The organism is Pseudoalteromonas sp. MMG006 (genome assembly GCF_018101025.1).
In the GTDB taxonomy this organism is placed as follows: Bacteria; Pseudomonadota; Gammaproteobacteria; order Enterobacterales; family Alteromonadaceae; genus Pseudoalteromonas.
The window spans coordinates 1-115,343 of record NZ_JAGJEJ010000002.1 but is presented as its reverse complement, the minus strand read 5'-3'; the positions used below and the strand labels follow the sequence as shown (position 1 = coordinate 115,343).

At 39.5% G+C, this 115,343-nt stretch carries 93 protein-coding genes (1 of these 93 running past the window's edge); 35 read left to right on the top strand and 58 right to left on the bottom strand.

Going from position 1 to position 115,343, the window contains the following annotated elements; translation table 11 throughout:
- Positions 1-501, bottom strand: the 5' end (the start) of a protein-coding gene (locus tag J8L73_RS03015) for a PAS domain-containing methyl-accepting chemotaxis protein (RefSeq protein ID WP_211000065.1). The gene continues 798 nt to the left of window position 1, outside the view; 501 of the gene's 1,299 nt are visible here — the first part of the coding sequence; its start codon is at positions 499-501; its stop codon lies off the left edge, out of view.
- A gap of 352 nt (positions 502-853) precedes the next feature.
- On the opposite strand from J8L73_RS03015, the gene J8L73_RS03010 reads away from it, so the two are divergent.
- The gene (locus J8L73_RS03010; protein ID WP_211014732.1) at positions 854-2,056 is read left to right on the top strand and encodes an MFS transporter; all 1,203 of its coding nucleotides are present in this window, start codon (positions 854-856) and stop codon (positions 2,054-2,056) included.
- A 72-nt stretch (positions 2,057-2,128) separates the two neighbouring features.
- Here the strand turns inward: J8L73_RS03010 and J8L73_RS03005 are convergent, their stop codons facing one another.
- The 4 genes from J8L73_RS03005 to J8L73_RS02990 all read right to left on the bottom strand — a co-directional run bounded on the left by J8L73_RS03005 (position 2,129) and on the right by J8L73_RS02990 (position 7,366).
- Positions 2,129-3,175: an NAD(P)-dependent alcohol dehydrogenase gene (locus tag J8L73_RS03005; protein WP_211014731.1), complete on the bottom strand. Its 1,047-nt coding sequence runs from the start codon at positions 3,173-3,175 to the stop codon at positions 2,129-2,131.
- A 122-nt stretch (positions 3,176-3,297) separates the two neighbouring features.
- The gene (locus J8L73_RS03000) at positions 3,298-4,011 is read right to left on the bottom strand and encodes a DUF1499 domain-containing protein (protein ID WP_211000067.1); all 714 of its coding nucleotides are present in this window, start codon (positions 4,009-4,011) and stop codon (positions 3,298-3,300) included.
- Positions 4,012-4,108: 97 nt separating this feature from the next.
- Positions 4,109-5,449, bottom strand: coding sequence for a DUF1501 domain-containing protein (locus J8L73_RS02995; protein ID WP_211014729.1), 1,341 nt, complete (start codon positions 5,447-5,449; stop codon positions 4,109-4,111).
- Between the two features lie 9 nt (positions 5,450-5,458).
- Positions 5,459-7,366, bottom strand: coding sequence for a DUF1800 domain-containing protein (locus J8L73_RS02990; RefSeq protein ID WP_211014727.1), 1,908 nt, complete (start codon positions 7,364-7,366; stop codon positions 5,459-5,461).
- A 168-nt stretch (positions 7,367-7,534) separates the two neighbouring features.
- Here J8L73_RS02990 and J8L73_RS02985 point away from each other — a divergent pair, with 168 nt between their 5' ends.
- Positions 7,535-7,750: a hypothetical protein gene (locus J8L73_RS02985; RefSeq protein ID WP_211014725.1), complete on the top strand. Its 216-nt coding sequence runs from the start codon at positions 7,535-7,537 to the stop codon at positions 7,748-7,750.
- A 72-nt stretch (positions 7,751-7,822) separates the two neighbouring features.
- Here J8L73_RS02985 and J8L73_RS19260 read toward each other — a convergent pair whose 3' ends face one another.
- The 3 genes from J8L73_RS19260 to hrpB all read right to left on the bottom strand — a co-directional run bounded on the left by J8L73_RS19260 (position 7,823) and on the right by hrpB (position 11,161).
- Complete coding sequence (locus J8L73_RS19260) at positions 7,823-8,020, bottom strand: hypothetical protein (protein ID WP_247659551.1); 198 nt, start codon at positions 8,018-8,020, stop codon at positions 7,823-7,825.
- 161 nt (positions 8,021-8,181) lie between these two features.
- Complete coding sequence (locus J8L73_RS02975; RefSeq protein WP_211014724.1) at positions 8,182-8,646, bottom strand: nuclear transport factor 2 family protein; 465 nt, start codon at positions 8,644-8,646, stop codon at positions 8,182-8,184.
- 88 nt (positions 8,647-8,734) lie between these two features.
- Positions 8,735-11,161 carry an ATP-dependent helicase HrpB gene (gene hrpB / locus J8L73_RS02970; RefSeq protein WP_211014722.1) on the bottom strand — a complete coding sequence of 809 codons (2,427 nt, stop codon included), beginning with the start codon at positions 11,159-11,161 and terminating at the stop codon, positions 8,735-8,737.
- A gap of 273 nt (positions 11,162-11,434) precedes the next feature.
- Between hrpB and J8L73_RS02965 the strand changes: the two genes are divergently transcribed.
- A complete protein-coding gene (locus J8L73_RS02965) occupies positions 11,435-11,632 on the top strand; it encodes a CsbD family protein (RefSeq protein WP_055016803.1) in 198 nt (65 codons plus the stop codon).
- 66 nt (positions 11,633-11,698) lie between these two features.
- Here J8L73_RS02965 and J8L73_RS02960 read toward each other — a convergent pair whose 3' ends face one another.
- The 9 genes from J8L73_RS02960 to J8L73_RS02920 all read right to left on the bottom strand — a co-directional run bounded on the left by J8L73_RS02960 (position 11,699) and on the right by J8L73_RS02920 (position 21,913).
- Complete coding sequence (locus J8L73_RS02960) at positions 11,699-13,960, bottom strand: molybdopterin cofactor-binding domain-containing protein (RefSeq protein ID WP_211014720.1); 2,262 nt, start codon at positions 13,958-13,960, stop codon at positions 11,699-11,701.
- Positions 13,957-14,454: a (2Fe-2S)-binding protein gene (locus J8L73_RS02955; protein WP_211014718.1), complete on the bottom strand. Its 498-nt coding sequence runs from the start codon at positions 14,452-14,454 to the stop codon at positions 13,957-13,959. The genes J8L73_RS02960 and J8L73_RS02955 overlap by 4 nt, the downstream gene beginning before the upstream one ends.
- 174 nt (positions 14,455-14,628) lie before the next feature.
- Complete coding sequence (locus tag J8L73_RS02950; RefSeq protein WP_211014716.1) at positions 14,629-15,384, bottom strand: hypothetical protein; 756 nt, start codon at positions 15,382-15,384, stop codon at positions 14,629-14,631.
- 64 nt (positions 15,385-15,448) lie between these two features.
- A complete protein-coding gene (locus tag J8L73_RS02945; RefSeq protein WP_211014715.1) occupies positions 15,449-15,811 on the bottom strand; it encodes a hypothetical protein in 363 nt (120 codons plus the stop codon).
- The gene (locus J8L73_RS02940; RefSeq protein WP_211014713.1) at positions 15,804-16,148 is read right to left on the bottom strand and encodes a DUF6864 domain-containing function; all 345 of its coding nucleotides are present in this window, start codon (positions 16,146-16,148) and stop codon (positions 15,804-15,806) included. Before J8L73_RS02940 ends, J8L73_RS02945 begins: the two co-directional genes overlap by 8 nt.
- 236 nt (positions 16,149-16,384) lie before the next feature.
- Complete coding sequence (metH, locus tag J8L73_RS02935; RefSeq protein WP_211014711.1) at positions 16,385-19,018, bottom strand: methionine synthase; 2,634 nt, start codon at positions 19,016-19,018, stop codon at positions 16,385-16,387.
- Between the two features lie 8 nt (positions 19,019-19,026).
- Positions 19,027-20,100 carry a homocysteine S-methyltransferase family protein gene (locus J8L73_RS02930; RefSeq protein ID WP_211014709.1) on the bottom strand — a complete coding sequence of 358 codons (1,074 nt, stop codon included), beginning with the start codon at positions 20,098-20,100 and terminating at the stop codon, positions 19,027-19,029.
- Entirely contained in the window at positions 20,090-21,037 is a 948-nt protein-coding gene (metA, locus tag J8L73_RS02925) for a homoserine O-succinyltransferase (protein ID WP_211014707.1), read from the bottom strand. The genes J8L73_RS02930 and metA overlap by 11 nt, the downstream gene beginning before the upstream one ends.
- A 222-nt stretch (positions 21,038-21,259) precedes the next feature.
- The gene (locus J8L73_RS02920) at positions 21,260-21,913 is read right to left on the bottom strand and encodes a porin family protein (RefSeq protein WP_211014705.1); all 654 of its coding nucleotides are present in this window, start codon (positions 21,911-21,913) and stop codon (positions 21,260-21,262) included.
- A 331-nt stretch (positions 21,914-22,244) separates the two neighbouring features.
- On the opposite strand from J8L73_RS02920, the gene ettA reads away from it, so the two are divergent.
- The 5 genes from ettA to J8L73_RS02895 all read left to right on the top strand — a co-directional run bounded on the left by ettA (position 22,245) and on the right by J8L73_RS02895 (position 26,708).
- Positions 22,245-23,918: an energy-dependent translational throttle protein EttA gene (gene ettA, locus J8L73_RS02915; RefSeq protein ID WP_058547286.1), complete on the top strand. Its 1,674-nt coding sequence runs from the start codon at positions 22,245-22,247 to the stop codon at positions 23,916-23,918.
- 119 nt (positions 23,919-24,037) lie between these two features.
- The gene (locus tag J8L73_RS02910) at positions 24,038-24,403 is read left to right on the top strand and encodes a PilZ domain-containing protein (RefSeq protein ID WP_211014703.1); all 366 of its coding nucleotides are present in this window, start codon (positions 24,038-24,040) and stop codon (positions 24,401-24,403) included.
- Between the two features lie 53 nt (positions 24,404-24,456).
- Positions 24,457-25,365 (top strand): histone deacetylase, encoded by a 909-nt coding sequence (locus tag J8L73_RS02905; RefSeq protein ID WP_211014701.1) that lies wholly within the window; start codon positions 24,457-24,459, stop codon positions 25,363-25,365.
- A 72-nt stretch (positions 25,366-25,437) separates the two neighbouring features.
- Positions 25,438-25,932: a TlpA disulfide reductase family protein gene (locus tag J8L73_RS02900; protein ID WP_211014699.1), complete on the top strand. Its 495-nt coding sequence runs from the start codon at positions 25,438-25,440 to the stop codon at positions 25,930-25,932.
- Positions 25,933-26,042: 110 nt separating this feature from the next.
- Positions 26,043-26,708, top strand: coding sequence for a hypothetical protein (locus J8L73_RS02895; RefSeq protein WP_211014697.1), 666 nt, complete (start codon positions 26,043-26,045; stop codon positions 26,706-26,708).
- A 1-nt stretch (position 26,709) separates the two neighbouring features.
- Here the strand turns inward: J8L73_RS02895 and J8L73_RS02890 are convergent, their stop codons facing one another.
- Positions 26,710-28,170, bottom strand: coding sequence for a PLP-dependent aminotransferase family protein (locus J8L73_RS02890; protein ID WP_211014695.1), 1,461 nt, complete (start codon positions 28,168-28,170; stop codon positions 26,710-26,712).
- A gap of 105 nt (positions 28,171-28,275) precedes the next feature.
- On the opposite strand from J8L73_RS02890, the gene J8L73_RS02885 reads away from it, so the two are divergent.
- Positions 28,276-28,851, top strand: coding sequence for a GNAT family protein (locus J8L73_RS02885; protein WP_211014693.1), 576 nt, complete (start codon positions 28,276-28,278; stop codon positions 28,849-28,851).
- Entirely contained in the window at positions 28,851-29,438 is a 588-nt protein-coding gene (locus J8L73_RS02880) for an FMN-binding negative transcriptional regulator (protein WP_211014691.1), read from the top strand. Before J8L73_RS02885 ends, J8L73_RS02880 begins: the two co-directional genes overlap by 1 nt.
- A 59-nt stretch (positions 29,439-29,497) precedes the next feature.
- On the opposite strand, the gene cyoE is transcribed toward J8L73_RS02880, so the two are convergent.
- The 17 genes from cyoE to J8L73_RS02795 all read right to left on the bottom strand — a co-directional run bounded on the left by cyoE (position 29,498) and on the right by J8L73_RS02795 (position 45,971).
- Positions 29,498-30,382 carry a heme o synthase gene (gene cyoE, locus J8L73_RS02875; protein WP_104642181.1) on the bottom strand — a complete coding sequence of 295 codons (885 nt, stop codon included), beginning with the start codon at positions 30,380-30,382 and terminating at the stop codon, positions 29,498-29,500.
- A gap of 9 nt (positions 30,383-30,391) precedes the next feature.
- Entirely contained in the window at positions 30,392-30,748 is a 357-nt protein-coding gene (cyoD, locus tag J8L73_RS02870) for a cytochrome o ubiquinol oxidase subunit IV (RefSeq protein ID WP_211014689.1), read from the bottom strand.
- Positions 30,748-31,383, bottom strand: a complete 636-nt coding sequence (gene cyoC / locus J8L73_RS02865; protein ID WP_211014687.1) for a cytochrome o ubiquinol oxidase subunit III — start codon at positions 31,381-31,383, stop codon at positions 30,748-30,750. The genes cyoD and cyoC overlap by 1 nt, the downstream gene beginning before the upstream one ends.
- Positions 31,380-33,368 carry a cytochrome o ubiquinol oxidase subunit I gene (gene cyoB, locus J8L73_RS02860; protein WP_211014686.1) on the bottom strand — a complete coding sequence of 663 codons (1,989 nt, stop codon included), beginning with the start codon at positions 33,366-33,368 and terminating at the stop codon, positions 31,380-31,382. Before cyoB ends, cyoC begins: the two co-directional genes overlap by 4 nt.
- A 2-nt stretch (positions 33,369-33,370) precedes the next feature.
- Positions 33,371-34,324, bottom strand: coding sequence for a ubiquinol oxidase subunit II (gene cyoA / locus J8L73_RS02855; RefSeq protein ID WP_211014684.1), 954 nt, complete (start codon positions 34,322-34,324; stop codon positions 33,371-33,373).
- A 314-nt stretch (positions 34,325-34,638) separates the two neighbouring features.
- A complete protein-coding gene (locus tag J8L73_RS02850; protein WP_211000099.1) occupies positions 34,639-35,058 on the bottom strand; it encodes a hypothetical protein in 420 nt (139 codons plus the stop codon).
- A 954-nt stretch (positions 35,059-36,012) separates the two neighbouring features.
- Positions 36,013-36,225: a (Na+)-NQR maturation NqrM gene (gene nqrM, locus J8L73_RS02845; protein WP_058547270.1), complete on the bottom strand. Its 213-nt coding sequence runs from the start codon at positions 36,223-36,225 to the stop codon at positions 36,013-36,015.
- A gap of 162 nt (positions 36,226-36,387) precedes the next feature.
- On the bottom strand, positions 36,388-37,419 hold the full coding sequence (locus J8L73_RS02840; protein WP_211014682.1) for an FAD:protein FMN transferase: 1,032 nt from the start codon (positions 37,417-37,419) through the stop codon (positions 36,388-36,390).
- 98 nt (positions 37,420-37,517) lie between these two features.
- Complete coding sequence (nqrF, locus tag J8L73_RS02835; protein ID WP_211001517.1) at positions 37,518-38,747, bottom strand: NADH:ubiquinone reductase (Na(+)-transporting) subunit F; 1,230 nt, start codon at positions 38,745-38,747, stop codon at positions 37,518-37,520.
- 18 nt (positions 38,748-38,765) lie between these two features.
- Complete coding sequence (gene nqrE, locus J8L73_RS02830; RefSeq protein ID WP_058547267.1) at positions 38,766-39,374, bottom strand: NADH:ubiquinone reductase (Na(+)-transporting) subunit E; 609 nt, start codon at positions 39,372-39,374, stop codon at positions 38,766-38,768.
- Between the two features lie 10 nt (positions 39,375-39,384).
- Positions 39,385-40,017 carry an NADH:ubiquinone reductase (Na(+)-transporting) subunit D gene (locus J8L73_RS02825; protein ID WP_211001516.1) on the bottom strand — a complete coding sequence of 211 codons (633 nt, stop codon included), beginning with the start codon at positions 40,015-40,017 and terminating at the stop codon, positions 39,385-39,387.
- On the bottom strand, positions 40,017-40,769 hold the full coding sequence (locus J8L73_RS02820; RefSeq protein WP_058547265.1) for a Na(+)-translocating NADH-quinone reductase subunit C: 753 nt from the start codon (positions 40,767-40,769) through the stop codon (positions 40,017-40,019). The genes J8L73_RS02825 and J8L73_RS02820 overlap by 1 nt, the downstream gene beginning before the upstream one ends.
- Positions 40,762-41,964 carry an NADH:ubiquinone reductase (Na(+)-transporting) subunit B gene (locus J8L73_RS02815; RefSeq protein WP_211014681.1) on the bottom strand — a complete coding sequence of 401 codons (1,203 nt, stop codon included), beginning with the start codon at positions 41,962-41,964 and terminating at the stop codon, positions 40,762-40,764. The genes J8L73_RS02820 and J8L73_RS02815 overlap by 8 nt, the downstream gene beginning before the upstream one ends.
- A gap of 2 nt (positions 41,965-41,966) precedes the next feature.
- Positions 41,967-43,310 (bottom strand): Na(+)-translocating NADH-quinone reductase subunit A, encoded by a 1,344-nt coding sequence (locus J8L73_RS02810; protein ID WP_211014957.1) that lies wholly within the window; start codon positions 43,308-43,310, stop codon positions 41,967-41,969.
- 366 nt (positions 43,311-43,676) lie between these two features.
- Positions 43,677-44,870 (bottom strand): enoyl-ACP reductase FabV, encoded by a 1,194-nt coding sequence (gene fabV, locus J8L73_RS02805; RefSeq protein ID WP_211014679.1) that lies wholly within the window; start codon positions 44,868-44,870, stop codon positions 43,677-43,679.
- Between the two features lie 124 nt (positions 44,871-44,994).
- A complete protein-coding gene (locus J8L73_RS02800) occupies positions 44,995-45,306 on the bottom strand; it encodes a BolA family protein (protein ID WP_211014677.1) in 312 nt (103 codons plus the stop codon).
- 53 nt (positions 45,307-45,359) lie between these two features.
- A complete protein-coding gene (locus J8L73_RS02795; RefSeq protein ID WP_211014676.1) occupies positions 45,360-45,971 on the bottom strand; it encodes an alpha-ketoglutarate-dependent dioxygenase AlkB in 612 nt (203 codons plus the stop codon).
- Positions 45,972-46,013: 42 nt separating this feature from the next.
- Here J8L73_RS02795 and J8L73_RS02790 point away from each other — a divergent pair, with 42 nt between their 5' ends.
- The 4 genes from J8L73_RS02790 to J8L73_RS02775 are packed head-to-tail and all read left to right on the top strand — an operon-like array spanning position 46,014 to position 49,766.
- Entirely contained in the window at positions 46,014-47,156 is a 1,143-nt protein-coding gene (locus tag J8L73_RS02790; protein ID WP_211014674.1) for a methyltransferase, read from the top strand.
- Positions 47,157-47,717 (top strand): YajG family lipoprotein, encoded by a 561-nt coding sequence (locus J8L73_RS02785; protein ID WP_211014672.1) that lies wholly within the window; start codon positions 47,157-47,159, stop codon positions 47,715-47,717.
- A gap of 2 nt (positions 47,718-47,719) precedes the next feature.
- Entirely contained in the window at positions 47,720-48,340 is a 621-nt protein-coding gene (locus tag J8L73_RS02780) for a peptidylprolyl isomerase (protein ID WP_211014670.1), read from the top strand.
- Between the two features lie 46 nt (positions 48,341-48,386).
- Positions 48,387-49,766 carry an MFS transporter gene (locus J8L73_RS02775; protein WP_211001508.1) on the top strand — a complete coding sequence of 460 codons (1,380 nt, stop codon included), beginning with the start codon at positions 48,387-48,389 and terminating at the stop codon, positions 49,764-49,766.
- A 69-nt stretch (positions 49,767-49,835) separates the two neighbouring features.
- Here J8L73_RS02775 and J8L73_RS02770 read toward each other — a convergent pair whose 3' ends face one another.
- Entirely contained in the window at positions 49,836-50,075 is a 240-nt protein-coding gene (locus tag J8L73_RS02770) for a helix-turn-helix transcriptional regulator (RefSeq protein ID WP_007584874.1), read from the bottom strand.
- Positions 50,076-50,514: 439 nt separating this feature from the next.
- On the opposite strand from J8L73_RS02770, the gene J8L73_RS19255 reads away from it, so the two are divergent.
- Positions 50,515-50,703, top strand: a complete 189-nt coding sequence (locus tag J8L73_RS19255) for a hypothetical protein (protein ID WP_211001507.1) — start codon at positions 50,515-50,517, stop codon at positions 50,701-50,703.
- 49 nt (positions 50,704-50,752) lie between these two features.
- Here the strand turns inward: J8L73_RS19255 and erpA are convergent, their stop codons facing one another.
- A complete protein-coding gene (gene erpA, locus J8L73_RS02765; RefSeq protein WP_008169708.1) occupies positions 50,753-51,091 on the bottom strand; it encodes an iron-sulfur cluster insertion protein ErpA in 339 nt (112 codons plus the stop codon).
- A gap of 264 nt (positions 51,092-51,355) precedes the next feature.
- Here erpA and J8L73_RS02760 point away from each other — a divergent pair, with 264 nt between their 5' ends.
- From J8L73_RS02760 to J8L73_RS02740, 5 genes are all read left to right on the top strand, one after another.
- A complete protein-coding gene (locus tag J8L73_RS02760; protein WP_211001506.1) occupies positions 51,356-53,038 on the top strand; it encodes a chloride channel protein in 1,683 nt (560 codons plus the stop codon).
- Positions 53,039-53,053: 15 nt separating this feature from the next.
- Positions 53,054-53,488 (top strand): CopD family protein, encoded by a 435-nt coding sequence (locus J8L73_RS02755; RefSeq protein WP_058547254.1) that lies wholly within the window; start codon positions 53,054-53,056, stop codon positions 53,486-53,488.
- Positions 53,489-53,604: 116 nt separating this feature from the next.
- On the top strand, positions 53,605-54,621 hold the full coding sequence (locus J8L73_RS02750) for an aspartate carbamoyltransferase (RefSeq protein ID WP_211014668.1): 1,017 nt from the start codon (positions 53,605-53,607) through the stop codon (positions 54,619-54,621).
- 35 nt (positions 54,622-54,656) lie between these two features.
- Positions 54,657-55,937 carry a glutamate-1-semialdehyde 2,1-aminomutase gene (gene hemL / locus J8L73_RS02745; RefSeq protein WP_211001504.1) on the top strand — a complete coding sequence of 427 codons (1,281 nt, stop codon included), beginning with the start codon at positions 54,657-54,659 and terminating at the stop codon, positions 55,935-55,937.
- 166 nt (positions 55,938-56,103) lie between these two features.
- Positions 56,104-57,945, top strand: a complete 1,842-nt coding sequence (locus J8L73_RS02740) for a methyl-accepting chemotaxis protein (RefSeq protein WP_211014666.1) — start codon at positions 56,104-56,106, stop codon at positions 57,943-57,945.
- A gap of 65 nt (positions 57,946-58,010) precedes the next feature.
- Here the strand turns inward: J8L73_RS02740 and mrcB are convergent, their stop codons facing one another.
- From mrcB to J8L73_RS02720, 4 genes are all read right to left on the bottom strand, one after another.
- Complete coding sequence (gene mrcB / locus J8L73_RS02735; protein WP_211001520.1) at positions 58,011-60,353, bottom strand: penicillin-binding protein 1B; 2,343 nt, start codon at positions 60,351-60,353, stop codon at positions 58,011-58,013.
- A gap of 150 nt (positions 60,354-60,503) precedes the next feature.
- Entirely contained in the window at positions 60,504-61,733 is a 1,230-nt protein-coding gene (locus J8L73_RS02730; RefSeq protein WP_211001502.1) for an ammonium transporter, read from the bottom strand.
- Positions 61,734-61,744: 11 nt separating this feature from the next.
- Positions 61,745-62,083, bottom strand: coding sequence for a P-II family nitrogen regulator (locus J8L73_RS02725; RefSeq protein WP_004587162.1), 339 nt, complete (start codon positions 62,081-62,083; stop codon positions 61,745-61,747).
- Between the two features lie 210 nt (positions 62,084-62,293).
- The gene (locus tag J8L73_RS02720; protein ID WP_211014664.1) at positions 62,294-63,517 is read right to left on the bottom strand and encodes a response regulator; all 1,224 of its coding nucleotides are present in this window, start codon (positions 63,515-63,517) and stop codon (positions 62,294-62,296) included.
- A gap of 376 nt (positions 63,518-63,893) precedes the next feature.
- Here J8L73_RS02720 and J8L73_RS02715 point away from each other — a divergent pair, with 376 nt between their 5' ends.
- Positions 63,894-65,411 (top strand): carboxypeptidase, encoded by a 1,518-nt coding sequence (locus tag J8L73_RS02715; RefSeq protein WP_211014662.1) that lies wholly within the window; start codon positions 63,894-63,896, stop codon positions 65,409-65,411.
- Between the two features lie 44 nt (positions 65,412-65,455).
- Here J8L73_RS02715 and J8L73_RS02710 read toward each other — a convergent pair whose 3' ends face one another.
- From J8L73_RS02710 to J8L73_RS02695, 4 genes are all read right to left on the bottom strand, one after another.
- Positions 65,456-67,687: an ATP-binding protein gene (locus tag J8L73_RS02710; RefSeq protein ID WP_211014660.1), complete on the bottom strand. Its 2,232-nt coding sequence runs from the start codon at positions 67,685-67,687 to the stop codon at positions 65,456-65,458.
- Positions 67,674-68,483: a phosphate/phosphite/phosphonate ABC transporter substrate-binding protein gene (locus tag J8L73_RS02705; protein WP_211014658.1), complete on the bottom strand. Its 810-nt coding sequence runs from the start codon at positions 68,481-68,483 to the stop codon at positions 67,674-67,676. Before J8L73_RS02705 ends, J8L73_RS02710 begins: the two co-directional genes overlap by 14 nt.
- A gap of 93 nt (positions 68,484-68,576) precedes the next feature.
- Entirely contained in the window at positions 68,577-69,245 is a 669-nt protein-coding gene (locus J8L73_RS02700; RefSeq protein ID WP_211014656.1) for an START domain-containing protein, read from the bottom strand.
- Entirely contained in the window at positions 69,245-70,765 is a 1,521-nt protein-coding gene (locus J8L73_RS02695; RefSeq protein ID WP_211014654.1) for a CYTH and CHAD domain-containing protein, read from the bottom strand. Before J8L73_RS02695 ends, J8L73_RS02700 begins: the two co-directional genes overlap by 1 nt.
- A 214-nt stretch (positions 70,766-70,979) precedes the next feature.
- Between J8L73_RS02695 and J8L73_RS02690 the strand changes: the two genes are divergently transcribed.
- Positions 70,980-71,585: a TIGR04211 family SH3 domain-containing protein gene (locus J8L73_RS02690; RefSeq protein WP_211014652.1), complete on the top strand. Its 606-nt coding sequence runs from the start codon at positions 70,980-70,982 to the stop codon at positions 71,583-71,585.
- 140 nt (positions 71,586-71,725) lie between these two features.
- Here J8L73_RS02690 and J8L73_RS02685 read toward each other — a convergent pair whose 3' ends face one another.
- The 4 genes from J8L73_RS02685 to J8L73_RS02670 form a co-directional block, all read right to left on the bottom strand.
- A complete protein-coding gene (locus J8L73_RS02685) occupies positions 71,726-73,078 on the bottom strand; it encodes a magnesium transporter (protein WP_211014650.1) in 1,353 nt (450 codons plus the stop codon).
- Positions 73,079-73,362: 284 nt separating this feature from the next.
- On the bottom strand, positions 73,363-74,112 hold the full coding sequence (locus J8L73_RS02680) for an RIO1 family regulatory kinase/ATPase (protein ID WP_211014648.1): 750 nt from the start codon (positions 74,110-74,112) through the stop codon (positions 73,363-73,365).
- Between the two features lie 133 nt (positions 74,113-74,245).
- Entirely contained in the window at positions 74,246-74,731 is a 486-nt protein-coding gene (locus J8L73_RS02675) for a MarR family transcriptional regulator (RefSeq protein WP_211014646.1), read from the bottom strand.
- A gap of 129 nt (positions 74,732-74,860) precedes the next feature.
- Positions 74,861-76,528: a methyl-accepting chemotaxis protein gene (locus J8L73_RS02670; RefSeq protein WP_211014644.1), complete on the bottom strand. Its 1,668-nt coding sequence runs from the start codon at positions 76,526-76,528 to the stop codon at positions 74,861-74,863.
- Positions 76,529-77,043: 515 nt separating this feature from the next.
- Between J8L73_RS02670 and J8L73_RS02665 the strand changes: the two genes are divergently transcribed.
- The 8 genes from J8L73_RS02665 (at position 77,044) to J8L73_RS02630 (ending at position 89,105) form a co-directional block, all read left to right on the top strand.
- On the top strand, positions 77,044-79,752 hold the full coding sequence (locus tag J8L73_RS02665; protein WP_211014642.1) for an endo alpha-1,4 polygalactosaminidase: 2,709 nt from the start codon (positions 77,044-77,046) through the stop codon (positions 79,750-79,752).
- A complete protein-coding gene (locus tag J8L73_RS02660) occupies positions 79,752-83,033 on the top strand; it encodes a tetratricopeptide repeat protein (RefSeq protein ID WP_211014640.1) in 3,282 nt (1,093 codons plus the stop codon). Before J8L73_RS02665 ends, J8L73_RS02660 begins: the two co-directional genes overlap by 1 nt.
- A 15-nt stretch (positions 83,034-83,048) precedes the next feature.
- Positions 83,049-83,564 carry a protein PelC gene (locus tag J8L73_RS02655; protein WP_211001489.1) on the top strand — a complete coding sequence of 172 codons (516 nt, stop codon included), beginning with the start codon at positions 83,049-83,051 and terminating at the stop codon, positions 83,562-83,564.
- On the top strand, positions 83,561-84,859 hold the full coding sequence (locus J8L73_RS19475; RefSeq protein WP_211014638.1) for a PelD GGDEF domain-containing protein: 1,299 nt from the start codon (positions 83,561-83,563) through the stop codon (positions 84,857-84,859). Before J8L73_RS02655 ends, J8L73_RS19475 begins: the two co-directional genes overlap by 4 nt.
- Positions 84,856-85,842, top strand: a complete 987-nt coding sequence (locus J8L73_RS02645; RefSeq protein WP_211014636.1) for a HEAT repeat domain-containing protein — start codon at positions 84,856-84,858, stop codon at positions 85,840-85,842. Before J8L73_RS19475 ends, J8L73_RS02645 begins: the two co-directional genes overlap by 4 nt.
- Positions 85,832-87,349: a GT4 family glycosyltransferase PelF gene (pelF, locus tag J8L73_RS02640; protein ID WP_211014634.1), complete on the top strand. Its 1,518-nt coding sequence runs from the start codon at positions 85,832-85,834 to the stop codon at positions 87,347-87,349. The genes J8L73_RS02645 and pelF overlap by 11 nt, the downstream gene beginning before the upstream one ends.
- Complete coding sequence (pelG, locus tag J8L73_RS02635) at positions 87,337-88,701, top strand: exopolysaccharide Pel transporter PelG (protein ID WP_211014632.1); 1,365 nt, start codon at positions 87,337-87,339, stop codon at positions 88,699-88,701. Before pelF ends, pelG begins: the two co-directional genes overlap by 13 nt.
- A gap of 86 nt (positions 88,702-88,787) precedes the next feature.
- Complete coding sequence (locus J8L73_RS02630; RefSeq protein ID WP_211014630.1) at positions 88,788-89,105, top strand: hypothetical protein; 318 nt, start codon at positions 88,788-88,790, stop codon at positions 89,103-89,105.
- 110 nt (positions 89,106-89,215) lie between these two features.
- Here the strand turns inward: J8L73_RS02630 and J8L73_RS02625 are convergent, their stop codons facing one another.
- The 3 genes from J8L73_RS02625 to J8L73_RS02615 all read right to left on the bottom strand — a co-directional run bounded on the left by J8L73_RS02625 (position 89,216) and on the right by J8L73_RS02615 (position 92,741).
- Positions 89,216-90,217, bottom strand: a complete 1,002-nt coding sequence (locus J8L73_RS02625; RefSeq protein WP_211014628.1) for a D-Ala-D-Ala carboxypeptidase family metallohydrolase — start codon at positions 90,215-90,217, stop codon at positions 89,216-89,218.
- Positions 90,218-90,228: 11 nt separating this feature from the next.
- On the bottom strand, positions 90,229-91,554 hold the full coding sequence (locus J8L73_RS02620; RefSeq protein ID WP_211014626.1) for a L,D-transpeptidase family protein: 1,326 nt from the start codon (positions 91,552-91,554) through the stop codon (positions 90,229-90,231).
- A gap of 209 nt (positions 91,555-91,763) precedes the next feature.
- Entirely contained in the window at positions 91,764-92,741 is a 978-nt protein-coding gene (locus J8L73_RS02615) for a DNA topoisomerase IB (RefSeq protein ID WP_211014624.1), read from the bottom strand.
- Between the two features lie 189 nt (positions 92,742-92,930).
- Here J8L73_RS02615 and J8L73_RS02610 point away from each other — a divergent pair, with 189 nt between their 5' ends.
- Positions 92,931-94,817 (top strand): hypothetical protein, encoded by a 1,887-nt coding sequence (locus J8L73_RS02610; protein WP_211014622.1) that lies wholly within the window; start codon positions 92,931-92,933, stop codon positions 94,815-94,817.
- 179 nt (positions 94,818-94,996) lie between these two features.
- On the top strand, positions 94,997-95,827 hold the full coding sequence (purU, locus tag J8L73_RS02605) for a formyltetrahydrofolate deformylase (RefSeq protein ID WP_211001479.1): 831 nt from the start codon (positions 94,997-94,999) through the stop codon (positions 95,825-95,827).
- A gap of 122 nt (positions 95,828-95,949) precedes the next feature.
- Here the strand turns inward: purU and J8L73_RS02600 are convergent, their stop codons facing one another.
- The 3 genes from J8L73_RS02600 to acs form a co-directional block, all read right to left on the bottom strand.
- Positions 95,950-97,545 (bottom strand): AbgT family transporter, encoded by a 1,596-nt coding sequence (locus J8L73_RS02600; protein ID WP_211014620.1) that lies wholly within the window; start codon positions 97,543-97,545, stop codon positions 95,950-95,952.
- 127 nt (positions 97,546-97,672) lie between these two features.
- Positions 97,673-98,323: a response regulator transcription factor gene (locus J8L73_RS02595; RefSeq protein WP_211001477.1), complete on the bottom strand. Its 651-nt coding sequence runs from the start codon at positions 98,321-98,323 to the stop codon at positions 97,673-97,675.
- A gap of 104 nt (positions 98,324-98,427) precedes the next feature.
- Positions 98,428-100,368: an acetate--CoA ligase gene (gene acs / locus J8L73_RS02590; protein ID WP_211014618.1), complete on the bottom strand. Its 1,941-nt coding sequence runs from the start codon at positions 100,366-100,368 to the stop codon at positions 98,428-98,430.
- A 441-nt stretch (positions 100,369-100,809) separates the two neighbouring features.
- Between acs and J8L73_RS02585 the strand changes: the two genes are divergently transcribed.
- A complete protein-coding gene (locus J8L73_RS02585) occupies positions 100,810-101,979 on the top strand; it encodes a DcaP family trimeric outer membrane transporter (RefSeq protein WP_211014616.1) in 1,170 nt (389 codons plus the stop codon).
- 515 nt (positions 101,980-102,494) lie between these two features.
- A complete protein-coding gene (locus J8L73_RS02580) occupies positions 102,495-104,603 on the top strand; it encodes a TonB-dependent siderophore receptor (RefSeq protein WP_211014614.1) in 2,109 nt (702 codons plus the stop codon).
- Between the two features lie 609 nt (positions 104,604-105,212).
- Here J8L73_RS02580 and recA read toward each other — a convergent pair.
- On the bottom strand, positions 105,213-106,256 hold the full coding sequence (gene recA, locus J8L73_RS02575; protein WP_058547221.1) for a recombinase RecA: 1,044 nt from the start codon (positions 106,254-106,256) through the stop codon (positions 105,213-105,215).
- Positions 106,257-106,321: 65 nt separating this feature from the next.
- Positions 106,322-106,813 carry a nicotinamide-nucleotide amidohydrolase family protein gene (locus tag J8L73_RS02570; RefSeq protein ID WP_211001473.1) on the bottom strand — a complete coding sequence of 164 codons (492 nt, stop codon included), beginning with the start codon at positions 106,811-106,813 and terminating at the stop codon, positions 106,322-106,324.
- A 21-nt stretch (positions 106,814-106,834) separates the two neighbouring features.
- Between J8L73_RS02570 and mutS the strand changes: the two genes are divergently transcribed.
- The gene (mutS, locus tag J8L73_RS02565) at positions 106,835-109,417 is read left to right on the top strand and encodes a DNA mismatch repair protein MutS (RefSeq protein ID WP_211014612.1); all 2,583 of its coding nucleotides are present in this window, start codon (positions 106,835-106,837) and stop codon (positions 109,415-109,417) included.
- A gap of 114 nt (positions 109,418-109,531) precedes the next feature.
- On the opposite strand, the gene J8L73_RS02560 is transcribed toward mutS, so the two are convergent.
- Positions 109,532-115,343, bottom strand: a 5,812-nt coding sequence (locus tag J8L73_RS02560) for an Ig-like domain-containing protein (RefSeq protein ID WP_211014610.1), incomplete at its 5' end; no start/stop codon positions are given.

The window sequence follows — 115,343 nt, the reverse complement described above, 5'->3', positions numbered from 1 at the left end:
GGCGCTTATAATATTCCCTTCTGGAGTAAACTCTATGGTTGCTAAAGCTTTATCAAGTGCCTTTGCTATCGCCTCCTGCGCCTGCCTTTGTAAATAGCTCGTTGTAATGTCTGAGGCTATTTTTATAACCTTAGTAACAATGCCATTTTCTTCCACAGGAAAATATGTAGCTTCTAACCAAAGCTTATCCCCGTTGGCTTTAAAGCGTAAAAAAGAACCGCAAGTAGATTTACCTTGTTGTAAGTTGTGCCAAAATAGACTGTATTCTTTAGAGTTTGCATATTCAGGTTCACAAAATATTTTGTGATGCTCGCCTATTATCTGCTCTTTACTATAACCAATAGTCTCTAAAAACAGTTTATTAGCGTCTAAAATTATTCCTTCAGGTGAAAATTCAATATAAGCAACGTGCTTGTTAATCGCTGACAAGATCGATTGCTTTTGAATTAATTGAAGCTCCAGCTCTTCAATTTTTGCGTTTTTTATAGAAATACCAAACATGTAAAAACCTTAAGGAATAAATTTAAAAGTAATAATGTGATATTGAAATGTAGCTACACTGTAAATATAGGCCTAAAATAGATGATAACCTAATATTTTAAGATCTTATAGCTTCATGCTTTATAAATAGTTTTTTTGCTTTTAGCTTTTTTAAAAGTTATTTATTCTAATTAACATTTAAAAAACCCTGTAAAACCATTAACTTTATGCATGACTCAATACTCATTTTAAATTAAAATACCCCTCTCACTGAACATCTACTCTCACACCACAATTTAAGTTAATACTCAGCCCTCTATTTAAGATTTGCAGCGCTGTTCTATTTTAAAATTAAAACCTTAAGGGATCTTTCATGAGCGCAGATATCGCGTCGACGCCAAACGGACTAAACCGAACTGCTATTTTAGTGGTATTAGCATTAGGCACTTTTATTTTAGGCTTATCAGAATTCTCAATGATGCCAATGCTGCCATTAATTAGCGAAACGTTTGGCTCCACACCTTCACAAACTGGTTATGCTATTAGTGCCTACGCTATTGGTGTTGTTATAGGTGCCCCAATATTAATGCTAACTACAGCCAATATGCGCAAACGCAAAGCACTGCTAATATTTTTAAGCTTAATGTGCATATCTAACGGTTTAAGCGCCCTTGCGACCTCTTTGGAACAATTAGTTATTTTTAGATTTTTAAGTGGCTTACCCCATGGCGCTTACTTTGGTGCAGCTATATTGCTAGCGTCTGATATTGCACCTCAAGGCAAACGAGCCAGCTTTATGTCTAAAGTATTTATGGGGTTAACAATCGCAACAATAGTCGGCGTGCCTATTGTTACCTTAGTTGGGCAAAACCTTAGCTGGCGTTACTGTTTAGCAGGTGCTGCTGTTTTAGCATTTATCGCCTTTATTTTTGTTTATAAAGTGGTACCTAATATTGATAACGCTAAGCCTTCTAACTTATTAAACGAGTTTGGCGTGCTAAAAAACAAACTTGTTTGGTCAATTTTAGGTATTGTTATTATTGGTTTTGGCGGTGTTTTTTGTATATACACTTATATTGCCGACACTATTTTAGATGTAACTAAAACAGCGCCTTATACTATATCTATTGCGATGGTAATGTTTGGTATTGGCTGTACATTAGGTAATTACGTATTAGGTAAAGCCGCTGATAAATCAGCAATTAAAACCACGGGCTTTGCCCTTATTTGTACTATTGTGTTTGCTTTTGCCTACGTTAGTGCAAGCCATAATATATGGATGCTTTATGCAGTAGTATTTTTTATTGGCTGTAGTGTAGGCTTAGCAACGCTTATCCAGTCTTTATTAATGGATGTATCACCTGATGGCCACGCAATGATTGGTGCACTGGTGCAATGTGCATTTAATATAGCCAATGCGATTGGCCCTTGGGTTGGCGGTATAGCGATTGCTCAAGGTGCAGCACCAAATCAAACAGGCTATGTTGCGGCAATTTTATTTATTGGTGGGTTTTTTATGTGGTTATTAAGCTACATACAGTTAAATAAAAAGCAGCAAGTAGCACAAACGTGCTAAACGCATTTCAAAATAAGACATTCCCAAATACAAAAAGAGCCGCTAAGTAGCGGCTCTTTTTATAGTTACGCATTATGCACTGAGTGATTCCATATCAATGACAAATCGATAACGCACATCTGATTTTTCCATACGTTCGTACGCTGAATTAATTTCGTCTATGTTGATCATTTCACACTCTGGTAGCACGTTATTCTCACCACAAAAATCAAGCATTTGCTGTGTTTCTGCTATACCACCTATAAGTGAGCCTGCCACTTGGCGACGCCCCATTAATAAAGGCACAGTATTTAACTCATCAACAGGCCCCACTTGGCCAACAATAATTAAAGCGCCGTCAATGTCTAATAGCGGTGTATAAATTGATAGGTCGTGCTTCACAGGCACTGTATCAATGATTACATCAAATGCCGACAGCGACTTTTTCATTTCATCATCGTTTGTTGACACTAAGTAATACTGGGCACCCAGTTTAACGGCATCCTCTTTTTTAGATTCGCTACGCCCAACAACAGTAACAATTGCTCCCATCGCTACGGCATTTTTAACCGCCATGTGCCCTAAGCCACCAAGCCCTACAACAGCAACACGGCTGCCTTTTTTAACGCCCCACTTGTGAAGTGGAGAATACGTAGTAATGCCTGCACATAATAGAGGGGCCACACGCGAAAGATCTAAATTTTCTGGAATTGAAAGTACGAACTCTTCGCGTACAACCACACTTTTAGAATAACCGCCTTGGGTTATTTCGCCGTTTTCTCTATCTTTACCTGCGTAAGTGCCAACCATGCCCTCTCGGCAAAATTGCTCTTCGTTGTTGTCGCACTGATCGCAACTTCTGCATGAATCAACCATACAGCCCACACCAACTGTATCACCTTGCTTATATTTTTTAACGTCGCGACCAACCGACTTAACCTTACCAACAATTTCATGGCCAGGTACGAGCGGGTATTCAACACCGCCCCAATCATTTCGCACAGCATGTAAATCTGAATGGCACACACCGCAGTATAAAATTTCAATTTCTACATCGTTATTGCGTAAATCGCGGCGCTCAAACGCAAACTCTGTCAGTTCAGAACCTTGGCTTTTTGCTGCATATCCTACTGTTTTCATAATAACTCCATAGTTTATAAAAATTTAAGTCGAGTTCACGTTAACGTACAAGCTGTGAATTTAAACTGACCAAAAAAAAGCCCAACAATGTTGGGCTTTTTTTTATATACGCTGTGCTATGTTTACTTTTCGAGTAAGGTATTTATTTCATCAATAATTGCATGAATGCGCTGTGCATTTTTACCTAAATCACTACGTCCAACACGCGATTTACTGCGAATATCTACAAAACGCTGATTGGCATCATCTGTAATGCGAATAACCACATCATCTTTAAACCCAAACCAAGTCGTTGTGTCAGTAGCCTCAACAATACCCGTTGCCGAATTTGTATTAACTAAAGCAAAACCCAAGTTTTTAACTGCTTGCTCACTGACAGCCAGCAAATCAGTTTTTGATTGTGCATAACTTAATGTTTTAAGCTCAGGGTAGGCTTTACGTTGTTGAGCTGCCGTTTCTTCACCGGCATAAGCGACAGGGTTAGATGCATCGGCTCTAAGTGGAGCAATTGCTACAAACTTTGGTGGATTAACTAGGTCTGTGGAAATATCATGAATTGCAGGAACACTTTTAGCTTTATTCATCATATTAAGCGGCATTGCAATGGCGACGGCAGAAAATACAAAAGCAATTAAACCACTGCTTAACGTTAACGTTTTACGCATAAAGATAGCTTGTACTATTAGCAGCACTAATGCCGCACCACCCGCGTACACACCAAACCTAAAACCGGTAAAGGCAGTGCCAAGTTCAACAAGGCCAAATTTATATAAAGGCCCTGGTAATATAACTAACAAAAACGCAATTAAGCTTACTAAACTCACTAAAACTTTCATTTTAAGATTCCTTTACTGTGTGTAATTTTTATTTTAAATAACCTAACGAGTACACTATACCGCCAAGCACTGCGTTTAGATTACTATTAGCGACCAATTACACAAAAAAGTCCAACGTTGTGTTATTAAAGTTACTTAAATTAGGAAATATATCAACAAGCTCAGAGCTTGGAACGCCAAACCACTGCGCTAACGTTGCAAAGTATTGCTCGTTTGCAACTTGTGGTATTAAACGCCCGCCACCCGTGTCTTGTGGGCCATCAAGTTGTTGAGTGAGTAACTCGCCGTAAATATTTTGCCCTTTTACAGCCCCGCCCATTACTATTTGATTACCAGCCCAACCATGGTCTGTGCCATCTCCGTTTGAAGTGAGCGTACGACCAAAATCCGACATAGTAAACGTGGTTACTTTTTCGCTCATACCAAGCTCAGTCATTGCATTATTAAATTCAGCTAAACCATTAGCCAATGTATTTAATAGTGCTGGGTGCGTTGTTAACTGATTATCATGTGTGTCAAACCCGCCCATAGACACAAAAAACACTTGGCGTTGTGTGCTTAGTTTAGCTTGAACACTGATTGTTTTAGCCACAGCTGCAAGTTGCTCACTAAAGCTTGTTTCGCTAAATGAGGTAATAAGCGCTGGTGCATCTTCTAACGCATTATTCATACTTTGCGTGTTGTTAATCGCGCTGTTTAAACCATCTGCGTAAGCGCTGCCTAACACATGGTTGGTGTTACCTAGTATGCGGTTCATTATATTCGTTACATGCTCAGTACGAGGCTGGTATCCACCAAAAGCATTTATAGTGCTTATACCGCTTTTATTTAATGCAAACGCGCTAGTGCTAGCTCCTGTTTGCCACAGGTTAGTACCATCAAGTGAAATATTAGCAGCAAATTCGTCATGTACGGCTAAGCGTTCAAGTAAACGCGCTCCCCACCCACTGTTTAAAGATGCCTTTTCACGGCCATACATCCACGACGCTTGCTGGTCATTATGCGAAAACAAATGCTGAGGAAGTGGCACTGCTTTGTTTTTATAATCATCTAGCGACGTTGGGGTTAACAAAGTCCCTACTCCGCCTATAAAGGCTAAATTTTGAGACTCAAACACACTTTGAATAGGCTCTAGCGATGGATGAATACCCACTCCACCAGCAAACTGGGTTGCAGTATTTAATGTAATTGGCGATGCAACAGCTAAGTTTTGTCTGCTTTGCTCATACAAGTTACGTTGCTCTGCCTCAAGCGGTACCAGCATATTTAATGAGTCATTCCCACCATACAAATACACACACACTAGCGCTTTATAATCGCCTAGCTCAACAGCTTTCGAAGCACCTGTTAATGCTTGTAATTGTAGGCTAGTTAAAGCCGCAGCTGACACACTGCCTTTTAAACATAATGACAAAAAATCTCTTCTATTAATGCTCATTATGCGCTCCTAATACTGCACGTTAAATTCAGGTGAAATTGCAATCATGTATAACAAATACGATACCCGCTCTCGGTATTGGTCTTCATCAAAATATGCATCTAAATCATTTAAAGCTTGCTTGGTCTCGGTACTCATATTGCCTGCAAAATATAAGGTGTTGTACCTGTCTAAAAGTGCATTGATGCCATTTTGAGCCAAGTAATCCATATCATTTTGCACGTATACATAAATACCTGAAGGGTTAAGGTTTGTGTGCGCCTCAGCCGTGCTCCATACTAAACTTGAATATAGTGCGTTCATGGTACCAATTAAGGTGGCGTCGTTAGCAATTTGTAGTTCCGGTGCCACTAAAGCGCTATTACGCAAAGAAGCCGTTTGATAATCAGGTCGAAAAAAATTAAACACCGAAGCCGACTGCATGGGTCCTTGCCCATAACTGTCAATTAAATTCCACGTTTTATAAACACCTTCTTGCGATTTTGCATTTAGGTTACGCCAAAATTGTACCGTTTTTAAAAGTGGCTCTTTAATTTTACCTTGATAGCTCAGCACCGAGCCAAAATGGCGTGCTTCATCATCCAAATAAATCGCTTTTACCACTGCGGTTAGATCACCACGTACTCCCGCGCCATTATCATTAAATACATGTGCTACACGCTCTACGTATTGCGGTGTAGGATTTGAAGTAATCAGCCGTTGAATAAGCTGTTTAGAAATAAACGGAGCGACATTTTGATGATTAAATAAGTTATCGATCGCGATAGTTAAAGACTCTTTAGCGGTGTAACCTTGTGGTATTACTTCGTTATTCAATAATGTTTTTTGCAAGCTTGAGTGGTACTCATCAAACGCTTGCATTGGGCTTAAGTAATCGTAACTTTTACGTTTAAAGGTTTCGCTGCCTGCAAATGTCCAACCTGTAAACACACGGGCAAAACCTTCTATTTGTGTTTGCCCATACGTTGCTATGGTATTGCCACTAGCATCAAGCTTAGCGCTGCCATCTAAATTTAATTCTTCAAGCCCTATTGTAAATAGCTGCATTACTTCGCGTGCGTAATTTTCATCTGGGCGAATATTGAGAGTTTCATCCGCTTTTTCGTTACCTAAATGGCTTAGATAAGTGCCCATTATGGGTGAAAGCGTTACATCCTCAAGTAAGTCGCGGTAGTTACCAAAGGCATGCTTAAGTAATAAATCGTAATAACCTATCATCCCTTGCGGGTGTGCACGTAAATCGCTATTTTCATCCGACACCACAAGTATTTCGCTGAGCGCAAACGCGACCCGTTGGCGAAGCTGATCATCACTTTGTAATACAGCTTTCCACCACGCATCAATACGGCTTATGTATTTGAAGTCATCGTCGTCATCTACTTTTATTAAGTATTCACTGTGGTAATTAATTGGCTGTGCAATTTGGTTATCAAGCCATTGTTGCTCGCTCAAACCACGTGCACTTTGTATCTCAGTGTAGGTAGGCCCCATACTTGCTTGGTGTAACAACCTTGCGGCACTGTGATCGTCCATACTATTACGTGCCGTAAAAGAAACAATCTGAGAGCTTGTAGCCCCTTCGTTATCTGTGGCAGTCACACTAAATGCATAATCAATTGGTTTATAACTTAATGCTGGTGCCAGAGTGATTGTTGCGCTTGTAGCCTCTATGGGCTTATTAAGTAATACAGTACCTGAGGTTTGCTGCCACACAACACTGCTTATAGTGCCGTCTTTATCGCTGGCAGTTGCAGTTAGTTCAATGGTTTGCCCTTTGGCTATTTCGGTAGGTATATTAGCGACTGATAAAATAGGGATTTTATTTCCGTTAATGGTTGGCGTATCATCTGAGCCTGAACCACCGCAAGCACTAAGTATAAATATTGAGCTTGCGATTAAAGAAATTTTATAATGCATGTAAAGTCGTCGTTATTTGTTAATTATAGTACGTTAAGCTGTACCGAGTTTATTGCAATTATTGAAACACAAAATTTACAATTTAACCTTTTATTTTTTGTAACCGAATCATGAACACCCCATTAACAAAGCTGTTTGCTTGGGGTTATAGCCAGAGCCTTATTATTTATGAAAACAGAAATTCGTTACCGTTTTGAATCTTCACAAGTTGCTAACAGATTCGTGCATGTACTAAAAGACTGGCCTATAAGCGATGTTAAAACACGCTTATTTAACGGCGGCGACAGTGTTAAAGTAACTTATGAGTATGATGAAAGTGGGTTTGATTACACCTCTGCCGTGCTTGATGATTTAGCCGAGCAACACGATGGTAAAGAGGTTTAACTAATAAAGTGAGTTATTAAGTATTATCTATATAGCGCCAATGAGGTCACAATATCGGCGCACATTTTAAGCCTACTGAGCCTCAACAATACTAAATGTATTTTGTGAGCGTTTAGCTAAATCAAGTACTTCGTAATAATTTAGGCCATCAATTTTTTTACCGATAATAAAATAGTTTATTTCATTAGTCATAGTTGGGTCGCCAACAACATCTTCTGCGCTTTGCACATCAGAAAACTGAATAGCAATTAATGACCCAATAAAAATCATAGAATCTTTAGGTTTCAGTTTTTTAATACCTTAGTAACCCCCGCTTGGGTAGACTCAGGTGTGGAGCCATCAAATCTAAAATCATTTTTTGTGCTAACGCACGCACTAAGCATTAATATTGATAATGCGATAAGTAAATATTTCATATATATCCTTATTTATTATTCGTGATACTTGCGGATCATCGCCACTTTACCGTTTTCCATCTCTATTACTTCCATCATTACTGAGGTGTACTCTATTGGCTGTTTGCTTTGTGGGTGAATGCCTTTAGCGTGGTTTTTATAACGAATCGCAAAACCGCTATCGTTAAATATAAAGGTATTGAGTAGCTCACTTTCATACAGGGTATGCGCGCCTAAATAAAAACTCATGCCTTTGCGCATCTGCTTTTTACCATCAGGAGTACGTGAGTCGTCCAGTTGATACGGTATATGCTGGCTGCCTACATCGTCTGTTAATAAAGCAAGGTAGGTTTCAAGCTCTTTAGCTCCTGCATTAGGGGCTTGTGTAGCGGTCATTGTTTTGTAGTAGTGCTGTGCAAATGCTTTTAAATCAAATGGCTCTTCGGCTCGGGCTGAAAAGGTAGCAACCAATACCAAACCTAATGTTAAAAGTAACCTCATTGACTATTCCCTGTAGCTGAAAGTGTTTTATAGGTACATTACCTTAGAAAGTTCAATAATCAAACAAGTAACGTTACTTAACTAACACCTAGATTTTGCTTTTTACTCTATTGGTTGCCACGCTGTTGGCAGGGTCGTCTGGCCAAAAATGTTTAGGGTAGCGACCTTTCATTTCCTTTTGCACATCGCGATAACTACTTGCCCAAAAGTGCGCCAGATCTTGAGTAAGTTGTAATGAGCGCTTACCTGGCGATAGTAATTCCATAAGCAGTGGCAGCTTACCGTTGGCAAGCATAGGCGTACTGGTTAAACCATACACTTCTTGCATGCGCACGCTTAACTTTGCGGGGCCATCTAGCTGATAATTAATTTTTATATTTGAGCCACTAGGTACCGTTAATCTAAGCGGTAACAATGTTTTTAGTGCTGTTTGCTGTGGCCAGTCAAAACAATTTTGCAGCGCTTCAAAGTAGTTAAACTTTTTAAGCTGATCGAGTGTTTTTATATCTTGTAAGTACACGCCTAACCAATCTTCAGCTATTTGTATAAGGTGTTGCTCGCTAATAGTTGGGAATTTATCAGGCATAAACTGACTGGCTAAACTCATGCGTATTAATAATTGTTGTGCATCGGGCTGTTCATTAAATAATGCAAAGCCGTGTTTAGTAAATAAATTAAGCCACGCTTTGGCACGCTCGCTTTTATCTAGCTTTTGTTTACTCGCCTGGCTTGTAAGCGTAATAGCGCCGAGCTTTACTTCGTCTTGATGAATAAAGCGCGCGGTTTTTTCGTCAAACTCACAACGAGTGAGCGTAGTAAACAAATGCGGTAAGTAATCTTGTAGCTCAAATGGGCTAAGCGCTGTAGCTGCAAATATACGTGCGCCTTTATGGCCACCCATGGTAGCAATAGCAAGGAAGTCATCGTTATGCCAGTAATCAGTATTTAAATCAGCACCCGCACCATTAGCAAGTAAGTAGCCATTACCACGTTTTTTTGCGATGCGATCGGGGTAAGCTAATGCCACCAGCAAACCTAAATACTCGGTATTTAGTTCGCTGTTACTGTCGGTTACTTTTAAGCGGCTTTGCCAGTATTTTAACTGCTGTTTAAATACTGGGTGTGGTCTTTGCTGCTGGCTGTGTAACGCTAAGCTTAGCTCGTTGGCGCTGTTTATTCGGCTTTCAAGCAGCGCCACTAAATAAAGTGCTAAGCAATAAATACCAGGGAGTTCTGTCTCAAGCGCCTGCGCTTTTAAAAGCATATGCGCTAAGCGAATATCCGCCCCAAAACCCAGCATGTTACTGCCTAACTTTGTTAGTTTGCCTTTGCCATCGATGGCTTCAAGCATAGTTAGTAAGCTCATTGCTTGTGTGCATTGCTGAGCCGTTGGCTTATCAAGCAAGGTGAGTTCGCTAATATTTGCACCCCACTGTTTTGCTTCAAGCATAAGTTGGCTTATGTCCGAGGTGAGTATTTCGGGGTTATCGTGGCTATTGCGTCGCTCAAAGGTTTGTTTTGAACCAAGCCTGTACACCACACCTTGATCTATTCGCCCTGCTCGCCCTGCACGCTGCACGGCAGAGGAGCGCGATATACTTTGTGTTGTAAGCTCCGTTACACCTGTTTTTAAGTTATAACTGGCCGCGCGGCGTTTACCGCTATCAATAACAATACGTATGCCTTCAATAGTTAAGCTGGTTTCAGCTACATTGGTGGTAAGCACAACTTTGCGCATACCCTCAGGCGCAGGGGCAATCGCCGCCTGCTGATTGGCTTTATCTTGCTCGCCAAATAACGTGGCAACTAGGCAATTACTTGGCAAATCATTAAGGGCCTGTTGTACGCGTGATATTTCAAATTGCCCAGGCAAGAACACCAGCGCACTGCCGCTTTGCTCGTTTAGTGCTTGTTTTATTAAAGAGGGAATAGCATCAAGCCAACGGCTTTCATCTTTTATGGGTATGTATACTTCGTCTATGGGGTAACTGCGCCCACTTGATTGAATAACTGGGCAGTCAAAAAATTGTGTATAGCGCTCGGTATCAAGGGTCGCCGACATAAGCAGTATAGTTAAATCGTCACGCAGTGCACTTTGGGTCTCTAAAGCAAAGGCCAGTGAGGTATCGGCTGCAATTGAGCGTTCGTGAAACTCATCAAATATCAGTAAGTCTATATCGCTAAGTTCAGGATCGTTTTGTAGCATGCGTGTAAGCATGCCCTCAGTCACTATTTCAAGGCGCGTATTACTACTTACTTTGCTCTCACCTCGTACTCGCAGGCCAACACTTTGCCCCACATTCTCGTTTTGGCACTTTGCTAAATAACTGGCAATATTACGCGCTGCTAAGCGACGCGGCTCTAGCATTACAATACGTTTAAAACGCCCGTCGCGCATAAGCTGCAGCGGTAACCATGTTGATTTACCTGCACCAGGTGGTGCTTGTAATAACGTTATAGGGTTAGTTTGTAATGTAGTTAGAAGTTGTTGATATATGTTTTGAACCGGCAGCACTGCTATTTACCCAAAATTGCTTTGTATGCATTGTAACAAAAACCAAAAATAAACGCGCCGCTAAAGCTGAGTGGTTATAAAAAGCATCATAATCAGAAATAATTACAAACCGCTCTGTACATTTTTTAAGGATGTACTTATTGAAATATAGATAACGCCCCTCTTAAAAATATAAGCTGCTGACTATAAACATAAAATAAAAGTTTGACTGGTTGGAACGCGCCTTGCTCCTTTTATAGTGAACGTTAAATAAATCTAAGTAAGGAGATACTTATGAACAGCGATCGTATGAAAGGTAATTGGAACGAACTTAAAGGTAAGGCGCAACAAAAATGGGGCGATCTTACTGACGACGATTTAGACAAAATTGAAGGTAGCCGTAAGGAGCTAGTGGGTAAAATCCAGCAGCAGTACGGTAAATCTAAAGAAGAAGCAGAGCGTGAAGTAGATGAGTTTGAAAAAACTCACTAATCGCTAACTTCTAAAAAAACCGCCATTGGCGGTTTTTTTTGTTTAACGGCTAAAAAAGGACGTTATTTACGCTTTTAATTGGTTACCTATAGGCAATTGCCTAATACGTTTACCACAAGCGGCAAAAATAGCGTTACACAATGCAGGGGCGTAAACCGGTGTTGCGGGCTCGCCAACGCCTGCTGGTGGCGCATCGCTTTGTATTATTTCGACTTCTACCTCTAGTGGTGAATCGCTCATACGCGGTACGCGGTAATCATGAAAGTTACTTTGCTGCACGCGACCTTTGTCAAAAGTAATACCATCGCTGATTGCTGTTGTAATACCGTAAATAGAACCACCTTGCGTTTGATTTTTAACGGTATCGGTGTTTACAACCGTACCTGCATCAATGGCAACCCACGATTTAATTACGTTTAAATCGCCAGCATCCGACACTTCTACTTCAACTACCGTTGCCACATACGTTAAAAAGCTGCGGTGCGCTGCAATACCTAAACCCCGACCTTTTGGAAGTTTTCGGCCCCATTTGCTTATATCAGCTACTTTTTCAATAACATGACGTAACTTACCAATATCTAATGGGTAAACATCTTTATCGCCGCCATAGTTATCGTACGTCGCATTTTGCTCAGTTACATCCAATATGCGATCAGGGCCTATGGTTTCGAGTAAATAATCTTTTTGGTCGCGCCCTGCTTTGTGCGCCGCTTCAGCAATAAATGACTGAATAGCAAAAGCATGGAAAATATTTGATACCGAGCGCATCCAACCTACTCTAGTTTTAGCGGGTGCTTCGCCATTTTCTAGCTTTAAATTAGGTGAGTTTATAGGGTTATCAGTAAAGCCTAAGCGCAGCTCAAAGCCTGCTGGCGACGTTGCCCCTTCTTGAAACGTAGATACAATTGGCGAAAACGCCGTACGATGTAAATAAGCTTCTATGTTACCTTTTTCATCTAATGACGCTTCAATATGTTGAGCCGATACTGCATGGTAAAAGCTATGTTGAATATCATCCTCTCGCGTCCATTGTACGCGTATGGGTTTACCCACTTTCATTGAAATGTAAGCAGCTTCTGCTGAAAAATCAGGTTTTGATTTACGCCCAAAACCGCCACCTAACATGGTGACATGCACGTTAATTTGGCTCTCTTGCATACCAAGTAATGCGGCTACGGTTTTCATATCGGCTTGTGGGTTTTGCGTTGCAGCCCAAATATCTACACTGTCTTTATTGTACATTGCCGTGGCGCAAGGTGGCTCCATAGGTGCTTGGGCTAAGTGCGGCGCATAGTAATCGGCTACAAGTTTATTACTCGATTTAGCCAATACGCTAGTGGTATCGCCTATTTCGCGCACATGCGCTTGCGGCTCATTCACTGTTTGCAATAACGACTTTTTAAAGTTCTCTGAATTATAATCGCCGTTTTTACCATCATCCCACACCACTTTTAGTGCTTTACGCGCCTGCCATGCAGCCCACGTATTTTTAGCAACAATAGCAATACCGCCTTTTGGCTGAAATTGCGGTGCGCCTTTTGGTACAGGCATTTCAATAACATCAACTACGCCATTAATTGCTTTAGCGGCGCTGGCATCAAACGATTTAACCACACTACCTACTACCGGCGGGCGCTCAATAATAGCCACCAGCGCTTTTGGTTCGCGTACATCGGCAGCAAATGTGGCTTTGCCGGTTACTAAATCTGTTAAATCTATGTGCGCCATACCGGTATTTATATAACGCCATTCTTTGCGTGTTTTAAGTGTTAGCTTATCAACTTCTGGAGGCGTTATTGTAAGCGCTAAGTCGATTAAATCTTTATAAGTAAGCGCTTTTCCTGAGCTGTGGGTAACTACGTGCTGATTAGCTGTACAGGTGTGTGGCTCAACTTTCCAATATTTAGCGGCAGCATGCTGCATCATGTAGCGTACACTTGCGCCCATTTCGCGAAGTCGCTGCATGTTGTAGCGGATACTGCGCGAGCCATCGGTATTTTGATCCCCGTATTTAGGGTCGCCCTTACCTTGAATAACAACTACTTTATCCCACGCCGCTTCCATTTCGTCTGCCACAATTTGGGCAATGGCGGTACGAATTTGTTGACCCATTTCAGAGCGGTGGCAGGTTATTTCAACCATGCCATCGGGGCGCAGTGCTATAAATAAGTTGGCACGTTTTGCTTGCTCAGAGGGTTGCTCTAACACGCCTGCAAACGCTTTTGGTGCACTGCCTACAAAATAAGTGCCTAGTACTAATGCGCCTATTGCGCTAGTTTTTAAAAATTGGCGGCGGTTTAGGTCAAAGTACGTATTGTCGTTTTTCATACCTCTTCCCCTTGATCATTTGGGTCAAAATACTCAACGCCCGCCATGGTTTTAGCCGCCGACTTAATCGCTTTATGAATACGTGGGTATGTACCACAACGACAAATATTGCCCGACATATTACTCACTATTTCATCATCAGTTGGGTTGGGGTTAGCTGCTAATAAGCTGGCCGCTTGCATAATTTGCCCGCACTGACAAAACCCACATTGCGGCACTTTGTGCTCAACCCACGCTTTTTGCACTGGATGATCGCCCTGCTCGCTTAGCCCTTCAATAGAGGTAATATTGCGCCCGACTACAGCCGAAACCGGTAATACACACGAGCGCTGCGCTACGCCATCAATATGTATGGTGCATGCACCACACTGCGCCATACCACAGCCAAACTTAGGCCCCGTTAAATTTAATTCATCTCGCAGGTACCACAAAACGGGCGTTGACGGGTCGCCAGAAAACTCATGCTTATTACCATTAATGGTAAGGGTGATCATATTAGACTCCTTGCAAAGCGCCTTACAGGACGACTCCTTATAGCGCGTGGACGGTTTTAATTTACTTACTACTTTTTAGCCTACCACTTAGAACTATTTTATTAAAATACTAATTACTAGAACGTTTGGTACTAAAAAACATTACTCATTATTAAGTAAGTTGCTAATACTAAATTAAATAGCGCTTATAACATCTTCAGATAAAACCCGTTGATCGTCTTTGTAAACTTCAAGCCAGCCTGGCGGTGATGTATCACAACCAATAATGGTTACTTGTAACACATAACTGTAACGTCCATTTTTAAACGTATAGTGATGATTCCCGCCGCTACCCTCAAAGATAATATCACCGTTTAGTAAAACCATATCGGGCTTATCGCTAATCTTTTTATCAATACTCCACACTGTATACCGAAAATTATGCTCGTCTAAATCATCAACACGAATATGGTAATTAGCTGTTTTCCAATTGAGTATTGGTTTTTTAAAAGTATTAACACTTAAATGCAGAGATTGCTTATCGTGCTCAATTAATCGTTCAGCAAATGCTTGCTCTTTAACATTTTGAGTATTTACAGTTATGATTTTGCCGTCTGTATCAACCCACAAAACGCCGTTATTTAGCATAATGCCGCGCCAACCAACTTTATCCCAATCGGTATTGATATTAGAGCTGCCAATAACAGTAACAAGTTCATCGTCAAACACTTCATCAAAGCGGTTAATAAACTCAGCCTCATTTTTAATGTCAGGCAATGGATATCGCCTTTTTAAAGGGTAGCGAATATGTGCAGCAATTGCAGATTTATCATGCGTTTTAAAAGCAGTAATAACAGGTAAAACAATCTCGTGATACTTTTGCTCAAGCGCAAATGTGTTCGATGTGAAAAGTAGGAATAGGCACAATACTATATGATTTAGAAAATTCATTCATAGTCCTTTATTGAGTGTTATTTAGTACTAACCTGTAGATTATAATTCAAGCTCGCAAATACTAATCACCACTTTTAATTTTCTGAACTATATCTTCTACAGAAGGAGATTTATAGGCCCCCCATCCCGACTTTATTAGCCAAGCAATAGATAACACTAATAATATAATAAATATTGCTTTCCATGTATCAGCTGAAAAGTATGCTTTTTGGAAAGTTGTAGTAATTAAAACAACCAATAAAGTTAAAACGATACCTAACGGGGCAATCCACTCTTTTTTCTTTTCCATTGAGACCAGATAATCCTTGAGAATTAATTTTAATTTATCTGTAGTAATTTTAATAACTTCCTGGCTAAGGTTGCTATGTACATCCGTAACTTCAACGGTTTCTTGGACTAATTTACCTCCTTTTTCTTCAGACATTATCGTCACCCATTAATAATTGAAATGTAAGTTTATTAGTACCACTAATACAATAATTCGTAGCACTAAAGAAAAGTTTATTGCCTTTGTGATGTGTACCCAGCTCAAGGGGTTTTGAGGTACATGTGCCTAAACTATTATCCCATTTTATAAAAGTGATCAACGCATAATCATCAATGGGTTTAATTGTTACTCCCTGCTCACTACCTTTTGGATCAAAAGCGATTACTATTCGTAAATTCCAACCCTCTAAGTTTGACGTGATGTCTACTCGCTCACCCTCCGGAACTATAAAATTCTGAGAATAAACTAATTTGCGATTTCCTATTTTTTCCATTTATATACTCAATACTTATATGTTTATAACAACTTGCTAAGTTTCATTCGTGCTTTTTAGCACCCCAAAATAACGTTTGCTACTTTGTTTAATAATTCCACCAAATAAATTTATTGTAAACGGATAATTACATAATTTATAAAATAATCATTGTGTTATTTTCGCACAAAAAACGAGCCACATAGGCTCGTTCTTGTTTTACTGATAGCTGATCGCTTCGCTATTTAACCACTTAGCTATGATTCCGGCTCATACCCCAAGTTAGGCGACAGCCATCTTTCTGCCTCTGCGAGCGTCATATTAGTTCGTTTAGCGTAGTCTTCTACCTGATCCTTTTGCACTGCGGCCACGGCGTAGTATTTAGCCTCTGGGTGTGAGAAGTACCAGCCCGAAACCGCAGCTCCTGGCCACATGGCGTATGAGCTGGTGAGCTGCATACCAATGCGTTTTTCGGTATCGAGCAATTGCCAAATTTTCTTTTTCTCAGTGTGCTCTGGGCACGCTGGGTAACCTGGCGCTGGGCGAATACCTTGGTAGTTTTCGCGAATTAGCTCATCGTTACCGAGGTTTTCATCAGGTGCATATCCCCAATACTCTTTACGTACTTGTTCGTGCAGGTATTCGGCAAAGGCTTCTGCGAGCCTATCGGCAACCGCTTTTACCATTATTTTATTGTAGTCGTCTTGCTGTGCGTCGAACGCATCGGCTAGGTCGTCTTCTTCTAAACCGCCCGTTACGGCAAATGCGCCAAAGTAATCAGGTGTGCCTTTTGGCGCAATGTAGTCGGCCAAGCAATAGTTAGCAAAGTCGGTTTTTTCAGTTTGCTGGCGTAAATGGCACGAGGTGTTTAACAGTTCTTTGCGGGTTTCGTCGGTGTAAATTTCTATGTCATCGCCCACGCGGTTTGCAGGGAACAAACCAATTACACCTAAAGGCTGTAAACTGCCTGCTTTTTCAAGGTCGTCGAGCATGTCGTTAGCGTCTTTAAATAAGCTTTGGGCTTGCTCGCCAACAACTTCATCATTCATTATGCGCGGGTATTTACCAGCGATTGACCACGTCATAAAGTATGGGGTCCAATCTATATATTTACGCAACGTGGCGATTGATACATTTTTAAACTCAGTCACGCCCAGCTTTTTAGGCACTGGTGGCGTATAGTTATCCCAATCAAGCTTGGCTGCGTTATCGCGTGCGCGCTGGATCGTAACCGGTTTTGAACGTGGCTTTTTGCGCGCTTGTTGCTCGCGTACTTTTACGTACTCAGCTTTTGTTTTTTCTAAAAAGGCTGGTTTTAGCTCTTTAGATAACAAGCTCGATACTACGCCCACTGCACGGCTTGCGTTATTTACATACACTACGCCTTTGTCGTACTGTGGCTCAATTTTAACTGCAGTATGCGCTTTAGAGGTCGTTGCGCCGCCAATCATAAGGGGTAATTCAAAACCTCGACGAGTCATTTCTTTGGCTACGTGTACCATTTCGTCAAGCGATGGGGTAATTAAACCCGAAAGGCCGATTATGTCGGCTTTTTCGTCGATAGCTGTTTGCAGTATTTTTTCGGCAGGTACCATTACGCCTAAGTCAATTACTTCGTAGTTATTACATTGCAGTACGACACCTACAATGTTTTTACCTATGTCGTGCACGTCGCCTTTTACGGTGGCCATAACCACTTTACCGTTAGTGGCGCCTTCTTCTTTTTCAGCTTCTATGTATGGGTCAAGGTAGGCCACGGCTCGCTTCATTACACGGGCTGATTTAACAACTTGCGGTAAAAACATTTTACCTGCGCCAAATAAATCCCCTACCACGTTCATGCCATCCATTAATGGCCCTTCAATTACGTGGATAGGTTTATCGGCAGCTGCGCGGCACTCTTCCGTGTCTTCATCTATAAAGGTGGTTATACCTTTAACAAGCGCGTGTTCTAGGCGTTTTTCAACAGGCCATGTGCGCCATTCTAAATCTTCTACGCGCTCAGCTTGTGCCATACCCGAAAACTTAGGGGCTATTTCTACAAGGCGCTCACCTGCACCGGGGTCGGTATTAAGGATTACGTCTTCTACGGCTTTACGAAGTTCTTCTGGGATGTCGTCGTAAACCGCAAGTTGACCTGCGTTTACAATGCCCATGTCCATGCCCGCTTTTATCGCGTGGTATAAAAACACCGAGTGAATGGCTTCACGTACGGGGTTATTACCCCTAAACGAAAACGATACATTAGACACCCCACCCGACACTTTACAGTGTGGCAAGTTTTGTTTAATGCGGCGTGTACCTTCAATAAATTCTACGGCGTAGTTGTCGTGCTCTTCTATACCGGTGGCTACGGCAAATATATTAGGGTCGAAAATTATATCTTCCGGCGGGAAGCCAATCTCTTCGACTAATATTTTGTAGCTGCGCTCACATATTTCGTATTTTCTATCTGCGGTATCGGCTTGGCCGTCTGTATCAAACGCCATAACCACAGCGGCTGCGCCAAAACGTTTAATAATTTTAGCTTGGCGTTTAAACGGCTCTTCGCCCTCTTTAAGCGATATTGAGTTAACAATAGCCTTGCCTTGAATACACTTTAAGCCTGCTTCTATTACTTCCCATTTAGAGGAGTCGACCATAATAGGCACTTTAGAAATATCAGGCTCTGAGGCAATTAAGTTTAAAAACTTAACCATGGCCGCTTTTGAGTCCAACATGGCTTCATCCATGTTTATATCTATAACTTGTGCGCCGTTTTCTACTTGCTCGCGGGCAACGGTAAGCGCCGCTTCATAGTCTTCTTCCATGATTAAGCGTTTAAACATGGCAGAGCCAGTTACGTTGGTACGCTCGCCAACATTGGTAAATACTGCAATTTGCTGTGTCATATTGGCTCCTAGTTTAAGTTACAGGCTTCAAGGCCTGATAAACGCATGCGTACTTCAAGCTCTGGTAACGCACGAGGCTTTACCCCTTCAAGGCCTTTGGCAAACGCACGAATATGTGCAGGCGTTGTACCACAGCAACCACCCACAATATTTATAAAGCCCGACTTGCCCCAATCTATAATTTCGACTGCCATATCGTCCGCTTCTAGGTCGTACTCACCAAATTCATTTGGTAAACCGGCATTGGGGTGCACTGAGGTAAATGTTTCACATACGCGCGAAAGCTCTTCTACGTATTGGCGAAGTAAGTCTGGCCCTAGGGCGCAGTTAAGGCCAATCGAAATAGGCTTAATATGGCGAATAGAATTATAAAATGCTTCGGTTGTTTGCCCCGAAAGCGTACGGCCTGACGCATCAGTAATGGTGCCCGAGATCATTACAGGTAATGTGCGCCCTGCTTGCTCAAAGGCCTCTTCTACTGCGAATGAAGCGGCTTTTGCATTTAGGGTGTCGAATATGGTTTCAATAAGTATTAAATCAGCGCCGCCTTCCATTAATGCAAGGGTAGACTCTACATACGCTGTAACTAGCTTATCAAACGTTACGTTACGGTAGCCTGGGTCGTTTACATCTGGCGAAATAGAACAGGTTTTAGATGTTGGCCCTAACACACCCGCTACATAGCGTGGTTTTTCTGGATTTTTAGCAGTGAACTCGTCACACATAGCGCGTGCGAGTTTAGCTGACTCAAAGTTTACTTCACGGCTTATGCTGGCCATGTCGTAATCTTCCATCGAAATGGTGGTTGAGTTAAAAGTATTGGTTTCAATAATATCCGCACCGGCGGCTAAAAAGCTGCGGTGTATATCGGCAATGAGTTCAGGCTTGGTAAGGCTTAGTAAATCGTTATTGCCTTTTATTAGCACGTGCCAGTCTTTAAAGCGCTCACCTCGGTAGTCTTCTTCTTCAAGCTTGTGAGTTTGGATCATAGTGCCCATTGCACCATCTAAAATTAAAATACGCTGTTTTAGCGCAGCGCTTAATTCGCTTTGCTTATTATTGGTAGGCACATTATTCGGCATAGTTGTTAGTCCTCACATCTTGGCTAACTAAATTAATATCATAAGGTGTGGTTTGGTACACGTAGTAATTTAACCAGTTCGAAAAAAGCAAAAAGGCATGGCTTTGCCACGTTTTTGACGGCTTTTTACTTGCATCGTTATCTGGAAAATAGTTTTCGGGTTTTGGCGCATCAGGACTTTTTTGTAAATCGCGTTCGTATTCTGCTTTTAGTGTGTCGGCATCGTATTCTGGGTGGCCGGTTATAAACACTTGGCTGCCCGACTTATTTTTCATTAAGTATGCGCCTACTTTTTCAGAGCCTGCCAATACGACTATATCGTCGCAGGCATTAATTTTATTTATATCTATGTGGCCATAACGTGAGTGCGGCACTAAAAAGGTATCGTCGAAGCCTCGAGTAAGCGCACCGTGATCAAAATAACATTGGTGAGTAAACACGCCACATAGTTTATCTTCTTTTAAATCACGCTTTAAATTGTAACGATGATACAGCGCTGCATGCGCCGCCCAACACGAAAATAACGTGGAGGTAACGTGCTGCTCTGCCCAATCAATAATCACTTTTAGCTCGTCCCAGTAGGCTACATCGTCGTATTCTAGGTGTGCTAGTGGTGCGCCAGTGACTAATAGGGCATCGTAGTTATTGTTTTTTACTTCTGAAAAATAACGGTAAAAAGTATCTAGGTGTTCTTCAGAATTGCTACTACTGCGGTGCGTATCTAGGCGCAATAGCTCTACATTTACTTGCAAAGGCGAGTTGGCAAGCAAACGAATAAACTGTACTTCGGTTTCTACTTTATTAGGCATTAAATTTAAAATAGCCAAACGCATTGGACGTATTTCTTGCGTTTTTGCACGACTTTTTGGCATTACAAACACGTTTTCTTCGCGTAAACGGGCAATCGCCGGTAGTTCGTCTTTAACTGTAATTGGCATCTTTTAAGCTCCTGCTCATAAAAACCGAGAATTAATACGCTCTCATTATGAACAGAATGCCAAAAATATCAACCTCTAGATGTATAGATGTCTAAATGAAATTTATTCATTATTTTTTAAGTTTTACTAAAGTTATTGATGAGGAGGGAGTGTATTTATATTGAAGTACTATGTTTAAGTGTATAAAGGTAGCGCTACTAAAAAATTGTAGCGCTATTGAAATTAAAAACGATAATTTACAGATAAATTAAGTGCGTAAATATCGCCTTCATCTGTATCAAAATATTGGTATTCAGCGCTTATTTGCCAGCGTTGAGATAACCTATAGTCAATCCCAGTGCCGTACGTTACACCGCCCTCATCATAGTTTTGCTCAGTGATTAATGAAGTATTTACCTCTGAATCTGTATCAATTATTGATTCTGCAAGATTTCTTAAGTCGCCTTCATTGTAACTTAATTTATTTCTGCCATAGCCACCAAATAAAAATACATCAGCGCGAGATGAAATCGGGTAATTAGCTTTTACAAATATGCTTGTTTGCAAATCAAGACTTGAGTCAATCTCGCTCTTAATGGGCTCTGAACTAAGCGAACCATCTTGCGGGTTTTGCGTGTAAACGAGCCCGTTTAGTGGTGTTGATTCGTCATTTAAACCAAAGCCTACACGACCTTCTATCGCAAAATATCGCGAAAATTGATAACCAAACCGCCCGTATAGCGTTGTAAACTGTATGCTATCACTCTCGTATACATCAATTTGAGTAGACCCTATCCCTACTCCTTGGTAATAACCATTTACGTGGAGTATGTCTGCTTGGCTCGAAAATGAGTATAAACCTAAAAGTAATGCCCCTAACTTTGTAACTATTTTCATGTTAATTCCTTTAAACCTTTGTAATATTTAATAGTCCGATGTTTTACAACAACTAAGAGTGGTCTGCCTATATAATTTGCTTATACCTACAGCCTTGTAAATATACTGTACCAATTTTGTTAAAAATGAAATGTATTTGAACAATATAAAACAATAGATTACAGAATTTTACACAATAGGAACCTTGTAATTGTCGTGTTTCAAATGGGCGATAAAATAAAGTACCGTTTAGAATAACATATTGTTTTATACGGCATTCGTTGACTGTTTAACCCCTCAACAACTACAATACAACATTGAAATTTTTATTATTATTTGAAGGCTTTCCTCCATGGTTTTACCTGATAAGTTTATTTTCTCGATGAGTCGAGTATCTAAAGTTGTGCCACCTAAACGCACAATTTTAAAAGATATTTCGTTGCACTTTTTCCCGGGTGCTAAAATTGGTGTGCTTGGTTTAAATGGCTCTGGTAAATCGTCATTACTACGTATTATGGCGGGTGTTGATGAAGAGTTTGAAGGTGAAGCCCGCCCTCAACCAGGTACCAAGATTGGTTACTTACCGCAAGAGCCAGTGCTGGACGAAAGCAAAACAGTTCGCGAAATTGTTGAAGAAGCCGTTGGCGAAGTAAAACACGCCCTTAACCGCCTTGACGAAGTGTACAACGAGTACGCAATGGAAGACGCTGACTTTGACGCACTTGCTAAAGAACAAGGTGAGCTTGAAGCAATCATTCAAGCGCACGATGGCCACAACATCGATAACGTTTTAGAACGCGCAGCAGATGCACTTCGCCTACCAGAATGGGATGCTAAAATTGAGCACCTTTCAGGTGGTGAGCGTCGCCGTGTTGCTATTTGTCGATTGTTACTTGAAAAGCCAGATATGCTTATTCTTGATGAGCCTACTAACCACTTAGATGCTGAGTCGGTTGCATGGCTTGAGCGCTTTTTACATGATTATGAAGGCACTGTTGTGGCAGTAACGCATGACCGTTACTTCCTTGATAATGTAGCTGGCTGGATATTAGAGCTTGACCGTGGTGAAGGTATTCCGTGGGAAGGTAACTACTCTTCTTGGCTTGAACAAAAAGATGCACGTTTACAGCAAGAGCAAAAATCTGAAAAAGCACGCCAAAAATCAATTGCTCAAGAACTTGAGTGGGTGCGCTCAAATCCTAAAGGTCGCCAAGCTAAGTCTAAAGCACGTATGGCACAATTTAGTGAGCTACAACAATCAGATTACCAAAAGCGTAACGAAACTAACGAGTTGTTTATTCCACCTGGCCCGCGTTTAGGCGACCAAGTGCTTGAAGTTAGCAATATTCGTAAGAGCTTTGGCGATCGCGTACTTATTGACGATTTAAGCTTTAGTATGCCAAAAGGCGCTATTGTGGGCATTATTGGTGCCAATGGTGCAGGTAAATCTACACTGTTTAAAATGCTAAGCGGTGAAGAGCAGCCAGACAGCGGTGATATTAGCATTGGTGAAACAGTAGAATTAGCAACAGTTGATCAGTTCCGTGGCAATATGGACGAAAGCAAAACAGTATTTGAAGAAATATCTGATGGTCAAGACGTGCTAAAAATTGGTAATTTTGAATTCCCTAGCCGTGCATACGTTAGCCGCTTTAACTTTAAAGGTAACGACCAGCAAAAGTTTGTAAAAGACTTATCGGGTGGTGAGCGTAACCGTTTACACCTTGCTAAACTTTTAAAAGCAGGTGGTAACGTGGTGTTACTGGATGAGCCAACCAATGATCTAGACGTTGAAACACTGCGAGCGCTTGAGAACGCTATTTTAGAGTTCCCAGGCTGTGTAATGTGTATATCGCATGACCGCTGGTTCCTTGACCGTATTGCAACGCATATTTTAGATTACCGCGACGAAGGCCAAATTAATTTCTTCGATGGTAACTACACTGAATACGAAGAGTGGCTTAAAAAGACCTTAGGCGCAGAAGCTGCACAACCTAAGCGTATTAAGTACAAAAAAATTGGTTAATCGATAACGATATTACAAGCCCTGCATTTATGCGGGGCTTTTTTATGTCATTTTTTATCTGTTTGGCTTATTTCCCGCTATGCTTGATTTATATAATAACTATAAGGATAAATTAAGCTATGCAAAATCGTCGTCAGTTTTCTCGTGTGTTGTTTTCAACCTCTGCACTACTTGAGTTTGATAACCATAAATACCCATGCAAGTTACTTGATGTTTCGCTTCATGGTGCGCTAATTACAAAGTGCGATGCCTTTAACGGCACTAAAAATAGTGAAGCAACGCTACGTTTTAACCTTGAACAAAGCGATATAGAAATAAAAATGGACGTAATAATGTGCCATATAGAAGAGGATCATATTGGCTTAAAGTGTCACCATATTGATATAGATAGCATCACGTATTTAAAGCGCTTAGTAGAGCTAAATTTAGCTGATGACGAACTACTACATCGTGAACTTGCATTACTTATTCATGAGCCACAATAGACTCAAATACATAAGTTTATTACCATAGCGCAAACTTTATAAACTGTGTAGTTATGCGCTTAAATCCACATTTACCTTTGGTATATCATTCTAATTACTCATTTAACTTTGATCCTAAACATCGTTTTGTGATGAGTAAATTTGCGCAATTATACAAACATGTAGCAGAGCTAGGCTTAATTGGCCCTAACCTAATAGCGCCTGCACTTGGCACCCCAGAGCCACTAGAACTTGTACACTGCGAAAACTACATTCAGGATTTATGGCATAACCGCTTAGACGAAAAAGCCATGCGCCGCATTGGCCTACCTTGGTCAAAAGAATTAATGAACCGAACATTCACCGCTCCCCAAGGTACTTTACGTACTGCTCGCTTAGCATTAGAGCATGGTTTGGCGTGCCACTTGGCTGGGGGCACTCACCATGCACATAGCGATTTTGGCTCAGGTTTTTGTATGGTGAATGATTTAGCCTTTACCGCACAAACGTTAATACAAAGCGGTGAAGTGACCAACGTGCTCATTTTTGATTTAGACGTACACCAAGGCGATGGCACCGCTGCAATGCTTGCGCATCAGCCCTATGCGTATACCTGCTCTATACATTGCGAAAAAAACTTCCCGTTTAGAAAATCCCCCAGTGATTTAGACATTGGCCTTGCTAATAATATGCAAGACGCTAAATACTTAGGCATTGTTGACGACACCCTACAGTTTTTATTAAAAGAGCTAAACCCCGATTTAGTACTTTACGATGCAGGTGTAGATATTTGGCAAGACGATGGCTTAGGTAAGCTAGATATAACGTGGGACGGTATTAAAAAGCGTGATCATTTAGTATTTAAGCGCTGCATTGAACACAACACCCCCGTAGCCAGTGTTATTGGCGGTGGTTACGACAGAAACCATGAACGTTTAGCACAGCGCCATGGTATTGTAATTGAGCAAGCCGCCCGTTTTTAATGAAATGAAATAATGTAATTCACGTTCTTATTTACTACACATACTCAATTTAAAAAATAATAAGAACGAACCATGAAAAAGCTAATTACTGCCATAACACTAATCTTATTAAGCTTTATAAGCTCTGCACAGCAATTCATTGATGATGACTCATTACCACTCCTACCTGCAATAACGCTGAACATGGCTGATGGCTCAACCATTAACACGCAAGATTTATTAGGCCAACCTTACGTTTTACATTTTTGGGCTACGTGGTGCCCATATTGTAAAAAGCTGCAACCAGCGCTTGAGAAAATAAAACACAAAGGCTTAAAAGTTATTGCACTAAGCTTTAAAGAAGACGACGATGCCACCCCCGCTAAAGCAATAACTGATAGGGGCTACACATTTAAAACAGCTATAAAAGCCGATGCCATAGCAAAACAATTAGGCATAAAAGGCACGCCCACTACATTATTCATTAATAAAGCTGGGCGTGTAATTTATTTAACCAACACTTCAGACTCTGAAGACAAAAACCTTCACTTATATGCTCGCGCTTTATTACACGAAGTGAACAACTAAGTGCATAAATATAAATTAATTAGCAAATAGGCGTACTTGGCTTAATATTAAATCGCCAGCTTACTGCGCTATATACTACAATTTAAGCTGATAAATTAATTGAGGTTATTATGCGTTTATTACTTACTTTTTTGATCATTACTATAAGCGGATACGCTTTTGCTGAGGAAGAGGCAGTAGAATTGCCACCACTTAACCCTAAATATAATGCTGAGCACGCTATGGCTTTAGTAAACAAAGGGTCGGGGATTTATGCGCTTAATTTACCAAGTTATAAACTGCCGCATGATGTGCAAGTGGTTTATAGAATCAAAAATCCAAACGTTGCTTTTTTAGAGTTTGTACGCAACGCTGAGCTTATAACCTTAAAGCCTCAACCTTTTAATATTCAACGTTTAATGCGCGGTGAAGAAATAACAATTACCGCAGATGTATTTGAAGGCGATTACAGAAAAGATGGCTCTTTAATCTATTCAAATATTGCAATAGAAATGAGTAAACAGCTTTATGCGCGACAATTAAAAGACTTACCAGAACCTACTCAATGGCAAGAATACGACATGATTGATTTAGGCAGCACTGAACGTATTTATATTCATAAGATTGAGCAAGCCCCTAGTTATAATCACTTAATTTTTGTTGATTTAGTGAATGCGTGCATGCAAAAATTTAGATCGTTTAAGCTTATTCCTACACAAAATGAGCTCACTTATAAATTTATAAACTGCGGTACATTAAAGCCATTATTTTATGATGCTGAGAGCTTTAAAAAGTAACCTAATAAACATGTTTAGCAATTAATGAGAGCCCTGCTTGCATTGTCTCTATTGATTGCCCTGCAAAACCTAACCGTAAATAACTAAAACGTTTAGGTTTTAAACTTCGTACTGAACCTGAAAAATAAAATTCATGCTCTACTTGTAGATAAACACTTTTATTTTGCAATATTGGTTTTAGGCCTGCTGTATTTATATTTAAATTAACCCACATAGCCATGCCACCATCAGGCTTTACATATTCTATTGGTAAGCCCTTTGATTGCATAAGGTTTAACTCGTTGTCCATTGCTTCAAATCTTTGCTTGTAGAGCTTGGTCATTCGTTTTAAGTGCGTCTCAAAACTCCCTTCCTTCATAAAGTGCGCTACAGCTAATTGCATAACCACATCGTTTTTATGATTCATTAACTGTTTCCAGGCACTTAGCTGCGCAATAACCTCTGGCGGTGCACATATGTAGCCTATGCGGGCTGCCGAAAACATAATTTTAGAGAAAGTAGAAAGGTAAATAACAATACCGGCTGGGTCATCTGCTGCCATAGGTTGTAGTGGCTGGCACTTATAGTGAAACTCATGATCGTAATCATCTTCTATGATCATCACGCCATACTTATAACACAGCTGATAAATATGCATACGCCGTGTAGGCGATAAAGTTACGGTTGTCGGGTATTGATGCAGTGGAGTTAAGTAGAGCATTTTGATTGAGTAGCGACTAAGTTGTGCTTTTAAATCGTCAACACAAAGACCATGCTCATCTTGTTTTATATCTACTAATTGTGCACCGCATGCCGCAAAAGCTTTGCGAGCTGACGGATAACCTAACGTCTCAACCGCGACAAAATCACCTTTACTTATAAAAGCTTTTGAAATTAAAAATAATGCTTCCTGAGAGCCATTACATATTAGTAAATCACTTACTTTAAGATTACGTGCTTTGTGTAAATAGCTGCTTACTTGCTGCTTTAACTCACTGACTCCGCTTATATCACCATAGTGAAACTTACTGGTATCTATATGATTAAAGACATAACTTAAAGAGCGTTTAAATTGTTTATATGGGAAGCAATTAAGTTCAGGAAGTCCTCCTGCAAAGTTATATTTGAAATCATTTAGGTTCATAGCAGGCGCAGGCACTGCTAACTCCTTGGCAAATTTATAGGGTTTAGGCGTTACAACAGGTACTTGCTTAGTATTAGCACTGCTTTGAATTGGTAGGGTTTGAGTTACCTTATATCCTGAGCGCTCATGAGACTCAACCCAGCCTTCAGCTACTAATAGCTGTAAAGCATTCATTATTGTATGACGGTTTAACTGGTAAGTTTGCGCCATTTCCCTGGCTGAGCTGAGCTTAGTGCCTACCGCAATATCGCCTTTAATAATTGCACTACGAAGTGCTTGCGCTAGCTGCAAATACTTTGCTTTGCGCTGCTCATTAAACTCAATATTAAGCGGCTGCATATGTTTTCCTTAATCTGGTATAGGTAAAAGTTATATTCTGGTTGTTTTTACCAACCCAAATCAGCGTACATTTGTTGCTCATAAATAGCAAAAATGGAGCCATTAATGTTTACTCTGCAAACTCATTACACAAACAAGGTCATTTTAGAGCCATTAAACCATAAGCACCTAAATGGATTATTTAAAGCGGGCCAGCACCCTAATGTATGGAAGTGGGTATTAAGCAATTACACTAAAAGCCCTGAAATACTAAACGAATGGTTTTTAACACAGGCGCAATTTAATGAAAACGAACAAGTTGTTTTTGCCATTATTGATAAAAATACACAGCAAGTAGTGGGCACAACACGGTTATTTAAGTTAGATACACATAATTTAAGCGCTGAGATTGGTAATACATTTATTGGTAATGACTGGCAGCGTACTTACATAAATTCACATGCTAAATACTTATTACTTAATTACGCATTTGAAAAGCTAGGTTTAGTGCGTATTTCATTTAATACCCACGAAAATAATAAAAAATCACGTAATGCAATAGCGCGTTTAGGCGCTCGTTTTGAAGGTGTGGCTCATAAAGATAGATTACTAAGTGATGGTAGCTTTAGAAGCACAGCAAAATTTAGCATAGTCGATGAGCATTGGCCGGATATAAAATTACAACTAGCGGGGAGGCTTTAATGTACCCTCCAATGCATTTTCAAGAACATAATATTAAACGTTTGCAGGCTTTAGTTGAGCAATTCCCTCTAGCGAGTATTTTAATGCCTTGCTTGCAAAGTGACTTAAATAATATATGCCAAGTACCTGTATTATATGATCACTCACGTAATGTATTTATTGCACACGTAACAAAACATAACCCGCTAACGCAATGTGATAAGCAATCAGTAAAATTACTATTTAGTGGCGATAACTGTTACCTATCTCCCTCGTATAGTAATAATAAAACACTGCCAAGCTGGCTTTACTCATCTGTACAAGTCACTGCAACGGTAGTGATTATTAAAAGCGGCAGCGAGAAAGAAAAAATAATGAGTCAATTAACAACCCATTTTGAGCAACCCTTTAAGCCCATGTGGAATATTAATGACATGCCTACACACAGTCGCCAAGTAATGTATCAACAATTAAGCTTTATAGAGTTTACTCCCACTCATTGGAGTGGCAACTTTAAGCTAAGCCAAAATAAATCACCTGATGTAAGAGCGCGTATAAAACAAAGCCTAGAACTTACCAACAAGTACTCTATTGCACAGTTATTTTAGGCATAAAAAAAGGCTCTTTCGAGCCTTTGGATTAACTTTGGAAAGGTAAATTAATTAAGCTATATAAGTGCAAATAGTTGTGGTGCTGCACTGTGGTAGTCAACTGCCATGGCAATACTTAACGCTGTAATATTAACAATTGAAAAGGCAAACACTTGGCGAGCCCAGCCTGTTAAATCAATATTACGACGATAACCACGAAGCGCCATTAACAGCCACCAAAAGCTGGTAATACACGCCACAGCCATAAACGCTGCACCCGTGTAGCCACTAATTGGTAATAGCATGACGACTAAAGCGTACACAGCAATATAAAGTACAATATGGCGCTTGGCTTTATCTATGCCTTGTGCAACGGGTAGTACAGGAATACCTGCTGCCTGGTAATCTTTAAAGCGAAAAATAGCAATGGCATATGAGTGCGGCATTTGCCACAAGCTAAACATAACCAGCAGTATTAATGCGCCCATATCGAACTGCCCTGTTACGGCGCAGTAACCCACTACGGGCGGTACAGCGCCAGAAAGGCTCCCTACAAATGTGCCATAAACAGAGTTGCGTTTCATGTAGAGGCTATAAACCCCTACATAAATTACATAGCCAAACGCTGCAAAAAATACCGCGGCTTGAGTGGTGTAAGCAATGAGTAAACCAAAACCTACAACACCCAACAAAACACCGTGACTCAGTGCAGCAAAGGCCGACATTTCGCCTGTTACTGTAACCCGCGTACGAGTACGTGCCATGGCTACATCTATATCTCTATCAATAACATTGTTGATAGCACAACCCGATGCAACCACAAGCGACAAGCCAATTAAAGTAGCAATCATTAACCAAGGATCTACATCTCCACGTGAGGCAAGTAAAAACCCACCTGCAACGCTAATAAGATTACCCATAATAATGCCAGGCTTAGTCACTGATAAATAACGACGAAACATTTTAAACTCCTAGTACATCATCATTGCGTTAGATTCGTAAATAATCCAAACAGATAGCCCAACAACCATTACGATGATCAGGGCACTGAATAGGAATGAGAACGTACTTGCACGGCCATCTTCTGTCGTAAAATTAAGGTGTAAGAAGTACTTTAAATGCACCCAAATTTGTACGATTGCTAAAGTAACAATGCTCCAAAGCGTAGTTACTTTAGAAAAGTCGCCTTCCATAACCATGTAAAACGGTATGGCGGTTAAAATTATTGATAGCACAAAGCCTATTAAGTAAGTTTTAACGCTGCCATGAGATTCATTATGGTGCTCACTTTGCATTTGCTTTAACGCATGTGTTTCGCTGTGGCTCATTACATTGCTCCCATTAAATAAACAACGGTAAATACACAAATCCAAACAATGTCTAAGAAGTGCCAAAATAGGCTTAGGCAGCTTAAACGCGTTACGGTTGGTTTACCTAAACCACGTTTAGCCACTTCTATCATCATGATTGTCATCCAAATTAAACCCGCGGTTACATGTAAACCATGTAAGCCAACTAACGAGAAGAACGACGTTAAAAAGGCACTTTGTTGTGGGCCATTACCATGCACAATCAGGTGATGAAACTCGTATATTTCCATACCAATAAACGCAGCACCTAAACAAAAGGTAATAAATAACCAAGTAAGTGTTAGTGCCTTTTTTTGCCCTTGAGCAGCAATCATGGCAAAGCCAAAGGTAATACTACTAATAAGTAGCGCAGCGGTTTCTACTGCAACAAAGTCGAGTTCAAAAATATCTTTACCCGATACACCACCGGCAGTGTTCATAAACAGCACTGCGTAGGTGGCAAAAAACGAGGCAAATAATAGACAATCGGTCATTAGGTATAACCAAAAGCCAAATATCGTATCGCCCGAGGTGTCGTGATGATCATGCGCATGATCATCGTGCGATACAGAGTCTAAATTTGCAGATTCTAGATTTGCAGAAAGTGTACTCACGCGTTTAGCTCCTTATTTCCACTTGAATTATACGCAGCTTCAGTGCGTGCAATTTCATCTGGCTGTATGTAGTAATCAACATCATTGGTGTAACAACGCTTGATAAATATGGCAATTCCGCCTACTAGCCCTACTACAGCTAACCACCAAATGTGCCAAATCATTGCAAAACAAAATACTGTTAAGCTTGCAGCCATTAACACGCCAGCTGATGTGTTTTTAGGCATATGAATAGGGCTGTAGTTTGCCTTATCTTGATATGCTTGACCTTTTTCTTTCATGTCGGTCCATGCATCAATATCATCAATATGTGGAATTGTTGCAAAGTTATAAATTTGCGGAGGTGAACTTGTAGCCCATTCTAGTGTATGGCCGTTCCACGGATCGCCCGTTGTATCGTCAAGTGCTTCACGGTCTCTAAAGCTTACAAATAGTTGAATTGCTTGGCTGATAATACCAAACATAATGATTACAGCACCGCCTGCGGCAATGTATAACCAAATATTCCAATCGGGGTTATTGGTGTGGTTTAAACGACGTGTCATACCTAAGAAACCAAGTACATACAACGGCATAAATGCGACGAAGAAACCGATAATCCAACACCAAAATGATGCTTTACCCCATTTTTCGTTAAGCTTAAAGCCCATTGCTTTAGGGAACCAAAATACAAAACCAGCAAGGTAGCCAAATACTGCGCCACCAATAATAGTGTTATGAAAATGCGCAATTAAGAATAAGCTGTTATGCAATACGTAATCGGCACCCGGAATCGCAAGGAGTACACCGGTCATACCGCCTACAGTAAAGGTAATCATAAAACCAAGCGTCCAAAGCACCGGAACGCTAATACGTAAACGGCCTCTGTAAATGGTGAATAACCAGTTAAATAACTTAACCCCAGTGGGTACGGCAATAACCATGGTCATTACCCCAAAGAACGCATTAACGTTTGCACTAGACCCCATAGTGAAAAAGTGATGTAACCAAACAATAAAACCTAAAATTGAGATAGCACCGCTGGCATAAACCATCGACTTATAACCAAATAAGCGCTTACCGGCAAACGTAGAGATAATTTCAGAAAAAATACCAAAAGCAGGTAGTACTAAAATATAAACCTCAGGATGACCCCAAGCCCAAAACAGGTTGATGTACATCATGGCATTGCCGCCCGCTGCATTGGTAAAAAAGTGAAAATCAAGGTAGCGGTCAAGCGTAAGCATGGCCAGCACAGCAGTTAAAATTGGAAAAGAGGCTGCAATTAAGATATTTGCCCACGTACATGCCCATGTAAAAATAGGCATTTTCATTAGGGTCATACCTGGAGCACGCATTTTAAATACAGTCACTAAAAAGTTTACTGCCGTTAAAAGCGTACCGAGCCCGGATATTTGTAGCGCCCAGATATAATAATCGACCCCCACCCCAGGGCTAAAGGTAAGCTCCGAAAGCGGCGGATATGCCACCCAACCTGTTTTTGCAAACTCACCAAATACAAGCGATAAATTAATTAAGATAGCGCCGCTGGCGGTAAACCAAAAACTTAAATTATTTAGAAATGGGAATGCAACATCACGTGCACCAATTTGCAGAGGCAACACAATGTTCATTAAACCAATCATAAATGGCATCGCCATAAATATGATCATAATTACGCCGTGAGCGGTAAATATTTGGTCGTAATGCTCTGGTGGCAAATATCCTGGCGCACCACTGGTAGCAAGTGCTAACTGCGCACGCATCATTATGGCGTCAGAAAAACCACGAAACAGCATTATTAATGCTAAAAGAATATACATCACGCCTAAGCGTTTGTGATCGACAGACGTGATCCAATCGCGCCAGAGCACGCCCCATTTTTTATACTTTGTAATAAGCCCGGCAATAATAAGCCCAGCTATCGCAATAACCGACATCGTGAACACAAGAATTGGCTCATGAAATGGAATTGCGTCGAGTGAAAGATTACCTAAAAACGACATTATTATTCCTCGCCTTGGCTGTGAGATGAAGGCATTGAGTGCTCAGCCATTTCATGATGCTTTTTGCTCATTTGCCCATGTTCGCCCATTGCATGGTGCTTTTTATTCATATCGCCATGCGCCTGCATATACTTCATGACAATGGTATGAAATAAGCCGTCATCAACTTTACCGTAATAAGCAACTGGGTTATCTTCACTTGCTTTTGCAAGCTCTACATAGTTTGCATGGGTTAATTGATTAGCATTGGCTTTAACGCTGGTTACCCACTTATCAAAGTCTGCTTGGGTAGGAGTAGCAATGGCATTAAATTTCATCCCCGTAAAACCTGCGCCACTGTAATTGGCCGAAAACCCTTTAAAAGTACCAGGTTCGTTTGCAATTAAGTGAAGCTTGGTTTCCATGCCAGCCATTGAGTATATTTGGCTGCCAAGCTGAGGAATAAAAAACGAATTCATTGTGCTTTCTGACGTGATTTTATATTCAACAGGTACATTAGCTGGAAATACCAATTCGTTTACCGTAGCAATACCTTGCTCTGGATAAATAAATAACCATTTCCAATTTAATGACACTACTTCAACAGTTAGATGCTCACCTTTACCTTCAATCGGCTTGTAAGGGTCTAGCTCTTGAGTAGACTCCCAGGTAATAACACCTAAGATAATCACAATAACAATAGGAACAGCCCAAACTGCGGCTTCAATTTTATTTGAATGAGCCCATTTTGGCGCATAAATTTCTTGGTTTTGAGTATCTCTGTATTTCCAAGCGAAATACAAAGTCATCACAATAACGGGAACGACTACAAGCAACATAAGCACGGTTGCGATGATGATTAAGTTTTTCTCATCAATGCCTATTTGCCCTTTTGGATCGAGTATCCCGCCTTTACAGCCTGACAACGCCAGCACTGTACTAGCTAAAGCAATATTACAAAGGTTACGAATTAACAAGGGAGTATCCTACAAACCTAGAGTTTTAATTTGCTGCTTAAATGAAAACTAAAGCAACGATTTTTCAATAAAAACCCAAGTTAACTAGAATTAAATTATAAAAATAAGGGGGCTATTCAAAAGTTAAAGCTCATGCCAATTATGACCTAGCAACAAACCCAGCTTTCTAAACGCATTTATATAACGTAATAAAAGTTAACTTGGGTGAGTGTTGGTTGGCTGAATGTGTTTAAAACACAGAGCTACTTTGTATACGCTAACCTTAATTATTTACAGCAAGAACAAATAATTAAAACCAGCTACAAGATGCAGCCTTACAGACAACCTGTAAAGCTAGGTGGAGCACGACAACCATGTGAAGAGATCACAGGTTGCTGAACTTTAGCCTCGCCAAAAGCAAAGGCTGCTTTACGGAGGATTATTCCAGCACGACGCGCTGGAAAAATATGGAACAATAACCAACAAAGGCCGATTAGTAACTGACTTGATATGATCGGATGAGCTAAAAATTGCGCAACACTAAGTAACAGTGGCTCTACAATAAACCCATCACTTAATAGCGCTTCAAGCTTAAAGGCATCCTCTAGTGCACCGCTTAGCAACATTACAGTATTAAACACTAATAACGTTATAGCTACACACACGCCCTTGCCTGCTTTATTCAAGCGCACATACGTCTGCGGCTCGCCAGAGGCAAGTTCCGTATTTGTATGTTGCAAAGAAAGTGTGTTCAAAGACATTAACCTACTAAAATGACTATAACGAAATTAGGGTTGTACAGTTTGCAATGGAAAAACTTAAAAGACATTGCAGTTGTAAGCCCTAAAACTGGGTGCTAAATACAATCAAATCCGCCTAGCACAAATTGACCTAGTGAAAATTGATCCGTATCAATCAAACTTTCAAAACTTACTGAAAGTTCGAATGTGAGTATAACAAAGAGAATATTCTGTTCAACTAAAAAACATAATTTTTGAGTTAAGCTTTAGAAGCTATTTTGTTAATAAAAAATAACATACTAAAAATAAAGACTTAACTTGATGATATTTAATATTTAAGAGGTTTTAGGAGTAGAGATGAGAAATTAATGGAATTAAAAATAAAGTGGTATAAATAAAAACAGCCCAAAATCAGTCACCACCGAAATTGAGCCGCCTTTCACACTGACAACATCTTCACACACAATATAAAGATTCTTGGTTTACACTGCGCGGCAATTGTAGGGAATAAAAACAACTCAAGCTAAGTCACCACCGAACTTGAGTTGCCTTTCACACTGACAACATCTTCACACACAATATAAAGATTTTTGGTTTACACTACGTGGCAATTGTAGGGAATAAAAACAACCCAAGCTGTTATTTATGGAAGTGAATCCACCGAACTTGAGTTGCCTTTCACACTGACAACATCTTCACACACAATATAAAGATTCTTTTAAGCGAGGCTAACTTATGCCTCAAGCTTATGACGAGAGCCTTGCTCTGTGTCTATGGTTAAACTTTAGAGTGTTAGCTCCAATTTGACAAACGAGAAAAATAAACCTAATGGATGAAAAAAACTAACTTATAGACTTTGGTCTAATACATTAAGGTTGCGTTTATTTAGAAGCTAAATACATACACAAATAGCAGGCACAAAAAAAGCGCTTTAAAAGCGCTTTTTATAAAATTGATTATTTTACAAATTTAGATAATTTGATTTTCTTTCCAAGCTTGCTCTTTAGCCATGCGGTTTTTACGTTTATCACATGGGTCATCACAATCGCAGGCTTTATCAATACCTACAGAGCCTAGACCACCACAGCTGCTCGCCATAGATTTTTTTTGCACGATCATACCAACAGCCATCGCCGAAACTATTAAAATTAGTAAGCCAAAAGTAAGAAGAAAAAGTGACATTGCTTAGCCCCTATTGATCAGCAATAAATTATGCTCAAGCATTCTTAAGCGACTATTAAATTATACACTAAAATACAATTTAGATGCGAGTAAAGTCTATTCTAAAAATTAGGTTAGAATATTGCTCTAAGCTTAAACCAACCTAAATTAAGATTAATTATATTACAAGTATGGCTTAAATGCAGGGCTTGAGTACGTTATTAGCCCTTCTTGTGATTTAGCTATTAAATAAACAGGTAAATCATGTTGCTCTGCATATGCTTGTGCTTTATCCATCCCCATTACAGTAAGCGCTGTCGCTAGGCCATCCGCAGTCATTGCACTTGGGTGCAATACAGTAACCGATACTAAGTCGTGTTTAACTGGCATACCCGTTACCGGATCAATTAGATGGGTATAAATCTCACCATCCATTTCATAAAAAATACGATAATCACCTGATGTAGCAATACCATTTGTGCCAGGCGATAAAACACGGTGCACCTTTCGCTCACCAGGCTTGGCATCAGGTTGCTCAATTGCAATTTTCCAATCTTGATTATTAGGCTTTTCGCCGCCAATGCGAAGCTCACCGCCAATCTCAACCATATAATTAGTAATACTGTGACTCTCTAATAGCTGCGCTACTTTATCAATACCATAGCCTTTAGCAGTAGCTGAAAATGACAGCTCCAATCCATCAACAGTTTTAGCCAGCCCCTGCTCTGTAAGATTAAGTTTATCTACACCAATTTTTTCAATCATTGCAGCAAGTGCTTCATCAGTTGGGCGCTTAGTTGGCTTTTTATCAGGTCCAAAGCCCCATAAATCTATTAAAGGCCCCATCGTCACATCGAGAGTTTTAGTTGACTTACCTATGCGAATCGATTCACTTATTACAGCCCTAAAGTCTTCACTGATAGGCATAACTTGATTAGCAGGTAGCCTGTTAAATGTATTTATTTCAGAGTCATCAATATAAGTAGACATTGACTGGTTTACATTTTTTAGCACGTCGTCTATTTGTGCTTGTAATGCTTTAGGTGATAACTGCGCTTGCTCATCATAAAACTTAATATGATAAGTAGTGCCCATTGTTCTACCTTCTAAAAAAACACCTTCTGGTGTTGGCTTTTCGCCACAACCAGTGAGTAATAAAGTCAATGTAATAAAAAATAAAGCTATAACGCTTTGAGATGCACCCACTCGATTCATGAAAGCCTACTTATAAAATAAAGAATAAAAAAAGCCTCGTAACACTAAGTGCAACGAGGCTGGTATTTTAACCAAAACGAATGTGTTTTGGTATGGTGTTAGCCACCGAAATCATCTAATAAGATATTTTCGTCTTCTACACCTAAGTCTTTAAGCATTGTGATAACTGCCGCGTTCATCATTGGAGGACCACACATGTAGTACTCACAATCTTCTGGCGCTTCGTGATCTTTAAGATAGTTCTCAAATAACACGTTATGGATAAAGCCTGTATAGCCTTCCCAGTTATCTTCAGGTTGCGGATCTGAAAGTGCTGTATGCCATACGAAGTTTTCATTATCGGCAGCTAGGCCGTCAAAATCTTCTACGTAGAACATTTCACGTTTAGAACGTGCACCATACCAAAAGCTCATCTTACGTTTAGAGTTCAAACGTTTAAGTTGGTCAAAGATATGTGAACGCATTGGCGCCATACCAGCACCACCACCAACAAAAATCATTTCTGCGTCAGTGTCTTTAGCAAAGAACTCACCAAATGGACCAGAAATAGTTACCTTGTCGCCTTTTGTTAATGACCAAATGTACGATGACATTTTACCACAAGGCAAGCTAAGGTTTCTTGGTGGAGGCGTAGCGATACGCACGTTAAGCATAATTATGCCTTCTTCTTCCGGGTAGTTAGCCATTGAGTAAGCACGAATAGTCTCTTCGTCTACTTTTGACTCCAGGTCGAAGAAACCAAAGTGGTTCCAGTCGCCACGATACTCTTCAGGAATTTCAAATTCAGAGTATTTAACGTGGTGAGCAGGTGCTTCGATTTGGATGTAACCACCCGCACGGAAAGGCACTGACTCGCCATCTGGAATTTGCAGCTTAAGTTCTTTAATGAACGTTGCTTTGTTATCGTTAGAGATAACTTCACAATCCCACTTCTTAACACCGAAAATTGACTCTTCAAGCTCAATTTCCATGTCGTTTTTAACATTTACCTGACACGCTAAACGACAGCCTTCACGGGCTTCACCTTTAGAAATGTGATCAAGTTCAGTTGGTAAGATATCGCCGCCACCTTCTTTAATGTGAACACGACACTGACCACAAGAGCCACCGCCACCACATGCAGATGATACGAAAATACCTGACTCAGATAGCGCGCCTAAAAGCTTGCTACCTGCTGATGTTTTAATGGCTTTGTCTGGGTCGCCATTAATGCTGATGATGATGTCACCGCTCGCAACTAACTTAGATTTAGCACCAATAATCACTAAAACTAGTAGTACAACGATAGCGATGAAAACACCAACGCCTAAGAAAATCTGATAATCCATGATTTATCCTCGCTACCTTTACAGTGAAATACCAGAGAATGACATAAAGCCAAGTCCCATTAAACCAACAGTGATGAAGGTAATACCTAAACCACGTAGGCCGTCTGGCACGTCTGAATATTTCATTTTCTCACGGATACCTGCAAGTAAAGTAATTGCAAGCGCCCAACCAACACCAGCGCCAATACCATAAACAACAGACTCGCCGAAGTTATAGTTACGCTCAACCATGAATGATACCGCACCAAATATTGCACAGTTAACTGTGATAAGTGGTAAGAAGATACCTAATGCGTTGTATAGTGCAGGGAAAAACTTATCTAATGCCATTTCCAAAATTTGCACAAGTGCTGCAATAACACCGATGAAAGTTAAGAAACGTAAAAAGCTAAGGTCTGCATCTGGGTAACCTAACCAAGCTAGTGAGCCTGGTGCAAGTACCGCATGGTAAACCAAGTTGTTAACTGGTACTGAAATACCTAATACAACTATAACCGCTATACCTAGGCCAATTGATGTAGTTACTTTTTTAGATACTGCTAAAAAAGTACACATGCCTAAGAAGAATGACAACGCTAAGTTCTCAATAAAAACGGCTTTTACAAATAAACTAATATAATGTTCCACTGTTTGCCCCTTACGCTTTAGCTTCTACTTGGTCTTTCTTAAAGGTACGAAGTACCCAAATGAATAAACCAATAATGAAGAATGCACTCGGTGGTAAAATCAATAGACCCATAGGCTGATACCAACCGCCATCTTGTACTAATGGAATAATATCAACACCGAATAGTGAACCCTTACCAAATAGCTCACGAATAAAGCCAACAGTAAGAAGTACTACAGAGTAGCCTAAGCCGTTACCAATACCGTCAAGAAATGACATAAGTGGTGGCGATTTCATCGCGTATGCTTCAGCACGACCCATTACGATACAGTTAGTAATAATTAGACCAACGAATACAGAAAGCTCTTTTGCCGTAGCGTAAGAGAATGCTTGTAGTACTTGGTCAACAACGATTACTAACGATGCAATAATTGTCATTTGTACGATGATACGTACAGATGATGGGATCTGGTTACGAATAAGCGAGATAAAGAAGCTCGAAAACGCAGTTACTAATGTCAATGCGATTGACATGATTAACGCATTTTTTAAGCTAGACGTTACCGCTAGCGCAGAACAAATACCAAGTACTTGTAATGCGATTGGGTTGTTAGCTAAAACCGGACCAAACAGGACCGCCTTCATTTCTTTAGAATCAGCCATTATTTCAATGCTCCTTTACGTACTTTTGCAAGGAAAGGGCCAAAGCCATTTTCACCAGTCCAAAAGTCAACTGCATTGTCAACACCGTTAGACGTTAATGTAGCACCTGAAAGACCATCGATCTTATGCTCATCACCGCCCGCAGTACCTTTAACAATTTGAATTGGCAGTTCTTTGCCTTCCCATGTTGCAGTCCACTGTGGGTTTTGAATTTCGCCACCAAGACCAGGGGTTTCATTATGCTTGTAAAAGATAATACCTTTAACCGTTTCACCATCGCTTTCAAGCGAGATAAAACCATACATTAAGCCCCATAAGCCATAGCCTTGGATAGGAAGAATGATTGCATCAACTGAACCATCTTCTTTTTTAGAGATATACACCGGCGACTCTTTAGTCACACGTTGAATACCAGCAATGTCTGTTACGCCTTTCTCTTTAAGAGAAACGCTTAATTCAGCATCATATTTGCTTTTTTCAAAGTCGAAGATTGTTGGATCTGTATCTACAAACTCACCCGTAGTCATATTTACAACGCGTGCTTCGATTTTTGCATCAAATGTTTCTAATACATTTTCAACTTTATCGATGCCCGCAGCAGCTAAGATATTGCTTTGAATATCTTTGTTTTTATTAGCTTGCTGTAAAGGACGAAGCTGTACAGAAGCAAACGATACAATAATTGCACACACTAAACACAGTGCAACAACAACCGTTAACGTTTTGCCGATTGATTCGTTATTACTAGACATTACGTGCCAACCTCCGTTTGATATTAGCTTGCACTACAAAGTGATCAAACAATGGAGCGAATAAGTTAGCAAATAAGATTGCTAGCATCATACCTTCAGGGAAAGCAGGATTCACAACACGGATCATAACTACCATAAAGCCAATAAGTGCGCCGTAAGCGAACTTACCTTTATTGGTAAATGCAGCAGAAACAGGGTCAGTAGCCATAAAGAACATACCGAACGCAAATCCACCTAGTACTAAATGCCAATGCCAAGGCATTGCAAATACTGGGTTGTTTTCTGAGCCAACAGCATTTAATAAAAACGCAGTTGCTACCATACCTAGGAATACACCTAGTACGATGCGCCAAGAAGCAATACGAACATATATTAAGAACAAACCACCAGCTAATACTGCAAGTGTAGATGTTTCACCTACAGAACCTTGAATGAAACCGTAAAACGCATTCCACCATAATTCCATGTTTGCATAATCAAGTGTGCCAGCAAACGCTTGGCCTAGCATAGTTGCACCAGAGAAAGAATCTACTGCTGTCCATACCGTGTCACCTGAAATTTGAGCTGGGTATGCGAAGAATAAAAACGCACGGCCCGCTAAAGCAGGGTTTAGGAAGTTACGGCCAGTACCACCAAAGATTTCTTTAGCGATTACAACACCGAACGTAATACCTAACGCAACTTGCCATAAAGGAATTGTAGCAGGCAGTATTAGTGCAAATAAAACAGACGTTACAAAGAAACCTTCGTTAATTTCATGTTTACGCACTGAAGCAAATATAACTTCCCAAAAACCACCTACCGCAAACGTTACTGCGTAGATAGGTAAGAAGAAACATGCTCCGTAGAACATTTTAGCGCCCCAGCCTGATTCAGCAGTTAACTCACCACCAAATAACTGGAACAGACCAACCTGCCAAGAATTTGCTAGTTCAAAACCTTGTGCTAAAGCACCTGCGGCCTGATGACCGATGTTGAACATACCAAAAAACATAGCTGGGAACGTCGCCATCCACACTAAAATCATCATGCGTTTTAGGTCGATGTTATCGCGTACGTGTGTCGCGCCTTTATTTACATAGCCTGGTGTATAAAAAATTGTTGCTGCTGCTTCATACAGAGCGTAGAATTTTTCATATTTACCACCGGCTTCAAAATTCGGCTCGATATCTTCTAGATATTTTTTTAAACCCATCTCTAGCCTTCCTTCTCGATCGTAGTTAAGCAATCGCGCAGGATAGAACCATACTCGTATTTGCCAGGACAAACGAAGGTACATAACGCTAAATCTTCTTCATCAAGTTCAAGCGCGCCTAATGAAATTGCACTGTCTAAGTCACGTGCGATTAAGTCACGTAATAATAGAGTTGGCAAAATATCTAACGGCATTACGCGCTCGTAGCTACCGATTGGTACCATGGCACGTTTTGAACCACCTGTAGACGTTGTCATTTTAAATAAACGACTCGGTGCAAGGTGAGAAAGGAATGTACGCGTTACAGAGAATTTATTACTACCTGGTGCAATCCAGCCAAACAATTCTTTTTCGCGACCTTCAAGTAAAACAGATACTTGAACGTGGTAACGACCTAAGAATGCATGAACACCGTTTGAAATAGAACCCGATAAAACAGAACCAGAAATAACGCGGTTATCTCCGTCTTCTAATTCACCAGCTACTAAGTCATCCAATGAAGCACCTAGTTGTGTTTTCACTAAACGTGGGTTTTTAACGCGAGGACCTGCAAGCGAAATAACACGGTCTGTGTAAATTTCACCAGTAAGGAACAAGTGACCAAACGCAATAACGTCTTGGTAACCAATGTGCCACACTTTTTTGCTAACAGATACAGCATCAAGATGATGAATATGAGTGCCAACTAGGCCAGCCGGATGCACACCACCAAACTCATGTACTTCTACTTGAGCGATAGATGAGCTAGGAACTTGGCTGCCTGCCTTTTTACACACAAATACTTTACCGTCTGTCAAACGCGAAACAACAGCAAGACCCGCTTCAAATGCAGCTGCATTTTCGGCAATAATCACTGCAGGATCTGCAGCTAATGGGTTTGTGTCGATTGCAGTCACAAAAATAGAACTAGGATTTTCATCCACAGCCGCTACTTTGCTAAATGGGCGAACACGAAGTGCCGTCCACTGACCTGACTGGATAAGTACTTCTTTGGCTTTTTCACGCTCTAAGCTCGAAAGCTCATCTGCACTGAAAGAGTCAAAGGTGATTTGCTCACTGCCTGCTACTTCAATAACAACAGATTGCAGCACACGTTTAGCACCACGATTTATTTCTTTTACTGTACCAGAAGCTGGAGCAGTAAATAGGACGCCTGGGTTCTTTTTATCTTCAAAAAGAACTTGGCCTTTTTTGACTTGGTCATCCACACGAACATGCATGGTTGGACGCATACCGATAAACTCTTCGCCAAGCACAGCTACACGTTTGACAGCAGAACCGTCATGTATAACTTGCTGTGGCGCGCCCTCTAAGGGTAAATCCAGACCTTTTTTTATGTTGATCATACGCACTTGCATTACATTAAAGGAAAGAAACTGAAAAATCGTATCAACCACGTCGCCATTTGAGTTATTCCAAGTTATATCAAGGTGCAAAACAGCAGCTTGCTCGGTTTATCAAACAAGCAACGTAGTAAAACTCATCACATATTGCCCAGATTTTAACATCATTTTGGACGACTATGCGAGTGTATTTATGAAAATTATACGACAGAAACACTTATTTGGTTTTGTTAAGTGATTTTAATAAAAATCAAGTTAGACCAAAGTGGTAGCCTGAGCAAGTATAGTCCACTATTCAACTGCTCAATTAACAAACCATCGCATACAAAAAAAGCCGCGAATGCGACTTTTTATAATTACAAAGTATGATTAATCAACCATATTTGCGATTGGCTTAACTGAGTCAACGTCTTGATCGTAATCAACACCGTCAAAACCAAAGCCAAATAAGCGTAAAAACTCGTTATGGTAACCAACATAGTCAGTTAACTCATCAATTGAGCTTGTATCTACACTATCCCATACAGCTTGAACACGCGCTTGCACATCGTCCTCTAGCTCTTTGTAGTTTTGGAACAAGTGACCGCCCTCATCAAAGCGCGGCGTTTCACCATAAAGGTTTTCACTAAATAATGCGTGAATTTGCTCAATAGTTCCTTCGTAAGTGCCATCAGCTTTCATTACTTTAAATAAAGCTGAAATATATAAAGGCATAATAGGAATAGCAGAACTCGCTTGAGTTACTACCGCATTAAGTGATGAAACATACGCTTCACCATTTAGCGCTTTAGTAGAGGCTTTTATAGCGGCTGTAGCACGGTCTAAGTCTTCTTTTGCTTTACCAATCGTAGCGTGCCCGTAAATTGGCCACGTTAACTCTTTACCAATATAAGTATAAGCCGTCGTTTTAAAGTTATCTGCAAGCACATCGGCTTCTTTTAAAGCGTCAATCCACATTTCCCAATCTTCACCACCCATTACTTTAATAGTGTTGTCGATATCATCTTGGCTTGCTGCTTCTACCGTAATTTCATCAATTTCACGCTTTGATGTATTTAGGTTTTTAGTGGTAACTGCATTACCAATTGGTTTGAGTGTAGAAGAGAACACTTCGCCAGTATTTGGATCTGTGCGACGAGGCGATGCAAGGCTATAAATAATACAGTCTACTTTACCTAAATCAGCTTTAATCGTGTCGATTGCTTTTTGCTTAATTTCGTTAGAAAACGCATCGCCATTGATATTCTTTGACCAAAGGCCAGCTTCATCTGCAGCGTCTTGGAATGCTGCTGTATTGTACCAACCAGCAGAACCTGTTTTACGCTCTGTCCCTTCTTTTTCAAAGAAGATACCTAATGTTTTAGCACCACCACCAAACGCAGCAGTAATACGCGATGCCAAGCCGTAGCCTGTTGATGCGCCAATAACTAGTACATTTTTTGGGGCGCTTTTCAATGCGCCTTGTTGTTTTACATAGCTAATTTGTTCTTGAACATGCTCTGCACAACCAGTTGGATGCGCGTTAGTGCAAATAAATCCACGAATTTTTGGCTTAATGACCATTGATCATCCTATATCTTTTACTATAAAAATTAGCGCTAGTTTAAAGGCTAATACTAAAAACACTGATCTGATCAGTTAAACACCGACCAAAGACCCTATTTATTATAATTAACTTACATTTTTCTTAGTCAAGCTTTGAGCCGCCTAAGCAATTAGGAGAGTCAGGCGCTTCGCCGTCGTGCTCCGTAAATTCATCAGGTGTGTAGGTATGAATAGCGAGTGCATGTATGTGATTTGCTAGTTCATCTTTTAATATTTCATTAATTTGGCGATGGCGTTGTAACAAACGCTTACCTGCAAATTCTTCACTCACCACAATTACTTTAAAGTGTGATTCAGTGCCTTTGCTGTGCATGTGGCTTTCGTTTATTACATTTAAATGCTTACAGGCGATAGCACTGCTGATTTTTTCTTGAATTTGTTGCTGCATAGACATAAAAGACCGTTTGATTAGCTAATTTATCAACTTACTATAACAACTTAATTTAACTAACTAAATTGCTTTTGTTTAATGTGTTCAATAAATCGGTAAGTTAAACTAATTCGCGGATGTACAAGTGTTGTTTGCTTTGGTATCGCGTGTTGATAATCGCGCTGACTATGCCCGTTCATAATCAAACAACTCCCACTATGAAGCTTCAAATCAGTCACTTTATTAGTCGCTTTTTGTTTGAGCTTTAAAACGCGCTCAGCACCTAGCGATATACAAACAATAGTAGGCTCTGGGCCAAGCTCTATCTCGTCATCGCTGTGCCAGCCCATAGTATCGTTGCCATCTCTATAATAATTAACAAGTAACGAGTTAAGCGGCTTATTTAAATGAAGCTCTAGGCGTTTTCGCATATTTAACAATATGTCATTCCACGGCTCGACTATTTGTTTACTATGCGAATAGCCGTATTCAATATTTAAATCGCTCATAAAACATTGCAACCGAGGGATAGGGCCTGTTTTACCGTAAACAGTGACATCGGGTTGCTGCCAGTGTAAATTTTTTTGAAGATAATAAAACAGATCGAGGCTTTTTTGCGCACTAAGTGCCCTACTTTGATAAGAAAAGCCATTTGGTAACTGTTGGGGGTTGGCGTTTTGCCGTTGCATGTTAGAATTTACCTACATTAGATTACTGATCAACAAACCATTATGACGACGCAAGCCCAGCTAGGCGATAAAACCTTTACTCTTGAACGCTTCCCTTTGGATCAAAAAAACCGCAGTTTACAAGCGTGGGATTCGGCGGATGAGTACCTTATCAATTATGTTAACGAACATCACCCTGAATGTCGCTCTTTGCTTATTTTGAACGATAGCTTTGGTGCGCTTGCTTGTTATTTTAATCAATTAACGGTTTGTTCAGTTAACGATTCTTATATTAGCCACCAAGCTGCAGCTTACAATTTAAAAGAAAACAAACTATCTACAGCAGAATTTACACAGCTCGATAGCTTGTCTGCTTTACCAGAAGATGTTGATTTAGTACTTATTAAAATTCCTCGTAATGTTGGATTTTTACAATTTCAACTTAGTGAGTTAAGCGAAGTACTTGCACCGGGCACACCTGTTATTGCTGCCGGTAAAACAAAAGAAATTCATAACTCAACAATAAAGGCCTTTGAGCAATATATTGGTGAAACGAAAACAAGTTTAGCGGTTAAAAAGTCACGTCTAATATTAAGCACTGCTAAAGGTGGTTATAAAGCCGCTGATTTCCCTGTAACGTGGGAACTTGAAGGCACAGAATTTAATATAACAAACCACGCCAATGTGTTTTCGCGTGATTCGCTAGATATTGGTGCTCGATTCTTTTTTAATTATTTGCCGCAAACCCCTAAAGCAAAAAGCATTATTGATTTAGGCTGTGGTAATGGTGTAGTTGGTTTAATGACACTATCTCGTTGCCCTAACGCATCGGTTACGTTTGTTGATGAGTCATACATGGCTGTGGAGTCTGCAAGATTAAATGTAGAGCTTAACCAAGGTGATAAATTTGATAACTGCGAATTTATTGAAAATGACTGTTTAACAGGTTTTGAAAGAGACAGTGTGGATATGGTTTTATGTAACCCTCCATTTCATCAAGCTCAAGCTGTTACCGATCACATAGCATGGCAAATGTTTAAACAAGCAAAAGACACGCTAAAAGAAGGTGGTGAGCTGCGTATTATTGGTAATCGTCATTTAGATTATCATGACAAGTTAAACCGTATGTTTGGTAACTGTAAGTTATTAGGCTCAAACAAAAAGTTTGTCGTTTTAAGTGCAACTAAAAATAATGGAATGCTATAAATGAAATTAACACACATTATAGTTACGTGCTGCGCACTACTTGTACTTGCCGGCTGCGCAAAGCAACCAGGCCAAGTAATACTTAACCCTGTTTATAAAAATGGCCAAATTAGCACTATCAATAGTAGCTTAAGCACCAGTGTAATTGATTTACGTGGTGATACATCCACTCTTAAACTAATAGAGTCAGACAAAACTAAAACCTTTGCAAGCCAAGGTATAACTGACTCTGTTAAAAGTGTTTTAGATAGCGCCCTTAACCGAAACGGCGCAAGTATATCTAACTTAGCCACAGTGCGCTTTGAAGTCGACATTCACGCGCTGCAAGCCGTTGTAACTGAAAAATTAATGAGCCACACAAGCGAAGCGACTATTGAGCTTGGCGTACGTGTTATCCGCTCTACTAGCAATTTCAGTAAAGTATATCGAGGAAGTGCAAACCTTGAAGGTCCACTTAGTCATGAACGTGCAAAAATTGAAGGCCAGCTCAATAAGTTGACTGAACAAATTATTACCCGCATTGTATCTGACCCCGAATTAATAGAATTTTTAGAAGGTTAACTATGAAACGACTTTTTTTAATCTGCTTGAGCCTATTTGTTAGTGTAAGTAGCTATGCAGCCCAAGAAGGCCGCTTTGTGCAAAAAGATAACATTTTTCCACGCGTTGAAATTGTTACGTCAATGGGCAGCATAGTGGTTGAACTTGATCGCTCGAGAGCGCCTATTACGGTAAATAACTTTTTAACTTACGTATCTGATAAAAGCTACCAAGGGAGTGTTTTTCATCGTATAGAGCGCGATGTAGAAAACGATCGCGATTTTGTTATTCAAGGTGGCGGTTATGACAAAGACTACGAAGGTCTTCACGAAAACGACCCTATATTTAACGAAAGCGGTAACGGCATGAAAAACGATATGTATAGCATTGCTATGGCGTATCAAGACCGCGAACCTCACTCTGGCACTCGTCAGTTCTTTTTTAACATGGATAATAACGATCACTTAAACCCAGGCAAAGATTGGGGTTTTGCTGTTTTTGGTAATGTTATGGAAGGCTACGAAACACTTGATAAAATTATGGCTGTTGAAACTGATTTTAATGAAAAAATTGGCTACGATTTCGTGCCTAAAAAACCTGTTGTTATTTTAAATATTAAAGTACTTGAGCAAGTACCATTATAATTAATGAGGTGCAACTAAGTTGCACCCAACCGCCAATGAAGGCCCTATGAGCAAATCTCTCTCTGTTAGCGAATACTTTTCTTATTTTAAAGATAAACGCTTAATCAATATTTTTATATTTGGCATGAGCAGTGGTTTCCCGTGGGTTTTGATTGGCTCAGTTATGTCGGCGTGGTTAAAAGATGAAGGCTTGAGCCGCAGTATGATTGGCTTATTTGGTATTGTTTTTGGCGCTTACAGCATTAATTTTTTATGGTCACCTCTGATAGACCGCTCAAAACTCCCCTTTTTATATAAATGGTTAGGCCAAAGACGCAGTTGGATTCTATTTTGCCAAAGCTTTATGTTCATAGGCACGCTGATGTTAGCTGGCCTTGATTTAAAAGCTAATTTAGCAATTGCAGCGGGTCTATGTTTACTAATCGCAGTAGCCTCTGCGACTCAAGACATTGCCATTGATGCATTTAGAATAGATACCCTAAACGAAAACGAATCGCACAAAGCCACTGCGGCTGCAGCCATGGCTACATCGGGTTGGTGGACAGGCTACGCGCTATTAGGTGCCATTCCTTTTTATATGGCCGATATTCCCTCTTTAGATTGGCCACAAGTATATTATTTTTTAGCCGCCGTAATGTTACTGCTGATGAGTGGAGTGCTGTTTGCTAAAGAGCCTAAATCAAACCGAGAAGCGGTTCATGCTGAGCTTGAACGTGTATACATAGAAAAACTAGCCAGTATTAAACAAACTCCGTTTACTAAAATTATCGCTTGGCTTGGTGTAACAGTAATAGATCCATTTAAAACCTTTTTTGCTAAAAATGGAGTTAAAACTGCCCTCGCGCTACTGGCATTTATATTCTTATTTAAAATTGGCGAAGCGTTCTTAGGACGCATGTCGATTGTTTTCTATAAAGAAATAGGCTTTAGCAATAGTGACATAGCTACTTTTTCAAAAGTAGGCACGGCAGTTTTAACTATCGCCTTTACGTTTGTAGGTAGCTTGTTTAATCAAAAATACGGCATTGTTAAGGGGCTATTTATAAGTGGCGTTGCAATGGCAGCATCTAATTTAGCATTTTCAGCTATTGCGCTTGTAGGGCCAAATTTAGGGCTATATGCATTTGCTATTGTGATTGACGGTTTTACTCAGGCTTGGTCATTAGTAGCTATGGTCGCGTTTATATCAATGTTGTGCGATCGTGCTTTTAGTGCAACTCACTATGCGTTATTAGCATCACTTGGTAATTTAGGCCGTACCTTACTTTCGAGTTACAGTGGTGTGGTTATTGACGATTGGCTATTAGGGAATTGGGCGTTATTTTTTGTTTTAACAGCTTTAATGGTTATACCATCGTTAATATTTTTATATCTGATTCGGCATAAACTCTATGAACTTGAAAGTAACTACCATAAAAATATTTAATGCATCCCTGCATTAACGATTGCTTAGCACTATCAAGTGCCCCTCAAAGTGTACTAAGCAATGTTTAAGTTAATCTACTTTTAATAAGCTTAAAGCTTCATGTGGATCAACTTCTAAGGCAGTACAATAGCGAACAAACTCAATAACATCTAAACGGCGCTCTTGGTTTTCAATTTTGCCGATAAACGAGTGAGGCGTTCCAAGCACTTGCGCTAGGCTTCGCATTGTATGACCCTTTTCATGGCGCTTACTTTTAAGCCACTTCGTTAGCTTTGCATTTTCTTCAGAAGAAACTGTTTTGCCCATCATTTTACATCTCCTACTAGATGATTTGACTTACCCGTTAAAGCAGTAGTCTATCAATAGCTGTAGGCAAGTAAGCAGCTGCACTTATTTTAACTTCAATAGCAAGCTATCACTTTAAAAAGTACTTGTTGCTACCCCACCCACATAGCTAAAAGAACACTACGCTATAAACGTGGTACATATTTTTATTAAGAATGAAATTTTGCCCGTCTCATTCTTGGATACATTATATACTATTAACACTTTGGTTGAATAACTAATTACATACTCGGTATAGATTTAGCTCCCTACAAACATTTATAAATGCTGAACATTAACCCTAAGTATTCAAAAATATTACTGATTTTGCTTTTTATAGCAAAAAAATAAAAAAGTTTTTGTAACAATCTAACCACTACATGTTTATGATTAAGTAATAATTAGCTTTAATTAAGGTTAAATAATGTTCAGACTTTTATTTTTATTACCTGTAGTGCTGTGCTTAGGCTGGTATGTTTTTTTACGACAAAATGGTGTACCGATTAAACAAGGTAAAAAAGGATTTATGTATATATTAGGCTTTTCGGCCTTTGTACTAGCTTTTTTTGTATTCATAATACAGATCACCGAATACAGCCCTAGCGAATTATAGGCATTAAAAAAGCCGCAAACGCGGCTTTAATATATAAGCAAGTAATTAACTAAACACTAAAGCTTGCACCACAACCACAGGTTGTTGTTGCATTAGGATTAGATACAAAAAAGCGCGCACCTTCCAACCCTTCAGTATAATCAACTTCGCCATCTACTAAGTACTGAATACTCATAGGGTCAATAACTAGTGTTACGCCATTTTTAACGATTTCTAAATCGCCAGGATTCGCTTTTTCATCAAAGGTAAAGCCATATTGAAAACCTGAACAACCGCCACCTGTTACATAAACACGCAGTTTTAGCTCTGGATTTTCTTCTTCGTCGATTAACTGTTTTACACGTACAGCAGCTGCATCGCTAAACTTAATTGGTAATTCTTCAGACATTCTAAAACCCTCAATATCGCAATGGCGTGATTATCTAATACCCGAGTGTTTTAATCAAGTATAGTAAAACAACTCTTTCATTTAAGTTATACAGTTTAACAAGCTAAAGTTTTGTATATTTCAAAACTATTTTGCTTATGTTCAATGCAAGCCTATACACAGTAATAATTGTTAATATAAGTTACAAAATTTTCAAAATCACAAGGACTTAGCTTAACTCTTTTGCTAAAATGCTCGTTGAAAAAATGTGGCGGAGAATACAGCATGTGGCTTGAACAGCTCAGGCGTCGATTAGCAAAACCAAAAACATCCGTACAATTATGCTTATTAGGCGTAAGTGCCGGATTAATTGCTGCATTTTTTATCATTTTATTTCGTTTAACTATTCTGTTTTTTCAAAGTTTATTTTTAGAAACCCCAGACAACTTTACAACGTTACCTACGCTTGAACGTGTATTAATGCCTTTGATTGCAGCGCTACTTATTGCCACATTTGCAGCCCTAACTGGTTTTAAGCATTACCGCTTAGGTATTCCATTTGTTATTCACCGTATTAAACGCCACTACGGGCATATGCCGCTGTACAACACGGTAAATCAATTTGTCGGTGGCGCACTGGCATTAATTAGTGGTTTTTCGGTTGGCCGAGAGGGTCCATCGGTACATATGGGCGCCACTGGTGCGAGCATCTTGGCGGATAAACTGCATTTACCGCATAACGCTATGCGTACTTTAAGTGGTTGCGGGGTAGCGGCAGGTATCGCGGCTTCATTTAACACACCACTCGCAGCCGTTATTTTTGTTATGGAAGTGGTGCTTCGTGAATATAAAGTGCACATATTCGTACCTATTATGTTAGCAGCTTTAACAGGCGCACTGGCTACACAGTTTGTGTTTGGCGAAGGCTCAGAGCTTGCGCTTATTACAATTGCACCGTTGAGTGGCTGGCATTATCCGTACTTAATTTTATGCGGTATGGCACTAGGTGCTATCGCATTTAGCTTTAATCAAAATTTAATGTTAATTATTAAAACATTTAAACCTTTAAGTATGTTCCCTCGTTTATTAATTGCAGGTTGTATTGCAAGCTTAATAGCGTACGCAGTACCTCACGCAATGGGCTCTGGAATGAGTGCAATTACCATTGCAGTTGAATCTCCTGATAATGTAAAACTACTAACAACTATTTTAATAGCTAAGTTATTGGCCACATTATTTGCTATTGGCTTGGGTATTCCTGGCGGATTAATTGGCCCTGTAATTGGGCTTGGGGTAATTATTGGTACATTAATGGCATTTTTAGCCCAGTATATAAGCCCTGGAACCGACATTGCGGGTACGTATGGTGTTTTAGGGATGGCGGGATTACTAGCCGCGACACTGCATGCACCTCTTGCAGCATTAACAACAGTGATGGAACTTACCTCTTCGCCAGAAATAATAGTTCCCGCAATGTTAGTTATTACTACAGCTTATGTAACCGCACTGCAATTTTTTGGTAACCGCTCTATATTTTTACAACAGTTAGATTTTCAGGAATTGCCGTATCATGTATCCCCTGCCACTGAAGCGCTACAAAAAGTGGGCATAATGGATGACATGGATGAAGACTTTAAGTTGCTGTACTCAGACGATAAAGAACAGATAAAGAACACCCTAGATGCCATGGATAGCCAAACACCGCTAATAGTGTTCGATGAAGAAAACGGCTACCGTCTTGCAGAGTACGACTTAACATTAATGTCGGGCGAGACCATAAATATAAACTACATTAGCTTGCAAGGTATAAGTAGCCAAGCAACCTTAGCTGATGCTTTTGATATGCTAAAAGACAAGCGCAGTGGCGCTTTGTATGTATTCAACCTATTAGATAACCAACAAATAATGGGCTTGTTACGCTGGGATCAAATTCACCATATTTTAACCATTCGTAACAGCCTGCTTTAAATAATAAGGGTTAATATGAGCGCTTTATTAATTTATAAAACACTACACATTTTTTTTATGATTGCTTGGTTTGCCGGTATTTTTTACTTACCTCGGCTTTTTGTATACCACGCAATGAGCGAAGAAAAAGCCTGTAACTCTATGCTTAAAGTAATGGAGCGGCGGTTACTCTTTTTTGTAACACCATTTGCCATTTTAACAGCCGTTTTTGGTGTGCTCACCATTGTAGAGTATGGCCGTGAGTGGTTCAGATACAGTATGTGGCTGCATTATAAATTAGTGCTCGTGATCATATTATATATATACCATGGCTACTGCTTTAAATTACTAAGCGACTTTAAACACGATCGAAATACTAAAACAGATCGGTTTTATCGTATTTTTAACGAGCTTCCGGTTATTGCGCTACTAATTATTGTTGCGCTTGCGGTAATAAAACCTAATTTATAAGCTTTGTAGCGCGTGTTAAACTGCGCTGCAATTTACACAACTTGTTATAACACGCGCGATTGCGTGCCCCATTTTTTTGGATTATCGCGCCCTTTTGATTGATTAGGAATAACCCCATGTTAAGTTTCCAAGGTGAGCATATACTGTCGGTAAATCAACTCGACAGAGACTGCATTGAACGTATTTTTGCAGTAGCAAAAAAAATGGAGCCTTATGCTAAAAAGCAAAAGCAAACAACAGTGCTTGAAGGCGCTATTTTAGCGAATTTGTTTTTTGAGCCAAGCACGCGTACGCGCGTAAGTTTTGGTACCGCCTTTAATTTACTTGGTGGTGGTGTACGCGAAACAACTGGCATGCAAAGCTCAGCCCTTGCAAAAGGTGAGTCTCTTTACGACACGGCACGCGTTATTTCTGCTTACGCTGATGCCGTCGCTATGCGCCATCCTGATGCAGGTTCTGTAAGCGAATTTGCTGACGGTTGTACCGTACCAGTTATTAACGGTGGTGACGGGCCAAACGAGCACCCTACTCAAGCCTTGCTCGACTTACTAACTATTGAGCGTGAGCTAAATCGCTTTGATCAAAATATTGATGGTATGCATATAGCCCTTGTTGGCGATTTAAAATATGGCCGCACTGTGCATTCATTATCAAAACTATTATGCCATTACAAAAACGTGAAATTTTCGATGGTGGCACCCGATGGCCTACAAATGCCTACCAGTATTTTAGATGCTGTAGAAAATGCGGGCCATAAAATACAACTCGTAAACAAAATGGAAGGCAATTTAGCTGCCGATATTGTTTACCAAACACGTATTCAAGAAGAGCGTTTTCCTTCACAAGAGGAAGCAGATAAATACCGTGGCGGTTTTAGAATAAGCCAATCTATTTATAATGCGCACTGTAAGCCAAACTCTGTACTTATGCACCCGCTGCCTCGTGATAGCCGTTTGGAAGCTAACGAGCTTGATAACGACTTAAATACTAACGACAATTTAGCAATATTCCGCCAAGTACAAAATGGCGTATTAATTCGTATGGCACTGTTTGCTTTAACACTCGGCGTAGAAAATAAAGTCGAGCAATATGAAGTAGACGTACCTTGGTTTAGCCGCAAACGCGACAGCTAAACACTTTTACCAAGCGACAATTTATAGGATTTTTCATGACAATTAGCCAAGATTTATTTAATCGTGCACAAACTTCAATTCCTGGTGGCGTAAATTCACCTGTACGTGCATTTAACGGTGTAGGTGGCACGCCACTATTTATTACTAAAGCTGAAGGTGCCTTTACCTTTGATGCCGATGGTAACCGTTATATCGATTATGTAGGTTCGTGGGGTCCAATGATCATGGGCCATAACCACCCAGCTATTAAACAAGCTGTACACGAAGCGGTAGAAAACGGCTTAAGCTACGGCGCTCCTACCGAAGCTGAAATATTAATGGCTGAAAAAGTAAAAGAGCTTGTTCCATCAATCGAAAAAGTACGCATGGTAAGCTCTGGTACCGAAGCTACCATGAGCGCAATTCGTTTAGCGCGTGGTTTTACTAATCGTGACAAAATCTTAAAATTTGAAGGTTGTTACCACGGCCATGCTGACTCGTTACTAGTAAAAGCAGGCTCAGGAGCATTAACAATGGGCGTACCAAATTCACCAGGTATTCCTGAAGACTTTGCTAAGCACACGCTAACAGTATCGTTTAATAACCTTGATGAAGTAAAAGCTATTTTTGAAAAATACGCGGATGAAATTGCCTGTATTATTGTTGAGCCAGTAGCGGGTAACATGAACTGTATTCCACCTACTGAAGGCTTTTTAGAAGGACTACGCGCAGTATGTGATGAATACAAGTCAGTGCTTATTTTTGACGAAGTGATGACGGGCTTTCGTGTTGCATTAGGTGGCGCTCAAGCATACTACAACATAAAACCTGACTTAACATGTTTAGGTAAAGTCATTGGCGGCGGCATGCCTGTTGGCGCATTTGGCGGTAAAACCGAAATAATGGATTACATTGCGCCGGTAGGCCCAGTTTACCAAGCTGGCACTCTTTCTGGTAACCCTATTGCAATGGCTGCTGGTTTGAAATCACTTGAACTATTAAGTGAGCCTGGTTTACACGATAAGCTTGAGGCCATTTCTAAAGCAATATGTGAAGGTTTTGAGGCAGGCGCTAAAAAAGCGGGTATTCCTTTAACAACTAACTATGCGGGCGGCATGTATGGCTTTTTCTTCACCGATGCTGAAAAAGTGACAACTTACCAACAAGCGACAGAATGTGATTTAGAACGCTTTAAGCGCTTTTTCCACTTAATGCTTGAAGAAGGTGTTTACCTAGCACCCTCTGCATTTGAAGCAGGCTTTGTGTGTGCAGCACATACAGAACAAGAAGTACAAGCAACCATTGAAGCAGCTGAACGCTCATTTGCGAAACTTTAGAGCTGTATAAATATTAACTACTTGTTTTACCTATAATATTAAGATTAAAGATAGAAAAAAGCCCGAAAGGGCTTTTTTTATTTGTAAAGTAATATAAATGAATAATAATTAGACATAACAAGGTCTATATATTTTTATCCCCTTTACAAAAAAATAAGAGAGTCTTATGTCAGGATTACGCCAGTTTGCCTCCCCTGCAATTCAGCTTATGGCAAATTTAAAATACAAAACAAAAATAAGCCTGATGTTTGGAATACTATTACTCCCTCTTGCCTTAAGCCTATTTTTTTTAGTGTCGTTGTTAAGTGAAAGTATTGCCGTTTCAAAAATGCAGCAACAAGGCTTAAAAGGCTACAGAACAATAATCTCAAACCAGATGCAAGGTGATACTGATAAAAATATTAAAGTAGCTCGTGCTCTAGGTTTTGATATAAAGAATGACCAAGCAAATGAAGTACTGGAACTTGTTTCTATTCAATCTAATTTAGCGCTTGATAACCAACTTGCAAGTGCCTATGTAAATCGCTCTTTAGTAACGCCCATTCCTGCACTTATAATGCAAATTAATGCGACAGCACAAAGCGCAAATACGGTATTGGCAAGTAATCGCTTTACGCCAGATACGTTTATCGCGCTTTCTAATTTCAGTAAATCTTTGCCTTTATATGAGCTACAGCTCGATAAAGTATTAAATGTAGCGACTAATGCGGATAAATCAGTAAATAAAACACTAACGCCCTCGCTCACTAATTTACACAGTGCAGTAGAGGCGTTTAAAACAGCTATAGATAAAAAGCTACTAGAGCCTGACGATATACTGCTAACGCAAGCCGAATTCAATCAATTAACAACCCAAGTGCACAGCAGTATCAGTAAACTTGTTGATAAAAGTATCCCTACTCTTGAAACCCTCATTGAAAATAAGTTTCAAACACAGCAATGGATCAGAAACCTAGTATTAGCAGCATCTGTTATAAGTTTACTTTTTGCGTTTTACTTAATGATTGGCTTTTACTATGCGGTAGTCGATACCATTAATCGCTTTGCCGAAGCTGCGCAAAGAGCAGCAAATGGCGACTTAAATGCGGTTATTAACTCAAGTACTAATGATGAAATGGATATTATTGCAGCGCGATATAACGCACTTCTTAATGCCTTTTCAAAACTTTTGGAGAATGTAAAAGCAAGTACTGTGGAGCTATGTGGCGCCACTAAATCGCTTTCACAGGCAAGCAGCCAAACGAGTAACGATGTTGAAAAACAGCAAATACGTGTAAATGCTATCCATGATGCGCTAAGTAATATGGAGCAAAGTGCGCTAAGTGTAGAAGAGTCTGCTAATCAAGCGATGTTAACAGCGCAAGATGCAGCGCAGCATGTAAAGCAAGGCTCTGACAACACCATGGAACTTGCCAAATACATGCAAGACCTTCAAATTGAATTTACCGAAAGCCAACAAGCGCTAGATCGACTCGCCCAAGACAGCCAAGAAATTAGTAAAGTAAGTAAAGGCATTAGCGAAATAGCCGATCAAACCAACCTATTAGCCTTAAACGCAGCAATAGAAGCGGCGCGAGCTGGTGAGCATGGGCGTGGTTTTGCCGTAGTAGCAGATGAAGTAAGAACCCTTGCACAACGTACACAAACTCAAACACAAGAGATTCACCAAATAATTAGCTCACTTCAACAAGCCTCTGAAGATACACAACAAAAAATGCGTTCAAGTGTCCAGAAGATGGAACAATCAGTAAAAGCTGCCACTGAAACGAACGATGTTTTACAAAGTGCAGAGCACAGCATGGGCGATATAAAACACCAAGGCGAGGAAATAGCACTTCGTGTTAAAGAGCAATCTAACGCAACTACTCAAGCATTAAGCGATTCTCAAGAGGTAAGTAACTTAGCAGACCAAACTCTTCTCTCTGCGCAATCTACACTGCAAGATGCTCAGCAGCTTAGTCAGCTCTCTGATGATTTAACTAAATCAATGCAATTTTTTAAATCTTAATCTAATTAATAGCCCATAAAAAAGCCGCTAAACAGCGGCTTTAATATTTTATATAGCTTTATAAGCTAGCGTATACATTGCGGTCTTGGTTCAAACTCACTGGCTCTGAGCGGTAATTGAATCACCTTGCCACAGCCTGGTGGTGCTTGCTTAGCAGTTTGCTCATTCACAAATGCCCAGCGTATTGAGGGTGGACGTGTATCGGCAATTGCTTGCGGGTTAAGAGGTTTTAAATAACGAATATACGCTTCTAATGCGCCCACGCTGCCCGTCAAACCGGTACTCTTATTATCATCTCGACCTAGCCACGCAACAGTAACTGTGTTTTGATCAAACCCTGCAAACCAGCTGTCGCGCAAATCATTGCTCGTGCCCGTTTTACCTGCTAACTGAATTGATGGAAAGTGTAAATTTAAACGTTTTGCTGTGCCGTCTTTAGTTACACGCTTCATCGCGTACTTAGTCATGTACATAGCAGCCGTATCAAAACGAGCCTCTGCTTTTACTTTATGTTTATAAAGTACTTTCCCCACTGAGTCCGTTAAGGCAGAAATTGCAGTAAGCTCTTTGTACTTCCCATCAGCAGCTATGGTGGTATAAAGCTGAGCTACTTCAAAGCTCGACATTTCTAAAGCACCTAATAGTAATGATGGGTATTCCCTAATTTGACCTTTAGCGCCAAGCTTTCTTAGCGTGTTAGCTACCTTATCAACACCTACATCTAAGCCTAAATTTACAGCTGGAATATTAACGCTTTTACTAAATGCTTTATATAGCGGCATTGCGCCGCGATATTGATGATCAAAGTTCTCTGGTTGCCATATTTTACCTTGCTCATTGGTGACTTGTACTGGAGAATCATCCAGTAAAGTGGCTAAATTATAATGCGGCAACTGTAACGCGGTTAAATAAACGGCAGGTTTAACTAGTGAACCTATATTACGCTTGGTATCTAATACTCGGTTAAAGCCTGAGTAACGTACATCGCGCCCAGCGACTAAAGCCGACACACCGCCTTTTTCGACGTTTACTGAAATCATCGCTGCTTCAAGCTCTTTTGTATTTGGGCGTTTTTCTAAGTACGGCAAACTTTTTTGAATCGATTCTTCCATTGCAGTTTGCTTTTGCAAGTCAAAATAAGTAAATACACGAACACCTGCATCAAGTGTTTGCTGATCAGGCAATAGCTTATTTAGTTCTCTGTTAACGAGTTCTAAATAACCAGGGTAAGATTTTTGTAAGCTTGCTTTCATCGGCGCAATATCAATTGGACGTTTTAGCGATGCACGGTACTCTTTAGTGCTTAATAGCTTGTTTTCAACCATTAAACGCAGAACTAAATCGCGGCGCTCCATAGTTCGCTCTTTATAACGGCGAGGGTTATAGTAAGACGGCCCTTTAACCATGGCCACCAGCAATGCAATTTGATCATATTCTAGTTCATCAACTGGTTTTGAAAAATAAAACTCAGACGCCAGACCCATGCCATGTACACCTTGGTTGTACGATTGACCTAAATAAACCTCGTTTAAGTAAGCTTCTAAAATCTGATCTTTTGAATAACGGTAATCTAAAATAAGCGCTATAAACGCTTCATTTATCTTGCGGACTAAAGAACGTTCACGCGTTAGGTATATATTTTTTGCAAGCTGCTGCGTTAAGGTACTCCCACCTTGAACAGTACGCCCTGCTTTAATATTTGAATAAAGTGCACGCAAAATAGAAAATACCGACACACCATGATGCTGATAAAAATCACGATCCTCTACCACCAGTAGCGTGTCTTTCAACATAGGTGGAAATTTATCGAGCGGTACAAACTCCCTATCTTGTTTAGAATCATTCCCTATACGTGCTATTTGTACAGGCTCTAGGCGAGCACTGTTTAGTCGTCTGCCAAATTTATCTTTAATAGTAGCCACTTTTTGCCCTGCAAAGCGCAGTTCAATGATATGTGCTTCTTCAAGACCATCGTAAAATTCAAAATCACGGCGATAAATTTTTATACTATTTGCTGTTTTAACAAACTGTCCTGTGCGGCTTAGTCTATTAACAGATGAATAGTTTAAACGCTCTAACTCAAACACAACTTCATCGCTAGATAAAAACTGCCCAGGGTAAAACTCCATTGAACGTGCGTACACTTGTGCAGGTAACTGCCACTTATTTCCTTCAAAAATACGCGTTGTTTTTGAGTCTAAATAAATAAAGTACATCGCCATAGCAATAAAAACGGCTAAGCTCAACTTCCAAAAAACCGACCATGTTTTTCTCATAAATGAGCGTTTAACAACTGTACTTGAATTTTTTTTAGTCGTTTTTGTTTTTGATTTACGTGTCGAACTAGTTGCTTTAGATGCACGTTTAGGAGTGGTTTTACTACTGGGTATTTTTTTGTTATTGGCCATTTTTAAGTGTAATTTATTCCAAAGTTCATTCACGAGTGTGAGCTTAGCATATTGGCTATACCCTAACACCTGAAAAGTTAACCTTCCCTGAAACGAAAAAAGCCCTACAGAGGTAGGGCTTTGTAAAACACACAATGATATATTTTTGAATTAGTTGCTGCGAACAGATACAAATTCAGGGTAAGCATCAACACCACAATCATGTTGGTCCATACCTGTTAACTCTTCTTCTTCGGTTACACGAATGCCCATAGTTTGCTTTAAAATAGCCCATACAATAAATGAGGCTACAAAAACAAAGGCTAAGATAGTCACTAAACCAATAAGCTGTGTTACAAAGTTAGCATCGCCGTTAGATACAGGTACCAACATAATACCTAGCGCGCCACACACACCGTGTACAGAAATTGCACCAACCGGGTCATCAATTTTAGCTTTATCAAGAGCAACAATGCTAAATACAACTAATGAACCACCTAAAATACCTAGTAAACAAGCCATTAATGGTGATGGTGAAAGTGGGTCAGCAGTAATAACCACTAAACCTGCTAATGCGCCGTTTAGTACCATAGTTAAATCAGCTTTACCCCATAACACTTTACATACAAACAGTGCAGCAATTGCGCCCATTGCAGCAGCAGCGTTAGTATTAAGTAAGATTTGACCTACAGCCGTTGCATTTTCTTTATCTGAAAGAAGTAATTGCGAACCACCGTTAAAACCAAACCAACCCATCCATAAAATAAACGTACCTAATGTAGCAAGTGGTAAGTTAGAACCTGGAATTGGGTAAATTTCACCGTTTTTACCGTATTTACCTTTACGAGCACCTAACAGTATTACACCCGCTAAAGCAGCTGCAGCACCAGCACCATGAACAATTGCAGAGCCTGCAAAGTCAACAAAGCCCATTTCTGATAAGAAACCGCCGCCCCATGTCCAGTAACCTTCCATTGGGTAAATAAAGCCAGTTAAAACAACTGCAAATGCTAAGAAAGCAAATAACTTCATACGTTCAGCAACTGCACCCGATACAATCGACATAGCCGTTGCAACAAATACTACTTGGAAGAAAAAGTCAGATTCTAATGAATGGTCAGCATCGGCCGCTTGCGTGCCAATTAATGCGCCAATTGAAGGGATTATGCCGCCTTCGCCATTGTCTACATACATAATGTTGTAGCCAACTAATAAAAACATGGTACATGCGATAGAGTACAATGCCACGTTCTTCGTTAAAATTTCAGTGGTGTTTTTAGAGCGAACTAAGCCCGCTTCTAACATGGCAAAACCTGCTGCCATCCACATTACTAGTATTCCCGATATCAAAAAATAAAAGGTATCGAGTGAAAATTTGAGTTCTACAATTGTATTTTCCATTAATCAGCCCCTTAAATTGCTTCTTCATCAAGCTCGCCCGTACGGATACGAACAATTTGATCTAAGTCGTACACGAAAATTTTACCGTCACCTATTTTACCTGTTGAGGCAATTTTAGTGATTGCTTCAACTACGCGTTGGCAATTTTCAGTACGAGTTGCAATTTCAAGTTTGATCTTAGGAATAAAATCTACTTGGTATTCTGCACCACGATACAGCTCTGTATGGCCTCGTTGACGTCCAAAGCCTTTAACGTCAACTACGGTCATCCCCTCAATACCTAGATCAGCAAGTGCTTCACGCACATCGTCTAATTTAAATGGTTTTATGATTGCACTAATCATTTTCATAGCGGCCCCCTCGGACTCTTTATTGTTATCCTGTTGACTTTAATAATCCAACCTTTGTGCCACTATTAAAAATAATTAAATATCATAAACTTAAGCTTAAAACAGCAATTTAAAACAAAAAAAACGCACCTATTTGGTGCGCTTTTTTTACAACTTAGCTACATTGGTGCACCATTTAGTGCTGCACATATACTCATATTTTAAAGTACGCTAAAAAACACAATTTCTGCCTTCGTTTTTAGCTTTGTATAATGCTTTATCAGCGTTGCGCATTGCGTCGGTTAAGCTGGTATTTTGAAAATCAGCTAAACCTATACTGGTCGTAATTTTCAGTACTTTATCACTAATGGAGAAGTCGTAATTTGCCACTTTTTTTCTGAAAGCCTCAAAATACTCACGCCCTCTTGATAGTTCTATATCTGGTAAAATTATAGCAAACTCCTCCCCTCCTACACGGGCTACTATAAATTTAGCAAATGTACTACGTATTAATGCACCTACTTGTTTTAAAGCCTGATCGCCGCCTTCATGGCCAAATGTATCATTAATATTTTTGAAAAAATCGATATCAAGTAATGCTAACGTGTTATTTTGGTTATTATTTTTTAAAAGCTTTTCAGCATATTGATAAAAATAGCGTCGATTGTGTAAGCCAGTTAAATGATCTCTGTGTGCGCTTTCTTTAATGTCAGCAATTAAAGAAAGCTGCTCCATTGTTTGCAAAACACGACAATGAAACTCCTCATTCATAAATGGCTTTGTTAAAAAGTCATTTGCGCCGTACTTAATAAATCGTGCCGATAAACCGTGTTTACCAGCTCCGGATAAACCAATAATTCCCAAATCATCGCGGCCTCTAAAGTTACGTACTGCTTTAACAAGCTCAAAACCATCCATTGAAGGCATTGCATAATCTGTCATCAGCAATTTAATGTTTGGATCTGCTTTTAAGATCTCAAGCGCTTGTTGCCCATCATGAGCATCGGTAACATCAAACAGTTGCTTTTCAAGCATTTGTTTCATTAACGAACGACTCAATAATGAATCGTCAGCGATTAGGGCTTTACAACCTTGGTTTCTTAAAAGCTGAGCGACCAATTTAACGGCATAATGATAAGAGTCGCGGTTATCTTTAATAACGTAATCAACCACGCCTAGCTCTAGCATTTGCTGGCGTTTATATTCATCTATTTTTGAGGTAAGTACCACGGTAGGAATTTTGTTAAGCAAAGTGTACTTTGCAACTTCGCCATTAGGAGCATCTGGTAGTGTTAAATCGACTAGTGCTAAGGAATAGTTATGTTTTTCTACGAATGCTTCACACTCAGCTAAAGTCCAAGCAAAATCAACAGCTACATCAAGATACTGCGCTGTTAAGTGGCGTAATACCTGCTGTACTACTTTACTGTCTTCGACCACCAATACTCTTTGCATAAAGCTTCTCTTACCTTTAATAAATTTGTAGCCATGCTACAAATACAACACTTAAATTACTTAGTTCGATGACTGAATAACGTTAATTGAACATCCGGTGTGAGTGCTACGAAATGCTAAAAGCAGAATCCATTTACTTTTTTGAAATGGCTTGTATTTAAAGTCAATACAAACGACGTGTACTATAACCGATATTGACGGTTACCAAGATGATATACGTTTTTTTGGAACCTGTAGACCTTTCATGGTTAAATTTGTTCAACCTAAAGCAGAACATATTTTACTTAACTATTATTATCGACCACTTGTCTCAATACTTTTGTTATTTATGCTAATAATGTTTTTAATAGTTTATCAACAATAATAAGGACCCTCCATGAAGCTTAGTCGTATTATAAGTTTACCGATAACTATCATTGCCATATTTATAACTACAGCATCATTTGCAGATAACCAACGCCGTATTGATGTAGACAGCAAAGTTGTAACCCAACATAAAGCCAAAATTAACGGGGAACGTCTTTCGTATACTGCCACAACAGGTACGCAACCTGTGTGGGATGATAAAGGCGATGCAGTTGCTACGCTGCAATACACTTACTACACTCGCGATAAGGTAGACGATAGAGCAAGTCGTCCGTTACTTATTTCATTTAATGGCGGGCCAGGCTCGGCTTCCGTATGGATGCACTTAGCCTATACTGGCCCAAGAGTGTTAAAAATTGATGACGAAGGCTACCCTATTCAGCCCTACGGCGTAAAAGGTAACCCTTATTCTGTTCTTGATATTGCCGATATTGTGTATGTAAACCCTGTAAATACTGGCTACTCACGCGTACTTGAAAATGATAAAGGGGAGCTTTTATCAAAGGCTCAACAAAAAGAAATGTTTTTTGGCGTAAAAGCCGACATAAAATATTTAGCTGAATGGCTAAACACATTCGTAAATAGAGCAGAGCGTTGGCGTTCACCTAAATTTTTAATTGGTGAAAGCTATGGTACAACACGCGTATCAGGGCTTGCCCATGAGCTTCAAAACAGTCAATGGATGTACATAAATGGGGTTGTATTAGTGTCGCCGACTGATATTGGCATAAAACGCGACGGACCTATAAAAGCGGCCAATCGCTTACCCTACTTTGCCGCGACTGCTTGGTATCATAAAGCACTTAGTGCAGACCTACAATCTAAAGACTTAGATGACTTGTTACCTGAAGTAGAGCAATTTACAGTCAATGAATTAATTCCTGCGCTCGCTAAAGGCGGTTTTATTGAAGCTGAAGAAAAACGTCGTATTATTAAAAAAATGGCGAAGTATGCGGGTCTTTCAGAAACATTTGTTAAGCAAAATAATTTAGATATTCCAACTCAATTTTTTTGGAAAGAGTTATTACGTGAAAGAGGACAAACTGTAGGGCGTTTAGATTCTCGCTATTTAGGTATAGATAAACGCGATGCAGGTGAGTCACCTGATTACTGGGCTGAGCTTACTTCTTGGTTACACTCTTTTACCCCTGCAATTAATCACTATTTGCGTGAAGAGTTAAACTATAAAACAGACATAAAATATAATCTGTTTGGTAATGTTCACCCATGGGATAGAACAGGTAATAATACCGGTGAAAATTTACGCTTAGCAATGGCGCAAAACCCATACCTTAATGTGATGATTCAATCAGGTTATTTTGACGGTGCTACTAATTACTTTGATGCAAAATACACTTTATGGCAATTAGACCCAAGCGGAAAAATGAAAGATCGTTTAAGTTTTAAAGGTTACCGCAGCGGTCATATGATGTACCTTCGCCATGCCGATTTAAAAAGCTCTAATAACGACCTACGTGATTTTATTGAGCAATCACTTCCTAAAAGTGGTCAAGCTGCTAAATATTAAACGCTTTTATAACACTCAATAAATGGCTCAAGTTGAGCCATTTTTTATGTCTGTTTTTCATACTTTAAGCAATAGCTTTTAAGTTGAGTAACCACCTCATTAAACGATACTTCTAGGGTTTTCATTTGTTCAATATCAATTGAGTTACCTTCTGCAAGTGATTCAATTTTTTGACATATATCGGCAAGTTTAATAGCTCCTACTGATTTAGAAGACGATTTTAATGCGTGAGCCTGAAAAGCTAAATCTGGGTAATTGTTATTTTTAGCGTATGCGCTTGCAAGCTTTACCTGTTCACCCGCAGTTTGTAAAAACGCATTAAACACCATGCAATGGACCATTGGGTCATCACCGAGCATTGATCTAAGTAAAGGAAGATCTAATTGATCAAATGCGCCTGATTTTACACCTGCTAACGTGCTTTGTTGAGGCTGTGTATTCATCATGGTTTGAGAGTGTTCCATGAGAAGAGATTTAAGTTTTACAAGCTCAATAGGTTTAGTTAAAAACCCGTTCATACCTGCATTATAACAATTATCTATATTATTTTTAGTAATGTTAGCGGTGATGGCTATTATAACTAATTCATTAAATTGGTGGTGACTACGTATTTTTTTTGCAAGCTCAAGCCCATCAAGTAAAGGCATTTGAATGTCGGTTAATAATATATCAAATTGGCTATTTTGAAGTGTCTGCCACGCTTGCTCTCCATTACTCACAAAGGTTGAACTGACTCCAAGCATCGTAAGTTGTTGCTTTAAAACTTGCTGATTAGTCACCTGATCCTCTGCGACCAATACCTCGAGCGTGGGAAGACTTACAGCATTTAAATTTTGTTTTGTTACTTTAACGGTATGCTCTTGTAGTGGTAAATTTTCCTGTTCAAAAACGTTAAATGTTAAGGTAAAACATGAACCCTTTTGTTGCTCACTTTCAGCACTCAGAGCCCCCTGCATTCGCTCCACTAGCTGCTTGGTTATAACTAAACCTATTCCAGTGCCATTTACTTTACTTGTTTCAGCACCTAAGCGGTCAAAGGGTTTAAATAAACGATTCATGTCATCGGGCGCAAAACCACACCCCGTATCAATGACCTCTATTTCACATTGTTTGTTACTCAATACTCTGCAGTTAATATTAATGCTGCCATTAGGTTTATTGTATTTTATGGCATTAGAGAGCAAGTTAAGCATAACTTGTTTAAAACGGCGCTGATCCACGTAAATACTTAAACCTTCAAGCTCGTCAAAACCACTGGTATGGATAGAGATTGATTGGCCTTTTGCAAGTTCACCAACGAGCTCAACTGAACTTTCAAGAATATTTTTTAGTGGTGCATAGTCAAAAGTAAACTGCATATTACCCGACTCTATAGCCGTTAAATCAAGTACATCATCTATTAGTAATAATAAATGCTCACCGGCTTGATAAATGCTTCTCCCATTTTCTTTATGTACCTTACTGGCCTTATCATCATATTCGTATAACTGTGCAAGGCCCAAAATAGCATTAAGCGGTGTTCTTAGTTCGTGACTCATACTAGCCATAAAGTCAGACTTAGCCTTACTCGCAGACTCCGCTTGAATACGTAAACTGTTTAACTTTTGATGGTTGCTTGCAACTTCGTTAACCATATTATTAAACGCACTTATCACACTGCCTACTTCATTTTTTTGCTTTTTTTCAATATGACAATCAAAGTCGCCTTTAGCTAAACGTGAAAATGATTGCTTTAATTCCCTAAGTGGCGATGTGACCCTATAATCAACAAGCCACGCTACGGCAATAAATACAATGGCCAAAATCATCAACTGTATAGATATTAGTGTGTAGTGAAGTTTTGATGATTGAGCAACTTCGTCCTCAAAGTTAACAACTAAACTAATATAGGCAAGTGGTTTGTCCAAAAATTCAACCTGCTGAGTAAGCAGCATATCGCCACTATTAGCAGTGCCTATCCAATCCTCGAGCGGATATAGTTGGTTTCCTGTTTGCGCATCAACAATTTTAATGCCTTTCCAGTTTGAATGTATTTGCAGTTGACTGTCTAGCTCTTCGTATAGCTGCGCATATTGCCTAGTAAGTAATGGGGTAGTAATAGATGTTGATAACTGGACGAGCGATCGCTGTGCAGATTTTGATAAGTCGTCATTTACCCAACGAGCCTGCTCAGGTAAAGCATAAAATATAAAAAGGCTTGCCATCAGTAATCCACATAGCAATACAACAATAAAGCTTTGCGCTCTTAAGCTCCTAAACCCTCTAATTTTCAACATAAAACTCACGTAATCCCCAACGGGACAACTGCTGATATTCAGCCAAAGTAGCAATTTCAGAAATGTTAATAGGTATACCCTGTAGTAAGTGTCTGTCGCTAGGATTTTTGCCTATTTGTAAAATAGCCTGCTGTACTTTTTTTTGTATCTGCTCTTTTACTCTAGGGTGACCCACAATCGGGTGACGACTTATTTCACGCGTTTTATAAATAACTTTAAGCTTACTTTGTAAGTTTTTAGATTGTTGTTTTAGCGTACCAAGCACCCCACCGCCAGCTTTTGTCGAGTTTAGTGCTACATTTAGATATACAGATGAATGAGTTTGTACATAAACTGGTTTTATTTGTAAGCCATACAGTAGCGCTAAATCGGCACGCATAAGTAGTGACGCCCCCAATGCATTAGGTGCAGGAAAGGCAATTTCAGCTCCATCCAACTCTTCTACACTCTCTATACCACTATTCTCGTTAACAACTAGTACGCCTTGTAATTTCCTGCTAGCGTCTTTTATCAGAGGTATATAGCCTTGTTGCTCGTATGCAATTACGCTGTGCCAGGGGTTCATATAAGCAAAATCATACTCACCATTAGCAAACGCTTGTTCAAATACCGGAATAGACTCAACAGTAACTAACTTTATTTTTATGCCTGTTTGTTTTGATACTTGCGCAAGTAAAGGCTGCCAAATAGCATTTAGTTTTTGAGGCTCATATTGAGGCACTACCCCGAACGTATATTCTTTTGCAACTGAGCACGAACAGTACAATAAACATAATAGCGTAACTACAAACTTCATTAGCGCTCCTAAATATAGTTACTAAGTATCTTATACTTAATAGCTTAGTTAACGAACACTAAACTCACCATAAAATTATTACATATTCGATATTTAGCATTTACCGGTTTTGATAATAGGTGGTGTTGGTGTGTATTTTTTATGTGTAAGCAAATAACGTAAACTCACAAATGTGTTGTAGGTACTTTTCAGTCCAACCTTATTACTTAGCCAAGTAGGTATTGCACCGCCAGGCAGAGCATATAATTGGTATTCAATCGTAAGTTGGTCTTTGGACTCAGTGAGAAGCCAGCGTGCGTTTAAAGTCGTAATTCTTATAACGCCATCATTTTTTGGCAACTCATTAGGGCGAGCATTAATAAGTAATTGGCTTTTATTTGCAGTTAACTGTGAATAACAAGTGTGGGTAATACTGTCTCTATCCCGCACCGGCCAAGGTGAATTAATATAGCTGTAAACTAGATTTTCGGATGGGCTTATATATTTAATTGTTTTTACTTGAGATACGTTTTCGAGCCATTTGGGGGCGGTCTTAGTATCACTTAGTAATGCTAAAAAGTCATAGGTGGATATACTATTAACGCTCATCTGCGCTTTTACTTTAAAAGTATTATCACTGGAATTTTGATAAAAAACCCTTACGCCATTTTTGTTTTTATACAAATGCCAGACTGGCTCAGCGTAAGAATTGGGACTCATTAATAAAAAAATAATAACGAAGCACATCTGTAATATATTAGTTTTACAAACGTGCTTAATCATTATTGCCAGTAAGGCTCTATATCAAATGAAGCTATACGACTTTGCTCCATAGCACTTACTAAGTATTCAGACTTTTGCTCAAGCCACGATTGGATTTTAGATAACTGTTCATCTTCTTGCCCTGCACATAGCTGTTTTAAATATTCAAGGGTACTGAGTTCGTATATGCCATGAGAAATATCAAGCCATGGTAGCCTAAACTCCAAGCGCTCTTCTTTATCAAACAACGAGCCTAAACAATTACCACTGAGCAAACTATTTTCAAGCTGAGTGCGCAAGTTTAAATACGCCGTTACATCAAGCATTTTTTCTTTAGGTAATAGTTCGTGCAGGTTTTTCCAGTCTTTATTAAAAAGTCTTTTAGCAATAGATGACACACTTTGCTCTGCAGCTTGAAGCTCAACTTGCCCCCAATCTTTTCGCCAATGTTTATCTATTAGCCACGTAGTTAACGATAACAACAAGCGATTGTATCGTGCGCTATGAAACAAAGCGTTTATATCATCAATGCTCGGCTGCAACTCTTTCAAATCACCAATCACTTGGGCAAGCGCTGGTGCAGCATTAATTTTTTTATAAAATGCATGGCGCTTAGATGTGTATGTTTTAAGTTGAATTGCATTTTCAACCCATGCTAATTCACTTAAAAGCCATTTAAGCTCTGTTCGAAGGTGATCGGTACTTTCTTTAGAAACAATATCGTCGTAAAGCCAAAATGTATGACGAATTAAGCTAATGCCATCGGTAACGCGCTTAAGCGTTTTTAAGCTTGGCTTATCGAAATAACACTGCTCATGCTTTTGAACAAAACGAATACCAAAATTCATAGCTTCTATAAGCGCCTGCTCTTGGCTTGCTGAGTTTGGTAATTTAACAAAACCAATAGACTTACTTGGAGTTAGCGGGTTCTCATCTGCGAGTCGATATCCGCGCGCCGCTTTAGAATACAACCCCAAACGAATGCAGTTTTGGCTAACAAGCTTATCGGCCAGCGAAAACAGCTCATTACGACTACCTTCAACCAGTTCAATTTCAAGCTCGCTGATAATTTCAATCTTACCCGCCGCTGCAATTTCGCCCTTATCAAGTACTACTTCAATTTTAGCGCCACTTTCGGTTTCTATTAACCAGGTACGACGTATAAAGTTAGTACTAAATATTGGATACAAGTTTTTAGAAATAGCGCTTACTTGCATACCGTGCGGCCAAATACTGGCATCAAACGCCATCAAGTTAGGGCGGTTAGAATCAATAGGTAAATTATACTCAGGCCGCTGATGCAAACCACCTACTACCTCACCTGCAAGCTTTATAGTTTGCTCACATTGGCTATCGGCACACCGGGTTCTAAAGCCAATATCAAGCGCTCTTAACTCACGGCTTGGTGTGTCGTAGTATGCATTTTGTAAGCTGCGTGACGGTTTATTTTTAACCGTTTTTGCAAATTGAGTAATTAACGAGGGGATCAGTGGAATTACGGCATCTGATACCAAAAACTTCAGTTCTATCTCAGTATCCATTCGGTCTGCGGATTACCTTTATAATAAATAAGTGCTCAAAATAAACAAAGCGCTTTAACAATGCAAATTTTTTAGCCTTATTTTAAAACCTAAGCCTTAGCTGGGTTACAATATCAACCTTGCTATTGCGCTATTAAATCCATACTATCTGACTACTTATGTGAAATAAAAATCACGACAATAACGGACTCGGTAAGACCAACAAGGTAGATAAATGCTAAAACACTGTTTATTTGGGCTACTTTTAACAGCCACCACATTTATGAGCCACGCAGAAGAAGCTCAACCAGCAAATTCATCAAATGCAAACACCGCTTATATTATCGACAACTTGTATACTTTTATGCGCTCAGGTGCAGGTAAAAATTATCGGTTATTGGGTTCAGTTGATGCAGGTACACAATTAACTTTATTATCAGGTGAAGATAACGGTTTCATTAAAGTAAAAGATGATAAAGACCGCGAAGGTTGGATAGAAGCTAAGTTTATTTCAAAAACGGCTGGCATACACCAACAGTACAAAACGCTAAGCAGTGAAATGAGCACTATTCAAGAAAAACTGCGTCAAGCACAAATAGAGCTACCGCAGTTACAAGAGCAAAATCAAACCCTGACAGACCAAAACCAGCAGCTATCAGCACAAATTACAAAACTCAAAACAACCCTTGAGCAAGAGCGAGTGCAAAAGCAAGCAGCAAGCTCTAAAGAAAAACGCCAACTGTTAACTTATGGCGGCGCTATTGCATTTTTTGGCTTGTTTTTAGGTATTATATTAACAATTGTGTTGTCGCGTCGTAAACGCTACGAAGGCTGGGCATAAAACCTAACCTGCACAGTAAAATAAAAGCCGCTTAATAGCGGCTTTTATATTTTTAAAGATGACAGTAGCTTAATCTTTAAAACACTAACGCCTACGTTATGTATACTCCCATAGGCATTACCGACAGTTAAACATCATACTTATAAAAGTAACAAACTGCCTAAGCCTAAAAAGGTTACAAACCCGACAATATCCGTCACAGTAGTTAAAATAACCGAACCCGACAATGCAGGATCTATTTTCATTTTGTCTAAAATAGACGGTATAACGACACCCGCTAGTGACGCTGCTACTAAGTTTAATAAAATAGCCACCGTAATGGTTATGCTCAGCATTATGTCGTTAAACCACAAATAAGTAAGTGCACCTATTACAAAAGCCCAAACTAACCCGTTTACAGCCCCTACTCGTAACTCTTTTTTAAGTAATGCATTACGGTTAGAGTCTGTAACTTGCCCGAGCGCTAAACCGCGCACAATAACAGTAAGGGTTTGACTACCTGCAATTCCTCCCATAGAAGCAACTACCGGCATTAATACCGCAAGTGCAACTACTTGTTCTATTGTTGCGCCAAACAAACCGATAAACCACGATGCTAAAAAAGCAGTTACTAAATTAATACCTAACCAAATACCACGGTTCTTAGCACTTTTGCGAACACTTGCAAATAGGTCTTCGTCTTCACGTAAACCACCGGCTTTAGCCGCTGCTTCATCGGCCATTTCTTGGCGTAATTCGTACGCTGATGCAATCGTCAAACGCCCTAATAATTTATTGTCTGTATTAACAACTGGCATTGCCATTTGCTCTGAGTGGATTACCACTTCAGCAGCTTCATATAAATCGTCATCTGCATGCAACGATGAAAAATCATGGTTAGCAAGCGCCATTAAATTATCGCCATCATTGGCTTTAATTAAATCATTGACAGCCACCTCACCTATTAAGCTCCCTTTACGGCTCACTAAATAAATAACTTCACTGTATTGCGGCAAGCCTTTATGTAACAACTTTTTAGCGCCACCAGCGGTTAGTTTTTCCGACACTTTTAAAAAGTCAAAGCCTAGCCAGTGACCTAACTGCTCTGGCGGGTATTGCTGCGCAAGGTCATATTGCTTTGTTTGTGCTTCATCGAGCTGCTTCTTTGCATATTCAACAAAACGCTCTGGAATAACTTCTTCAAGCTCAAGCAGTTCCTCTACGTTAACCTCGTCAAGTAACTTAAACGCATCGGTGTCATCTAACGTTTGTAGTAGCCATAAACAACTGTCTTCACTTAAGTTAACAAAAATTTCGTGCTGTGTGTCTTCATCTAATAACTGCCATATTTCAAGGCGCTGCTCTTTAGGTATTGCTTCAAATAATAAAGAGAGGTGCTCTATTGAAAGCGTTAACTGTGCATCTTCTAAAAGTTTGTTTTTTCGCTGAGTAGTCTCACATTGCATCAAATCATTTATGAGCTGTGGAAGTTGGTCTACCGGATATTCAATCATCTTAAACCCTTAAAATTAAAAAATGCACAGTGCTAATAGTGTACTTAAACAGTAAAAAATCATGCGAAAATCGAGAACTTATTAAACATACTCTCACTAATTTTGCGCATTGTATGGGCAAAGCAAATGTTGTACTAATGTTTATTTAAAAAATATTAAAAACAGTCAAGGAAGTTATTGTTACACTGATTTTTAAATTAAGTGCTGATTAAATAGGTTGGCTGAAATAAAAAACCCATATTAGCAAGCTAACATGGGCTTAATCACATAAAGAAATTGGTATTTTAAAGTCTGTCGGTAATATTACGCACCAAGTCAGAATTTACGAATTGAGTAATAAGCGCAGCTCCCCAAGCATAGCCACGCTGAAGCGGATAGCCTTTAAATATCCAACGTTTACGCACATGATTAAACCGCGTTAAGTAACTTTTCTTAGCATCTGGTAATGGTTTATCACTTAGTTTATCCCACGCTTTATACACGCCCGACATATCAGAGCCACGCATAAAGCGTTGTAACCAGCGCGGAAACCGCGAAAAGCTCATTGTTGACTGAAAATCGATAATATAAGGCTTACCATCATTGCCGCATAAAATGTTTCCCATATTTCGCAAATCTAAATGCACAAGGCCTTGGCGGTGCATTTTTGCAACTTGGTGCTCAAGGTCTTGAAAGAAGTTAACCGGTAGTGTTTTACCTTCATGTATTAAACTTCTAAGCGGTGTACCTTCTATATACCCATACGCTACTGTGATTGGTGATAAACGACTATACCGATTAACCACCGCATCTAACTGCGTCAATCGACTTAAACCTTTATATTCTTGATTAACAGATAATCGGGCGAATGTTTTACGAATAAACCAAGGGCTTTTGCTAAAGTCTTTTACAATTAAATCAAATTTTTCGTCTTTATATCTATACACAATCGCATTCGCAAAACGCCCCTTATGAACAACACTTAAATGATGTTGCATAAATGAATGTTCCGGGAATTCCTGCTGCAATTGCACTAACAAATTATTTTCAATCATAACAAACCTAACAAGATAGTAACTTTGATTGCCTAGGCAACCATATTATCAAGATTAAGATATGTACACAATCAGGTTGGGCAATTCGCTGGCTAACTTTTTACTGAGACAGTATCGCTATTTTATTGATAATCTACTTTTGAGGCGGGTTTGGTATTGAGTCTAGGTTGTTTATAGCTTTAAATAGTAAATCAATAATTTGATTTTTTTCAGGTTCAGAAAAGCCATTTAATGCTTGAGCGTACACCTCGTTTACTAAAGGCATAATTTTAGGGCATAGCGCCCTACCCTTTTCACTCAAACTTAGAATAGTTGAGCGCTTATCAAGCTCGCATTTTGTTTTGTTAATTAACCCTTTTTCTTCAAGACGCTTTAATAAACGGCTCATTGCACCGCGATCATAAACCATATACTCACACAGTCCTGCCAAGGTATTTACAGACTTTCTGGCGAGCAATACTACAACAATATACTGCGCTGAGGTTAAATCCATTGGCAGTAGCTTGGCATCAACATGAGCTGCAAGCCTTGAGCGCAAAAACGATACTAAACGACCTAAATCTTGCTCAGGCAAAAGCGCATTTCGGTCACAGTGTTTAATTGGTGGTATTTCAGACATGGATATTTCACTATATAGATATATTTACATGCAGATAGACTGAGCTAACTAAAAAAAATTCAATAAACTTTATAAGCCCCTTAAAAATAAAGCCGCAAATTGCAGCTTTATATGTGAGTTTTATATCTGTTAGATTTTAAACTGCCCAACTAGCTGACCCAAGTTATCACCTTGCCCAGCTAAATGAAGGCCCACTGATGAGGTTGTTTTACTCGACGTCGTTAACTCATTTACTATTTCTTGAATAACAAATACGTTACGGTTTATTTCTTCTGTTACGCTACTCTGCTCCATCGCTGCAGTCGCAATTTGTGTACTCATATCGTTAATATTTCTCACAGAGCTTGTAACAGCGCCCAAGCTTTCAGAAATAGCACGAGATGACTCTACAGAACGGTTGCAACTTAGCTGGCTTGCTTGCATTGCCTCTACTGCGGCTGTTACTAAATTGTGTAACTCACTGAGCATTTCACTAATTTCAAGCGTACTTACTTGAGTTCGACTCGCAAGGCTTCTCACTTCATCAGCAACCACTGCAAAACCTCGCCCTTGCTCGCCCGCACGCGCAGCTTCAATGGCTGCGTTTAATGCAAGCAGGTTTGTTTGCTCGGCAATACCACCAATAACACTTAATACACTGTTAATTTTTTTAGATTGATCGCTTAACGAGTCAACCTGTTCAGCAGCTAAGTTTATCTCACTCATTAAATGACTCACTTCACTGAGTGAAATATCAACACACTCTTGAGCTTTAGCTACTTCTTGGGTTGCTGATTGGGTAGACTCAGCCACTTGCGTCGTATTTTGCGCTACTTCATGAGATGTCGCCGACATTTCGGTAATAGCAGTAGCAACAAGATCAGTCTCATGGTTATGATTAAGTAACTTACTTTCAATTAGTTGCGTTTGTGTATTTATATCACCAGAGGCGGTTTTTACATCATGAGTAACATCAACTACATTGGCAATAATACCGTGAAGCTTGCTTACAAACATATTAAACGCTTCGCCAAGTTGGCCAATTTCATCATTAGTATCAATGTCTAATCGCTTCGTTAAATCACCTTCACCTTTGGCGATATCATCTAAACTTTGCGCCATGCGCTGGATAGGTTTAACCATGGTATTTGCAGCTATTAATGCACATGCAATTGTCAGAACAAGCCAAAATAGCGCAATCAATAATAGTGTTGTCACTTTATCGTTCATGTGCTCTGTCATAGTATTACGATATTTAGCTAGTTCAGCATCAATGTCATCCATGTACTCGCCTGTGCCAATCATCCAGTTTGTTCCTGGGATCATGGCTGCGTAGCCCATTTTTTCAATTAAGCCGGTAGTGCCTGGTTTTTGAAAGTGATAGTTAAAAGCGCCTCCCCCTTTTCGGGCTTGATCAAGTAACCCCACAATAATTTTTTTACCGTTAGGGTCTGTCATACCTATTTTGTTTTGACCTTCAATAGCATCACCTAACAACGCATGAAACACGCTTACACCATTAGTGTCGTAAATAAAAAAGTAACCACCTTGCCCAAACGTTAAATCTCTTAAGGCTTTTTTTGCATCTTCTTGTGAACCATTCGCTAATTGATAACGAACAACCTTACTGGCGATTTCTATTTCAGTGCGTAGTAAAGTTTGCTTATCGTTTATAAGTTTGGTTTTAAATGAGTCAAAATTTTGTTGCTGATTTTTATTCTCCAAATAATAAGAGCTCAACATTAAACTAATCAAAAGTAGCATTAGTGGCAAAATAGCTAATAACAACAGTTTGTTTTTTAAGCTTAGATTACTCATTATTTCTCCGAGTATATAAATATATTGAGTGGTAGGATTCATACCCATCTAAATACAGGTTCTAACACTATCGGTAACGATAATTACAACTCTATTTTTATTAAAGTTTTAAAGTGATTAGTTAAGTATTAATAAAAGCTAGACTGCGCAAACATTCAGATTGGTCTATTAAAAGCATTATAGTCTTTATAGTGTTGCATTTATACTAATAATACCAACACTTTAGTCGTAAACACTTTACAATGGCTAGCTCTTTAATTAGTAAAAATAAAAACTAACCTATAGAGTGATCTAAATCAAATTTCACTACGTCGCAAGTTTGCCTGCCGTTATACTGACAAGTTCATACCTGTGGCGTGTCAATTTAAGTAATTATGTTGAGCATCACAGCATCTATAGATATCAACAGCCTACTAACATATAATAAGCCTATATTACTAATACAGAATAACTAGCATTAAAACGGAAAACATCACTTTGAGTCATAGTTATAATTTAATAGAAATGAATTACAAATGAAGTATTTTTTATACCTTGCGCTCTTAGTATCAGTCCATGTATTTGCAAAACCTGTAAATAATAGTATCGCATTTTACTATTCATCCCCTATGCCACTGGCCGAAATGACTTTTTACTCTCGAGTTGTCGTACAACCTGATTTAGTAACTGAGCATGAGCTTGCATGGTTTAAAAAACGTAACATAGCCGTTTATGCCTATTTAAGCGTGGGTGAATCATTCAATAAAAGTGAATCATCACTTTCACTAAACCCTAACTGGAATAGTCACATTGCCGATTTAACTTCAAGGCATTGGCAACAACATATGCAAAACAGCGCAGCGTCGTTAAAAGCGCGTGGTTTTAGTGGTTTGTTTTTAGATACCTTAGATAGCTACCAACTTTTAGATGCTAAACATAGTAAGCCAGAGCAACAAGCGGGCTTAGTAGACATCGTAAAAAACTTATCGAATACATTTAATAAACACCTTATTCTTAATCGGGGATTTGAGGTATTGCCTAAATTAGCGGGTTTTGCCAACGATATAGTGGCTGAAGGTTTATACAGTCATTATAACCCAAGCGATAACAGCTATAAGTTAACCACAGAGGACGATCAGGCATGGTTAATTACACAGCTTAATAAAGCACAAACCTTAGGTTTTAATGTACAAGTTATCGATTATGCAAAGCCAAATAACCGCCTTGCAATGGCACTTAAAATAAAACAAGCAGGTTTTACCCCGTGGGTTACCGATGGGCACCTACAAACATGGGGCACATCGAGCATAAAACCGGTACCTAGGCGAGTTTTAATCCCTTATAACAGTAATGTTAAACCGCTTATATACACACTTGTTCATTTAAAACTAGCCACCATGATTGAGTACTTAGGTTATATTCCTGATTACATTGATATGGCAAAGCGCCCGCTGCCATTGGTGGATCCAAGCCTACATGCAGGTATTATCTCGTGGACAGTTAGTGATGCTTTTTATACTCCTACACTTACAAATTGGCTTGAATCTAATTTAGGTGTAGTCCCACAACTTGTTTTAGGTGAATTACCTAACGCATCTAAGCTGTTATTAAAATTAGGTGTAGAGTCGTTAAACACCTTGCCTAAGGCGCCTTATGAGTTAGCTCACTTTGAGCCTTGGCTAAAAGGCGAAGCAACGACTGCGCCGGCGATAACTAAACCTTATTTTTTAAAGCTCTCAAAAAATGCAACGCCATTAATCACTATTAACTCTGCAGACAATTCAACCGTTATTCAAGCGGCAAAAACGAAGTACGGCGCCGTAGTAGTCGCGCCATGGTTAATAGACACTCTCCCAATGGAAGGTAGTAAATGGGTTATCGACCCTAAAACACTGCTTACAAAAGCCATGGGGTTACCGCCAATTTTAGTTCCCGATACCACCACACTTAGTGGCCGACGTATGCTCACTATTCATATAGATGGTGATGGATTTACAAGCGTTGCGCATTTTTCGGGTAAACCTTATTCAGCAGAAGTCATTCGTGATGAAATCATTAAACATTACAAACTGCCACTTACTTCATCAGTAATACAAGCCGATATTGAACAAGGCGGCTTGCACTCAAAAATGAGCCCGAAACTTGAAGCTATTGCGCGTGATATTTTTGCCCTGCCCTACGTAGAAGTTGCTTCACATACTTACAGTCATCCATATTTTTGGACAGCCCTTTCTGGACGAAAGAAAATTGACGTAGACGATACCGATTATGGGTTTCATTTAGATGTACCTGGTTACGATAGTATTAGTCTTAAAAAAGAAATTACTGACTCAATAAAATATATTGATGAAAAGCTAACACCTAAAAACAAAAAAACAGTCATGATGCTTTGGTCGGGAGACGCAACGCCTGGCCCTAAGGCACTTGAGCTAGCTCGCGATGCTGGCGTGCTAAACGTTAATGGTGGTAACACCGACGTAAATGCAGATAATCCTAGCCTTACACATGTTTCACCAATTGGCCGTCCTGAGCGTGATTTACTTTATCAAATTTATGCGCCTATTCTTAATGAAAATGTTTATACCAACTTATGGCACGGCCCATATTATGGTTTTAAGCGCTTAACCGAAACATTTGAAATTACAGAAAAACCATACAGATTAAAGCCCTACACTATCTATTTTCACTTTTATTCTGCAGAAGTGCTTGCAGGGCTTGATGCACTAAAGCACAACATAGACTACGTATTAGCGAGGCCAAATACACCCGTACATTTAAGTGATTATGCAAAAATAGCAAAAGACTTTTATTTCTCTGCACTTGCAAAAAACAGTGACGATGAGTGGCTATTTAGCTCTAAAAGCATACGTACTTTGCGTATCCCAAGTGACTTTGATGTACCTAATGTTACTCAAAGCACCGGGATTTCAGGTGTTACACAAAAAGGCGATTACATACACATAACTGACGATATAGCACAATTAAGCTTTGACCATACTCAAACCAATAACAGTCCTTATTTAGCATCAGCAAACGTTGCTATTGATGCATGGCAAGTTAATGGACCTGTAAGCTTCAAGGCATGGGTTCCCGCTGCTTTAGATTTAATTAATGCACGTTCTTGTGAATTTATCTCGCACATGGGTAAGCACTTCAAAGGGACTTCACGCGGTAAACTAACACAATTTAAGCTGCCAAAAGGTCAATTTTATGGTTACTTAAACTGCAAAAGAGGTGCATTTTAATGAATAACAAAAAACGCCCTCAATTAGTTTCTTTTAAAACAATTTTAGCTATTTTAGCGGTTAGTTGTTTTGCACTTTATGCTTTGTTTCCAAACACTTTATTTTTTGAAGAAGAGGCACTTTCACAAGATTACACTTTTGAAAAATCATACTTAAATGCCGCACTTAATACTGACCCAAATAATGAAAAACTACGTGCAAAAAAAATAGAACTGCATATTGGGCTAAGCGAATATTCACAGGCAACTAACGAACTAAACAAGCTTCCTAAAAGCGATAAAAAAACGGAGCTTGAAATAAGGCTACTCTATGCATTATGGGTAGATAGTGGCGCCAGAGAAGATGACAGGTTAGAAGAGCTTTCGCTTAAAATTACTGCATTTAATAACTGGAATGAAAAAGTACTCAAAATAGCCAAAGCAATTGGCTTAAATGAAAAAGTCGCACAATATTACGCGCAAAAAAACCAACCTCTTGTTGCAGCTGATTATTGGCTAAGTGCTGGCATGCCAATAAAAGCACTCGCCATTTATAAAAAATATATAAATGCTGATATTGCCGTAAAAGCCATTGAAACCGCCCTAGGTGCAGATAACCCTAAACAAGCTTACGCATGGTGGAAAACCTACGGCGATGCAAAAAACACTAAACGCACTCTTTATTTAGCTAATTTAGCTGGTAACACTGAAGATGCCGCCAAAGCTATTGAAGTATTGCTCAAGGAACAACCTAATAACACCCAATATTTAACGCAGGCCATGCAACTGCGTTTAGCTAATGGTAATGCTAAAGGCGCAGAGCAGTTATTAGCAAAGCTATTGTTAAAAAGCCCAAGTGATAAAGAGCTTCATTTGCTTAATTGGAAAATTAAGCGTTGGCAAAATAAACCAAGAGAAGCGCTCAAAGAGTTTAAGTGGTTAATGGATAATAGAGCAGTAACCGCTGCGATGCTCACCGACAGCATTAATGATGCTAATGCACTTTATCTGTATCAAGATGCTGACGAAATATACGAATACAAAGCACAAAATAGAAATCTTAAAGGCAATGGTTTTGCAAAGTGGATGCAAACGAATGAGTTTATTGGTAATCCAAAACAAGAGCTAAACCATATAGAACGCTTTGAGCAAATAAATGGTAAAAGTACCCTTTCTCAATACTGGAAAGCAAAAGTACTGCACGATACAGGAAATCTAAAAGCCCTAAGAGCTTTATGGCCAACGTATACGGGCCCTAAAAACGAAGAAGATTTACTGTGGATTGCTCGTGCATTTTGGCTAAAAGACGACTTTAACACTGCATTACAAGTGCTCAAAAACAAAACACAAAGTTCAGATGATGAATTTTGGAGTGCCCAAGTAGATATGGCTATGCGAGTGCAAGATAAAGCCCAAGAGCTATATGCGCTTGAGCAACTAAAAAAGATTAGCCCTTTAAGCGTTGGTGATATGCTTCATTACCAACAATTACGCTTTGCAGGTAAACCAAAAGAATTACTAGCATATTTATGGGCCAGTGAAAATAAAACCGACAGACAGCTAATACAAATAGCATTGCTTAGTACACAAGTTAATGATGCAGAAGCGGTTGCGCGTATTCATGCTGAACTTGATAAGCAGCGTTATAACAAAGCGCTCTACCCTGCTTGGTTGCTGCTTTCTAACTGGTATCAAAACCAAAGTGACTTAAACTATGCGTACACTACATTAAATCGCGCGGCTAAATTGAGTGAATACAACCCTGATGTTGTGTTAGCGCAAGGTTGGCTCGCACTACAAATGCACGATACTGTAATGATAGAGCGTATTTTAGCTAATTACTCTCAAAATGATCCGAGTTACGAGTGGACACAGCTTTTAGCTAGCTTATCAATACATCAAAAATCATATAACAGCGCTTATTTTTACCTACGTAAATTAGCCATAAGCGACCCTAGCGACTTAACAACTTTAGTTAACTTAGCTGACGTAATGAAGCAGTTAGGCTATTACGCAAACGCAACTGAGTTAAATCATTATTTGTTGCAGCATTTACCAAAAGATAAGTACGCATACAGAGGCTTAATGTTTCGCTGGGCAGGTGCTATGGCGATGCCTCACTTAATGCAACTTAATACAATGGATGAACTAGCCTCAGACACCATTGGCGAGCCGCGAACAAATTGGTGGCTTGCAAGGCGGGCCGCAACAAAATTAGAGCCTTGGCAAAAGCTTCAACTTTATATGACCAATGGTGAATTTAATAAAGTTAAACAGCTTATGGCTGAGGGCTCACTAAGTAAACTTGATGAACTTAATGCACTGCTTTATTTAAAACAGCCTTATGCCACTATGCAGCGATGGTACGAAGAGCTAACCGATGAGCCTAACGAATCACAATTGAGCTTACTTAGAAATGCTCGTACATCGTACTTTAGAGCACTTGAAGTTAACCTCTCCCCGGAAGCCGGATTAAACAGCAGCCAATACGATGTAAATGTTTACTTTCCGTATGCTAATGGTCAGTGGAAGCTTAGTATTAGCGATCAGCAAAACTTAAATAACAATGGATTGCTGTTTGCTATTGAAGACAAAATAACGCGAGGCCGTTGGTACTTTGATGCCAAAATTGACTCCCACCAGGGAAGTTTTGCAAGACGCCAAGGCCTAAGTTTAGATTCACGTTATCAGTGGAATGCGCGTACACAAGTCGGTTTAAAGCTTGAATATAACGTAGAGAATCGCCAGTCCGAAGCGCTACTTAGCTATGCCCAATTAGATAAAGCAACGGCCTACGTTAATTACAACATTGATAATAGACAAAACGTGCAGCTGTCTGCGGCAGCAATGTCATTTTCTCAAAGAGATAATGGCAGTTCATTAATTAACGGCCAAGAGTATAACGCTCGTTACCAGTACAGTATTTTAAAAGATCGCCCAATTTGGAATGCGTATTTTAGCGCCCAATGGCAAGATTTTGAACGCGTTAACGCATTAATAAATACAGAGCAAAGACCATTAATAATTGATTTGCAACCTTTTAGACGCTTTGCGCTAGGTACTTCATTTGCATCAACGGGCTCACTAGAGCCACCGTATTTAGGAGCAAGTCCTTCATGGCTATTCGACATAAGTACGGGGTATCAAACACTTAACGATACGGTTGATGTATCTGTTTCAAGTGGCGCAGGTTGGTCTGTACTGGGCGACGATTTATTTAAATTACAGCTGGGTTATCAAAGTAGCAATAAAGTAGGTAACTCAGATACACAATTACAATTAGGTTATTACGTACATTTTTAAATGTTAGGAGAGAGTATGTTTCGTTTAATTTTACCGTGTTTGGTATTACTATTATCAGCATGTACCACCAGCAGAGTAGCTGATGATGTAGAGCTAAACTCTAGTGTTACAGTGGCTTTACTACCGCTTGTAAACCACGCACAAACCCCACTTGCAGGTGAGCGCGCTGAGGATATTTTAGCAAGCATTTGGCAACAAAATAAATTACCGGCATTAATCCGTGCTCCTCGCGTTAATACCAAAGAACTCCCTCCTCTTGACGATCAATACCGTTTAGATAATGCAATGCAATGGTTAAGTACTCAACAAGCCGATTATGTATTATCTGGCAGTATTGAAGAGTGGCGTTATAAAGCAGGCCTTGATGGCGAACCAGTTGTAGCGCTTACTTTATCACTTAGCGTTAATGGACAAACAACTCCAGTATGGACTGGCACTATAGCTAAAAGTGGCTGGGGCCGAGATAGTATTGCCGCAACAGCACAAGATGTAATTGCTGATTTAATTTCGTACATAGAGGTTAGTGAGTGAAAACACATTTCCTTAGACCCAGAGAGGTTCCTGAGCTACAAATATGGGCTGAGGTGGTTATATTTACCGCGCTTGCTTTAGGGCTGCCTGTATTATTTAACGCCGAAGACCCTTTTTGGACTGAGGGAGGCTTTTCGTGGCCAGTACTTGGCCCATTATTAGTTGCTTTACGCTATGGTTTTTCAAAAGGTTTTATTAGTATTTTATGCTTACTTGTAGGGCAATTATTATTACTAAAAGTAACTATTTTATCTGCCCAAAGCGGGTTTAATATTAACGCGATGATTGGCTATATCATTGTTATTATGATTGCAGGCGAATTTAGAGATATATGGGAACGTACTAATCAAAAGCAAAGTATTGAGCTTGAATACGTAACTGACAGACTAGAAACCTTTACTCGCCAATATCATTTAATTAGCTCATCGCACGATAAAATAGAGCAAATGTTAGCAGGACATACTCTGAGCTTACGCGAATCTTTACAAGAAGTTAGAACCTCCATAGGCCAGTTACAAGAAAGACGATTAGACAGTGCAGCATCAAAAATTATCGATCTATTTGTCGAGTACGGCATGCTGGAAAAAGCGGCTTTATACAAAGTAGAAAACGATACTATTTTGGAACCTTCCCTTGCAAGCATTGGCCAAATGGGTACACCTGAGGCGAATGATCCGCTTGTACTTGCTATGTTTGAAGAAAAAGAGCTTGTATCTGTAAAAGATGAAAAAGCATCATCAGGCCTAAGTAAGTACCATATCGCTATTCCTCTAATAGATGTAAACAACACTATTTATGGCGCTATATTGGTTGAAAAGATACAGTTTTTTGCACTCAAAAATACCACACTTACGCTTCTTGCCGTAATGGCTGGGCACATTGGCGATCTACTTCGCCATGAAATAACAAACCCAGTTATGAATAAAGAAGAGTCACCTTACTTTATTAGCCAAGTTAAACGTGCTAACAAAGAAGCCGAACGTTACAACATTCCATCGCAGCTGCTCAAAATAAGAGCCATGAGTATTTCAGATAAATCGACCCAACTTATGGGGTATTTAAATGAAGCTCGCCGTGGGCTAGATATTTACTTATACGACAATCAAAACCAAGTGTTACTGCTATTAATGCCCCTTGCCGATGAGCTTGAAAAAGCAGGTTTTATTGCCCGAATGAACACCTGGTGTAAAGAGCGTACAGGCAACACCTTAGCTGAGCTTGATATTGTTATCGAGCAACAAGTTTCTTTACCAGTAAGCTCTGATGACATAAAGCGAATGGTTTCACTGTCATGATTATAATTATAGTGGCCGCTATAGTGGGGTGTATTTGCCAATACTTTGCACTAATAGAAGTACTAAAAGAACCTAATTGGCTTTTGGCAATATCACTACACGCCATAGCGAGCGCTCTGTTTGCTGTGGTTAGCTATTTTTTTATACCCCAAAATTATAAAACCACACTTTTTAGCGCCTTTACATTACTGTTTTTACTACTTTTTACACTGCCTGTACTAGGAATTATTGGTGTAGTGCTTATGATCACATACGCACTTTGTAAACCACTTAAAAATGATGATATAGAAATAGAAGAGCATAAAATACCTGAGCTTCCCTTTGAAGCCAGGGATATATCAGCGACGCCAACCTACTCAATTGGCGGCTTAAAAGCAATTTTAAAACATGCCAGTGAGCCTAATAAACGCTTGAGCGCTGTGATGGCCGCACGTCACATGAGCGATTCACAAGCTATTCCTATATTAAAACTAGCCCTTAAAGATTTAGAAGACGATATTCGCTTATTAGCCTACTCAACGCTTGATGGTAAAGAAGCCAAAATAAATGAAAAAGTCAGTCTATATCAGCAAGAAATAGCCCATACAACCAAGCAACCCAAACTAAGCAATTTACAAAAACAGCTTGCTCAATTGTACTGGGAGCTAAGCTATTTAGGCTTAGCGCAAGGCGCACTAAAACAATACGTCCTAGAAAAAGCACAAGCACTTGCGCTGCAAAGCGTTGAGCAAGTAAAAACCCCTGCCACTTTTATATTTTTAGGTCGAATATGCCTTGCGCTTGGCAAGTATCAACAAGCACATGAGCATTTAGCACTCGCCACAGAGCTTGGTATGGCAAGGCGGCATGTATTGCCATACAAAGCTGAAGTAGCTTTTTGTATGAACAAGTTTGATGACTGTAAACGCTACCTAAACGAGCTTCCTATGCAGCCTAAAGGTAGCGAGTTACGTCATTTACAGGAGTACTGGCATGAGCAATAAAAACGCCGATATTTTGCTACTTTTAGAAGGTACATACCCTTACGTGCGTGGCGGTGTTTCGAGCTGGGTTCATCAGATTATTGAGGGGCTCCCTCATTATAACTTTGAACTTATATTTGTAGGTGGAGCACCTGAGCATTATAGCGAAATTCAATATACATTGCCTAAAAACGTAACCAAACTGCATGTTCATTATTTAGTTGAAAATAACACTGTTGAAATTAAAGCTAAGCATGGCGTTAAGTATAAAAAAGAGTTATTTGATTTTTGGCAGCAACTGCAAAGTTACTTTAGAGATTGCAACGAGCCTATACCTACAGAGTTATTAAAATTTGCTTTTGAAACATTGTCTAAAAAAGATGGCATAAACGAAGCTGACTTTTTATATAGCGAATCATCGTGGCAAGTACTTGCTAATTACTATTTAAAATATTGTGATGAATCTTCTTTTATCGACTTTTTTTGGTCGTATCGTAATCTATATAAACCTTTATTTAAAATAGCCGAAATTGCACGCGGACTTCCTAACGTTAAACTCATTCATTCTATATCTACAGGTTATGCGGGTATTTTAGGCGCAGGTGCCAGTGTAATAAGTAACACGCCATTTTTGCTAACCGAGCATGGTATTTATACCAAAGAGCGGAAAATAGATCTTATCCAAGCCAGTTGGATTAAAGAGTCTGAGCAAAGTCTAGGAAAAAACTTAAATACCGAAATGGGTTTTATACGCCGTATGTGGATCAGTTTTTTTGAACAAATTGGCCGTACAACATATCAAGAAGCTGACAGAATTATTTCTCTTTATGAGGGAAACAGGCAGCGCCAAATAAAAGATGGCGCAACTCCCAATAAAGCCTTTGTGGTACCCAATGGTATAAAAACCTCACGCTTTGTTGAATCTCTAGCAAAGCGACCTAGCAAAATACCACCCGTAGTAGGTTTAATAGGTCGCGTAGTGCCTATAAAAGACATTAAAACCTTTATACGTGCTATTAAAGAAGCCCAGTCGAGCCTGCCAAATGTTGAAGGCTGGATCATAGGCCCCTTTGAAGAAGACCCTCAATATTACAAAGAGTGCCAATTACTCGTAGGCAGTTTAGACTTACAAAGCACCATTAAATTTACTGGTATGCAAGATATAGCTCAAATTTTACCAAAGCTAGGAATTGTCGCGCTTACATCTATTTCTGAAGCGCAGCCATTAGTACTTTTAGAAGCTATGGCTGCAGGTGTACCAGTACTTGCTAGTGATGTAGGGTCGTGCCGTGAAATAATAGAAGGCGGTTCTGAAGAAGATAAAGCATTAGGTAAAGCTGGTGAAGTAGTCTCAATTGCCTCTCCAAGCGAAACTGCACTGCAAATTTCAAACATGCTAACTAATGAGCAAATGTGGTTAGAGTACCAACAAAGCGGCTTAACCCGTGTGCAAAAATTTTATGACGAGAGCCACATGTTTGCCCGTTACGATAAACTTTATAAGGATACAATGGCATGGCCGGAATAGGTTTTGAGATACGTAAAATTCTCAAAAAGAACACCCTACTCTCAGTTTTTGAAGCTTATGGTTATGCTGGATTAATTGGCTCTGGGCCTTGGCTGCTTTCAATTGTAGCGCTAATGCTTATTGGTATATTAAGTTTAGGAATAGTACTGCCAAAAGTACTGCTCATTCAGTTTTTAACGCTTGTAACTTACATGATGGCAGCATCACTTATTTTAACCGGTGGACTACAACTGCTCTTAACTCGCTTTATTGCTGATTTATTTTTTCAAAAAGAAGATGCAAAGGTACTGCCTAACTTACTTGGCGCACAACTTGTAACGACTATAGCGGCACTATTAGTAGGGCTAGCTGTGTGGCCATTATTACCCTTGCCAGTTGTTACTAAAATAATAATTTTAGGCGCTTTTGTAAGCCTATGTAATCAATGGTTAGGCGCTATATTTCTCTCTGGAATGAAAGAGTACAGGTTAATACTCATCACTATGCTCAGTGGTTACAGCTTTATGGTGTTACTGGCTTTTTTACTACGAGACTGGCAAATAGATGGGTTATTTTTTGCCTTTTTTGCAGGAGAGGCTTTACTCTTTTTTAGCTTCTTATTTATGATTATTCGTCGCTATCCAGGTGAGAAGTTTATAAGCTTTGATTTTTTAAATAATAAAAAAGTGTATTACAGTCTGTTTTTTTGTGGCCTATTTTATAACATTGGCGTGTGGGCTGATAAAATTATTTTTTGGTATTCGCCTAGTACGTCAATTCAAATTATTGGCACTCTCAGGGCCAGCCCAATTTACGACTTACCAATATTTTTAGCTTACCTTTCTATCATTCCTGGTATGGCGGTATTTTTAGTAAAAATGGAAACCGACTTTGTAGAAGAGTACGACCGTTTTTATACCGCTATTCGTGAAGGCTCATCGTTAGAAGAAATTTACTATTTAAAAGATAATATGATCCAAACCGCTCGCTCTGGGCTTTACGACATATTTAAAATTCAAGGCATAACCGTGGCTTGCTTGTTGTTATGGGGCGAGCAAATACTTACCTTTATTGGTATTGATCCTAACTACAAAACACTGTTATTTATTGATGTAGTCGGTGTAGGTGTGCAGGTTATATTTTTGTCTATTTTAAATATTTTATTTTATTTAGATAAACGGTCAACCGTGCTATTTTTGGCTGGATTATTTTTAGTTATAAATGTAGTTTTAACCTTACTTTCAATTGCTTTAGGGCCACAGTTTTATGGTTATGGCTTTGCGTTAGCCACTATAATTACCTCTGTTGCTGGGCTATTTTGGCTTTCTAAACAATTTGAAGATTTAGAATATGAAACGTTTATGCTGCAATAATGTATTGTGCATTTAATGGAAACTATATAGGCTAAATTAACCACAACATCTATGTAATAAAAACTTATTATCAAAGGAAGTACTTTATGGAAAAGGGAATTACAATACGTTTTAATATCTTGGCAACGATAGCTTTATGGACTATGAGCTTAGTTTTTGCGTTAACTAATTTTGAAGTAGGAAGTACATACGAATCAAATGCCCTCATAGATATATATATTGACTCTCTGATTGTAAAAATGACATTACTTTTAGCAATATGGGTCGCAAGTGCATTGGTTTTTTCGAAGTTATTTAACGAAATTTGGAATCGCTTAATTTCAGATATTTTTAAAATTCGCCAAATTAATTTTAGCGAATCGTACGCACTTAGCATCTTAATAACATGGGTGTTGTTATCTTAATGCTATTAACTTTTGATAAGCTAGTCTCAAAAAGTGTTAGTAACAAGAGTTTTACTAACACTTTTTAAGTACGCTAAGTAATAATTGCGCCAATATATTTATTAATATAACTATTTACTCACCCAGCGCGCTTTAAAACCACGTGTATCAACATGAATAAATGCGCCTCTGTGCGACTTAGGCCCATAAACACCTAAACCACCTAGTAAACCTTTAAATGACTCTCGTCTAGCTAACGACTCAACTATATTTGCCATCGCTTTAGCATCCCCTATTGAATGCTTACCGTCGTTATTAATGTCATCCATACGGTAGTTACCATCGTTATCTATAAAAATATCGGCAGCATCACCAAATACATGTCGGCTAAGTTTTACATTGCCAATTGATTTGTTGTAGTAGGGAGTTCTATAACCGCTCATAACCACCATGTTACTAACAGGTATACCTTCTAAAATGAGTTCTTTACGTATCTTTTCTAGTTTAAGTAGTAACTTATTTTGTAAAAATAAATACTTTGGGTGCTTACTTCGCTGTTTACTAACAAACTCTTTGAGTGAAAAGTGAGGTGAAATTTTTACGTTTTCATTTTCAGGCGTCACCTCAACAAATCCATCGGGCACTATGTAATGAGCAGTGTCTTTAATCTGCGAAGGTTTAGGGTAGTGGCCAATATGGTAATACTTGAGCTTTCCTCCTTCAACGTTGTCTGCGGGTACTTTTACAAAAACGTTGATTTTCATACGCTGCTTTTTATCGGGCGACTCAATAATTACCGTTGTTAAACCAGACTCTTTGGGTGCTTGCCATTGCCAACGGTTGGTGTCTGTAAGCTTCGATTTACCTTGAGTGTTAATTAGCGTGTAGGCATTTTTTGACTGGGCAAAAAGCACCTCAAACTCAACCTGCTCTTGGGGCATTACAAATAGCGAAAACACGGAGTACGGCATAACTATATCGTTAATTTTTAGGCTAAATTCTGCATCTTCAAAGTTAGCTTTATTTTTTATGTCAACCACTTGATGCGCAGCCTTTACAGGCGCTTCAGCAAATACACTGTTGCTAAATATAAGTGTGAATATGGCGATAGAAATATAATGAATAAATTGCATAACCCCTCTCATTATTTATTTTTTAACAAAGCAGCAATTACCGACTGTTTACTATTGTTTAAAAGTGCTTTTTTATCACGTTGATAAATATCATCTCTAAAGTTAACCAGTTTGTTTTCATCAACCCATGCAGTCCAATAGACTAAATGAATAGGAAGAGGCTCATCTAAATGAAACGTTTGAGTACTATTTTGGGTACGAGCGCTGTCTATATGATTAAGTGTTTGTGCCTCTCCTTCGTGCTTAATGATCTCACGCGCTAACGAAAAAGGTTTTTCTATCCTTATACAGCCATGCGATAAAGCACGATTTGATTGGTTAAAGCGCTGCTTAGCTGGTGTATCGTGAACATAAATTGCTTCAGCGTTAGGAAATAAATACTTAACCTCTCCAAGAGGATTTTGGCTCCCTGCTCGTTTTACTAAAAAATGATCAAATTGGTACGGCTTAATAGAATCCCAATCAATACTGCTAGGATTGACAGTTTGTGAATCTAGGTAGCTGTTTTTTCTAATCTCAATATTATTTTCTACAAGATAGTCAGGATCTTCGGCTACTTTTGGAGCAATTTCCTTGGTAGCGATTGAAGTGGGTATACGCCATTCAGGATTAACTACAAACTTTTCTATTTCGTCACTAAATGCAGGTGTTTCCCAACTTGGTTTACCTACAATTACATTATTTTTTAACTTTACGTCGCCCGCTTTTACAAATCGTAAGCTGTACTCAGGAATGTTTACATACACATATTGCTCATCACTTGCGCCTGCAAAGTTAGTTATTCTGTAAAAGTTAAGTTTTAACTTATCAAGCTTTTGCTTTGCGGGAATGTTAAGCACTGCAAAGGTACGCTTACCTACTCGGCCATCAACTTTTAAACCATGACGACTTTGAAATTGTTTTACAGCTTGTTCTATATCTTTATCGAACATGCATATGGTTTCGTCGCAACCATTACTTTTTAAGTCACGCTCTTGATATAAACGCTGCGCAAGTAAGCTCACCTCTTTACTATTACTGCCTAGCTCAAGTAATTCGTCGTTATATAAGTGTGTAAAACCACCGTTGTTAACTATTTCTTGATACCAATTAATGGCTTTTTCTGTACGTTCAATTAACTGCGCTGAATATTGGTCAAAGTAATAGCTGTCATCAGCTTGCATATACTTTTGTGAGTTGTAAGTAGTTAGTGAAGAGTTTGCAAGCACTACACTCTCAAGCTCATTTGCAGCAAGAGTGGGTGCTGAGCATAAGCCGCTCATGCTAATAAACAATGCAGTTTTTAAAGTAAAACGCTTTGCTTTAGTAAACGCTAGATTTGAAAATGAACCCTTCACTGTGTACCTCCTCGCTAAATATCGTTGATAAATGCTTATATACTTACCACTAAATAGTACTTTGAAGGTGCAACGGTAATGCCAAATTAAAAAAACAAACTAAACCATTGAAAGTTAGTGGTTTTTTAAATTTCGTGTTTTATACGTAAATAAATTAGATGAGTGAATATGTAATTAATATGCCCAAGTGTGTAAAGTTGCTATGGCAATTAATCGTTTAAAAAAGCTAAAAAGCCACGCTCATAACGACTCAGGTACTTCGTTTTTCGTGGTAATGAAAGTGACTCCCTCCATGTGGTTTGAGTATCTTCATCTTCTTTACACAGCGTAATTAGATCAGGATGCACATACGATTTACGTGCTATAGCGGGGGTATTACCGAGTTGCTCGCAGACACTATCAAGCATACTTTTTAAAGTAAGCGCTCCTTTGGCTTTAGCTAATTGTTTAAATGCAACCACGCTTGCTCGCCAAGTTCTAAAATGTTTTGCACTAAACTCCTCACCCATTATTTGTTGAATGTACTGATTTATTTCACTTGATGTAATATTAGTGCGCTCACCCTCATTTATATACTGAAACAAATGCTGCCCGGGCAAATCTTGTAAGTCTTTTATTACATGGCTAAGCACCCTATCGGTTATGTTTACTTCACGCTCCTTGCCTGATTTAGCACGGTACTTTAGCTGGATATTTTTACCCGTGAGTTTTGCATGGCGTGTGCGTAGTGTTGTGGCGCCAAAACTTTTATTTTGCTTTACGTTACGTTCGTTACCTACCCGCAGCGCACCTAAATCCATAAGCCTTACCACTGCCGCTAAAGTACGTTCAATATTAAGCTCATCGCCTTGTAAATCTGTTTCTAAACGCGATCTTAACAAAGGTAGTTTATTACCAAATACTCCACATGCTTGGTATTTTTTTGCCTCTTGTTGCGATCTAAATTCAGGATGATAGCGGTATTGTTTTCGCCCCTTACTATCAAACCCTGTCGTTAAAATATGTCCATTTTCTTCAGGGCAAAACCAAACGTTTTTATAGGCAGGCGGAAACGCCAATCCGTTCAAACGATCAATTATATTTTGTTCCTTTATTTGCTTACCGATTGGATCAAAGTAAAGCCAGCTTTTATGCTTTAGTTTGCGAGTGATCCCTGGCAGATTATCGTCAACGTAAATTAGCTTCATTTACCCTCCAATTATATTTAAAGCATACGGCTAAATATAAAATGTACCATTTTAAAATAACCTTAAACTGAACAAGATTATTGATATATAATCAAAAACCAGAAAAGATAAAAATACATATTATATTCGTTAGTTTAATAACGCTTATATCCCCCCTTAACTGGGTATGCTGTTAAAAAGGAGCATTCAATGGCTTTTGATTATGGATCGATTGATCTTGGACTAAAAAACCCCTTCAAGCTTGAAGGTAAAGTTACTGCACTAAGAGGGCTTATTGAGTCTATTGCTGGTGTGAGTTTACTTGTGATTGCAGCTGGCTCTGTAAAAGAGGATGCAACTGCCGGTTGGATTTTAATGATATTTGGCATGCTTATTTTAGCAATGGGCATTCGCTCTTTATCATCGGGAATATACGCTATCCTCAAGTATTTTGTTGGCAGAAACCACCCAACGTCGTTAGCTTATAATTTCAGTAAATCAGAAAGCTCAACCGCACAAGAAGAGAAAAAAGAGGTAGCCTACTCAGCTCAATCTCTTGAAGAAATGCTAGTTGGTCGTAAAAACAGTACATTTAAAGAACCCAACGGCTTTTTATCTCGCTTGTTACACAGCCTAATCCCTAAGCTTTTATTTTTACCTTATCCTATTCGTAACATTGCTCAGCGCTTATTTGGCTCATGGGTCAGCACACTAGTTGCCCTTGTCGCTTATGCACTTGTGGCATTTGTGTCTCTATCTGGTTTTACTGGTGAAGCCGGTGAATTAGCTTTTCCTGTATACAGTGCCATATTGATGTTTTATGTGCTTTTTTCTTGGCGCTCTTCAGGCAAACCTATTTCGCGTAATGCAGAAAAAAATATCGAAGCTTTAGGTACTGGCGCACTTGCTAAGATTATTTCTTTGTCGTTTATTTTACCTATTATTATTGGCCTTTCTATGTCGTGGTTAATGCAAGAGCAGCATATAAGTAAATCGCAAATTGATAGCTGGTTAGAACAATTACCTAGCTTACATGCAGGCTTATATTTAGTGGCTATTATTGTATTGGCTACTCTTAGCTGTGCACTTGTTTTTGTAATGATAAAAGCACGTTTAAATTCGGTAACGCCTACAGCTGAAGTATCAGAGCTTCGTGAGAATTGGCAAGAGTCTGTTCATCCAGATGAAATATTTATAAACCTTGATAACCTAGTAATGGCTAATCGCCGCTATAAAGAGGTTCCAAATAGAGTTTACCGCGAATTAGATCCTAAACTACAAGAGCAAATAGAAGGTAAAGGCGGCTTTAAAGGTGAAATGATCCAAGAGATTCAACCTAAATTACATCCTATGGATTTAGGTAAAAACTTCTCACTTGCCCGTTTGCTTGCTTTATTAAGCGGTAATTTACTTTATATAGTAGCACTCACATTCACTGTACTTTTTGCCTACTCGCTTATTAGTATTTACCACTATGTTGATGCGACAAACATAAATACTCTTGAGCAAGCATTTAATAGCCAGCACATTATTCAATTTAGTGAACTACTTATGACAAGTTTTCACTTTTTACTAATAGGTATACTTATAAAAGCGTTTGCTCAGTTGCTTATTAATAATGCGCACCTGTTTTTTGCCGAGATGCAATTTGAGTCATTACTTGTGTACTTTAAATGTGAAGGTACTTTTACTGAATCGAAAATTTCAACGGGTACAGGTATTCACGACAGTACTCGCTCTGAAAATACATTAGTGCGCAGTAGTATAACGCCTTGGATTATTGTATCTCGTGTTATTTCTACAACATTTGCAGCAACAGGTATGAAAAACCTAGAGCACCCTCGCCATATTATGGAAATGCATAAAGACGAAGGCCAATTACAGGCTATCAAAAACGACGTAGTTGCGTTTTTGAAAGACCGCGAATCTATTGCTTCAATTACGAGTGAGCGCGATTTAGGTAACGCGTCGCAAATACATCAGCTAAACCAACAAACCCGTGCGATGCCTACTCAGCAAGCTATCACGAAAGATGACGAGGAAGCTGCGGGTTACCTCAGACAAGAAGAAAATTTATCTGGCGAACCTAAAGCCTAAGTAAACGTTACAAATAATGCCACCTTGTAAATAAGGTGGCATTATTTTATGCCTCAATTAACTTCATTACCTCTTTTATACTCAACAACATGATTAATACTGTATTAGTGCACAAAGCCCTTGCTTTATACGCTAAAACCCAAATAATAAGGTATTAACCACAGGGTAGAATGAGGAAAATGAGTTACATACTAACCACCCAATGTGCCGATGATGTAGGCTTAATAGCCAAAATTACAGGCCTGTGTCATGAACACAATTTAAACATTACACGTAATAACGAATTTGTAGATAAAGACGCAAAACGCTTTTTTATGCGCACAGAACTAACTGGTGAACCTCAAAGCGACTTTTTAGATAAGTTAGAAGCACTATTACCAAAAGGCGCTCAGCTTACTTTACATAATGGCGCAAAAACAAAAGTAGTTTTACTCGCCACTAAAGAGGCACACTGTTTAGGCACTGTGTTGCTTAAGCAATTTGAGCAAGCATTAAATATTGAAGTATTAGCTGTAATAGCTAACTATCCTGATTTAGAGCCCTTAGCAAAAGGTTTTGATGTACCTTTTCATGTTGTATCGCATGTAGGCTTAACTCGCGCAGAGCACGATAAACAAGTAGGTGATGTTATTGCCTCTTACAACCCAGATATTATTGGCTTAGCTAAATACATGCGTATTTTAAGCCCTGAGTTTGTTGGTCGTTTTGAAAATAAAATCATTAATATTCATCATTCATTTTTGCCTGCCTTTATTGGCGCAAAGCCTTATCATCAAGCATTTGAACGCGGCGTAAAAATTATTGGTGCTACAGCTCACTTTGTAAACAATGAGCTAGATGAAGGCCCTATTATTTTGCAAGACGTAACCAGCGTAACACATGCAAATACCGCCGAAATGATGGCTAAAATGGGTAAAGACGTAGAAAAAACCGTATTTAGTAAGGCTCTACAACTAGCCTCTGAACACAAGCTATTTATTAACGGCAATAAAACCGTCGTGTTTAGCTAAAACACCTTTATACATTCTAAAAGCCAGCAATTAGATTCTCTAATGCTGGCTTTTTTATACCAAATAATTTAACTCAATTCTTCATTTAAAAATATAATAACCGAGTAAAAATTGGCACCTTATTAAGGCCTATAATAAATAGGTGACTCAGGTCCAACAGGTAACCCTAACGCGAACACCCACACGTAAAATAAAATTACCCAACCAATAAAAAACACAATACTGTATGGCAACATAGTGGCAACTAACGTCCCTATCCCCATGTCTTTTTTATATTTTACTGCAACAGCTAAAATTAACCCAAAATAGCTCATCATTGGGGTAATTAAGTTTGTGACGGAGTCACCAATACGATAAGCAGCCTGAATAGTCTCGGGTGCGTAGCCAATGAGCATAAGCATAGGTACAAAAATAGGGGCTGTAATGGCCCATTGAGCCGATGATGAACCTAAGCTCAAATTAACCAGTGCACACATTAAAATAAATAGTACAAACACTTCTGGTCCAGTCAGATTCAACGCCTGCAAAAGAGCCGCACCATTAATTGCCAATATAGTGCCTAAGTTTGTCCATTTAAAAAAGGCTACAAATTGTGCTGCAAAGAAAACTAACACAATATATAAGCCCATAGAGCTCATGCTTTTACTCATTGCATTAATAACATCTTTATCGTTTTTCATACTGCCAACTACTCGTCCATAAACAAAGCCTGGCACACTAAACGTGACGAATATAATTGCTACAATCCCTTTTAAAAAAGGTGAGCCTGCCACTTGGCCTGTTTCTGGATGGCGCAAAATGCCATCAGCAGGAATAATCGTCCAAGCAAATAACGACAAAACAACCAATAAAGCAACGCCTGCCCACTTCAAACCTAACTTTTCATGTGCGCTTAACGTATCAATATTGTTTTGCGATAAATCTATACTTGCTTCGTCTGGGTTGTATTTACCTAACCGTGGCTCGACTATTTTTTCGGTCACTAGCGTACCAAGCGCAGCAATAAGTAATACCGATATCATCATGAAGTACCAGTTAGCCTCAGCGCCAACCTCATAAGTAGGATCAATCATTTGTGCTGCAGGCGTGGTAATACCTGCTAATAGAGGGTCTATTGTTCCTAATAATAAATTAGCACTATAACCCCCAGATACGCCAGCAAAGGCAGCCGCTAAGCCAGCTAAAGGATGGCGCCCCAAACTATGAAATATCATTGCAGCCAAAGGAATTAAAACAACGTACCCAAGCTCAGATGCAGTGTTAGACATTATGGCCGCGAACACCACCATAAAGGTAACTAAGCGTTTTGAAGCCCCCATTACCATGCCGCGCATAGCTGCAGAGAGTAACCCTGAGTGCTCTGCAACACTTACACCGAGTAATGCTACCAATACGGTACCTAAGGGCGCAAAACCAGTAAAGTTAGTCACAAGACCTGCCATAATACGTTGTAGGCCCTCTGCACTGAGTAAGCTTACAACCTCAATAACACCATCAGGTGCACGACCTGCTGCGCCAACCGGGCGCGGGTCAATAGCACTTAAGCCAAACCAGTCGGCAATGCCACTGATTAACACGATTGAAACTGCAAACATCGCGAATAAAGTAATAGGATGGGGTAGCATATTACCTAAAAACTCAACGGTCGCTAAAAAGCGATTAAATAAACCGTTATTGCCTTTAGGTTGGCTATTAGGTGAATGTGTGGAGTCTGTCATACTTAGCTCTATAAATTACAAAATTTCGCTAACCTAGCATTGTTTGCAAATGAGATCATGTATAAAAGGTAAATAACGTGTAGATTTTAAGTATAAAAAAAGAGCCGTGTAAGCTCTTTTAAAATTTTTATGCTTGTTCTATTGGTTCTAATTGTAATTTAGCTGCAATTAAAACGGCTTGAGTACGATTGTAAACTCCAAGCTTTCTGAATATGGCTGTAATGTGTGCTTTTACTGTTGCTTCTGATATGTTTAATTCATAAGCTATTTGTTTATTAAGTAAACCTTCGTGTAAATATTGAAGCACTCGGTATTGCTGTGGTGTTAGTGATGCAACCTGTGCTGCAATTTCTCTATCTTCACCTTCAATTTCAGCTACTTTATTTTTAAGCTCTTTTGGTAGCCATGTATCGCCTTCAAGTATTTGGTTTATTGCGCTGGCAATATCATCAGACGATGACGATTTAGGAATAAACCCCATAGCACCGTAGCCCATTACTTTTGAGACTATATTAACGTCTTCACTACCTGAAACTACTGCAATGGGTAAGCTCGGATAATCTTCTCTAATACGAATAAGACCATATAAATCACCATTTCCTGGCATGTGAAGGTCTAGCAGTAATATATCAAGATCCTCTTGCTCGCTTAACACGTGTAATGTGCTGTCAAAATCTGACGATTCAAAAACCTCTAAATCTTCAAACTTTGCACTCAATGCGCCCTTTAGTGCTTCGCGAAATAACGGATGATCGTCCGCTATTAAAAACTGACTCATGGTTCACTCCTAATAAATTCGGCCGCCAGTAAGATATAAAATCTTTTCTGACAGCCGATATACTACGTTTAGAATCAACTTGTAATCAAGCTTTTAACGCGCATTTAACGATTTAATCTGTTCTCGATTAGATCATCCACTACAGACGGATCTGCAAGTGTTGACGTATCACCTAATTGTTGATGCTCATTTGCAGCAATTTTACGTAAAATACGGCGCATAATCTTACCTGAACGTGTTTTTGGTAAACCCGGTGACCACTGAATCATATCCGGCGATGCTATAGGGCTAAGCTCTTTACGAACCCAGCTGCGTACCTCTTTAGTTAGCTCATCGCTCACAGTTACGCCTTCGTTAGGCGTAATATATACATAAATACCTTGGCCTTTTATGTCATGCGGGTAACCAACAACGGCGGCTTCAGCTACGGCTTCATGCGCAACTAATGCACTTTCTATTTCAGCAGTACCTAAACGGTGACCAGACACATTAAGTACATCATCTACGCGACCTGTGATCCAGTAATAGCCATCTTCATCGCGGCGACAACCATCACCTGTAAAATAAACACCTGGGTATGCGCTAAAGTAAGTTTGCTCAAAGCGTTCATGGTCGCCATAAACAGTGCGCGCTTGTGAAGGCCAGCTATCTAATATAACTAAGTTCCCATCAACAGCGCCTTCTAGTGTATTACCTTCTGCATCAAATAATGCAGGTGCAATACCAAAAAATGGATGTGTCGCAGAACCCGGTTTAGTGTCGGTCGCACCCGGTAGTGGTGTAATCATAATACCACCGGTTTCTGTTTGCCACCACGTATCTACAATCGGACAATTTGACTTACCAATTTGTTCGTAATACCACGTCCACGCTTCTGGGTTTATTGGCTCACCTACAGAACCTAAAATACGTAAGCTATCGCGATGCGAAGACTCAGTTGGCTCATCGCCTTTGGCCATTAAGGCACGAATGGCAGTTGGAGCCGTATATAAAATAGTAACGTTATGTTTATCAACCACTTCCCCCATGCGCCCAGCAGTTGGATAAGTAGGTACACCTTCAAATAATACTTGAGTACACCCATTTACTAATGGGCCATATGCAATATAGCTGTGTCCTGTGATCCAACCTACATCGGCACTACACCAATAAACATCATCATCTTGTAAATCAAATACGTATTCATGAGTCATTGATGAATAAACTAAATAGCCACCAGTGGTATGTACCACGCCTTTAGGCTGACCAGTAGAACCTGATGTATATAGTATAAATAAAGGGTCTTCAGCATTCATAGGCTCTGGTTTGCACTGCGCTGGTAAATCAGCGACTAAATCGTGCCACCAAATATCATGGTCATTCCACTCAACTTCACCGCCCGTTAATTGATGCACAATAACGTGCTCAATTGTAGTTACTGAGTCTTGCGATACTGCTTCATCAACATTTGCTTTAAGTGGCACACAATTGCCTGCACGACGCCCTTCGTCTGAGGTGATCACCACTTTAGCGCCAGAATCTTTAATACGGTCAGCTATAGCGGACGGTGAAAAACCACCAAATACCACAGAGTGAATTGCACCAATTCGTGCACACGCTTGCATTGCATAAACTGCCTGAGGAGTCATGGGCATGTAAATAGCAACACGATCGCCTTTTTGTACACCTAGCTTTTTAAGGCCATTAGCGAATTTAGCCACTTCATCGTGTAACTGTTGATAAGTAATATTTTCGCTTTCATTGGGGTTATCACCTTCCCAAATAAGCGCAACTTTGTCTGCTTTAGTTTTCAAGTGGCGGTCAATACAGTTGTAAGACGCATTTAAATAGCCATCTTCATACCATTTAATGCTGATATGGCCTTTATCAAAAGAAGTATTTTTAACTTTAGTATAGGGAGTGGACCAATCAAGGCGTTTGCCGTGTTCCCCCCAAAAACCTTCAGGGTCATCAATAGATTGCTTGTAAAGCGTATTATATTTATTTTTATCAACAAGAGTCGCATCTTTAATATGCGCCGGAACTGAATAGATACTTTGTGACATCTTCGTCTCCATTAAGATTGCTTGCCTTAGGCTCCTTTCAAGGATTACTCAGCAGTGCTTTATTAAGTATTAGACCTTAGTTGTACTCTGCTTTTATTTATCTATTTGTAGTTTATAATCCGTCTGCTTTCAATTATTTTACATAACCAATACAAGATGTTAAATGTAAGTAAATACAAACAAGTTCACTCTAAAACCTTAGTCTTATAGACCAATAGGTAATTGAGTAAATATTACGCATATTCAAAAGTGTTTGTGTAATTAATAAAGTTATTTGCAGTATTACATGCCAAAGCTTTATTTAACGAATGAAAACAATATGTGTATTGAAAAGCCAAATTAGCACCCTTTTTTATTCGTAAGTAATACTAGTAGCAAGTAATACAGCCTTATATGAAAAAAAAAGCAACAAACAACAAGTAGCCTATAAAGGACACCACAATGAAATTTACCCCATTAAAAACATTGGCAGCAAGCGCTGTACTATGTGCACTATCAAGTACTGCTTATGCGGCAACAGCTGCAAAAATTGGTGATACCGAATTTACCTACGGTGGATACATTAAATTAGACACAATGTGGAGTGATTACTCTGCGGGTGCACCTTCTGGCTCAAGTGTCGGTCGTGATTTTTACGTACCAAGTACACTTACTGTTGGCGATGACAATGACTCTGATGCTGTGTTTGATATGCATGCACGTGAATCTCGCTTCAACTTTGGTACTTCTACGTTAATGGATAACGGTAAAACAGTAAAAACCAAAATTGAGCTAGACTTTTTAGCATCAGCGCCTGGCGGCAATGAGCGTGTATCAAATTCATACGCACCGCGTATTCGCCATGCTTTTGTTACTTACGATGGTTGGTTATTTGGTCAAACATGGTCAAACTTTCAAAATGTTGGCGCTTTGGCCGAAACACTCGATTTTGTAGGCCCAGCTGAAGGCACTGTGTTTGTTCGTCAAACTCAAATTAAATACACAACGGGCGCTTGGTCTTTCTCATTAGAAAACCCAGAAAGCACTATTACTACACAAGGCGGCACACGCGTAGAAACTGACGACGCATCACTGCCTGACTTTACCGCCCGTTATACTCACAAAGCTGATTGGGGTAACATTGTAGTTGCTGCACTTGCGCGCCAACTTACATATAAAGTAGGCGATGTAGATGCTGACGAAACATCATTTGGTATTAGCGCGTCTGGTCGCGTTAACTTTGGTGAAGACTACCTTAAATTTATGCTTACTCAAGGTAAAGGCTTAGGCCGCTACGTAGGCTTGAACGTTGCACATGGCGCAGTACTTAATGGTGATGAACTAGATGCAATTGATTCAACATCTGGCTTTGTAGCTTATCAGCATAAGTGGACGAGTAAATGGCGCTCAACATTCCTATACTCGTTCTTCTCTGCTGATAATAACACTGATTTGCTCTCTATCTCTGGAGATCCGACTGAATCAAGCCAAAGCTACAGCGCTAACATTCTATACTCACCGGTTAAACGTTTAACTTTTGGTGCAGAATTTAAGCACGCAGAACGAGAAACTGAAAGCGGTGTTGATGGTGATTTAGAACGTTTACAATTTTCTGTTAAATACTCTTTTTAATAAATAAAAACAGCATAATCAATTAAGCGGCCTAGGCCGCTTTTTTTAACTAAATTAAAAAAGTATTCACCTAATCACATGGCTATTTTGTACTTAAATCTAATATATTGTTATAAATCCCTACGACGATATGGAGCTTTGCCTTTACTTACCTGAGTTTGAGACTTTATTGAGGCGCCTTTTTATAAAACTTTAACTTAGAGCATAAAAATATATCCACATTAATTTAATGTGAGCTAGTTTAATAGTTGGGAGATTCAACCAAGATAAATTGTAAAAAACTGCCACCTTCCCGCAATCCTCAAAGAAGCCCTATTAATTACAAGCATATTTCTGATTAGCAATATCGTTTCGTCAGTCGGAAATATATTAAAAAATAAATGTCTAATTTTAAACAATAGAAACACACTTACAAATGATAATAGTTTTTATTTGAATTTGTGATTTTCAAATAGTAGAATATGGCAAATATTTAAATAAACTCAAATAATAAGTTCTATTAATTAAGGGAAAACATGAAACTCAATCGCACTTTTGCACTTTCTTCATTAGTTTTGGCTATGGGTTTTTCTGCTCACGCACAAGAAACAGCAGCTACTAGTACAGTTGAAAATAATAATGAAAAAATGGAAGAAATATTAATAGTTGGTGTACGTCAAGACCGAGTTAGTCAAGGTGCTACAGGTTTAACCATGGAGCTTAATGAAACACCACAATCTATTAGTGTAATAGATGCAAAACAACTTAAAAACTTTGCAGCAAACAGCATTAATGACGCTATGAAAATGGCTACAGGCATCACTGTAGAGCAAGGTGAAACTAACCGTACACGATATACCTCACGAGGCTTTGATATTAAGAGTACTCAAGTTGACGGTGTTGGACTGCCTAATAACTGGGGCCTTGTTACAGGTGCTATGGAAAGCTACGGTTATGAAAAAATAGAAGTTATTCGTGGTGCTAATGGGCAATTAACAGGTGTAGGTAATGCTGCGGGCACTATTAACTATGTTCGAAAGCGCCCAACAAATGAGAATGAAGGTGAAGTGGGTATATCTGTAGGTTCATATGGCTTCAAACGCTTGCAAGCAGATTATTCATTTTTATTAACAGACTCAGGCAGTTGGGCTGCTCGATTTGTTGCTGCTGCAGAGGATTCTGATTCATACCTAGACGGCTTAGAAAACGATCGCACTTACTTCTCTGCTGTAATTGATGGACAACTTACTGGTAATTCAACACTTTCATTCGGTGCCTCATATCAAGATGCAAATACAGATGGGACAATGTGGGGAGGTTTGCCACTATCTTATGCTGATGGTACGCAAGCAGAGTGGGACGTAAGCGCAAGCCCAACTCAAGAGTGGACTAAATGGGACACTCTTAATACCACTGCTTTTATTGAATATACTTATGTATTTGATAATAACTGGGAAATTAAAACAACTTATAATTATCAAGACTCTGAAGATCAAAGCAAATTACTTTATCTTTATGACGCTTATGGAATGTTTGATAGTGAAACTAATTTAGGTTTAGTCAGTCTTCCTGGACGATACGATACAGAGTTCTCAGCTGATTTATTTGATATAACGGCTAAGGGTGAATACAGCTTGTTTGGTCAAGAGCATGAATTAATGCTTGGTGGAAGTATTTCACAAAGCACATCCTACTCTTTTACTAACTCTTACGATGCTGCAACGACAGAAGCTTATGGTTTAGCTCCTGCTTTTCCATATGCTTTAGATGCGATCGCTGAACCTATTTGGGGCGAGCAAACTAAATATGCTGATATTGATGTTACTTTGAAGCGTTTTTTTGGTTCAACTAAATTAAACCTAACAAGTGACCTATTTGTTATTGCAGGCTTTAACGCTATTGATTATGAGCGCTCAGGATTTAGCCAAGGCGTTGATATAGATAATAATGAGAGTGAAGTAAGCCCTTACCTAGCAACAACCTATGCAATTAATGATGATGTTAACTTGTACGTAAGCTACTCCGATATTTATCAACCACAAGAACAATACGATTACGACGGTAACTTTTTAGATCCAAGTAAAGGCGTTAATTACGAAGTAGGTGTTAAAACTCAATGGTTTGATGATCACCTGCTTGCAACCTTTGCAGTGTTTAGCGCAAAGCAAGATAACATTGCAACTTATGCTGGGCTAAATGCATCTGGGTTTACTTACTATAAAGGAGCCGACCAAGATACGCAGGGTTTTGAATTAGAATTAACAGGACAAATAACTGATGATCTAAACGCTGTATTTGCTTATACATACTTAGATATTAATGATGATGCTGGCGATAGCTCTCATGAGTGGGAGCCTGAAAATGTTGTTAATTTTTCATTAGATTATACGCTACCTCAACTACCTCAATTTCAATTCGGCTTAGCCGGTAAATGGCAATCAAAAACAGCAAATATAGCCAGTAATGTTAAACAGGATTCTTATTTACTAATGAACGTATTTGCTAGATGGGAAGCTAACGAAGACCTATCAATTCAAGCTAACATTGATAATATTACAGATGAAAAATATATTACTAGCTTAGCTAATGTGGGATTTTATGGCTCACCTATTAGCGGAAAAGTTAGCTTAACTTACCGCTTTTAAAATACTATTTTACTTAGAGCTCATTCTTTAACTATTAGAAAATGCTTTTACTGGGTAAAATTTATAGCGCATGATTGCTCTGCACTGAATTGAGCAAAGCAATTACTAGTGTATGCTCATGCGCTATCTAACCATAGATTTTTTATAAGCTTAATTTAAAAACGACACATTATATGTGTCGTTTTTATTTTTAGGCGGCAGTTTTAAAGCTAATTAAATTCCAATCTATATTATTAGCTATCGAGTGCTAAAACATCATCACTTTCTTGCTATTTAATTGCTCTATATTGCAAGCAGTCAAATAGTCTGCATTAAGCTGGCAGCTTAAAATAATTAATATTAATTTAACTTATATAAGGTCTTACTAGCGTTAAAAAAATTGCGCTAAATCTAGGCAATATTTTTTATCTGGTTGTGCTAAATAAAACTTTTAACCACCTTATGGTGTAACTTAATTCGTTTGGCTTCACCAATACTTATGCAGGTTGGTAATAAGTATTACTGCTATTTTATATTGCAGGCCCCCACAAACAAAAAAACGCTAACCATTGCTGGTTAGCGTTTTTTATAAAGCTCGGGTCAAATCAAGCTTTGAGAACGTTTTAAACCTTAAAGGTCTGCGTCATCGCCTAACTTATCTTCACCGTCTTCTGGTTCAATAGTCGCTTTTAGCAATAACATGTCGCGTAGTTTGCCTTCAATCTCATCTGCAATTTCTACGTTTTCTTTCAAAAACTTAATTGAGTTTGATTTACCTTGTCCTACTTTATTACCATTGTAACTGTACCAAGCACCTGCTTTTTCAACAATTTTGTGCTTAACACCTAAATCAATTAGCTCGCCTTGCTTAGAAATACCTTCACCATACATGATGATAAATTCGGCTTGCTTAAACGGAGGTGCTACTTTGTTTTTAACAATTTTAACGCGCGTTTCGTTACCAACAACTTCATCGCCTTCTTTTACAGAACCAATTCGACGAATATCAATACGAACTGATGCGTAAAACTTAAGAGCGTTACCACCAGTTGTTGTTTCAGGGTTACCAAACATTACACCAATTTTCATACGAATTTGGTTAATGAAAATACATAACGTGTTAGAACGTTTAATATTACCCGTAAGCTTACGTAATGCTTGCGACATTAAACGTGCTTGTAAGCCCATGTGCGAGTCGCCCATGTCGCCTTCAATTTCAGCTTTTGGTGTAAGTGCAGCAACAGAATCGACAATAACAACATCTACCGCACTTGAACGTACTAACATGTCACAAATTTCTAGTGCTTGCTCACCCGTATCTGGCTGAGACACTAAAAGCTCATCAATGTTAACACCTAGTTTTTGTGCGTATACTGGATCTAGAGCATGCTCAGCATCAACAAAGGCACATGTTTTACCTTCTTTTTGAGCTTGTGCGATAACTTGTAAAGTAAGTGTTGTTTTACCTGAAGATTCAGGACCATACACTTCAACAATACGACCCATAGGTAAACCGCCTATGCCTAAAGCAATGTCGATCCCTAATGAACCAGTAGATACTGCATCAATGTTTAGGGCTTTATTGTCGCCCAGTTTCATGATTGATCCTTTACCAAATTGACGCTCTATTTGTGATAGTGCAGCGTCCAACGCTTTTTGTTTGTTATCGTTCATTTTGTTCTCCAAATCCAGCTAATGCGAACAAGTATACTGTATGAAACCACAGTATCAAGCGAAATTTATAAATTTATCTTCTCTATAGTTTTTTTCAATGAAAATTCAATAGCTTGCACTCTAACTTGCGTTCTATCACCACTAAATACTTGCTTAAAAGTGAATTGCTTACCAGCAATTTGTATGCAAAACCACACAAAGCCAACAGGCTTACCGGGAGTAGCGCCGCCCGGCCCTGCAATACCTGAAATAGCAATAGCAACATCGGCATTAGCCGCGTTTATGGCACCAAATGCCATTTCCTTCACTGTTTGCTCGCTTACCGCTCCAAATTGCTTCAATGTGCTCGTCGCTACATTAATTAATTCGTGCTTTGCCTCATTGCTGTATGTAACAAACGCACGCCCTAAATACCGCGAGCTACCAGGGGTATCTGTAAGCGCATAACTCACTCCGCCACCAGTGCATGATTCAGCAGTAGTGATCCATAAGCATTTATCCGTTAAAATAGCGCCTAATTGCGCAGCAAGTGTTTTAATCTCTTGATGTAATTCCATATTCAGCCTTTGGGTAAATACATGTCGTTTGATCTTTATGCACCACACACTATAAAACAACAAACCCCTATGATGCAGCAGTATCTAAAAATAAAATCAGAGCATCGCGATATTTTATTGTTTTATCGTATGGGAGATTTTTACGAACTCTTTTTTGATGACGCTAAACGCGCAGCTCAACTTCTTGATATATCGCAAACGCACCGCGGTAAAGCGGGCGGCGATCCAATACCTATGGCCGGTGTCCCTTATCATGCCGTAGAGAACTACTTAGCCCGTTTAGTACAAATGGGCGAATCGGTTGCTATTTGTGAACAAGTTGGCGATCCCGCAACCAGTAAAGGCCCTGTTGAGCGAAAAGTAGTACGTATTGTCACACCCGGCACTATTTCAGATGAAGCACTACTACAAGAGCGACAAGACAATCTACTGACCAGTGTTTGGCAAAACAAAAAAGGCCAATACGGCATTGCTTACCTTGATATAAACTCAGGGCGTTTTAACATTGTAGAAGTAAATACTGACGAAGCTTTTAGCTCAACGCTACAGCGTTTATCGCCAGCAGAATTACTCTATAGCGAAAACTTTGTAAATACACATTTAATTGAACATATTAAAGGGGCTCGTCGTCGCCCTGAGTGGGAGTTTGATTTAGATACGGCGCAGCACTTATTGTGCGATCAGTTTGGTACCAAGGATTTAGTGGGGTTTGGTGTAGAAAAAGCTCACTCTGCACTCGTAGCCGCCGGCTGTTTAATGCAATACGTAAAAGATACACAACGTATTGCTTTACCTCATATTCGTGCTATTACGCTTGAGCACAATGAGCATGCGGTTATTTTAGATGCCGCAACCCGTAAAAATTTAGAACTAACGGTTAATCTATCAGGTGGATTTGAAAACACCCTCGCACAAGTACTTGATAAAACGGCAACAGCGATGGGCTCACGTTTATTAAAACGCCGAATTCACACACCTATACGTAATAAAGATGAGCTTAATTCTCGTTTAAATGCTATTAGTGCAATTTTAGACGTACAACTTTACAGCGAATTACACGAGTCACTTAAAAATATCGGCGATATAGAACGTGTAATAGCGCGTTTAGCGTTATGCACTGCACGCCCAAGAGATTTAACACGCCTGCGCAGTGCTCTACAAGCACTTGCCCCGCTGCATAATTTATTAAGTGATGCGAGTGACCCGCGCATAACAAGTATTATCCAACACTCGCCAGAACTACCAGATCTACAAGCATTGCTAGAGCGTGCTGTTATTGATAATCCGCCAGTACTTATTCGTGATGGGGGCGTGATTGCGCCGGGTTATAATAGCGAGTTAGATGAGTGGCGTAACCTTAGTAAAGGCGCAACAGATGTACTTGAGCAACTTGAACAACGCGAGCGTGAACGTACAGGCATTAGTACATTAAAAATTGGCTATAACCGAGTACACGGCTTTTTTATAGAAGTGAGTCGCGCAAATTCACATTTAGTACCTGCTGATTATATTCGTCGCCAGACACTTAAAAATAATGAACGCTATATTATTCCAGAGCTTAAAGAGCATGAAGATAAAGTACTTGGCAGCCAATCAAAAGCGCTCGCGCTCGAAAAACAACTATACGAAGAGTTATTTGAATTTATAGCCCCGCACATTGAACAGCTGCAAATAATGGCCGCTGCGCTTGCTGATTTAGATGTATTAAATAACTTAGCAGAGCGTGCCTTTGCACTTAATTATGCTAAACCACAATTATGCGACAACGACAACATTAGCATTAAACAAGGTCGTCACCCAGTTGTTGAACAGGTAATGAAAGAACCCTTCATTGCAAATCCCGTAGAGCTTAATAGCCAGCGCAAAATGTTGATTATTACAGGTCCAAATATGGGTGGTAAATCAACCTATATGCGTCAAACAGCGCTTATTGTATTAATGGCGCACATTGGCTGTTATGTCCCTGCTGATAGCGCAAAAATTGGTAATATAGACCGTATATTTACGCGTATTGGTGCAAGTGATGATTTAGCCTCTGGCCGCTCAACCTTCATGGTTGAAATGACCGAAACCGCCACTATTTTAAATAATGCTACAGCGCAGTCTTTGGTGTTAATGGATGAAATTGGGCGAGGTACAAGTACCTACGACGGGCTTTCGCTTGCGTATGCCACAGCTGATCATTTAGCATCAAAAATTTCAGCTAAAACACTGTTTGCAACCCACTACTTTGAACTAACAGAGCTTGCAGAGCAAACCCAAGGTCTTGTAAACGTACACCTTGATGCAATAGAGCATAACGACACAATCGCATTTATGCATACAGTTCTCGACGGTGCAGCAAGCAAGAGTTTTGGTTTACAAGTAGCTGCACTTGCCGGTGTGCCTAAAGCGGTAATTGCGCAAGCTAAACAAAAACTTAAGTTACTTGAAAATCACCAAAGTGTTACTGCGCCTAATACAGAGCAACAAACGTTTTCATTTAATAACGACGCTGTTATTGAGCCTTCACAAGTCGAAGAACAATTAAGTGCTATTGACCCTGATAATTTATCGCCTCGCCAAGCGCACGAACTGCTTTATAAATTAAAAGCACTGCTTTGAACTTATAAATATACAGTTTAAATAAAAGGGAACTATTGTCTAAAAATAATAAGGCCAAAAGTAAATACTTTTGGCCTTATCTATATATTTAATATTTAGCTTCATAACCAAAGATTAAATATCTGTTTGGTTATTACCATTTTCGATTAAGTGCTTAATCATTTCCTCTGATTGGTTTTGAACATCTGCTGCTGGCGTGGCATCGTCAATACTTCCTCCACTTTGTGCTGGGCTATAAGCAATCGCGGAGCCTTCTTCATCAAGTAGATTATTTAAAGCGACTAACTGCTCTGTTTCGGAGTCAATTATTACATCGTTTATGCTCAGTGGTTCTGTTTCACTAACCTCTACCACCTGCTCTGCCGTGCTTGCCATTGTTCCTACATTTTCTAAATTGATGGTTTCGGTGTTTAACACTTCATCACCTTGCGTATCACCCAATGCTGACTCATCAAAAAATGATGCTGGCATAGTGTCGCCAGCACCTGAGCTTGCTCCATTATCGTAAATATTGCCGGACTCTATAAACACATCATTACCATTTTTAACTTGGTAATTACCGGCTTCGTCCACAGTATAGAAATACGCATTTTCAAGACCTGTACCCAGTAAATTTAAGAGATTCAGATCTAAATTAGTAGAGTCCCAATTACCTTGAGCATCTACAACTGCATATGGTGCTGAAGTTAATGCTAAATCAATGCTTAAAACTAATGAGTCAAAAATATAGACTTTACTTCCCTCACCGCCATCAGATGTACCTTCGTAACCAACTAAAACACTCACAGGAGGTAGAAATGGTAGTGACACATCTAGGAGGTACTCAGGCGTTACTGTAAAGTTAATTGGTGTTGTATCAATAACCAACCCAGATACGCTACCGCTTGAGGTTGTATTACCTGATGCATCAGTTGCTACTGCTGTTACAGTATAAGCCCCTTCAGATAAGGTCGTATTAGCTGTAGCACTCCATACACCTGATGCATCAACAGTTTCTATTAATACAATACTTTCAGTTGGACCACTAAAGGTAACAGTTACAGACTCACCAGGAGCGGCTGTACCTGTTATAATTGGGGTTTGATCTGCTGTTATTTCTAACCCAGAGTCAATTGTAATACCTGAGTCAATTGTGCCACTTGTGGATTGCGTACCAATATTACCTGCACCATCAGCAATGCTTACATCTACAGTGTAATTACCTTCACTAAGCACTTCTTCAGCCTCAACACTCCAGGTTCCACCATCACCAACTGTTTTTTCAACACTGTGCGAAGCACCAGCTGAATCTGTAAACGTAACTATAACCGCTGCACCTGCAAAGCTTCCCGTAACAGACCCTGTAACAGTAGGCGTTGTTTCTTGCCCTACAACTATAATTGGATCTATGACTACAGTTGGCGCTGTGTAATCGGTACTTGACACCATCGTATCGCTAGCTGAGTTACCCGCTGTATCGCTTATTGATGCTGTTGCACTAAAGCTACCTTCACTCAGTGCTGTATTCGCTATTACTGACCATGTGCCACTTCCTGAAACTTGAGCGGTAATAGTTTGTGAATCGTTATTAGCATCAGTAATAACTACGCTCAGCGTTGTACCTGCTGGTGCATTACTTGTCCCTGTAATGGTAGGTAGCGGATTATTAGTAACTGCTAACTGCTCAATTTCAATTGTTGGCGGTGTTAAATCAATTACGCCATCAAGGCTTGTAGTACTTGTACCACCTAAATTTTCAACCGTAGCAATCACTGTAAAAGTGCCTTCAGCTAATGGTACTGCAGGTACTAAAGTCCATAAACCTGCTATAGCCATTGTATTATAAGTGGTAGCCGTGCCGTCACTGTCAGTAATAACGACCTCTACGTTGCCATTTAATACATCTGTTGTGCCGCTAATGGTCGGCGTTATATCACTTGTATCAATTACTGGGTTTATCAACAAACTTGGCAAGGTTGTACTAACTGTACCAATTTGATTTACAGTGGTTTTATTTCCAGCGCTATCAATACTTATAGCCTCCACTGTAATTTCTCCTTCAGGTAATGCAGAAGCAATCACAGACCAACTACCATCTCCAAGAACAGTAGTTGTTACTGTTTGTACACCACCTGTTGAGTCAGTGATATTTACTGTAATTAGACTCCCTACTTCTTCATCGCTAGAGCCTGTAATTGTTGGTGTTAAAGTATTAAGTACTCCGAACGCATCTATTTCTAACGCAGGCGGAATGGTATCTATAGTCACTTGCTCAATGAGTGATTGCCCAGTATTACCTGCAGCATCAGTTATACTCGCATACACACTATAAATACCATCTAATAAGCTAGTTGTTACTAAAGACCACTTGCCATCGCTACCGACAATAGCATCGAAAACTGTTTCTTCACCATTACTGCCAATAACAGTTACATCAATGTCTGTACCTGGTGCTTCTTCTGATGTACCTGAAATTGTTAATATATCAGTATTGCTAATGCTCAGTGGTAAAATATCAACCACTGGCACCAGTGTATCAACGACGAATTCAAGCGTATCGGTAACTACGTTTCCTGCATCATCTGTAATGCTCACATTAGCAACGTGTTGCCCTTCAGTTAGCGCATCTATCTGGAGTGAAAATAACCCAGCTGCATTCACTGTCGTTGTGAGTACTGAACCACCGTCCAGCTGAATCTCTACCACACCATTAATTAAATCACTGGTACCTTGAATTATTGGCGATGAATCTGATGTTGATCCAATAACCTCTAAGCCAAGTGTTGGCGATATGGTATCTACAACATCGCTCACTAAGGTTGTTGTTGTTAAACCGACTTCGTTTACTATATCTACGGTTACATTAAATAATCCTTCAGCGAGAGATTGTGGTACTCGAATAGCCCAAGATTGATCGTCTTGCACTATTGCAACTAGCTCTTGTACCGCGTTCTCGCTATCAACAACTCTAACTAACACTTCCGTGCCTGGTGCTTGATCGGTTGACCCACTAATTATAGGCAGATCCCCCTCTCCAGTTACAAAGTTAACGACTGCATCGAGTAGCGGCGTTGTGTTATCTATATCTGCTGTTGTTATAGTCGTTGTATTACCCGCTTCATCTGTAGCTGATGCAGTCACTGTAGACAAGCCTATAATATTAATTGTCAGGCCAAGTAATTCCCAATCACCATTAGCGTCGGTGAGTACTTCATAAGTACTATCAACTAAACTTCCTGCAAGTCTAGTTGTTACAGTTACAGTTTGATTAGGGCCCAAATCAGAGGTACCAGATAGTGACAATAGCCCTCCAACTAAAAATGAAGGCACTATTGTTAACTCAGGTCCAACGGTATCAACTTCGCCACCGGTTTTACTATCAGTAGAAATATTGCCTGCAGCATCGCTAATAGTTGCACTTACACTGTAAACACCGTCAGCCAAAATATTATCAGCAGCCGCTTGCCAGTTACCATCAGCGTCTGTTTGGACTGTCATTTGATGAGAAGCCCCTGCAGAATCAGTAAAGGTAACAATAACATTGGCGTTGGCTTCGTTTGATGTGCCCGAGATCAGAGGTGTGCTGTCTTGTGTAAGTACTAGTGAACTTTGGTTAATACTAATCTCAGGTGCAATGGTATCTATAGTCGCGGTGACAAGTGCATCACCGGTATTTCCTGCATTATCGGTAATAAACACCTCAACAGAATAATCTCCTTGTGAGAGACTATTACCGGCCTCAACAGTCCAAGCACCGCCGGCTTGCACTGTTGTGTTTACAGAGTGCTCGTTACCTTGTGCATCAATAAATACGACAACAACGCTATCACCTATTGTTGCTCCGGTAACACTACCTGACACACTGGGAGTTAAATCGGTACTGCCAACAATGTCGTCAATGGTTACGATTGGTGCGGTTATATCAACTATACCTGTAGAGCTCGTATTTACAGGGTTACCAGCTGTGTCTGTAGTTGATGCGTTTATAGTATATGAACCTTCACTCAGCTCTATACTTGCTGCAACCGACCAAGTACCATCAGCCCCTACCGTCGCATTAATCGTTTGCTCATCGCCTAGGCTGTCAGTAAGTAAAATCACAACTATTGCGCCTTGTGGAGCTGTCGAACTTCCTGAAATTGTAGGTGTAGTATCATTAGACATTACCGGCGGTGTAATATTAAGTGCTGGTGGAGTTAAATCGATCACGCCCTCGCCCGCTGCATTACTCGTTAAGCCACCTTCAGTAACACTAGCTGAAACAGTAAATTCACCTTCTGGGAGAATATTTGTCGCATCGACACTCCACACCCCGCCTACCACAGATGTAGTTACAGTATGTGAAACGTTATTAACGTCAGTTATAACGACTGTGATTTCTGTGTTATCTGTCGCACTACTTGTGCCTGATATTGCAGGTGTTTGATCGTTTGTATCAACAATTGTATTAATATTAATTGTAGGCGCATTGGTATTTAATATTGCGGTACTATTTGCAACGGATTCATTCCCTGCGACATCAGTAACACTTGCAGAAACAGTAACTTCACCATCAGTCAGTGCATCTGTAATATCTACAGTCCAAGTACCTCCTGCACTAACAACAGTTGTGTAAATCTCGGTATTACCTCCGTTAGTCACAGTTACTGTAATACTCGTGTTTTCAGGTTCATTAGATGTGCCTGAAATAGTTGGCGTGCTCTCATTAATTGTACCTAATGCGTTTATAGTAATACTTGGTGCTTGAGTATCAATAAAACTCGAACCTGTATCGGAGCCTGCATTGCCAGCGTCATCGGTAATACTTACCTCTACATCATAATTGCCACCTGGCAAGCTTGGCGCCGTAACTTGCCAATCGCCGTTAGCATCAACTATTGCGGTTAAAGTATGTTTATCACCGTTGCTATCTGTAATAACTATATCGACCACCGTATTCTGTGGTTCAGTTGAAGTACCACTTATTATTGGTGTAGCAGTATTAAATACCGTTATATCATTAAGCACAACAACAGGTACTTGGGTATCAATTGTTAAATCAATTGTCGTGCTGCTGGTATTATTAGCGACATCGGTAATACTTACTTGCGCAGTATAATCACCATCAACAAGTGCTACGGGGACATCGACTTGCCAATTACCATCAGTATCCACCGTTGCTATTAGTGTTTGACCGCCGATAATAATGGTTACATCAGCACCAATCTCATTACTTGTGCCTGAAATAATTGGCGTCGTATCTGCTGTAGTATCAATAGGATTAACACTAAGAGTCGGTCCAATACTGTCTATCTCACCTTGTGCTTGCTCACTAGTTAAATTACCAACTTCATCACTTACCTCTGCAATTACAGTGTACTGACCTTGAGAGAGTTCTGTTGGTACTTCAACAGACCAACCTCCATTTGCTTGAACAATAGCCGTAAATTCTTGACTCTGCCCAGCGCTATCAACAACGGTAAGTTGTATCGCAGCTCCCTCCTCCATATCAGTGACGCCAGAAATTACAGGCGTAGCATCGTTCGATAAGGCATCAACAGTCACTGTGAGCGCTGGTGCTTCGTTATCAAAATCAAGCGAGTTAACAGTAACAACGTTACCAGCGGCATCACTTGCACTTGCTGTTACATAAGCAAGACCAAGTAAGGGAACTGTTATATTTGCAACACCCCATGAGCCATCAGCATTTGTCGTAGCTGTGTAAATCGCGCCTACAGCGCCACCTACTAAATACTGAGTAATTGTGATCACTGAACCTTCAGGTAAATCCGACTCTCCCGAAAGTGAAACTAAATTACCAGTTGCAAATGCAGGAATAATTCTCAGATCTGGTGGGGTTACATCCACTTCACCACTGTCTGTGCTTGTGCCAGTATTGCCAGCAGCATCAGTAATGCTGGCGCTAACACTGTAACTCCCTTCGGCTAAATCAGTTGGAGGGGTGGCA

Bases quoted from the DNA above. Each gene is read 5' to 3' on its own strand.
- J8L73_RS02890 (WP_211014695.1), bottom strand. From the start codon at position 28,170: ATGCAGCCGCTTAATATTGAGTTTAATGAGCAGCGCAAAGCAAAGTAT.
- J8L73_RS02700 (WP_211014656.1), bottom strand. From the start codon at position 69,245: ATGATTAAGCACGTTTGTAAAACTAATATATTACAGATGTGCTTCGTT.
- fabV (WP_211014679.1), bottom strand. From the start codon at position 44,870: ATGGTCATTAAGCCAAAAATTCGTGGATTTATTTGCACTAACGCGCAT.
- J8L73_RS02695 (WP_211014654.1), bottom strand. From the start codon at position 70,765: ATGGATACTGAGATAGAACTGAAGTTTTTGGTATCAGATGCCGTAATT.
- J8L73_RS02610 (WP_211014622.1), top strand. From the start codon at position 92,931: ATGGCTTTTGATTATGGATCGATTGATCTTGGACTAAAAAACCCCTTC.
- pelG (WP_211014632.1), top strand. From the start codon at position 87,337: ATGGCCGGAATAGGTTTTGAGATACGTAAAATTCTCAAAAAGAACACC.
- J8L73_RS02585 (WP_211014616.1), top strand. From the start codon at position 100,810: ATGAAATTTACCCCATTAAAAACATTGGCAGCAAGCGCTGTACTATGT.
- J8L73_RS02990 (WP_211014727.1), bottom strand. From the start codon at position 7,366: ATGCATTATAAAATTTCTTTAATCGCAAGCTCAATATTTATACTTAGT.
- cyoD (WP_211014689.1), bottom strand. From the start codon at position 30,748: ATGAGCCACAGCGAAACACATGCGTTAAAGCAAATGCAAAGTGAGCAC.
- J8L73_RS02600 (WP_211014620.1), bottom strand. From the start codon at position 97,545: ATGACAGACTCCACACATTCACCTAATAGCCAACCTAAAGGCAATAAC.
- J8L73_RS02810 (WP_211014957.1), bottom strand. From the start codon at position 43,310: ATGATCAACATAAAAAAAGGTCTGGATTTACCCTTAGAGGGCGCGCCA.
- J8L73_RS02795 (WP_211014676.1), bottom strand. From the start codon at position 45,971: ATGCAACGGCAAAACGCCAACCCCCAACAGTTACCAAATGGCTTTTCT.
- pelF (WP_211014634.1), top strand. From the start codon at position 85,832: ATGAGCAATAAAAACGCCGATATTTTGCTACTTTTAGAAGGTACATAC.
- J8L73_RS02660 (WP_211014640.1), top strand. From the start codon at position 79,752: ATGAATAACAAAAAACGCCCTCAATTAGTTTCTTTTAAAACAATTTTA.
- J8L73_RS02670 (WP_211014644.1), bottom strand. From the start codon at position 76,528: ATGAGTAATCTAAGCTTAAAAAACAAACTGTTGTTATTAGCTATTTTG.
- J8L73_RS02880 (WP_211014691.1), top strand. From the start codon at position 28,851: ATGTACCCTCCAATGCATTTTCAAGAACATAATATTAAACGTTTGCAG.
- J8L73_RS02930 (WP_211014709.1), bottom strand. From the start codon at position 20,100: ATGCCGAATAATGTGCCTACCAATAATAAGCAAAGCGAATTAAGCGCT.
- J8L73_RS02690 (WP_211014652.1), top strand. From the start codon at position 70,980: ATGCTAAAACACTGTTTATTTGGGCTACTTTTAACAGCCACCACATTT.
- J8L73_RS02725 (WP_004587162.1), bottom strand. From the start codon at position 62,083: ATGAAAATGATTAGTGCAATCATAAAACCATTTAAATTAGACGATGTG.
- hemL (WP_211001504.1), top strand. From the start codon at position 54,657: ATGACAATTAGCCAAGATTTATTTAATCGTGCACAAACTTCAATTCCT.
- J8L73_RS02595 (WP_211001477.1), bottom strand. From the start codon at position 98,323: ATGAGTCAGTTTTTAATAGCGGACGATCATCCGTTATTTCGCGAAGCA.
- J8L73_RS02755 (WP_058547254.1), top strand. From the start codon at position 53,054: ATGAGCGCTTTATTAATTTATAAAACACTACACATTTTTTTTATGATT.
- J8L73_RS02975 (WP_211014724.1), bottom strand. From the start codon at position 8,646: ATGAGGTTACTTTTAACATTAGGTTTGGTATTGGTTGCTACCTTTTCA.
- J8L73_RS02815 (WP_211014681.1), bottom strand. From the start codon at position 41,964: ATGGGTTTAAAAAAATATCTAGAAGATATCGAGCCGAATTTTGAAGCC.
- erpA (WP_008169708.1), bottom strand. From the start codon at position 51,091: ATGTCTGAAGAATTACCAATTAAGTTTAGCGATGCAGCTGCTGTACGT.
- mutS (WP_211014612.1), top strand. From the start codon at position 106,835: ATGTCGTTTGATCTTTATGCACCACACACTATAAAACAACAAACCCCT.
- J8L73_RS02960 (WP_211014720.1), bottom strand. From the start codon at position 13,960: ATGAAAAACGACAATACGTACTTTGACCTAAACCGCCGCCAATTTTTA.
- J8L73_RS02965 (WP_055016803.1), top strand. From the start codon at position 11,435: ATGAACAGCGATCGTATGAAAGGTAATTGGAACGAACTTAAAGGTAAG.
- J8L73_RS02570 (WP_211001473.1), bottom strand. From the start codon at position 106,813: ATGGAATTACATCAAGAGATTAAAACACTTGCTGCGCAATTAGGCGCT.
- J8L73_RS02885 (WP_211014693.1), top strand. From the start codon at position 28,276: ATGTTTACTCTGCAAACTCATTACACAAACAAGGTCATTTTAGAGCCA.
- J8L73_RS19255 (WP_211001507.1), top strand. From the start codon at position 50,515: ATGTTCAGACTTTTATTTTTATTACCTGTAGTGCTGTGCTTAGGCTGG.
- J8L73_RS02945 (WP_211014715.1), bottom strand. From the start codon at position 15,811: ATGTCTGAAGAAAAAGGAGGTAAATTAGTCCAAGAAACCGTTGAAGTT.
- J8L73_RS02685 (WP_211014650.1), bottom strand. From the start codon at position 73,078: ATGATTGAATATCCGGTAGACCAACTTCCACAGCTCATAAATGATTTG.
- J8L73_RS02705 (WP_211014658.1), bottom strand. From the start codon at position 68,483: ATGAAGTTTGTAGTTACGCTATTATGTTTATTGTACTGTTCGTGCTCA.
- J8L73_RS03005 (WP_211014731.1), bottom strand. From the start codon at position 3,175: ATGAAAACAGTAGGATATGCAGCAAAAAGCCAAGGTTCTGAACTGACA.
- J8L73_RS02825 (WP_211001516.1), bottom strand. From the start codon at position 40,017: ATGGCTGATTCTAAAGAAATGAAGGCGGTCCTGTTTGGTCCGGTTTTA.
- J8L73_RS02995 (WP_211014729.1), bottom strand. From the start codon at position 5,449: ATGAGCATTAATAGAAGAGATTTTTTGTCATTATGTTTAAAAGGCAGT.
- J8L73_RS02665 (WP_211014642.1), top strand. From the start codon at position 77,044: ATGAAGTATTTTTTATACCTTGCGCTCTTAGTATCAGTCCATGTATTT.
- J8L73_RS02645 (WP_211014636.1), top strand. From the start codon at position 84,856: ATGATTATAATTATAGTGGCCGCTATAGTGGGGTGTATTTGCCAATAC.
- mrcB (WP_211001520.1), bottom strand. From the start codon at position 60,353: ATGGCCAATAACAAAAAAATACCCAGTAGTAAAACCACTCCTAAACGT.
- J8L73_RS02820 (WP_058547265.1), bottom strand. From the start codon at position 40,769: ATGTCTAGTAATAACGAATCAATCGGCAAAACGTTAACGGTTGTTGTT.
- J8L73_RS02675 (WP_211014646.1), bottom strand. From the start codon at position 74,731: ATGTCTGAAATACCACCAATTAAACACTGTGACCGAAATGCGCTTTTG.
- cyoB (WP_211014686.1), bottom strand. From the start codon at position 33,368: ATGTCGTTTTTAGGTAATCTTTCACTCGACGCAATTCCATTTCATGAG.
- J8L73_RS02840 (WP_211014682.1), bottom strand. From the start codon at position 37,419: ATGAATCGAGTGGGTGCATCTCAAAGCGTTATAGCTTTATTTTTTATT.
- purU (WP_211001479.1), top strand. From the start codon at position 94,997: ATGAGTTACATACTAACCACCCAATGTGCCGATGATGTAGGCTTAATA.
- J8L73_RS02900 (WP_211014699.1), top strand. From the start codon at position 25,438: ATGAAAAAGCTAATTACTGCCATAACACTAATCTTATTAAGCTTTATA.
- J8L73_RS02655 (WP_211001489.1), top strand. From the start codon at position 83,049: ATGTTTCGTTTAATTTTACCGTGTTTGGTATTACTATTATCAGCATGT.
- J8L73_RS02790 (WP_211014674.1), top strand. From the start codon at position 46,014: ATGACGACGCAAGCCCAGCTAGGCGATAAAACCTTTACTCTTGAACGC.
- J8L73_RS02680 (WP_211014648.1), bottom strand. From the start codon at position 74,112: ATGATTGAAAATAATTTGTTAGTGCAATTGCAGCAGGAATTCCCGGAA.
- acs (WP_211014618.1), bottom strand. From the start codon at position 100,368: ATGTCACAAAGTATCTATTCAGTTCCGGCGCATATTAAAGATGCGACT.
- nqrM (WP_058547270.1), bottom strand. From the start codon at position 36,225: ATGTCACTTTTTCTTCTTACTTTTGGCTTACTAATTTTAATAGTTTCG.
- J8L73_RS02740 (WP_211014666.1), top strand. From the start codon at position 56,104: ATGTCAGGATTACGCCAGTTTGCCTCCCCTGCAATTCAGCTTATGGCA.
- J8L73_RS02775 (WP_211001508.1), top strand. From the start codon at position 48,387: ATGAGCAAATCTCTCTCTGTTAGCGAATACTTTTCTTATTTTAAAGAT.
- J8L73_RS02955 (WP_211014718.1), bottom strand. From the start codon at position 14,454: ATGATCACCCTTACCATTAATGGTAATAAGCATGAGTTTTCTGGCGAC.
- J8L73_RS02895 (WP_211014697.1), top strand. From the start codon at position 26,043: ATGCGTTTATTACTTACTTTTTTGATCATTACTATAAGCGGATACGCT.
- nqrF (WP_211001517.1), bottom strand. From the start codon at position 38,747: ATGGATTATCAGATTTTCTTAGGCGTTGGTGTTTTCATCGCTATCGTT.
- J8L73_RS02985 (WP_211014725.1), top strand. From the start codon at position 7,535: ATGAAAACAGAAATTCGTTACCGTTTTGAATCTTCACAAGTTGCTAAC.
- J8L73_RS02715 (WP_211014662.1), top strand. From the start codon at position 63,894: ATGAAGCTTAGTCGTATTATAAGTTTACCGATAACTATCATTGCCATA.
- J8L73_RS02720 (WP_211014664.1), bottom strand. From the start codon at position 63,517: ATGCAAAGAGTATTGGTGGTCGAAGACAGTAAAGTAGTACAGCAGGTA.
- J8L73_RS02800 (WP_211014677.1), bottom strand. From the start codon at position 45,306: ATGTCTATGCAGCAACAAATTCAAGAAAAAATCAGCAGTGCTATCGCC.
- J8L73_RS02785 (WP_211014672.1), top strand. From the start codon at position 47,157: ATGAAATTAACACACATTATAGTTACGTGCTGCGCACTACTTGTACTT.
- J8L73_RS02750 (WP_211014668.1), top strand. From the start codon at position 53,605: ATGTTAAGTTTCCAAGGTGAGCATATACTGTCGGTAAATCAACTCGAC.
- J8L73_RS02630 (WP_211014630.1), top strand. From the start codon at position 88,788: ATGGAAAAGGGAATTACAATACGTTTTAATATCTTGGCAACGATAGCT.
- J8L73_RS02950 (WP_211014716.1), bottom strand. From the start codon at position 15,384: ATGAATTTTCTAAATCATATAGTATTGTGCCTATTCCTACTTTTCACA.
- J8L73_RS02625 (WP_211014628.1), bottom strand. From the start codon at position 90,217: ATGCAATTTATTCATTATATTTCTATCGCCATATTCACACTTATATTT.
- J8L73_RS02910 (WP_211014703.1), top strand. From the start codon at position 24,038: ATGCAAAATCGTCGTCAGTTTTCTCGTGTGTTGTTTTCAACCTCTGCA.
- J8L73_RS02730 (WP_211001502.1), bottom strand. From the start codon at position 61,733: ATGGAAAATACAATTGTAGAACTCAAATTTTCACTCGATACCTTTTAT.
- J8L73_RS02920 (WP_211014705.1), bottom strand. From the start codon at position 21,913: ATGAAAATAGTTACAAAGTTAGGGGCATTACTTTTAGGTTTATACTCA.
- metA (WP_211014707.1), bottom strand. From the start codon at position 21,037: ATGCCAATTACAGTTAAAGACGAACTACCGGCGATTGCCCGTTTACGC.
- J8L73_RS03000 (WP_211000067.1), bottom strand. From the start codon at position 4,011: ATGAAAGTTTTAGTGAGTTTAGTAAGCTTAATTGCGTTTTTGTTAGTT.
- J8L73_RS02940 (WP_211014713.1), bottom strand. From the start codon at position 16,148: ATGGAAAAAATAGGAAATCGCAAATTAGTTTATTCTCAGAATTTTATA.
- J8L73_RS02780 (WP_211014670.1), top strand. From the start codon at position 47,720: ATGAAACGACTTTTTTTAATCTGCTTGAGCCTATTTGTTAGTGTAAGT.
- J8L73_RS19260 (WP_247659551.1), bottom strand. From the start codon at position 8,020: ATGATTTTTATTGGGTCATTAATTGCTATTCAGTTTTCTGATGTGCAA.
- J8L73_RS02580 (WP_211014614.1), top strand. From the start codon at position 102,495: ATGAAACTCAATCGCACTTTTGCACTTTCTTCATTAGTTTTGGCTATG.
- ettA (WP_058547286.1), top strand. From the start codon at position 22,245: ATGGTTTTACCTGATAAGTTTATTTTCTCGATGAGTCGAGTATCTAAA.
- recA (WP_058547221.1), bottom strand. From the start codon at position 106,256: ATGAACGATAACAAACAAAAAGCGTTGGACGCTGCACTATCACAAATA.
- metH (WP_211014711.1), bottom strand. From the start codon at position 19,018: ATGACACAGCAAATTGCAGTATTTACCAATGTTGGCGAGCGTACCAAC.
- J8L73_RS02770 (WP_007584874.1), bottom strand. From the start codon at position 50,075: ATGATGGGCAAAACAGTTTCTTCTGAAGAAAATGCAAAGCTAACGAAG.
- J8L73_RS02710 (WP_211014660.1), bottom strand. From the start codon at position 67,687: ATGTTGAAAATTAGAGGGTTTAGGAGCTTAAGAGCGCAAAGCTTTATT.
- J8L73_RS02760 (WP_211001506.1), top strand. From the start codon at position 51,356: ATGTGGCTTGAACAGCTCAGGCGTCGATTAGCAAAACCAAAAACATCC.
- cyoE (WP_104642181.1), bottom strand. From the start codon at position 30,382: ATGTTTCGTCGTTATTTATCAGTGACTAAGCCTGGCATTATTATGGGT.
- J8L73_RS02905 (WP_211014701.1), top strand. From the start codon at position 24,457: ATGCGCTTAAATCCACATTTACCTTTGGTATATCATTCTAATTACTCA.
- J8L73_RS02615 (WP_211014624.1), bottom strand. From the start codon at position 92,741: ATGAAGCTAATTTACGTTGACGATAATCTGCCAGGGATCACTCGCAAA.
- J8L73_RS03010 (WP_211014732.1), top strand. From the start codon at position 854: ATGAGCGCAGATATCGCGTCGACGCCAAACGGACTAAACCGAACTGCT.